The 114,814-nt window shown below is 73.0% G+C and carries 100 protein-coding genes (2 of these 100 only partly in view); 36 read left to right on the forward strand and 64 right to left on the reverse strand.

Features of this window, described 5'->3' with window-relative positions:
• Positions 1-77, reverse strand: partial view of a helix-turn-helix domain-containing protein gene (locus tag ACFZBD_RS18575; RefSeq protein ID WP_391140658.1) — the 5' end (the start) only. Its footprint begins 811 nt before the window's first position; 77 of the gene's 888 nt are visible here — the first part of the coding sequence; its start codon is at positions 75-77; the stop codon falls past the left edge of the window.
• Between the two features lie 133 nt (positions 78-210).
• Here ACFZBD_RS18575 and ACFZBD_RS18580 point away from each other — a divergent pair, with 133 nt between their 5' ends.
• Entirely contained in the window at positions 211-2,088 is a 1,878-nt protein-coding gene (locus tag ACFZBD_RS18580; RefSeq protein WP_391140659.1) for a beta-galactosidase, read from the forward strand.
• 182 nt (positions 2,089-2,270) lie between these two features.
• On the opposite strand, the gene ACFZBD_RS18585 is transcribed toward ACFZBD_RS18580, so the two are convergent.
• Positions 2,271-3,053, reverse strand: coding sequence for a trypsin-like serine protease (locus ACFZBD_RS18585; protein WP_391140660.1), 783 nt, complete (start codon positions 3,051-3,053; stop codon positions 2,271-2,273).
• 156 nt (positions 3,054-3,209) lie between these two features.
• Here ACFZBD_RS18585 and ACFZBD_RS18590 point away from each other — a divergent pair, with 156 nt between their 5' ends.
• Positions 3,210-4,094: a hypothetical protein gene (locus ACFZBD_RS18590; RefSeq protein ID WP_391140661.1), complete on the forward strand. Its 885-nt coding sequence runs from the start codon at positions 3,210-3,212 to the stop codon at positions 4,092-4,094.
• Positions 4,095-4,234: 140 nt separating this feature from the next.
• Positions 4,235-5,977 carry an ankyrin repeat domain-containing protein gene (locus ACFZBD_RS18595; protein WP_391140662.1) on the forward strand — a complete coding sequence of 581 codons (1,743 nt, stop codon included), beginning with the start codon at positions 4,235-4,237 and terminating at the stop codon, positions 5,975-5,977.
• A 902-nt stretch (positions 5,978-6,879) separates the two neighbouring features.
• Here the strand turns inward: ACFZBD_RS18595 and ACFZBD_RS18600 are convergent.
• Positions 6,880-7,776 carry an SDR family oxidoreductase gene (locus ACFZBD_RS18600; protein WP_391140663.1) on the reverse strand — a complete coding sequence of 299 codons (897 nt, stop codon included), beginning with the start codon at positions 7,774-7,776 and terminating at the stop codon, positions 6,880-6,882.
• Entirely contained in the window at positions 7,766-8,629 is an 864-nt protein-coding gene (locus ACFZBD_RS18605; protein ID WP_391140664.1) for an SDR family oxidoreductase, read from the reverse strand. The genes ACFZBD_RS18600 and ACFZBD_RS18605 overlap by 11 nt, the downstream gene beginning before the upstream one ends.
• A gap of 65 nt (positions 8,630-8,694) precedes the next feature.
• On the opposite strand from ACFZBD_RS18605, the gene ACFZBD_RS18610 reads away from it, so the two are divergent.
• The 4 genes from ACFZBD_RS18610 to ACFZBD_RS18625 are packed head-to-tail and all read left to right on the forward strand — an operon-like array spanning position 8,695 to position 12,096.
• The gene (locus tag ACFZBD_RS18610) at positions 8,695-9,465 is read left to right on the forward strand and encodes an enoyl-CoA hydratase family protein (RefSeq protein WP_391140665.1); all 771 of its coding nucleotides are present in this window, start codon (positions 8,695-8,697) and stop codon (positions 9,463-9,465) included.
• On the forward strand, positions 9,462-10,316 hold the full coding sequence (locus ACFZBD_RS18615) for a CoA-transferase (RefSeq protein ID WP_391140666.1): 855 nt from the start codon (positions 9,462-9,464) through the stop codon (positions 10,314-10,316). The genes ACFZBD_RS18610 and ACFZBD_RS18615 overlap by 4 nt, the downstream gene beginning before the upstream one ends.
• Positions 10,313-11,047 (forward strand): CoA-transferase, encoded by a 735-nt coding sequence (locus tag ACFZBD_RS18620; RefSeq protein ID WP_391140667.1) that lies wholly within the window; start codon positions 10,313-10,315, stop codon positions 11,045-11,047. The genes ACFZBD_RS18615 and ACFZBD_RS18620 overlap by 4 nt, the downstream gene beginning before the upstream one ends.
• Entirely contained in the window at positions 11,047-12,096 is a 1,050-nt protein-coding gene (locus tag ACFZBD_RS18625) for a nitronate monooxygenase (protein ID WP_391140668.1), read from the forward strand. Before ACFZBD_RS18620 ends, ACFZBD_RS18625 begins: the two co-directional genes overlap by 1 nt.
• 83 nt (positions 12,097-12,179) lie before the next feature.
• Here the strand turns inward: ACFZBD_RS18625 and ACFZBD_RS18630 are convergent, their stop codons facing one another.
• The 6 genes from ACFZBD_RS18630 to ACFZBD_RS18655 all read right to left on the reverse strand — a co-directional run bounded on the left by ACFZBD_RS18630 (position 12,180) and on the right by ACFZBD_RS18655 (position 18,090).
• The gene (locus ACFZBD_RS18630; RefSeq protein ID WP_391140669.1) at positions 12,180-13,829 is read right to left on the reverse strand and encodes a DEAD/DEAH box helicase; all 1,650 of its coding nucleotides are present in this window, start codon (positions 13,827-13,829) and stop codon (positions 12,180-12,182) included.
• A 92-nt stretch (positions 13,830-13,921) separates the two neighbouring features.
• On the reverse strand, positions 13,922-14,125 hold the full coding sequence (locus ACFZBD_RS18635) for a cold-shock protein (protein ID WP_005318814.1): 204 nt from the start codon (positions 14,123-14,125) through the stop codon (positions 13,922-13,924).
• A 189-nt stretch (positions 14,126-14,314) separates the two neighbouring features.
• Entirely contained in the window at positions 14,315-15,472 is a 1,158-nt protein-coding gene (locus ACFZBD_RS18640) for an acetyl-CoA C-acetyltransferase (protein WP_391140670.1), read from the reverse strand.
• A gap of 18 nt (positions 15,473-15,490) precedes the next feature.
• Entirely contained in the window at positions 15,491-16,078 is a 588-nt protein-coding gene (locus tag ACFZBD_RS18645; RefSeq protein ID WP_391141195.1) for a TetR family transcriptional regulator, read from the reverse strand.
• A gap of 90 nt (positions 16,079-16,168) precedes the next feature.
• The gene (locus ACFZBD_RS18650; protein WP_391140671.1) at positions 16,169-16,957 is read right to left on the reverse strand and encodes an SDR family oxidoreductase; all 789 of its coding nucleotides are present in this window, start codon (positions 16,955-16,957) and stop codon (positions 16,169-16,171) included.
• Positions 16,954-18,090, reverse strand: coding sequence for an acyl-CoA dehydrogenase family protein (locus ACFZBD_RS18655; RefSeq protein WP_391141198.1), 1,137 nt, complete (start codon positions 18,088-18,090; stop codon positions 16,954-16,956). Before ACFZBD_RS18655 ends, ACFZBD_RS18650 begins: the two co-directional genes overlap by 4 nt.
• Positions 18,091-18,148: 58 nt before the next feature.
• Between ACFZBD_RS18655 and ACFZBD_RS18660 the strand changes: the two genes are divergently transcribed.
• The gene (locus ACFZBD_RS18660) at positions 18,149-19,288 is read left to right on the forward strand and encodes an acyl-CoA dehydrogenase family protein (RefSeq protein WP_391140672.1); all 1,140 of its coding nucleotides are present in this window, start codon (positions 18,149-18,151) and stop codon (positions 19,286-19,288) included.
• Positions 19,288-20,433, forward strand: a complete 1,146-nt coding sequence (locus ACFZBD_RS18665; RefSeq protein ID WP_391140673.1) for an acyl-CoA dehydrogenase family protein — start codon at positions 19,288-19,290, stop codon at positions 20,431-20,433. Before ACFZBD_RS18660 ends, ACFZBD_RS18665 begins: the two co-directional genes overlap by 1 nt.
• Before the next feature lie 135 nt (positions 20,434-20,568).
• On the opposite strand, the gene ACFZBD_RS18670 is transcribed toward ACFZBD_RS18665, so the two are convergent.
• The 3 genes from ACFZBD_RS18670 to ACFZBD_RS18680 form a co-directional block, all read right to left on the reverse strand.
• The gene (locus ACFZBD_RS18670; protein WP_391140674.1) at positions 20,569-21,099 is read right to left on the reverse strand and encodes a pyridoxamine 5'-phosphate oxidase family protein; all 531 of its coding nucleotides are present in this window, start codon (positions 21,097-21,099) and stop codon (positions 20,569-20,571) included.
• A gap of 70 nt (positions 21,100-21,169) precedes the next feature.
• On the reverse strand, positions 21,170-21,544 hold the full coding sequence (locus tag ACFZBD_RS18675; protein WP_391140675.1) for a VOC family protein: 375 nt from the start codon (positions 21,542-21,544) through the stop codon (positions 21,170-21,172).
• Between the two features lie 93 nt (positions 21,545-21,637).
• Positions 21,638-22,357 carry a VWA domain-containing protein gene (locus ACFZBD_RS18680; RefSeq protein WP_391140676.1) on the reverse strand — a complete coding sequence of 240 codons (720 nt, stop codon included), beginning with the start codon at positions 22,355-22,357 and terminating at the stop codon, positions 21,638-21,640.
• Positions 22,358-22,540: 183 nt separating this feature from the next.
• On the opposite strand from ACFZBD_RS18680, the gene ACFZBD_RS18685 reads away from it, so the two are divergent.
• From ACFZBD_RS18685 to ACFZBD_RS18695, 3 genes are read left to right on the forward strand one after another with little or no spacing between them, the layout of a single operon-like run.
• Positions 22,541-27,778, forward strand: a complete 5,238-nt coding sequence (locus tag ACFZBD_RS18685) for a caspase family protein (protein ID WP_391140677.1) — start codon at positions 22,541-22,543, stop codon at positions 27,776-27,778.
• Positions 27,775-28,110: a hypothetical protein gene (locus ACFZBD_RS18690; RefSeq protein ID WP_391140678.1), complete on the forward strand. Its 336-nt coding sequence runs from the start codon at positions 27,775-27,777 to the stop codon at positions 28,108-28,110. The genes ACFZBD_RS18685 and ACFZBD_RS18690 overlap by 4 nt, the downstream gene beginning before the upstream one ends.
• Positions 28,107-28,559: a hypothetical protein gene (locus tag ACFZBD_RS18695; RefSeq protein ID WP_391140679.1), complete on the forward strand. Its 453-nt coding sequence runs from the start codon at positions 28,107-28,109 to the stop codon at positions 28,557-28,559. Before ACFZBD_RS18690 ends, ACFZBD_RS18695 begins: the two co-directional genes overlap by 4 nt.
• 250 nt (positions 28,560-28,809) lie before the next feature.
• On the opposite strand, the gene ACFZBD_RS18700 is transcribed toward ACFZBD_RS18695, so the two are convergent.
• The 3 genes from ACFZBD_RS18700 to ACFZBD_RS18710 form a co-directional block, all read right to left on the reverse strand.
• Positions 28,810-30,270, reverse strand: coding sequence for a glutamate synthase small subunit (locus ACFZBD_RS18700; RefSeq protein ID WP_391140680.1), 1,461 nt, complete (start codon positions 30,268-30,270; stop codon positions 28,810-28,812).
• On the reverse strand, positions 30,263-34,822 hold the full coding sequence (gene gltB / locus ACFZBD_RS18705; RefSeq protein ID WP_391140681.1) for a glutamate synthase large subunit: 4,560 nt from the start codon (positions 34,820-34,822) through the stop codon (positions 30,263-30,265). The genes ACFZBD_RS18700 and gltB overlap by 8 nt, the downstream gene beginning before the upstream one ends.
• Positions 34,823-35,265: 443 nt before the next feature.
• Positions 35,266-35,994, reverse strand: a complete 729-nt coding sequence (locus ACFZBD_RS18710; protein WP_391140682.1) for a VIT1/CCC1 transporter family protein — start codon at positions 35,992-35,994, stop codon at positions 35,266-35,268.
• A 219-nt stretch (positions 35,995-36,213) separates the two neighbouring features.
• Here ACFZBD_RS18710 and ACFZBD_RS18715 point away from each other — a divergent pair, with 219 nt between their 5' ends.
• Genes ACFZBD_RS18715 through ACFZBD_RS18745 form a run of 7 tightly spaced genes read left to right on the forward strand, consistent with a single transcriptional unit; the run spans position 36,214 to position 44,228 of the window.
• The gene (locus ACFZBD_RS18715) at positions 36,214-37,224 is read left to right on the forward strand and encodes an ADP-ribosylglycohydrolase family protein (RefSeq protein WP_391140683.1); all 1,011 of its coding nucleotides are present in this window, start codon (positions 36,214-36,216) and stop codon (positions 37,222-37,224) included.
• Positions 37,221-38,756: an ADP-ribosylglycohydrolase family protein gene (locus ACFZBD_RS18720; protein ID WP_391140684.1), complete on the forward strand. Its 1,536-nt coding sequence runs from the start codon at positions 37,221-37,223 to the stop codon at positions 38,754-38,756. Before ACFZBD_RS18715 ends, ACFZBD_RS18720 begins: the two co-directional genes overlap by 4 nt.
• A complete protein-coding gene (locus tag ACFZBD_RS18725; protein ID WP_391140685.1) occupies positions 38,737-39,888 on the forward strand; it encodes an ADP-ribosylglycohydrolase family protein in 1,152 nt (383 codons plus the stop codon). The genes ACFZBD_RS18720 and ACFZBD_RS18725 overlap by 20 nt, the downstream gene beginning before the upstream one ends.
• A complete protein-coding gene (locus tag ACFZBD_RS18730) occupies positions 39,885-41,309 on the forward strand; it encodes an ADP-ribosylglycohydrolase family protein (RefSeq protein WP_391140686.1) in 1,425 nt (474 codons plus the stop codon). The genes ACFZBD_RS18725 and ACFZBD_RS18730 overlap by 4 nt, the downstream gene beginning before the upstream one ends.
• A complete protein-coding gene (rbsK, locus tag ACFZBD_RS18735) occupies positions 41,306-42,226 on the forward strand; it encodes a ribokinase (RefSeq protein ID WP_391140687.1) in 921 nt (306 codons plus the stop codon). Before ACFZBD_RS18730 ends, rbsK begins: the two co-directional genes overlap by 4 nt.
• Complete coding sequence (locus ACFZBD_RS18740; RefSeq protein ID WP_391140688.1) at positions 42,223-43,437, forward strand: CoA transferase; 1,215 nt, start codon at positions 42,223-42,225, stop codon at positions 43,435-43,437. Before rbsK ends, ACFZBD_RS18740 begins: the two co-directional genes overlap by 4 nt.
• On the forward strand, positions 43,434-44,228 hold the full coding sequence (locus tag ACFZBD_RS18745) for an aldolase/citrate lyase family protein (RefSeq protein WP_391140689.1): 795 nt from the start codon (positions 43,434-43,436) through the stop codon (positions 44,226-44,228). Before ACFZBD_RS18740 ends, ACFZBD_RS18745 begins: the two co-directional genes overlap by 4 nt.
• A gap of 92 nt (positions 44,229-44,320) precedes the next feature.
• On the opposite strand, the gene lgt is transcribed toward ACFZBD_RS18745, so the two are convergent.
• The 11 genes from lgt to hisI form a co-directional block, all read right to left on the reverse strand.
• Positions 44,321-45,364, reverse strand: a complete 1,044-nt coding sequence (lgt, locus tag ACFZBD_RS18750) for a prolipoprotein diacylglyceryl transferase (protein WP_391140690.1) — start codon at positions 45,362-45,364, stop codon at positions 44,321-44,323.
• Between the two features lie 84 nt (positions 45,365-45,448).
• A complete protein-coding gene (locus tag ACFZBD_RS18755; RefSeq protein ID WP_391140691.1) occupies positions 45,449-46,273 on the reverse strand; it encodes a thioredoxin domain-containing protein in 825 nt (274 codons plus the stop codon).
• Positions 46,274-46,337: 64 nt separating this feature from the next.
• Positions 46,338-47,153: a tryptophan synthase subunit alpha gene (gene trpA / locus ACFZBD_RS18760; protein ID WP_391140692.1), complete on the reverse strand. Its 816-nt coding sequence runs from the start codon at positions 47,151-47,153 to the stop codon at positions 46,338-46,340.
• Positions 47,150-48,445 (reverse strand): tryptophan synthase subunit beta, encoded by a 1,296-nt coding sequence (trpB, locus tag ACFZBD_RS18765; RefSeq protein WP_391140693.1) that lies wholly within the window; start codon positions 48,443-48,445, stop codon positions 47,150-47,152. The genes trpA and trpB overlap by 4 nt, the downstream gene beginning before the upstream one ends.
• Positions 48,446-48,557: 112 nt before the next feature.
• Positions 48,558-48,773: a tryptophan biosynthesis modulator TrpM gene (gene trpM, locus ACFZBD_RS18770; RefSeq protein WP_391141199.1), complete on the reverse strand. Its 216-nt coding sequence runs from the start codon at positions 48,771-48,773 to the stop codon at positions 48,558-48,560.
• A 67-nt stretch (positions 48,774-48,840) separates the two neighbouring features.
• A complete protein-coding gene (trpC, locus tag ACFZBD_RS18775) occupies positions 48,841-49,650 on the reverse strand; it encodes an indole-3-glycerol phosphate synthase TrpC (protein WP_391140694.1) in 810 nt (269 codons plus the stop codon).
• A gap of 130 nt (positions 49,651-49,780) precedes the next feature.
• Positions 49,781-50,263 (reverse strand): DUF2752 domain-containing protein, encoded by a 483-nt coding sequence (locus ACFZBD_RS18780; protein WP_391141202.1) that lies wholly within the window; start codon positions 50,261-50,263, stop codon positions 49,781-49,783.
• 347 nt (positions 50,264-50,610) lie between these two features.
• A complete protein-coding gene (locus ACFZBD_RS18785) occupies positions 50,611-50,859 on the reverse strand; it encodes an HGxxPAAW family protein (protein WP_391140695.1) in 249 nt (82 codons plus the stop codon).
• 133 nt (positions 50,860-50,992) lie between these two features.
• Positions 50,993-51,682 (reverse strand): TIGR02234 family membrane protein, encoded by a 690-nt coding sequence (locus tag ACFZBD_RS18790; RefSeq protein WP_391140696.1) that lies wholly within the window; start codon positions 51,680-51,682, stop codon positions 50,993-50,995.
• 6 nt (positions 51,683-51,688) lie between these two features.
• Positions 51,689-53,188, reverse strand: a complete 1,500-nt coding sequence (locus ACFZBD_RS18795; protein ID WP_391140697.1) for an anthranilate synthase component I — start codon at positions 53,186-53,188, stop codon at positions 51,689-51,691.
• An 11-nt stretch (positions 53,189-53,199) separates the two neighbouring features.
• Positions 53,200-53,550: a phosphoribosyl-AMP cyclohydrolase gene (gene hisI / locus ACFZBD_RS18800; protein ID WP_391140698.1), complete on the reverse strand. Its 351-nt coding sequence runs from the start codon at positions 53,548-53,550 to the stop codon at positions 53,200-53,202.
• 84 nt (positions 53,551-53,634) lie between these two features.
• Here hisI and ACFZBD_RS18805 point away from each other — a divergent pair, with 84 nt between their 5' ends.
• The gene (locus ACFZBD_RS18805; RefSeq protein ID WP_391140699.1) at positions 53,635-54,270 is read left to right on the forward strand and encodes a TIGR03085 family metal-binding protein; all 636 of its coding nucleotides are present in this window, start codon (positions 53,635-53,637) and stop codon (positions 54,268-54,270) included.
• 61 nt (positions 54,271-54,331) lie between these two features.
• On the opposite strand, the gene ACFZBD_RS18810 is transcribed toward ACFZBD_RS18805, so the two are convergent.
• From ACFZBD_RS18810 to hisD, 10 genes are all read right to left on the reverse strand, one after another.
• Entirely contained in the window at positions 54,332-55,591 is a 1,260-nt protein-coding gene (locus ACFZBD_RS18810; RefSeq protein ID WP_391140700.1) for an MFS transporter, read from the reverse strand.
• Entirely contained in the window at positions 55,588-56,175 is a 588-nt protein-coding gene (locus ACFZBD_RS18815; protein ID WP_391140701.1) for a helix-turn-helix domain-containing protein, read from the reverse strand. Before ACFZBD_RS18815 ends, ACFZBD_RS18810 begins: the two co-directional genes overlap by 4 nt.
• Positions 56,176-56,287: 112 nt before the next feature.
• Positions 56,288-57,043 carry an imidazole glycerol phosphate synthase subunit HisF gene (gene hisF / locus ACFZBD_RS18820; protein WP_391140702.1) on the reverse strand — a complete coding sequence of 252 codons (756 nt, stop codon included), beginning with the start codon at positions 57,041-57,043 and terminating at the stop codon, positions 56,288-56,290.
• A complete protein-coding gene (locus ACFZBD_RS18825) occupies positions 57,040-57,453 on the reverse strand; it encodes a Rid family hydrolase (RefSeq protein WP_391140703.1) in 414 nt (137 codons plus the stop codon). The genes hisF and ACFZBD_RS18825 overlap by 4 nt, the downstream gene beginning before the upstream one ends.
• Positions 57,450-58,181, reverse strand: a complete 732-nt coding sequence (priA, locus tag ACFZBD_RS18830; RefSeq protein WP_391140704.1) for a bifunctional 1-(5-phosphoribosyl)-5-((5-phosphoribosylamino)methylideneamino)imidazole-4-carboxamide isomerase/phosphoribosylanthranilate isomerase PriA — start codon at positions 58,179-58,181, stop codon at positions 57,450-57,452. The genes ACFZBD_RS18825 and priA overlap by 4 nt, the downstream gene beginning before the upstream one ends.
• Before the next feature lie 2 nt (positions 58,182-58,183).
• A complete protein-coding gene (hisH, locus tag ACFZBD_RS18835; protein WP_391140705.1) occupies positions 58,184-58,834 on the reverse strand; it encodes an imidazole glycerol phosphate synthase subunit HisH in 651 nt (216 codons plus the stop codon).
• Between the two features lie 5 nt (positions 58,835-58,839).
• Complete coding sequence (locus tag ACFZBD_RS18840) at positions 58,840-59,007, reverse strand: hypothetical protein (RefSeq protein WP_391140706.1); 168 nt, start codon at positions 59,005-59,007, stop codon at positions 58,840-58,842.
• Between the two features lie 4 nt (positions 59,008-59,011).
• Positions 59,012-59,605: an imidazoleglycerol-phosphate dehydratase HisB gene (hisB, locus tag ACFZBD_RS18845; RefSeq protein ID WP_158986436.1), complete on the reverse strand. Its 594-nt coding sequence runs from the start codon at positions 59,603-59,605 to the stop codon at positions 59,012-59,014.
• Positions 59,602-60,729, reverse strand: coding sequence for a histidinol-phosphate transaminase (locus tag ACFZBD_RS18850; protein ID WP_391140707.1), 1,128 nt, complete (start codon positions 60,727-60,729; stop codon positions 59,602-59,604). Before ACFZBD_RS18850 ends, hisB begins: the two co-directional genes overlap by 4 nt.
• Positions 60,726-62,066 (reverse strand): histidinol dehydrogenase, encoded by a 1,341-nt coding sequence (gene hisD, locus ACFZBD_RS18855; protein ID WP_391140708.1) that lies wholly within the window; start codon positions 62,064-62,066, stop codon positions 60,726-60,728. The genes ACFZBD_RS18850 and hisD overlap by 4 nt, the downstream gene beginning before the upstream one ends.
• 174 nt (positions 62,067-62,240) lie before the next feature.
• Between hisD and ACFZBD_RS18860 the strand changes: the two genes are divergently transcribed.
• From ACFZBD_RS18860 to ybaK, 4 genes are all read left to right on the forward strand, one after another.
• Positions 62,241-63,842, forward strand: a complete 1,602-nt coding sequence (locus ACFZBD_RS18860; RefSeq protein WP_391140709.1) for an oxidoreductase — start codon at positions 62,241-62,243, stop codon at positions 63,840-63,842.
• 241 nt (positions 63,843-64,083) lie between these two features.
• Complete coding sequence (locus ACFZBD_RS18865) at positions 64,084-65,109, forward strand: hypothetical protein (protein WP_391140710.1); 1,026 nt, start codon at positions 64,084-64,086, stop codon at positions 65,107-65,109.
• A gap of 5 nt (positions 65,110-65,114) precedes the next feature.
• Positions 65,115-65,852: an LON peptidase substrate-binding domain-containing protein gene (locus ACFZBD_RS18870; RefSeq protein WP_391140711.1), complete on the forward strand. Its 738-nt coding sequence runs from the start codon at positions 65,115-65,117 to the stop codon at positions 65,850-65,852.
• A 12-nt stretch (positions 65,853-65,864) separates the two neighbouring features.
• Positions 65,865-66,362: a Cys-tRNA(Pro) deacylase gene (ybaK, locus tag ACFZBD_RS18875; protein WP_391140712.1), complete on the forward strand. Its 498-nt coding sequence runs from the start codon at positions 65,865-65,867 to the stop codon at positions 66,360-66,362.
• A gap of 49 nt (positions 66,363-66,411) precedes the next feature.
• On the opposite strand, the gene ACFZBD_RS18880 is transcribed toward ybaK, so the two are convergent.
• From ACFZBD_RS18880 to ACFZBD_RS18895, 4 genes are all read right to left on the reverse strand, one after another.
• Entirely contained in the window at positions 66,412-67,056 is a 645-nt protein-coding gene (locus tag ACFZBD_RS18880) for a DUF2567 domain-containing protein (protein ID WP_391140713.1), read from the reverse strand.
• A 34-nt stretch (positions 67,057-67,090) separates the two neighbouring features.
• Entirely contained in the window at positions 67,091-67,924 is an 834-nt protein-coding gene (locus ACFZBD_RS18885; protein ID WP_391140714.1) for an ABC transporter permease, read from the reverse strand.
• Positions 67,925-68,018: 94 nt separating this feature from the next.
• Positions 68,019-68,990 carry an ATP-binding cassette domain-containing protein gene (locus ACFZBD_RS18890; RefSeq protein WP_391141203.1) on the reverse strand — a complete coding sequence of 324 codons (972 nt, stop codon included), beginning with the start codon at positions 68,988-68,990 and terminating at the stop codon, positions 68,019-68,021.
• A gap of 37 nt (positions 68,991-69,027) precedes the next feature.
• Positions 69,028-70,311 carry an NYN domain-containing protein gene (locus ACFZBD_RS18895; protein WP_391140715.1) on the reverse strand — a complete coding sequence of 428 codons (1,284 nt, stop codon included), beginning with the start codon at positions 70,309-70,311 and terminating at the stop codon, positions 69,028-69,030.
• A gap of 225 nt (positions 70,312-70,536) precedes the next feature.
• Here ACFZBD_RS18895 and ACFZBD_RS18900 point away from each other — a divergent pair, with 225 nt between their 5' ends.
• Entirely contained in the window at positions 70,537-70,707 is a 171-nt protein-coding gene (locus tag ACFZBD_RS18900) for a hypothetical protein (protein WP_391140716.1), read from the forward strand.
• 72 nt (positions 70,708-70,779) lie between these two features.
• On the opposite strand, the gene dnaE is transcribed toward ACFZBD_RS18900, so the two are convergent.
• Positions 70,780-74,319 (reverse strand): DNA polymerase III subunit alpha, encoded by a 3,540-nt coding sequence (gene dnaE / locus ACFZBD_RS18905; protein WP_391140717.1) that lies wholly within the window; start codon positions 74,317-74,319, stop codon positions 70,780-70,782.
• 235 nt (positions 74,320-74,554) lie between these two features.
• On the opposite strand from dnaE, the gene ACFZBD_RS18910 reads away from it, so the two are divergent.
• From ACFZBD_RS18910 to ACFZBD_RS18930, 5 genes are all read left to right on the forward strand, one after another.
• Positions 74,555-75,880, forward strand: a complete 1,326-nt coding sequence (locus tag ACFZBD_RS18910) for a DUF2252 family protein (protein WP_391140718.1) — start codon at positions 74,555-74,557, stop codon at positions 75,878-75,880.
• Positions 75,881-75,941: 61 nt separating this feature from the next.
• The gene (locus ACFZBD_RS18915; protein ID WP_391140719.1) at positions 75,942-76,628 is read left to right on the forward strand and encodes a hypothetical protein; all 687 of its coding nucleotides are present in this window, start codon (positions 75,942-75,944) and stop codon (positions 76,626-76,628) included.
• A 46-nt stretch (positions 76,629-76,674) separates the two neighbouring features.
• Positions 76,675-77,490: a thioredoxin domain-containing protein gene (locus ACFZBD_RS18920; protein WP_391140720.1), complete on the forward strand. Its 816-nt coding sequence runs from the start codon at positions 76,675-76,677 to the stop codon at positions 77,488-77,490.
• 144 nt (positions 77,491-77,634) lie between these two features.
• A complete protein-coding gene (locus tag ACFZBD_RS18925) occupies positions 77,635-79,281 on the forward strand; it encodes an alkaline phosphatase D family protein (protein WP_391140721.1) in 1,647 nt (548 codons plus the stop codon).
• A 328-nt stretch (positions 79,282-79,609) separates the two neighbouring features.
• Entirely contained in the window at positions 79,610-80,575 is a 966-nt protein-coding gene (locus ACFZBD_RS18930) for a M43 family zinc metalloprotease (protein WP_391140722.1), read from the forward strand.
• An 88-nt stretch (positions 80,576-80,663) separates the two neighbouring features.
• Here the strand turns inward: ACFZBD_RS18930 and ACFZBD_RS18935 are convergent, their stop codons facing one another.
• On the reverse strand, positions 80,664-81,251 hold the full coding sequence (locus ACFZBD_RS18935; protein ID WP_391140723.1) for a dienelactone hydrolase family protein: 588 nt from the start codon (positions 81,249-81,251) through the stop codon (positions 80,664-80,666).
• A 69-nt stretch (positions 81,252-81,320) separates the two neighbouring features.
• Here ACFZBD_RS18935 and ACFZBD_RS18940 point away from each other — a divergent pair, with 69 nt between their 5' ends.
• A complete protein-coding gene (locus tag ACFZBD_RS18940) occupies positions 81,321-82,466 on the forward strand; it encodes a mechanosensitive ion channel domain-containing protein (protein ID WP_391141204.1) in 1,146 nt (381 codons plus the stop codon).
• A gap of 116 nt (positions 82,467-82,582) precedes the next feature.
• On the opposite strand, the gene ACFZBD_RS18945 is transcribed toward ACFZBD_RS18940, so the two are convergent.
• The 5 genes from ACFZBD_RS18945 to ACFZBD_RS18965 form a co-directional block, all read right to left on the reverse strand.
• Entirely contained in the window at positions 82,583-84,169 is a 1,587-nt protein-coding gene (locus ACFZBD_RS18945; protein WP_391140724.1) for a Na+/H+ antiporter, read from the reverse strand.
• Between the two features lie 217 nt (positions 84,170-84,386).
• Positions 84,387-84,866: a GNAT family N-acetyltransferase gene (locus ACFZBD_RS18950; protein ID WP_391140725.1), complete on the reverse strand. Its 480-nt coding sequence runs from the start codon at positions 84,864-84,866 to the stop codon at positions 84,387-84,389.
• Positions 84,863-85,804 (reverse strand): RluA family pseudouridine synthase, encoded by a 942-nt coding sequence (locus tag ACFZBD_RS18955; protein ID WP_391140726.1) that lies wholly within the window; start codon positions 85,802-85,804, stop codon positions 84,863-84,865. The genes ACFZBD_RS18950 and ACFZBD_RS18955 overlap by 4 nt, the downstream gene beginning before the upstream one ends.
• A 41-nt stretch (positions 85,805-85,845) precedes the next feature.
• Entirely contained in the window at positions 85,846-86,412 is a 567-nt protein-coding gene (gene lspA / locus ACFZBD_RS18960; protein WP_391140727.1) for a signal peptidase II, read from the reverse strand.
• A 62-nt stretch (positions 86,413-86,474) separates the two neighbouring features.
• Positions 86,475-87,734 (reverse strand): TraR/DksA C4-type zinc finger protein, encoded by a 1,260-nt coding sequence (locus ACFZBD_RS18965; RefSeq protein WP_391140728.1) that lies wholly within the window; start codon positions 87,732-87,734, stop codon positions 86,475-86,477.
• Positions 87,735-88,287: 553 nt separating this feature from the next.
• Here ACFZBD_RS18965 and ileS point away from each other — a divergent pair.
• Positions 88,288-91,425, forward strand: a complete 3,138-nt coding sequence (gene ileS / locus ACFZBD_RS18970; RefSeq protein ID WP_391140729.1) for an isoleucine--tRNA ligase — start codon at positions 88,288-88,290, stop codon at positions 91,423-91,425.
• 655 nt (positions 91,426-92,080) lie between these two features.
• Here the strand turns inward: ileS and ACFZBD_RS18975 are convergent.
• The 16 genes from ACFZBD_RS18975 to rsmH all read right to left on the reverse strand — a co-directional run bounded on the left by ACFZBD_RS18975 (position 92,081) and on the right by rsmH (position 110,038).
• A complete protein-coding gene (locus ACFZBD_RS18975) occupies positions 92,081-93,232 on the reverse strand; it encodes a DivIVA domain-containing protein (protein ID WP_391140730.1) in 1,152 nt (383 codons plus the stop codon).
• Between the two features lie 55 nt (positions 93,233-93,287).
• Positions 93,288-93,578, reverse strand: coding sequence for a YggT family protein (locus ACFZBD_RS18980; RefSeq protein WP_391140731.1), 291 nt, complete (start codon positions 93,576-93,578; stop codon positions 93,288-93,290).
• Positions 93,579-93,654: 76 nt separating this feature from the next.
• Entirely contained in the window at positions 93,655-94,278 is a 624-nt protein-coding gene (locus tag ACFZBD_RS18985; protein WP_391140732.1) for a cell division protein SepF, read from the reverse strand.
• Between the two features lie 123 nt (positions 94,279-94,401).
• Positions 94,402-95,121, reverse strand: coding sequence for a YggS family pyridoxal phosphate-dependent enzyme (locus ACFZBD_RS18990; protein ID WP_391141206.1), 720 nt, complete (start codon positions 95,119-95,121; stop codon positions 94,402-94,404).
• A gap of 16 nt (positions 95,122-95,137) precedes the next feature.
• Positions 95,138-95,866, reverse strand: coding sequence for a peptidoglycan editing factor PgeF (gene pgeF / locus ACFZBD_RS18995; protein WP_391140733.1), 729 nt, complete (start codon positions 95,864-95,866; stop codon positions 95,138-95,140).
• Entirely contained in the window at positions 95,863-97,074 is a 1,212-nt protein-coding gene (ftsZ, locus tag ACFZBD_RS19000) for a cell division protein FtsZ (RefSeq protein WP_391140734.1), read from the reverse strand. Before ftsZ ends, pgeF begins: the two co-directional genes overlap by 4 nt.
• Before the next feature lie 279 nt (positions 97,075-97,353).
• Positions 97,354-98,163, reverse strand: a complete 810-nt coding sequence (locus tag ACFZBD_RS19005) for an FtsQ-type POTRA domain-containing protein (RefSeq protein ID WP_391140735.1) — start codon at positions 98,161-98,163, stop codon at positions 97,354-97,356.
• A gap of 88 nt (positions 98,164-98,251) precedes the next feature.
• Positions 98,252-99,346 carry an undecaprenyldiphospho-muramoylpentapeptide beta-N-acetylglucosaminyltransferase gene (gene murG, locus ACFZBD_RS19010; protein WP_391140736.1) on the reverse strand — a complete coding sequence of 365 codons (1,095 nt, stop codon included), beginning with the start codon at positions 99,344-99,346 and terminating at the stop codon, positions 98,252-98,254.
• A gap of 6 nt (positions 99,347-99,352) precedes the next feature.
• Positions 99,353-100,693: a putative lipid II flippase FtsW gene (gene ftsW, locus ACFZBD_RS19015; protein WP_391140737.1), complete on the reverse strand. Its 1,341-nt coding sequence runs from the start codon at positions 100,691-100,693 to the stop codon at positions 99,353-99,355.
• A gap of 55 nt (positions 100,694-100,748) precedes the next feature.
• Positions 100,749-102,197, reverse strand: a complete 1,449-nt coding sequence (gene murD, locus ACFZBD_RS19020) for a UDP-N-acetylmuramoyl-L-alanine--D-glutamate ligase (RefSeq protein WP_391140738.1) — start codon at positions 102,195-102,197, stop codon at positions 100,749-100,751.
• On the reverse strand, positions 102,179-103,249 hold the full coding sequence (gene mraY, locus ACFZBD_RS19025; RefSeq protein WP_391140739.1) for a phospho-N-acetylmuramoyl-pentapeptide-transferase: 1,071 nt from the start codon (positions 103,247-103,249) through the stop codon (positions 102,179-102,181). The genes murD and mraY overlap by 19 nt, the downstream gene beginning before the upstream one ends.
• A complete protein-coding gene (gene murF, locus ACFZBD_RS19030; RefSeq protein WP_391140740.1) occupies positions 103,246-104,670 on the reverse strand; it encodes a UDP-N-acetylmuramoyl-tripeptide--D-alanyl-D-alanine ligase in 1,425 nt (474 codons plus the stop codon). The genes mraY and murF overlap by 4 nt, the downstream gene beginning before the upstream one ends.
• A gap of 3 nt (positions 104,671-104,673) precedes the next feature.
• On the reverse strand, positions 104,674-106,323 hold the full coding sequence (locus tag ACFZBD_RS19035; RefSeq protein WP_391140741.1) for a UDP-N-acetylmuramoyl-L-alanyl-D-glutamate--2,6-diaminopimelate ligase: 1,650 nt from the start codon (positions 106,321-106,323) through the stop codon (positions 104,674-104,676).
• 16 nt (positions 106,324-106,339) lie between these two features.
• Positions 106,340-108,304, reverse strand: a complete 1,965-nt coding sequence (locus tag ACFZBD_RS19040) for a penicillin-binding transpeptidase domain-containing protein (protein WP_391140742.1) — start codon at positions 108,302-108,304, stop codon at positions 106,340-106,342.
• 5 nt (positions 108,305-108,309) lie between these two features.
• Positions 108,310-109,047: a septum formation initiator family protein gene (locus ACFZBD_RS19045; RefSeq protein ID WP_391140743.1), complete on the reverse strand. Its 738-nt coding sequence runs from the start codon at positions 109,045-109,047 to the stop codon at positions 108,310-108,312.
• 34 nt (positions 109,048-109,081) lie between these two features.
• The gene (gene rsmH / locus ACFZBD_RS19050) at positions 109,082-110,038 is read right to left on the reverse strand and encodes a 16S rRNA (cytosine(1402)-N(4))-methyltransferase RsmH (RefSeq protein ID WP_391140744.1); all 957 of its coding nucleotides are present in this window, start codon (positions 110,036-110,038) and stop codon (positions 109,082-109,084) included.
• A 256-nt stretch (positions 110,039-110,294) separates the two neighbouring features.
• On the opposite strand from rsmH, the gene ACFZBD_RS19055 reads away from it, so the two are divergent.
• The 4 genes from ACFZBD_RS19055 to ACFZBD_RS19070 form a co-directional block, all read left to right on the forward strand.
• Positions 110,295-110,897: a carbonic anhydrase gene (locus tag ACFZBD_RS19055; RefSeq protein WP_391140745.1), complete on the forward strand. Its 603-nt coding sequence runs from the start codon at positions 110,295-110,297 to the stop codon at positions 110,895-110,897.
• Between the two features lie 167 nt (positions 110,898-111,064).
• Positions 111,065-112,105 (forward strand): AAA family ATPase, encoded by a 1,041-nt coding sequence (locus ACFZBD_RS19060; RefSeq protein WP_391140746.1) that lies wholly within the window; start codon positions 111,065-111,067, stop codon positions 112,103-112,105.
• Positions 112,105-113,478, forward strand: a complete 1,374-nt coding sequence (locus ACFZBD_RS19065; protein WP_391140747.1) for a DUF58 domain-containing protein — start codon at positions 112,105-112,107, stop codon at positions 113,476-113,478. The genes ACFZBD_RS19060 and ACFZBD_RS19065 overlap by 1 nt, the downstream gene beginning before the upstream one ends.
• Positions 113,475-114,814, forward strand: the 5' portion of a protein-coding gene (locus tag ACFZBD_RS19070) for a transglutaminaseTgpA domain-containing protein (RefSeq protein WP_391140748.1). Its footprint extends 1,081 nt past the window's final position; only the first 1,340 of its 2,421 coding nucleotides appear in the window; the start codon lies at positions 113,475-113,477; its stop codon lies beyond the right edge, outside the window. The genes ACFZBD_RS19065 and ACFZBD_RS19070 overlap by 4 nt, the downstream gene beginning before the upstream one ends.

Here is a 114,814-nt window from a genome sequence, read left to right on the forward strand (position 1 = left end):
CCGACGCCGAGGCAGACGAGCCCGAGGCGGTGGTGGACCGGGCTGGGCGTGAAGTAGCGCATCCAGGTGTGGTACATCGGGCCCACGCCTCCCTCTGACGTCTCCGCGGCCGGCGCCCTTCTCCCCCGCCCGGGCCGGCTCTCCTTGCGTCCAATCAGCGACGATCTTTGTCCATGGACCCGTCCGCCGCCAGAGGGCGAGGGTGAGGGCATGAGCACGTTCGCTGTGGGTGACGAGGATTTCCTCCTGGACGGGCGGCCGGTCCGGCTGCTGTCGGGGGCGCTGCACTACTTCCGGGTGCACGAGGGGCAGTGGGAGCACCGGCTGGGGATGCTCCGCGCGATGGGGCTCAACTGCGTCGAGACGTACGTTCCGTGGAATCTGTACGAGGCGGAGCCGGGCCGGTACGGGGACGTGGCGGCGCTCGGCCGCTTCCTGGACGCGGTGGAGCGGGCCGGTCTGTGGGCGATCGTGCGGCCGGGCCCGTACATCTGCGCCGAGTGGGAGAACGGCGGGTTCCCGCACTGGCTGACGGGCCGGCTGGGGCGGCGGGTGCGGACCGAGGACGCCGCGTACCTGGCGCATGTGGACCGCTGGTTCGGGGTGCTGCTCCCGCAGGTGGTGGAGCGGCAGATCGACCGGGGCGGCCCGGTGGTGCTGGTGCAGGTGGAGAACGAGTACGGGAGCTACGGCTCCGACCAGGGCTATCTGCGCCATGTGGCGGAGCTGCTGCGGGGGCTGGGGGTGAGCGTGCCGCTGTTCACCTCGGACGGGCCCGAGGACCACATGCTGACCGGCGGTTCGGTGCCGGGCGTCCTCGCCACGGCGAACTTCGGCTCGGGGGCGCGGGAGGCGTTCGCGGCGCTGCGGCGGCACCGGCCGTCGGGGCCGCTGATGTGCATGGAGTTCTGGTGCGGCTGGTTCGACCACTGGGGTACGGAGCGTTCCGTCCGGGACGCCGGGGACGCGGCGGTGGTGTTGCGGGAGATCCTGGAGTGCGGGGCGTCGGTCAATCTGTACATGGCGCACGGGGGGACGAACTTCGCGGGCTGGGCGGGGGCGAACCGGGCCGGCGTGCTGCACGAGGGGGAGCTGCGGCCGACGGTGACCTCGTACGACTACGACGCGCCGGTGGACGAGGCGGGGCTGCCGACGGAGAAGTACTGGCGGTTCCGCGAGGTGCTCGCGGCGTTCGCGCGGGAGCCGCTGCCGGAGGTTCCGGAGCCGCCGCGGCGGATCGCGGGCCCGGCGGGCTCGGCCCCGGTCGAGTGGGCGCCGCTGCCGGAGGTCCTGGAGGTCCTCGGCGACGCGGAGTGGAGCGGTCCGCTGCCGCCGTCCTTCGAGGAGCTGGGGGTGGACCGGGGGCTGGTCCGCTACCGCCTGGAGATCCCCGGTCCCCGGCAGCCGTATCCCCTGTCCGTCACCGGGTTGCGCGACCGGGCGGTGGTGTACGTGGACGGGGCGCGGGCGGGGGTCCTGACGGCGGAGGACGCGGAGCTCGCGGAGCCGGTGGCCGGGCCGGCGGTGGTGGAGCTGTGGGTGGAGTCGCTGGGCCGGGTGAACTACGGGCCGCGCCAGGCGGAGTCCAAGGGGATCACGGGCGGGGTGCGGCACGAGCGGCAGTACGTGCACGGGGTGCGGGCGCGGGGGCTGCGGCTCGACGCCTTCGACGCGCCGGCGGTCGGGAAGGTGCCGTTCCGGCCGGTGACCGGGGGCGGGGCGGAGGGGGCCGCCGGGGTCGCGGCGGCCGGGGCGGGGCCGGGCGGGGCGGGTTCGGGTGGCGGGGCAGAGAGGGCGGCCGGCGTCGCGACGGGCGGGGCGGGTTCGGGTGGCGGGGCCGGGGTGGGGCCCGGGCTCTACCGGGCGGTGGTGGAGGTGGCCGGGCCGGCGGGTGACGCGGCGCTGTCGCTGCCGGGCTGGGGGCGCGGATTCGTCTGGGTCAACGGCTTCTGCCTGGGCCGGTACTGGAACATCGGCCCGCAGGACTCGCTGTACACCCCCGGGCCGGTGCTGCGGGAGGGCGCCAACGAGGTGTGGATGCTGGAGCTGGAGGGCGGCGGTCCCGCGCCCCGGGTGGAGCTGGCGTAGCGGGCGGAGGCGGCGCGGAGGCCGGGGCTCCGGGCACGGCCCGGGGCGCGGAGGCCTGGGGTCCGGGGGCCGCGGTCCGGGTGTCACGGGCCGGCGCGGGCGCCACGGCGCGCGTACGCCCGGGGGCGGGCCCAGCCCCCGGGCGTACGGGTCATGCCGATGAGGCGTCGGGGGACGACGCGTCAGAGGGTGGCCGCGGCGGACTTGATGGCGGCGGCGAACGTCGACACCTCGGTGTAGACGCCGGGGTAGCCGGGCCGTGCGCAGCCCTCGCCCCAGCTCACGATGCCGACCTGGATCCAAGCGCCGGCGTTGTCGCGGCGGAACATCGGGCCGCCCGAGTCACCCTGGCAGGTGTCCACGCCGCCCTGGTTGAACCCGGCGCAGATCTCCTCGCCGGGCACCAGGTCACTGCCGTACGCCGACTGGCAGGAGGCGTCCGAGACGAACGGGACCGTCGCCTTGCGCAGGTACCGCTGCTGCGCGCCGCCCTCGCGGGTGGCGCCCCAGCCGGCGACCGTGAAGGTGCCGCTGTTGTACGCGGTCGTCTCGGCGATCTTGAGCGTGGGCACCGAGGTGATCGGCGAGGCGAGCTTGATCAGGGCCCAGTCCTTGCCCTTGCCGTTGTAGCCGGGGGCCTGGAGGACCTTGGTCGACCGGACCTTGACGGCGCTGCTGCTCTGCAGGTCCACGACTCCGGCGGTGGCGGTGATGCTGGTGTTGTTGCCGGAGCCGTTCACACAGTGGGCGGCGGTGAGCACGATCTGCGGGGTCAGCATCGAGCCGCCACAGCCCATGGAGAGCCTGACCATCCAGGGGAACTCGCCCTGGGCGGCGCGGGTGCCGCCGACGACGGGCGCCGGCGCGGCGGAGGCGGTGCTGGGCTGGAGGCTGACGGCGGCGAGGACGACGGCACCGGCGGCGGCGATTCTCTGAAGCGCGCGGACGATCCTGTTCTTCTGCAAGTGTCTGCCTTTCATGGGGGGTTGAGCCTTGATGGCATGAGCCCGTCAAGGCGTGGTCCGGATTATGGACAAGGCGTCGTGGGGGCCACAAGCACCTGTTTTCGGCCAGGCGAACGAAGCCCGGGGCCCCGTAGAGTGGGAGAAAGGGGGTCCGGCGTGCCGAACGGTAACGAAGTCGTCCACGGGTTTCCGCATCTCGACACGGTCCGCGCCGCGATCACCGCGTTGTACCGCCGACTGTCAGCGGACGGAGTAAGGCGGTACGCCACGAGCGTCGCCCCGACGGACGTGGCATTCGGGGAGGACGACGAGCTCCATACGGGGGCCCAGCGGGTCGCCGCGGCGCTGGTACGGCACCTGGGACTGCCGGGACTGCCCCGGGCGCGGATGGTCGTCAGCTTCCGCGCGATGGAGCACGCCGCGAGCGTCGAGCTGGCGGCCGGGCCGGAGTACTTCATCGAGCTGAACGACCGCTTCCGGCGGCACCGCAGGGACGTCGGGGCGGCGCTGGCCCACGAGATCACCCATGTGCTCCTGCACCGCCTCGACCTGGGCTTCCCCGACCCCGCCGAGAACGAGATCCTCACCGACGTCGTCACCACCTACCTGGGCGCCGGGTGGCTGCTGCTCGACGCCTTCCGGGAGGACGCGGTGTCGAGCCAGAAGCTGGGATACCTGACGCCGGAGGAATTCGGCTACGTCCTCGCCAAGCGCGCGGAGGTCTTCGGCGAGGACCCCTCGCCCTGGTTCACCAGCGTCGCGGGGTACGAGGCGTGGACGCGGGGCCGGGAACGGGCCGCCCGGGACGGACGGCGGCCGCCGCTGGAGGCGGCCGGCTGGGCGGCGCGGCACCGCTACGCCCTGGAGCGGCGCCACGGCACGGCGGGCGCGGGCGCGTCGTACGCCTTCGAGGGCACGGGCGGGTCGATGCGGGTCGCCTTCGCCTGCCCCGTCTGCTGGCAGCGGCTCCGGGTGCCGGCCGGGCGCCGGCTCCGGGCGAGGTGCCGCGTGTGCGGGACCGTCCTCGCCTGCGCGTCCTGACAGCGCGGGGCCTCGGACGGCCCGGCGGCCCGCTTACGGGCCACGGCGTGGCGGGCCCCGGCCGCGCGACACGCCGGGGCCCCGGGGGTGCGGGACGTAATTATTTGCGTCGTTCGGCCGGCCCGGGTGAGGGTCGGTGGATGAGCACGTTGTTCGAAGGGATCCACGACGGTGATGTCGACGCCGTCGTACGGGCGTTGCGGAGCGGGGAGCCGGCCGAGGCCGACCAGGACGGGGAGACCGCGCTGTACCGGGCCGCGCTGGCCGACGAGCCGGGGATCGTCCGGGTGCTGCTCGCCGCCGGGGCCGATCCCGCGCGGGGCGGTGGGGCGGAGGGCGGGGACCTGGCCCTGTGCGCGGCGGCCTGCGGCGGACACGCCGAGGTGGCGCGGGCGCTCCTCGCCGCCGGGGCGCGCCCCGACCAGGAGGAGGCGTACGGCTTCACGGCCATGGCGTGGGCCGTGCGGCTCGGCCACGCCGAGACCGTCCGGGTCCTCCTGGAGCACGGCGCGGACCCGGACCGGCCCGGACCCGACGGGCTGCCGCCGCTCGTGGCGGCCGCCCGCCGCGGATCCACGTCGAGCGTGCGGGCGCTCCTCGACCACGGCGCGGCCGCCCGGGAGGACGCGCTCCACGAGGCGCGCCGCTGGATCGGCGTGGACGTCGCGGGGGCCGTGCTGCGCGGGCTGCTCGACGCGTACGGCTCCCAGCCGTACGAAGCCGTCGTCCGCCGCGTACGGGAGGACGGCGGGATCACCGTCGTCGTCGACCTGCTGCGCCCGGACGGCACGCCGGGCAGCGGCAACGAACAGCAGACCGGCCACGCGGCGATCGCCACCCTCCTGGAGACCGCGCTCGGGATCCGCGTACCGCCCGAGGAACTGGCCGCGCGGGCCCTGCGGTGCGAGGACCCCGAACTCGACGACTGGACCGAGGCGGTGGCGGCGCTGGCCGGGCGCGGCGACGAGGAGACCTTCCGCGCGGCCGCGGCGTGGTGCGCGGCCGACGACGGCCTGCGGCGCGCTCTCGGCGCCTCCGTCCTGGGATCCCTGGAGGGCTTCACGGCCCCGTCCCTCGCCGTCCTGTGCCGCCTGGCGGCGGAGACGGCGAAGGGGGTGGGGGCCGCTGGCGGGACCCCGGCTTGGGACACCGCGCCCGGGCGGGTCGCCTCACCCGCGGGGGTGGGGGCCGCTGGCCGGACCCCGGCCTCGGACACCGCGCCCGGGCAGGTCGCCTCACCTACGGGGGTGGGGGCCGCTGGCCGGACCCCGGCCTCGGACACCGCGCCCGGGTGGGTCGCCTCACCCACGGCGGACACGGCGGACCCCGTGGCCCCCGCCGACCCGGCCGGGCGCGGCGGGCGGGAGCCCGCGCTGGCCGTGGTCACGGCGCTCGGGCGGGTCGCCTCACCCACGGCGGACGCGGCGGGGCCGGGCGGGGAGCCGAAGGGGCTGGCGGAGTTGTCGGCGTTCGCCGCGCATCCCGACGCCGAGGTGCGACGGGCGCTCGCGACCGCGCTCACCGGGCTCGTACCGGCCGGGCACGCGCCGGCGCTCGACATCCTCCTCGCGCTGAGCCGGGACCACGACTCCCGCGTACGGGACTGGGCGACGCTGGCCCTCGCGGAGGTGCCCGGGGACACGCCCGCCCTGCGGGAGGCGCTGGCGGCCCGGCTGGGCGACGCCGACCCGGACGTGGTCGCGGAGGCGGCCCGCGGCCTGGCGATGCGTCAGGACCCGCGCGCGACCGAGGCCCTGGCCGCCCTCCTCGCGGACGGCGCACGGGACGGCACGGCCCGCGAGACGGCCCTCGCCGCACTGGAGTTCGTCCGGGACGAGCGCGTCAGAAACCGGCTGGAGTGGACGAGCCCCCGATGCCGCTGACCGCGAGCCCGGCCCCCCGGCCGGATTCGCGCCGCCGGGTCCGCGGGACGGCCTTCGCCGTGCGGGATGAGCGCGTCAGGAATTGGGCTGGAGTGGACGGGGCCCCGATCCTGCTAACCGCGGGCGCGGTCCCCCCTGGCCGGGTCCGCGCCGCCGGGCCCGCGAGACGGCCCTCATCGCGCCGGAGTCCGTCCGGACCGACGCGCGCCGAGCTCGCGGGACGCCGCTCGGCGCACGGGAGCCCGTCCGGACCGGCGCGCGCCCGGCTCGCGGGACGCCGCTCGGCGCACGGGAGCCCGTCCGGACCGGCACGTCAGGAACCGGCTGGAGTTCACGGTGGCCCTGGTGCCGCTGACCGCGGGCGCGGTCCCCCGGCCGGGCCCGCGAGACGGCCCTCGCCGCGCCGGAGTCCGTCCGGACCGGCCGCGCGCCCGGCTCGCGGGACGCCGCTCGGCGCAGGGGAGCCCGTCCGGACCGGCACGTCAGGAACCGGCTGGAATGGACGGTGACCCTGGTGCCGCTGACCGCGGGCGCGGTCCCCCGGCCGGATTCACGCCGCCGGGCCCGCGAGACGGCCCTCACCGCGCCGGAGTCCGTCCGGACCGGCACGTAAGGAACCGGCTGGAGTGGACGGGGCCCCGGTGCCGCTGACCGCGGGCGCGACCCCGACGGCCGAGTCCCCACGACCGGGACCCCCAGCCAGGTCCGCACCGGGGCCGCGCCGCCACCGGCCCCGGCCCCGCGACCTGCACCACCCGGCCCGCCCCACCCCGCCCGGCCCGCGACGCGGCCTCTCCCGAGCCGAGTTCGCGGGTCGGGTGCGGTCCGCCCGCCCGGGGGGTACGCCCACACCCCCGCCCCGCACCACCCGCCCCCCCCCGCCCCGTACACGCCCCCTCGCCCTACACCCCGTACACCGCCCCCGGCGGCTCCGCCTCCCCCAGGAGCTTCAGGGCCGTCTCCCCGGCCTCGGCGGGGGTCCAGCGTGCGCCCTTGTCCGCCGTCGGGCCCGGGCGCCAGCCCTCCATGACGGTGATGCGGCCGGCCTCCGCCTCGAAGACCCGGCCGGTCACGCCGGCCGAGGCGGCCGAGCCCAGCCAGACGACCAGCGGGGAGACGTCCTCCGGGACGCCCGCCAGGTCCGCGAAGGCCTGTTCGGTCATCCGGGTCCTGGCCGCCGGGGCGACGGCGTTGACGTGGACCCCGTACCGGCCCGTCTCCGCCGCCGCGACCAGCGTCAGGCCGACGATCCCCGCCTTCGCCGCCGCGTAGTTCCCCTGCCCCACGCTCCCCAGCAGCCCCGCGCCCGAGGTCGTGTTGACGACCCGTGCGGCGACCGCGCGGCCCGCCTTGGCCTCGGCCCGCCAGTGGGCGGCGGCCTGCCGCAGCGGCAGGAAGTGGCCCTTCAGATGCACCCGCATGACGGCGTCCCAGTCGTCCTCGCCGAGGTTGACGAGCATCCGGTCACGCAGGAACCCGGCGTTGTTGACGAGGGTGTCGAGCCGTCCGTACGCGTCCAGCGCGGTGGCGATCAGCGAGGCCGCGCCCTCCTCCGTGGCGATGTCCCCGCCGTGGGCCACGGCGTCGCCACCGGCCGCCCGGATCTCCTCGACGACCCGCCGGGCCGGCGACCCGGCCGCGGATCCCTCCCCCGGGGCGCCGTCGAGCGCCACCCCCAGGTCGTTGACGACGACCTTCGCGCCCTCCGCCGCGAAGGCGAGGGCGTGGGCGCGGCCCAGCCCCCGTCCTCCGCCGGTCACGATCACGACCCGTCCCTCGCACATGCCCCTAGCGGCCATCTCGGCTCTCCCCGCTTCCCTTGTTGACGTTCGCGGCATCCAGGAAGGCGGGCCGCTCCCCGCCCCCGTGCACCAGCAGTGAGGCCCCCGAGACGTACGCGGCGCGTTCGGAGGCGAGGAAGACGGCGGCCTCGCCGACGTCCGAGGGCTCGGCGAGGCGGCCCAGCGGGACCGTCGCGCCGACGGCCGCGATCCCGGCCTCGTCGCCGTAGTGCAGATGGGACAGTTCGGTGCGGACCATGCCGAGGACGAGGGTGTTGACCCGGACGTGCGGGGCCCACTCCACCGCCATCGAGCGGGCCAGGTGCTCCAGGCCGGCCTTCGCGGCGCCGTAGGCGGCCGTGCCCGGTGACGGCCGGGTCCCGCTGACACTGCCGATCATGACGACCGAGCCGCGGGCCGCGCGCAGGGATCCGTACGCGGCGAGGGTGGCGGTCAGCGGCGCCGTCAGGTTGAGCGCGAGGACCCGCGCGTGGCGCGCCGCCTCGCCCGCGGCGCGGCCGCCCTCACCGCCACCACCGCCGCCACCGCCCTCAGCGCCGCCACCGCCTCCGCCGCCGTCGCCGTCGCCGTCGAGCAGCCGGTACGGCGTTCCCCCCGCGTTGTTGACCAGGACGTCGAGCCGTCCGTACCGCTCGGCGACGGCGGGGAAGAAGCCGGCGACCGCCGCCGGGTCCCGCAGGTCGAGCGGGGCGAACGCGGCCGCCCGGCCGCCGTCCTCCACCGGCGCGTCCGGTGGCCGGCGGGCGCAGACGACGACCCGCGCCCCGGCGCGCAGAAAGGCGCGGGCGATCCCGGCCCCCACCCCGCGCGTGCCGCCGGTGACGACGGCGACCCTCCCGTCCAGCTCCATCGGCTGCTACCTTCCTCAGCACGGTCACCTAACAAACGTTTGGTGGAAAGGTAGCTGATCCGCTCATGGGTGTCTCCACCTCACGCCCCGACAAGGGCGTCGCCGTCGTCACCGTCGACTTCCCGCCCGTCAACGCCCTCCCTGTGCGGGGCTGGTACGAGCTGGCCGACGCGGTCCGCACGGCCGGCCGCGACCCCGGGATCCGCTGCGTGGTCCTGGCCGCCGAGGGCCGCGGCTTCAACGCGGGCGTCGACATCAAGGAGATGCGGCGCGAGCACGGCAGCGGCCGGCACACGGCGCTCCTCGGCGCCAACCACGGCTGCGCCGAGGCCTTCGCGGCGGTGTACGGCTGCGAGGTGCCGGTCGTCGCGGCCGTGGGCGGCTTCTGCCTGGGCGGCGGCATCGGGCTCGTCGGCAACGCGGACGCGATCGTCGCCTCCGAGGACGCCACCTTCGGCCTGCCCGAGCTGGACCGGGGCGCGCTAGGCGCCGCCACGCACCTCGCCCGGCTCGTCCCGCAGCACCTGATGCGGGCGCTGTACTACACCTCCCGCACCGTCACCGCGGCCGAACTCCACGCCCACGGCTCGGTCTGGCGGGTCGTCCCGCGCGCCGGCCTCCTGGACGCCGCGCTCGGCCTGGCGCGGGAGATCGCCGCCAAGGACGGCTCCCTGATCCGGCTCGCCAAGGCGGCCCTCAACGGCATCGACCCGGTGGACGTCCACCGCAGCTACCGCTTCGAGCAGGGCTTCACCTTCGAGGCGAACCTCAGCGGTGTCGCGGACCGGGTCCGCGACACCTTCGGAACGCCCCGGACGGGCGAGGAGGCGTCATGACCGACAAGACGATGACCCCCGAGGAGGTGGTGGGCCGGCTGCGCAGCGGCATGACCCTCGGGATCGGCGGCTGGGGCTCCCGGCGCAAGCCGATGGCCCTGGTCAGGGCGTTGCTCCGGTCCGAGATCACCGATCTCACGGTGATCTCCTGCGGCGGTCCCGACGTGGGCCTCCTCGCCGCGGCCGGCCGGATCCGCAGGCTCGTCGCGCCGTTCGCGACCCTCGACTCCATCCCCCTCGAACCGCACTTCCGGGCCGCCCGCGAGTCCGGCGCCCTCCGGCTGACGGAGCTGGACGAGGCGATGTTCATGTGGGGTCTGCACGCGGCCGCCAACCGGCTGCCGTTCCTGCCCGTCCGGGCCGGTCTCGGCTCGGACGTGATGACGGTCAACCCCGAACTGCGCACGGTCCGCTCCCCCTACGCCGGCGACGACGGCGCGTTCGAGGAGTTCGTCGCCGTGCCCGCCCTGCGGATGGACGCGGCCCTGGTCCACCTCAACCGCGCCGACCGGCTCGGCAACGCCCGGTACCTCGGCCCCGATCCCTACTTCGACGACCTGTTCTGCGAGGCCGCCGACAGCGCGTACGTCTCCTGCGAGGAGATCGTGGACGGCTTCGCCGGCGCCGTCCCGCAGACCCTCCTCGTCGGCCGCCACAGCGTCACCGGTGTCGTCGAGACCCCGAACGGCGCCCACTTCACCTCCTGCGCGCCCGACTACGCCCGCGACGAGCCCTTCCAGAAGCTGTACGCGACCACTCCCTGGCCCGTGTTCGCGGCGCGCTTCCTCTCCGGGAAGAGCGAGGACGACTACCAGCAGGCGGTCCGCGCCTGGCACGAGGAGCAGCAGTGACCCCCACCACCGCCACCCGCGCCGAGTACTGCGTCGTCGCCTGCGCGGAGGCCTGGCGCGACAACGGCGAGGTCCTCGCCGCCGCCATGGCCCCCGTCTCCTCCGTCGGCGCCCGGCTCGCCCGCCGGTCCTTCGCCCCCGACCTGCTGGTCACCGACGGCGAGGCGATGCTCGTCGGCCCCGACGGGGAGGTGGAGGGCTGGCTGCCGTACCGCCGCCACCTCACCCTGGTCACCGGCGGAAAGCGGCACGTGATGATGGGCGCGAGCCAGATCGACCGGTACGGCAACCAGAACATCTCCTGTGTCGGCGACTGGTCGCGGCCCACCCGCCAGCTCCTCGGTGTGCGGGGCGCGCCCGTCAACACCCTGAACAACCCGGTGAGTTACTGGATCCCGCGGCATTCGCCCCGGGTCTTCGTCGAGCGCGTCGACATGGTCTGCGGCGTCGGCTACGACCGTGCGGCGGCGGCCGGGGCCGGCCGGTTCCACCGGATCCCCCGGGTCGTCACGGACCTCGCCGTCCTCGACTTCGAGACGCCCGGCCGGGCGATGCGGCTCGCCTCCCTCCACCCGGGCGTGACCGTGGACCAGGTCAGGGCGGCCACCGGCTTCGAGCTGGTGATCGGCGACGAGGTGCCGTACACCCGCGACCCGACCGCCGAGGAGCTGCGGCTGATCCGCGAGGAGATCGACCCGGCCGGGCTGCGCGACCGTGAGGTCAGGGCCTGATGGAGACCGCGCTGACCCGGCTGACCGGGGTCCGGCACCCGATCGTCCAGACCGGGATGGGCTGGGTCGCCGGGCCGCGGCTCGTCTCGGCCTCGGCGAACGCGGGCGCGCTGGGCATCCTCGCGTCGGCCACGATGACCCTCGACGAGCTGCGCGCCGCGGTCCGCGAGGTGAAGTCCCGTACCGACCGGCCCTTCGGGGTGAATCTGCGCGCGGACGCGGCCGACGCCGGGGAACGGGTGCGGATCCTCGTCGACGAGGGGGTGCGGGTCGCCTCCTTCGCGCTCGCCCCGTCGCGCGAGCTGATCGCGGGGCTGAAGGACGCGGGCGTGGTGGTGATCCCGTCGATCGGCGCCCGGCGGCACGCCGAGAAGGTCGCCGCGTGGGGCGCGGACGCGGTGATCGTGCAGGGCGGGGAGGGCGGCGGTCACACGGGCGAGGTGGCGACCGGCGTGCTGCTGCCGCAGGTGGTGGACGCGGTCGGCATCCCGGTGATCGCGGCCGGCGGCTTCCACGACGGGCGCGGTCTGGTCGCCGCGCTCTCCTACGGGGCGGCGGGGATCGCGATGGGGACGCGGTTCCTGCTGACCTCGGACTCGACCGTGCCCGACGCGGTGAAGGCGCGGTATCTGGCGGCTACGGTCAAGGACGTCACCGTCACCACGGCCGTGGACGGGCTGCCGCACCGGATGCTCCGTACGGAGATGGTCGCCGCGCTCGAACGCGCGGGGCGGCTGCGGGCGTTGGCGCAGGCGGTACGGCGGGCGGCGGGCTTCCGGCGGATGTCGGGCCTGTCGTGGCCGCGGATGGTCCGCGACGGGCTCGCGATGCGGCACGGCAAGGACCTGTCGTGGAGCCAGGTACTGCTGGCCGCGAACACCCCGATGCTGCTGCGGGCGTCCATGGTGGAGGGCCGTACGGACCTCGGGATCATGGCGTCCGGGCAGGTCGCGGGCGTGATCGAGGACCTGCCGAGCTGCGCGGAGCTGGTCCGCAGGGTGATGGCCGAGGCCGAGGACGTCCTCCGCGGCCTGCCCTCACCGGACTGAACTCCCCGCCGGGGGCGGCGGGGGTGCCCCGGCCGGGCCGGGAGCGCGCCTGAGGCGGCGGCGCTCCGGGCCCGGGGAGACATCTACTGCGCGGCGCCCCGGCGGCCGCCGCCGGCCGTGCGGGTGCGGGAGGCCGGAGCGCCCGCGCCGGTGCGGCCCGCCGAGGCCGTACGCGTACGGCCGCCGGTGCCGCCACCGCCGCCGCCACCGCGGCGGGAGCGCTGGCCGCCGGCGCGGGGAGCGCCGGAGCGGGAGGCGCCGCCGCGGGCAGCGGCCGGCGGGGTGGGCTGCGGGACCTCGATGACGACCGGTATGCCGGAGGGCTCGCGGGCGCCGGTGAGGCGGGTCAGCTCCTCGTCGCTGGACTTGATCTGCGCGGTGCGCGGGCTGATGCCGGCGTTGGACATCAGCCGGCTCATGTCGCGCTTCTGCTCGGGCAGGACCAGGGTGACGACGCTGCCGGACTCGCCGGCCCGGGCGGTGCGGCCGCCGCGGTGCAGGTAGTCCTTGTGGTCGATCGGCGGGTCGACGTTGACGACCAGGTCGAGGTCGTCGACGTGGATGCCGCGGGCCGCCACGTTGGTCGCGACCAACACGGTGACCAGGCCGTTCTTGAACTGGTCCAGGGTGCGGTTGCGCTGCGGCTGGGAGCGCCCGCCGTGCAGGCCCGAGGCGCGCACGCCGCTGGCGAGGAGCCGCTTGACCAGCCGGTCCACGGCCCGCTTGGTGTCCAGGAAGAGGATCGTGCGGCCGTCGCGGGCCGCGATCCTGGTGGTGACGGCCTTCTTGTCGGTCTCGTCGGCGACGTAGAGCAGGTGGTGCTCCATCGTCGTCACCGCGCCCGCGGACGGGTCGACGGAGTGCACGACGGGGTCGGTGAGGAACATCTTGACCAGGCGGTCGATGTTCTGGTCGAGGGTGGCCGAGAACAGCATCCGCTGACCGTCCGGCTCGACCTGCTTGAGCAGGGCGACGACCTGCGGCATGAAGCCCATGTCGGCCATCTGGTCGGCCTCGTCGAGGACGGTGATGGAGACCTGGTCGAGCCGGCAGTCGCCGCGCTCGATGAGGTCCTTGAGCCGGCCGGGGGTGGCGACGAGGACCTCGGCACCACGGCGCAGGGAGTTGGCCTGCTTGGTGATGGAGAGTCCGCCGACGACCGTCGCGAGGCGGAGCTGCACGGAGGTGGCGTACGGCGCGAGGGCGTCGGTCACCTGCTGGGCGAGCTCACGGGTGGGCACCAGGACCATGGCGAGCGGGGCCTTGGGCTCGGCGCGGCGGCCCGCGGTGCGGGCGAGCAGGGCGAGGCCGAAGGCGAGGGTCTTGCCGGAGCCGGTGCGGCCGCGGCCGAGGATGTCCCGGCCGGCGAGCGAGTTCGGCAGGGTGGCGCCCTGGATCGGGAAGGGCTCGGTCACGCCCTGTGCGGCGAGCGTCTTGACGAGCGCCGGGGGCATGTCGAGGGCGTCGAAGGACTCGACGGAGGGCAGGGCGGGCGTCAGCGTCTCCGGCAGGGTGAACTCGCGCGGAGGCGGGGGCGTGGCCGGGCCACGGCCGCGCGAGGCGCCGCCCTTGCCCTTGGGGGCGCCGGAGCCGCGGCGCGGGCCGGAGCCGCCGGAGCCGGCGGAGGTGTTACGGCCGCCGGAACCGCGCGCGGGGCGGCCCGAGGCATTTCCGGACGGGGTTCCGGAGGTGGAGTCCGCGGCCCGGCGGGGCCGCTTTTCGGAGCGAGTCATACGGAAATGCCTTCCTGGGCCTGAGCACAGCACGAGCCGGGACCCGCACCTGCGCGGTGCGGGCCCCGGCTGCGAGAAACGCGTTACGGCAATCAGGCGGGGAGGATGTTCTCCGCCTGCGGGCCCTTCTGGCCCTGCGTGACGTCGAAGGTGACCTTCTGGCCTTCCTGCAGCTCACGGAAGCCGGAGGTCGCGATGTTGGAGTAGTGGGCGAAGACGTCGGCGCCGCCGCCGTCCTGCTCGATGAAGCCGAAGCCCTTTTCCGAGTTGAACCACTTCACGGTTCCAGTAGCCATGTGAATCTCCTGAATAGGTAGGGTCCCCATCCCGGAGAGTCCGGAAAACAAAATTGCGCCTGAAGGAACATTCCCGTCAGGCGCACATAAAGTTCATGGGTACCAAAACTAGCAACGGGAAGACACTAGCACGCCGTCCCGCCCGGACGGGCGGGACAGCGACGAGCGTCACATCCGCGGACCTGCGCGTCAGAGCCGTTCGATGATCGTCACGTTCGCCTGGCCGCCGCCTTCGCACATGGTCTGGAGGCCGAACCGGCCCCCGGTGCGCTCCAGTTCGTGGAGGAGGGTGGTCATCAGCTTCACTCCGGTGGCCCCCAGCGGATGGCCGAGGGCGATCGCGCCGCCGTTGACGTTCACCCGGTCGGGGTCGGCGCCGGTCTCCTTCAGCCAGGCCAGGACGACCGGGGCGAAGGCCTCGTTGATCTCGACGAGGTCGATGGCGTCGATCGTCATGCCGGTCTTCTTCAGGGCGTGGGCGGTGGCCGGGATGGGGGCGGACAGCATCCGGATGGGGTCCTCGCCGCGCACCGAGAGGTGGTGGACGCGGGCGCGGGGGGTCAGCCCGTGTTCGCGGACGGCGCGCTCGCTCGCCAGCAGCATGGCCGCGGCGCCGTCGGAGACCTGGGAGGAGCAGGCGGCGGTGATGGTGCCGCCCTCGACGACCGGCGCGAGGGCGGCCATCTTCTCCGGGCCGGTGTCGCGGCGCGGGCCCTCGTCGACGGTCACGTCGCCGTAGGGCACGGTCTCCCGCGCGAAGCGTCCCTCGTCGATGGCGCGCAGCGCCCGCCGGTGCGAGCGCAGGGCGAATTCCTCCTGGTCACGCCGGGTGATGCCCCACTTGGCGGCGATCAGTTCGGCGCCGTGGAACTGGTTGACGGGCGCGTCGGCGTAGCGGGCGCGCCAGCCCTCGGAGCCGGCGTAGGGGCCGTCGGTGAGGCCGAGCGGTTCGGCGGCCTGCCGGGAGGCGAAGGCGATGGGGATCATGGACATGTTCTGGGTGCCGCCGGCGACGACCAGGTCCTGGGTGCCGGAGAGGACGCCCTGGGCGGCGAAGTGGACGGCCTGCTGGGAGGAGCCGCACTGGCGGTCGACGGTGACGCCGGGGACCTCCTCGGGGAGGCCGGCCGCCAGCCAGGCCGTACGGGCGATGTCGCCGGCCTGGGGGCCGACGGTGTCCAGGCAGCCGAAGACCACGTCGTCGACGGCGGCCGGGTCGACCCCGGAGCGCGCGACGAGGGCCTTGAGGACGTGGGCGCCGAGGTCCGCCGGATGGACGGCGGCGAGTCCGCCCCTGCGGCGGCCCACCGGGGTGCGGACCGCTTCGACGATGTAGGCCTCGGGCATGGCTGCTCCTTCGCGGGGTCAGGTGCGTACGGCGATACCGTCCAGGACCATCGACAGGTACTGGCGGGCGATCTCCTCGGGGCTGTGCAGGCCCCCGGGGCGGTACCAGGACGCGGCGACCCAGACGGTGTCGCGCACGAACCGGTAGGTGAGCCGGATGTCGAGGTCGGCGCGGAAGGCCCGGGTCTCCACACCGCGTTCCAGGGTGCCGAGCCACGCCTTCTCGAACTTCTGCTGCGACGCGGAGAGGTAGTGGAAGCGGGGCAGGTCGGTGAGGTGCCGGGACTCCTTCTGGTAGATGGCGACGGCGGCGCGGTGCCGGTCGATCTCGCGGAAGGACTCGGTGACGAGGGCCTCGATGGTCTCCCGGGGGCCGAGGCCGGCGGCGAGGACGGTGTCGTACCCCTCCCACAGCTCGGTCAGGAAGGTGGAGAGGATCTCGTCGAGCATCGATTCCTTGGAATCGAAGTGGTAGTAGAGGCTGCCGGCGAGCATGCCGGCGGCGTCGGCGATCTTGCGGACGGTGGTGGCGTTGTAGCCCTGGGCGGCGAAGACCTCGGCGGCGGTGTCGAGGAGTTCGCGGCGGCGCTCGGGCGAGGGGGTCACCGGGGTCTTCCGCCGGCCGGGCGGCTTGGCGTCGGTCGCGCTGTTCGGCTTGCTGCTTGGCTGGTTCGTCGGCACGTCCCCATTCTCGTCCTACGGGTGCTGGCTGCTGACCGAGACGGTCTCGCCGGTCATGTAGGAGGAGTAGCCGCTGGCGAGGAAGACGATGACGTTGGCGACCTCCCACGGTTCGGCGTGGCGGCCGAAGGCCTCGCGGGCGGTCAGCTCGTCGAGGAGTTCCGCCGAGGTGACCTTGACCAGGTGCGGGTGCATCGCGAGCGAGGGCGCGACGGCGTTGACGCGGACGCCGTAGGCGGCCGCCTCCACCGCGGCGCAGCGGGTCAGCGCCATGACGCCGGCCTTGGCGGCGGCGTAGTGGGCCTGGCCCGCCTGGGCGCGCCAGCCGACGACGGAGGCGTTGTGGACGATCACGCCGGGGGTGCCGGTGTCCCTGAAGCGGCGCAGGGCGGCCCGGGTGCAGCGGAAGGTGCCGTTCAGGGTGACGTCGAGGACGCGGGTCCACTGCTCGTCGGTCATGTCGACGAGCTCCGCGGTGCCGCCGAGGCCGGCGTTGCCGACGACGACGTCGAGGGCGCCGTGGAGCCGGACGGCGGTGTCGAAGAGCCGCTGGACCTGGCTCTCGTCGGTGACGTCGCAGGGAACCGTGTCGACGTGGTCGGCGCCGAACTCGGCGGCGAGGGCGGCGCCGGTCTCCTTCAGGCGGCGGGTGTGGGCGTCGCTGAGGAGGACCGTGGCCCCCTCCTCCAGGAACCTGCGGGCGGTGGCGCCGCCGATGCCGGCTCCGGCGGCGGCGGTGATGACGGCGGTACGGCCGGTGAGCAGGCCGTGGCCCGGGAGGTAGGCGGGGGGCGGCGGGGTCATGGGCGCGGCTCCTTGGGGAGGCCGAGCACCCGCTCGGCGATGATGTTCCGCTGGATCTCGCTCGATCCGGCGTAGACGGTGTCGGCGCGGGAGAAGAGGAACAGCCGCTGCCAGGCGTCGAGTTCGTAGGGCGCGCCGGGCAGGACGGTGGCGTCGGCGCCGCGCAGGTCCATGGCCAGTTCGCCGAGGTCGCGGTGCCAGTGCGACCAGTAGAGCTTGGCCATGGAGGGTTCGGTCCCGCGCAGGGCGTTGGCGCGCATGGCCTGGAGTCCGGTCCAGGCGCGGGCGACGCGGTCGCGGACGAGGGGGTCGGCGAGGGCTCCGGTGCGCCGGGCGAGCGCGACGACGGCCTCGAGTTCGCGCCGGAAGCCGACCTGCTGGCCGAGGGTGGAGACGCCGCGCTCGAAGCCGAGGGTGGCCATGGCGATCCGCCAGCCGTCGCCGGGGGCGCCGACGACGTGGTCGGCGGCGGTGCGGGCCCCGTCGAAGAAGACCTCGTTGAACTCGCCGGTGCCGGTGAGCTGGGTGATGGGCCGTATCTCGACGCCGGGCTGGTCCAGGGGGACGAGGAGGTAGGAGAGCCCGGCGTGGCGGCGTGAGCCGGGCTCGGTGCGGGCGAGGACGAAACACCACTGGGCCTCGTGGGCGAGGGAGGTCCAGATCTTCTGGCCGTGCACCGCCCAGCCGTCGCCGTCGCGGACGGCGCGGGTGCGGACGGCCGCGAGGTCGGAGCCGGCGTCCGGTTCGCTGTACCCCTGGCACCAGAGCTCCTCGACGGCCCGGATGGGCGGGAGGAAGCGGTCCTTCTGCTCTGGGGTGCCGTAGGCGAGGAGCGTGGGGCCGAGGAGCTGTTCGCCGATGTGGTTGACGCGGGCGGGGGCGTCGGCGAGGGCGTACTCCTCGTGGAAGGCGATCTGCTCCTCGATGCCCGCGCCGCGCCCGCCGTGCTCCTTCGGCCAGCCGACGCAGGTCCAGCCGTGGGCGGCCAGGTGCCGTTCCCAGGCGAGCCGTTCGGCGAAGGCCTCGTGCTCCCTGCCCGGCCCGCCGAGCCCCCGCAGGCCGGCGAACGCGCCACCGAGGTGGGTCTCCAGCCAGTCCCGTGCCTCGGCGCGGAACTCCTCGACGCTGTGCATGGCACCGCTCATGGCCGTACGTTAACCTACCAAACACTTGTTAGGGAAGGATGGCCGGATGGATCTGACGCCCACCGCCCAGGAGGAGGACTTCCGCGCCGAGGCGCGCTCCTGGCTGCGCGCCCACGTCCCCGACGAGCCGCTGCCGTCCCTGGAGACGGAGGAGGGTTTCGCGGCCCACCGCGCCTGGGAGGCGGAGCTGGCCGCCGACCGCTGGTCGGTGGTGTCCTGGCCCGAGCGGTACGGCGGGCGGGGCGCGGACATCTTCCGATGGCTGGCCTTCGAGGAGGAGTACTACGCGGCCGGGGCGCCCGGACGGGTCTCGCAGAACGGCATCAGCCTGCTCGCCCCCACCCTCTTCGACCACGCCACCGAGGAGCAGCGGGCCCGTGTCCTGCCGGCGATGGCGACCGGCGAGACGGTCTGGGCGCAGGCCTGGTCCGAACCGGAGGCGGGCTCCGACCTCGCCTCGCTGACCTCGCGCGCGGTCCGCACGCGGGACGGCTGGCTGCTGTCGGGGCAGAAGGCGTGGTCCTCGCGGGCGGCTTTCGCCGACCGGGCCTTCGGCCTCTTCCGCAGCGATCCGGCGGCCGGCCGGCCGCACCGGGGGCTGACGTACCTGATGTTCGACCTGCGGGCGCCGGGCGTGACGGTCCGGCCCGTCGGGCGGCTCGACGGGAAGCCGGCCTTCGCCGAACTCTTCCTCGACGAGGTCTTCGTGCCCGACGAGGACGTGATCGGGGAGCCCGGCCAGGGGTGGCGGATCGCGATGTCCACGACCGGCGACGAACGCGGGCTCACGCTCCGCTCCCCCGGCCGCTTCCTGGCCGCCGCGGACCGTCTCGTACGGCTCTGGCGGGCCACCGGCGAGGACCCGGCGGCGCGGGACCGGGTGGCGGACGCGGTGATCGGGGCACGGGCGTACCAGCTGTTCACGGCGGCCGGGGCCGCGCGGTTCGCGGCGGGCGGGACGACCGGGGCGGAGTCCAGCCTCAACAAGGTCTTCTGGTCGGAGTACGACCTGGCGCTGCACGAGACGGCGCTCGACCTGCTCGGGGCGGAGGGCGAGCGGGCGGACGGCGAGTGGAGCGAGGGATACGTCTTCTCCCTGGCCGGCCCGATCTACGCCGGGACGAACGAGATCCAGCGGGACATCATCGCCGAGCGGCTGCTCGGCCTGCCGAAGGGCCGCCGCTGATGGGGTTCCTGCCGACCGCGGAGCAGCGCGCCTTCACGCGCTCGCTGGACGCGATGCTGACGGCCGCGGACACTCCGGCGGCGATACGGGCGTGGGGCGCGGGCGATCCGGCGCCGGGGCGTGCGGTGTGGGCCCGGATCGCGGAGGCGGGCGTCTTCGCGCTGCCGGTCCCGGAGGCGTACGAGGGGGTGGGACCGCTCCCCGTCGAACTGGCCCTGGCCTTCGTGGAGCTGGGCCACCACGCGGTCCCCGGCCCCCTGGTGGAGACGGTCGCGACGGCGGCCCTCCTGGCCGAACTGGCCCGCCGGGGCGAGCCGGCCCCGGCGAAGCGCCTGCTCCCGGGACTGACGGCGGGCGAGACGCCGACGACCTGGGCGGCCCCGGGGCCGAGCGGGGGCGCGGCGGGCGGGGATGACGGGGACGGGGCGGCGAGGGGCAGGGGCGGGCGTGAGAGAGGCAGGGGTGGGGCGGATCGGCACGGGGAGGGGGCGGAGAGGGGCGGGGGCGGGGCGGATCGGCACGGGAACGGGCCGGGCGGGCTGGTGCCTCACACGCCCTACGCGCTCGACGCCGATACCGCCGCGCTGACCTGCGTCGTCGTCGGGGACGAGCTGCGGATCGCGCCCGGGCACGGGCCGGTGCGCGCGTCCGCCGATCCGGCGCGGCGGCTCGCGCTCCCCGCCCCGGGCGGGGAGCTGCTGGCCGCCGGCCCGCCGGTGGTCGCCGCGGCCGGGTACGCCGCGCGGTGGGCGATGCTCGCGACGGCCGCCCAGTCCCTGGGGCTGGGGCTCGCGCTGCTCGACCGGACGGTGGCGTACGCGAAGCAGCGCACCCAGTTCGGCACGGCGATCGGGTCCTTCCAGGCGGTCAAGCACCGGCTGGCGGACACCCTGATCGGCCTGGAGTTCGCCCGGCCTCTGGTCCACGGAGCGGCGGTCACCTTCAAGGCCGCCGATCTGGCGGCGGCGAAGGTCGCCGCGGGCGAGGCGGCGTACGCCGCCGCACGGACCGCCCTGCAGCTCCACGGCGCCGTCGGCTACACCGAGGAGCCGGACCTCTCCCTCTGGCTCCGCAAGGCCCGCCCCCTCCGGGACGCCTGGGGCACCCCGTCCTGGTGCCGGGCCCTAGTGCTCGACGCCACCTGACGGCCGGATGGCCGGATGGCCGGATGGCCCGCGCGACCGGGCGACCGGATGGCCGGATGGCCGGATGGCCCGGCGACCGGGCGACCGGATGGCCGGATGGCCGGATGGCCCGGCGACCGGGTGCCCGGGTGGCGGTCAGGGGTCCTGGCGCGGTGCGCTGTCGTCGTTGCCGCGCCGGATCGTCCGTACCGTCCGGCCCGGTGACCAGGTCCGCACCACCAGCTCGTCGTCCTCGACGGTCGTCCGCACCACCTCGGCCGGCTCCATCAGGAAGAGGTGGAACGGCAGCGGGGCCCCCACCTCCCGGGCGAACCGCTCGACGGTCTCCGGGTCGGTGACCTCGACCGCCCGCCCGGAGATCCGGACGTCGCCGCCGTCCATGTCGGCGGCGGCGCCCGGGTTTGCCAGGAGCGAGCAGCGCGGGTCCCGCCGCAGGTCCAGTGCCTTGCGCGAGTTCGGCATCATCGCCAGCCAGAGCTCGCCGAGACGGAAGTTCACCTCCAGGCCGGTGAGCCGGGGCGAGCCGTCCTTCCGCACGGTCGCCAGGACGTGATGGGTGTACCGGCCGAATCGCTCCCGTACGGTCGCGGCGAGTTCGGGCTCGGCGGCGGCGAAGGCCGACCAGGTCGGCGCGGCGGACGGCTCACTGTTCCCCAGGTTTCGCATGGGCCAAGGAAACACCGGATACCCGACAGCCGCTGTCCGGTTTTCCGTGAGAGCCCCGAGCGGGCACGGCCTACTTCTCGCGCTCGGCGGCGGAGCGTTCGACGCAGAACTCGTTGCCCTCCGGGTCGGCGAGCGTCACCCAGCCCTTCCCGTCGGGGCGCCGGTGGTCTTCGACCAGCGTGGCGCCCAGCGCGATCAGCCGTTCGACCTCTTCGTCGCGGGTGCGGTCCTGCGGCTGGAGGTCGAAGTGGACCCGGTTCTTCACCGTCTTCCCTTCGGGCACCGTCACGAAGAGGACGCCGGCGCCCGGCGTCTCCACCAGCGCCTCCTCGTCGCCCGGCCGGTCCTCGTCGGACACCCGGGAGTCGAGCACCGCGGCCCAGAACGTGGCCAGGGCGTAGGCGTCGGAACTGTCGATCGTCACATGTCGCACCAGGGAGCTCATGGGGACACTCTCCTGCGCGTCCACGCGCGCGTGCGAGTGGTTTTCGGCGGGGGCGGGCGTCACGGCCGGGCGGCGGCGCGCCCGCGCTCCGCGTCAGGCGCGCACGATGGCCTGTGCCCTGGCGGCCGACAGCCACGCGGGGAAATCGGCCACGAGCCGGTCGTACAGCTCCGCGTCCGGGACCCGGCGCGGGTCCTTCCCCGCGTGGAAGAACCCGGCGTTGTCGACGGGCCGCTTCTCCGGCACCGGCAACTCGTCCAGTCTGCGCAGGAACTCGAACTGCCGGCTGCCCGGGTCGCCGAAGCCGATGAACTGCCAGAAGATCGGCAGCTTCGCCGCCTTGCACAGATAGCGCTCGGCGGCGAGCTTGTTGATCGGCCCGCCGTCGGTCTGGAAGACGACGAGGGCGGGGGCGGTGGCGCCGCTGTCGAGGTAGTGGTCGATCACCGCGTCCATGGCCAGGTGGTAGCTCGTCTTGCCCATGTGGCCGAGGCCGGCGACGATCCGGTCGACCCGGCCCTGGTGGTCGGCGAGCGCGATGTCGGTCTCGGCGTCGATGTCGGTGGAGAAGAAGACCACCGGCACCCGCCCGTCGTCGTCCAGGTGCGCCGAGAGCCCCAGCACCCGGTCGGCCAGGGCCTGGACGCTGCCGTCCCGGTAGTAGGGCTTCATCGAGCCGGAGTAGTCCAGCACCAGATAGACGGCGACGCGCTGCCCGCTCATCCCGTGCTTGCGCAGGGACACCCCGGCGGTCTTGTACAGACTCACCAGCGCGGGTGCGGACTCCTCGACCTTGCTCAGGCTCAGCGCCACGGACGCTCCCCTCCCTCGTCCCGCACGCGGTACGGATCCCCCCGTCCGGCACGGGCACGGCGTACGGCATACGGAACGCCGAGCGTACGTGATGGCGGACGCCCTCTTGCGACGGACCGCCACCGGGAGTAACAGGATCTGGAATCATGGGCCTTGGGGTGGCGGTGTGACGAGGGGGAGCGTGTGATCGCGACGACGGGCGGTGCCGTGGACGCGGCCGGCGGACGGGCGGCCGGCCGGCGGCGGGCCCTGCTGATCGGCGTCCGTGAGACCCCGTACCTGAGCAGGGATCCGCTGCTCTCGGAGCGTTACCGGCCCCTGGACTGCGTCGACCGGGACGTCCAGCTGGTGGGCGCGGCGCTGGCCGGCTCCGGCTACTCCGTGGACGCCCTGCACCCCGCCCACCCCCTGGACGAGCGGAGCGATCCCACGCGGAACTCGATCGTGCAGGCCATGGACGAGTTCCTGCGGTCCTGCGCGCCGGGCGACACCGCCTTCGTCTACCTCTCCTGCCACGGCGTCTCCGTCAACGGCCGGGACTATCTGCTGCCCGCCGACGCCAAGCCGCGCGCGGACGGCTCCCTGCTCACCAGGACGCTGATCGAGACGACCCCCGACGACCTGCTGGACGAGGTGCCCGCGGGAGTACGGGTGGTGGTCTGCCTGGACACCTGCCGGACCGACGTCCCGGGGCCGGCCCCGCAGCGGGAGCGCACGGTCCTGGTCGGCGAGGGCTTCGACGACGTGATCTGGCTGCGCAGCAGCGGACGCGGCCAGCCGGCCTACGCCGATCCGGAGAAGGGGAGTTACTTCGGCCTCGCGCTCTCCGAGGCGCTCTCGCCGAACCACCCGCCCCAGACCTTCGGTGAGGTCGTCGCCTTCGTCCGGGCCCGGGTGGACCGGCTCACCGCCCACCTCACCGAACCGCCGCCGACCGTCGAGGTCCAGGTCCCCAAGGGGCGTGAGGACGAGGCCGCGGCGTCCTGGCTGTGCCGGGGCTCCCAGGAGACCCTCCGCTGGACCGAGGTCGTCTCCGGCTCCGTCCTCTGGAACCACACCGCCGGCGACAGCGCCGCGCACGAGCGGGTGAAGGACCGGCTGGGCGAGCTGGCGAGCGAGGTTTCCCGGAGCCGTATCGGCACGGACTCGCCGCTCGCCACGCCCTGGAACGACCCCGAATACCCGATACGGGTCGTCCGCGTGCTCGGGCGGCTCGTCGAGCAGGCCGCCCTGACCGGGTCCGAGCGGCTCTCCCCCGCCGAGACGGCGGCGCTGCTCGCCGCGCCGCTGATGCACGAGGGCGTCGTCGCCGTCGCCCTCAGCGAGCTGGCGGCGCTCCGCCCGGACCGGCTCGACCGCCGCGAGGGCGACCGCGGCCGGAAGGCGACCACTCCGCACGACCAGTGGGTGTGCGACGCGGCCCGGGACGTCTGCCGGGCGCACTCGCAGGTCGGCCTGGCGGCCGAGACGCTGAGGCAGCGCAGGCTCTCCGAGGCCGCCACCGCCGCCGACCACTGGCTGCGGCACCGTTTCATCGCCGACTGGGACCGGCTCTGGGACCGGACGGGGGACTACGGCGCCGTCGACCACCTCCTCGACATGGTCGTCGCGGCGGTCGCCGCGGGGGCCGACGGCGCCCCGCACGTCCCCACCGACCAGACCCGGCAGCGCGTCGACCGGCAGATCCGCCATGTGCTGCCCCACATGACGGTCGCCCCCGGCAGCAGCCCCCGCATCAACGACACCTCGGACCCGCGCTGGACCGACGACCGTGCGGTACGGGGCAACACCTGGCGCGGCCGGGACCTGGCGTACCTCCTGTGGCTGTCCGCGCTGCTCGCCGCGGACCCGCGCCGCATGTCCAGCGTCCTGGTCGACCACCTCGGCGCCCACCGCGCCCTCGTCCCCGCCGACGTCGTCGACGCGATGGCCGACTTCGACCTGGACACCGTCGGCAGGGACGGGTCTCCGGAGCCCGGCGAGGAGTACGCCCTCGCCGTCGACCTGCCCTGCCCGCACCCGGCGCTGCACGCCGCCATGGAGGAGCTGGCCGGCACCGCCGACGCCTCCGTCCGCGCCCTCCACCAGAGCTGGAAGGACGACCGCAGAGCGGCGCCCGACCTGCTGCGCGGTGTCCCGCACCAGGTGACCACCGAGTTCCTCAGGCCGCTCGACGACCGCTACACCCAGCCGCTGGAGCGCTTCCGGCTCGCCGAGGACGAGATCCGCCCGCTGCTGATGGGCACACAGCTGTACGGCGACAAGATGCTGGCCGTCCGCGAGCTGTACCAGAACGCCCTCGACGCCTGCCGCCACCGGCAGCTCCGGGTCGCGTACGGCCGACGCCGGGACCGGTGCCCGCCCACGGAACGGGCGCCGGAGATCACCTTCGTCCAGGGGTACGACGCGGAGGACCGGCCGTACATCGAGTGCCTGGACACGGGCACCGGCATGAGCCGCAAGAAGCTGACCTCGATGTTCGCCCGGGCGGGCAAGCGCTACGAACAGGACCCCGACTTCGTCCAGGAGCGCCGCAACTGGCGCCGCGCCGGCATCGACCCGACGCCCTTCAACAGCCGTTTCGGCATCGGCGTGTTCAGCTACTTCATGCTGGCCGAGGAGGTCGTGGTCACCACGAGCACCGTCGACCTCCACGGCCTCCCGTCCCGCACCGAGGCCCCGCTCCAGGCCACCATCCAGTCCGGCTCGGGCCTCCTCCAGATCACCCCGACCACGGCCGCCCCGGAGCGCGGCGGCACGCTCGTCCGCCTCTATCTGAGCCAGGACGACGAGGCCCCGCCGTCACTGGTGGAGACCCTGCGGTCGCTGCTGTGGGTGAGCGACCACAAGGTGACGGCGGTCGAGCTGGACCGGGAGGGGAACGAGATCGACTCCGAGATCTGGCACCCCGGGAAGCTCCGGGCCACGGAGGACTGGCCGGCCGACCCGGTGAAGGCGGGGACGGACGGCTGGATCGTCCAGGGGCGGGGGCAGTTGCTGCTGGACGGGGTGGTGGTGGCGCACGCGCCGCGGGTCGACGGCTACGTCTTCAACCTGCGGGAGCGCCACCACCCGGTGCCGAGTGTGGACCGGAACTCGCTGCTGTCGTACGACGAGGAGCGGGTGGACGAGGAGCTGTTCGCGACGTTGGCGGAAGCGGTCGGCGGTGTCGGCGAGGTCTCGCTGCGATGGCTGTGGGATCTGGCCGAGAGGGAACCCCGGCTCGCCGTCGGTCTGGTCGATGCGCTTCCGGCGGATGCGGTGGGTGTGCTCCACGCGCAGCGCAACGAGTACAGCCTCGCGTCCACTCGTCTGCCGCTCCGCGAGACCGGCGTGCTCCCCCTGGACGGACCGGTCCTCCGCCGCACCTCCACCTTCAACCCGACACCCGGCCACGGAACCTTCGAAAGCGCGCTGCTGCGACGCTGGCGCCGATCCGTCCTCGGTCTGGTGGCCCGGACGGAGAAGCCGCCCGCCGCCGACGGCTACCCCGCCCCCGAGGGACTGGATGCGCTGCTCTTCCTGAAAGGTCTTCCCGACGGTACGTGGGTCGCTCCGCTGAGAGCCGCGGCGCTCGCCGGCATACCTCTGGCGGAGACGGTCAGAGCCCTGCGCCGCTACGCCATCGCCGGTGTCGACGTTCCAGCGGTGGAGGACGTCCGACGCCTCCGTGATCTGCCTCTGCCCACCATGCTCACGGTCGATCTCTGTCTCGCCTACCAAAAGGCGGAGGACGCTAGGACGAGCAAAAGCGGGCGTCCCGCCGCGCACGCCCCCTTGCTCGCCGTCGCCGCTCGTCACGGCATCCCCCCGTCGCAGGCCTTGGCCGATATCCAGCGTCTGGCCCATTTGGGGGTTCCTGTGCCCGATTTCGCCGGTCTGCGCTCCGCCGGCCTCGACATGAAAGTCACCACCACGGAAGCCACGCTCCTCGCCGCCGCCCTCTCCCCGCTGTACGGGGGCGAACTCGGGCTCTCCGGCGATGACTGGATCTGGCGGGACGGTGAAGTGCACCCCGTCGATCTGATGATGTTGGTGCCCGTGCCTCAGCAGCGACGCAAGCTATACGAGCAACTGAAGACGCTGGCCCCTCTGGGGTTCACCTGGAGTCCCGGTACGGCGGAGGAAACCCTTGACCACCGCACACTGACCGGTGACGAGCAACGGCTGCTGTCCATGGACACGGCCAGTGGCCGTCCTTGGCTCGCCTCGGGCCGCTTGCATATGGTCCAGTTGCTGGAGCGGAGCGCCGGGGGCGACCTGCCCCTGGGAAAGGTGGCGGAGACCATCGACCGCCTCGCCCCGGCCACGGGTGTGTCCGCTCCCGCCGTCCCTCCGCAGTGCGCGTCCTGGACCGCGCCGTCCTGGGTGCACACCGTGATCCGCACGGGGCCGCGCGGAAACACGGAAACAGAAGTCGGATACGGCCCCTGGCGATTGATCCGGGCGGCATATCAGCAGGACCAGCGCCCCACCCCCGACGAGCTGTGGAACGACCTCACCATGCTGGCGGCCTGCGGCGTGCTGTCCCCGAGTGGTGTCGGGCATCTGGACGCGGCCGTCGCCCAGTTCGCCGCCCTCACCCCGACCCTCGTCGACCTGCTGGAACTGGCCTATCCGTTGTGGTTCCTCGACATGAGCCGCTGGGACCTCGACCACGGCAGCCCCGACTTCGCCCTGCTGGTGGAGCTCGCCGCCCAGCGCAGGACCACCCTGGGGGAGATCGTCGCCGGACTGCTCCGATCGGTGGTCCTCCTCCCGCTGGAGCTGCCCGAACTGCCCGAGCAGGCCCACTCACTGGCCCCCTCGGTCTGGGAGGTCACTCGGCTGACCAACCAGAGCCCGTCCGAGCCCCCCGGGTGGCGGACGCGGCTGTCCGCCCCGGACCTCCTGGCGTACGCCGAAACCCTCCGCGCCCCCCTCGGCGACGCCATCCGCCGCGTCTCCGCCTTCCGCTGCGTCGGCGGCCCCGCTCTCCCCGGCCCCTTCACCGGCCCCGACGCCGAAGTCCTCGAAGGCTTCGTCCCCGACTTCTTCGACCTGGCCGCGTTCGACCCCGGGCTCCTCGGGCCCGGTCTGCTCGGGCCGCTGGAGCTCGTGCTCGTGGCCGGGCGGTTCGGGTGGTCGCTGGGGCGGGTGTACGACCGGTACGCGCCGTTCCGGTGTCTGGGGCTCGACGTCCGGACGCCCGCGCCCGACGAGGCCGAGCGGGAGATCACGCCGGACTGGCAGGACGTCGTCCTCCTCACCCGCCAGTTGACCGGCCGGGCGCCCGCGCTCGAGGGGCCCGTCGACCCGGATCACCTCGCGCTCTGCGCCGAGGAGACGGATTCGTCGGAGGACGAGGTCCTCTCCCGGCTCCGCCGCTACGCCCGCCTGTTCGCCCTTGAGCTGCCCACGCCCGGAGGCCCGCGCCCATGAGCTCCACCGTCCCGTACCGCGACCGCGATCTGCCGCCCACCGCCGCCTCGACCCACTTCCTGTGGGAGTACCGCCCCGACGGCGAGGGACGGTACGAGGCGACCGGCGAGTGCCCCGCCTGCGGGTGTCCGATGACCAAGGTCTGGCCGTACGGGCAGTACGTCGCGTCCAAGGGGCCGTTCAGCCGCCGGAACCGGCCCGATGACGACGACGGCCCGTGGTACACGCAGTGCGTGTGCACGTCCTGGCACGTGAACCGGCCGGCCGCGGTGGAGTCGGGCTGCGGCGCCGGGTTCTGGATCGCCTTCCCGCCGCAGGGGCTCCCCCGGTGAGCGAGTTCACGGCGAAGGAGCTCCGCGACGCGGAGGCGCGGGCCGGGGCGATGGCGACCCCGCCGGAGCAGTTGCGGGCGGCGCTGCAGCAGGCGGAGGGGTACCGGAACTTCCTCGCGACGCTCACCGGACTGCTCACGGTGATCTTCGTGCTCAAGGGGCAGGAGAACCTGAGCAAGCTGTCGCCCGGGCCGAAGTGGTCGGTGATCGGGCTGCTCGCCGGGGCGTTCCTGCTGCTGATCGTGGCCTCGTGGATGATGGTCTCCGCCGTCCACGAGCGTCCGGGCGCGACCCGGCCGCTCGGCGCGGTCCAGATCCTCCGCTACGAACGGGACCGCGCCCGCTCGGTCCGGCGGATGACGGACTGGGCCCGCTGGATGGGCCTGCTGGGCGTCCTGGCGGTGGCGGCGGCCTCACTGACCACCTGGATCGCCCCCAGCAGCACCTGACCGGATACCACCCGGCCGGAGGGGCTTTCCACAACACCGCCCCGCACGCGCCGCGGCGCGCCCCGGCCCGGCCCGAAACGCTTCCGCACGCGCCGCGGCGCCCGCCCAGTCGTCCGGGCCTCTCCACGACGCCGTCCTCGCCCCGCACGCGCCGCGGCGCCCGCCCAGTCGTCCGGTCGGGGACATTCGGGAAGGCGCCGCGCTCAGTTCCGCACGTCGTTGTACGGGACGTCTCAGGGGTGGTGCCGGATCAGACCGTCAGGGCCCGGTCCGTGGGGCGGATCGGGGCCGGGAGGTCGCTCGCGCCCGTGAGGAAGCGGTCGACTCCGCGCGCCGCCGAGCGGCCCTCGGCGATCGCCCAGACGATCAGCGACTGACCGCGGCCCGCGTCACCGGCCACGAACACACCACCGACGTTGGTGGCGAAGTCCGCGTCCCGTGCGACGTTGCCGCGCTCGTCGAGCTCCAGGCCGAACTGCGAGACCATGCCGTTCTCGACGTCCGTGCCCGTGAAGCCCATCGCAAGCGTCACCAGCTGGGCGGGGATCTTGCGCTCCGTGCCCGGCTTCTGGGTCAGCTTACCCTCGATGAACTCGACCTCGACCAGGTGCAGGAACTGGACGTTGCCGTCCTCGTCGCCCTCGAAGTGGGTGGTGGAGACGGAGTAGACCCGCTCGCCGCCCTCCTCGTGCGCCGAGGTGACCTTGTAGAGCATGGGGAACGTCGGCCACGGCTGGCCGGCCGCCCGCTCCTCGCCCGGACGCGGCATGATCTCCAGCTGGGTGACCGAGGCCGCGCCCTGGCGGTGGGCGGTGCCCACGCAGTCCGCGCCGGTGTCGCCGCCGCCGATGACCACGACGTGCTTGCCCTCGGCCGTGATCGGCGGAGCCACGAAGTCGCCCTCGACGACCTTGTTGGCGAGCGGCAGGTACTCCATCGCCTGGTGGATGCCGGCCAGCTCCCGGCCGGGGACCGGCAGGTCGCGGGCGGTGGTGGCACCGGCGGCGATGACCACGGCGTCGTACCGCTTGCGCAGGTCGGTCGCGGTGATGTCGCGGCCGATCTCGACGCCGGTGCGGAACTTGGTGCCCTCCGCGCGCATCTGCTCGATGCGGCGGTTGATGTGCCGCTTCTCCATCTTGAACTCGGGGATGCCGTAGCGCAGCAGTCCGCCGATGCGGTCGGCGCGTTCGAAGACGGCGACCGTGTGGCCGGCCCGGGTCAGCTGCTGGGCGGCGGCGAGGCCCGCCGGGCCCGAGCCGATCACGGCGACGGTCTTGCCGGAGAGGCGCTCGGGCGCCTGCGGCTTGACGTCGTTGCCGTCCCACGCCTTGTCGATGATGGAGACTTCGACGTTCTTGATGGTGACGGCCGGCTGGTTGATGCCGAGCACGCACGCGGCCTCGCACGGAGCCGGGCACAGGCGGCCGGTGAACTCCGGGAAGTTGTTGGTGGCGTGCAGCCGCTCGGAGGCCTGGGTCCAGTCCTCGCGGTAGGCGTAGTCGTTCCACTCGGGGATCAGGTTCCCGAGCGGGCAGCCGTTGTGGCAGAACGGGATGCCGCAGTCCATGCAGCGGCCGGCCTGCTTGCTGATGATCGGCAGCAGGGAGCCGGGGACGTAGACCTCGTTGAAGTCCTTGACTCGCTCGCCCACCGGGCGGGTCTTGGCGACCTCGCGTCCGGTGGTCAGGAAGCCCTTGGGGTCAGCCATGGGTCGCCGCCTCCATCATCTTCTCGGTGGTCTCGGACTCGGAGAGACCGGCGAGCTCAGCGGCGTCCTTGGCGGCGAGCACTGCCTTGTACGTGGTGGGGATGATCTTGCTGAAGCGGTCCACGTTCACGGACCAGTCGGCGAGGAGCTTCTCGGCGACGGTCGAGCCCGTCTCCTCCTGGTGGCGGCGCACGACGTCGTGCAGCCACTCCTTGTCGGTGTCCGACAGGGTCTCCACGGCCGCCAGGTTGCCGGAGTTGACGTTGTCCCGGTCGAGGTCGACGACGTACGCGACGCCGCCCGACATGCCGGCCGCGAAGTTGCGGCCCGTCTCGCCGAGGACGACCGCGGTGCCGCCGGTCATGTACTCGCAGCCGTGGTCGCCCACGCCCTCCGAGACGACCAGCGCGCCGGAGTTGCGGACGCAGAAGCGCTCGCCGGTGCGGCCGCGCAGGAACAGCTCGCCGCCGGTGGCGCCGTAGGCGATGGTGTTGCCGGCGATGGTGGAGTACTCGGCCAGGTGGTCGGCGCCGCGGTCCGGGCGGACGACGACGCGGCCGCCGGAGAGGCCCTTGCCGACGTAGTCGTTGGCGTCGCCCTCCAGGCGGAGCGTGACTCCGCTCGGCAGGAAGGCGCCGAACGACTGGCCGGCGGAGCCGGTGAAGGTGATGTCGATGGTGTCGGCGGGCAGGCCGGCGCCGCCGAACTTCTTCGTCACCTCGTGGCCGAGCATGGTGCCGACCGTGCGGTTGATGTTGCGGATGGCGACCTGCGCCCGGACGGGCTGCGCCTCCTCGGCGGAGCGGGCGCCCAGCGCCTCGGCGGCGAGCTCGATCAGCTCGTTGTCGAGGGCCTTCTCCAGACCGTGGTCCTGCGCGACCTGGGCGTGGCGGACCGCGCCATCGGGCAGCTCGGGCACGTGGAAGAGCGGGGCCAGGTCGAGGCCCTGCGCCTTCCAGTGCGTGACGGCGCGGCTGGTGTCGAGCAGCTCGGCGTGGCCGACGGCCTCTTCGAGGGTACGGAAGCCCAGCTCGGCGAGGAGTTCGCGGACCTCTTCGGCGATGAACTCGAAGAAGTTGACGACGTACTCGGCCTTGCCGGAGAAGCGGTCCCGCAGGACCGGGTTCTGGGTGGCGATGCCGACCGGGCAAGTGTCCAGGTGGCAGACGCGCATCATGACGCAGCCGGAGACGACGAGCGGCGCGGTGGCGAAACCGAACTCCTCGGCGCCGAGGAGCGCGGCGATGACCACGTCCCGGCCGGTCTTGAGCTGGCCGTCGGTCTGGACGACGATCCGGTCGCGCAGGCCGTTGAGCAGCAGGGTCTGCTGGGTCTCGGCGAGGCCGAGCTCCCAGGGTCCGCCCGCGTGCTTGAGCGAGGTGAGCGGGGAGGCGCCCGTGCCGCCGTCGTGGCCGGAGATGAGGACGACGTCCGCGTGGGCCTTGGAGACGCCCGCGGCGACCGTGCCGACACCGACCTCGGAGACCAGCTTCACGTGGATCCGCGCCTGCGGGTTCGCGTTCTTCAGGTCGTGGATCAGCTGGGCCAGGTCTTCGATGGAGTAGATGTCGTGGTGCGGCGGCGGTGAGATGAGGCCGACGCCGGGCGTCGAGTGACGCGTCTTGGCGACCCACGGGTAGACCTTGTGGCCGGGCAGCTGGCCGCCCTCGCCGGGCTTGGCGCCCTGCGCCATCTTGATCTGGATGTCGTCGGCGTTGACCAGGTACTCGCTGGTGACGCCGAAGCGGCCGGAGGCGACCTGCTTGATGGAGGAGCGGCGCGCCGGGTCGTACAGGCGCTCCGGGTCCTCGCCGCCCTCACCGGTGTTGGACTTGCCGCCCAGCTGGTTCATGGCGATGGCGAGGGTCTCGTGCGCCTCGCGGGAGATGGAGCCGTAGGACATGGCGCCGGTGGAGAACCGCTTGACGATCTCGCTCGCCGGCTCGACCTCCTCGATCGGGATCGAGGGGCGGTCGGCGGTGAGGCCGAACAGGCCGCGGAGCGTCATCAGGCGCTCGGACTGCTCGTTGACCCGGTCCGTGTACTTCTTGAAGATGTCGTACCGCTTGTTGCGCGTGGCGTGCTGCAGGCGGAAGACGGTCTCGGGGTCGAAGAGGTGCGGCTCGCCCTCGCGGCGCCACTGGTACTCGCCGCCGATCTCCAGCGCGCGGTGCGCGGAGGGGACGCCGGAGGCGGGGTACGCCTTGGCGTGGCGGGCGGCGACCTCCTTGGCGACGACGTCGAGGCCGGCGCCGCCGATCTTGGTGGCGGTGCCGTTGAAGTACTTCTCGACGAAGGCGGTGTCGAGGCCGACGGCCTCGAAGACCTGGGCGCCGCGGTAGGAGGCGACGGTCGAGATGCCCATCTTGGACATGACCTTCAGGACGCCCTTGCCGAGGGCGTAGATCAGGTTGCGGATGGCCTGCTCGGGCTCCAGGCCCTCGATGAAGGTGCCGGCGCGGACCAGGTCCTCGACGGATTCCATCGCGAGGTAGGGGTTGACGGCGGCGGCGCCGTAGCCGATGAGGAGGGCCACGTGGTGGACCTCGCGGACGTCGCCGGCCTCGACCAGCAGGCCCACCTGGGTGCGCCGCTTGGTGCGGATGAGGTGGTGGTGGACGGCCGCGGTGAGCAGCAGCGACGGGATCGGCGCGTGCTCGGCGTCGGAGTGCCGGTCGGAGAGGACGAGCAGGTGGGCGCCGCCCTCGATCGCCGCGTCGGTCTCGGCGCAGATCTCCTCGATGCGGGCGGCGAGCGCGTCGCCGCCGCCGGAGACCCGGTACAGGCCGGAGAGGGTCGCGGCCTTCATGCCGGGCATGTCGCCGTCGGCGTTGATGTGGATGAGCTTGGCCAGCTCGTCGTTGTCGATCACCGGGAAGGGGAGCGTGACGCTGCGACAGGAGGCCGAGGTCGGCTCCAGCAGGTTGCCCTGCGGGCCGAGCGAGGAGAGCAGGCTCGTCACCAGCTCCTCTCGGATGGCGTCCAGCGGCGGGTTGGTGACCTGCGCGAAGAGCTGGGTGAAGTAGTCGAAGAGCAGCCGGGGGCGCTCGGAGAGGGCCGCGATCGGGGAGTCCGTGCCCATGGAGCCGAGCGGCTCGCCGCCGGTGCGGGCCATCGGGGCGAGGATGATGCGGAGCTCTTCCTCGGTGTAGCCGAAGGTCTGCTGGCGGCGGGTGACCGAGGCGTGGGTGTGGACGATGTGCTCGCGCTCGGGGAGGTCCTCGAGCTCGATCTCGCCGGTCTCCAGCCATTCGGCGTACGGGTGCTCGGCGGCGAGGCCGGCCTTGATCTCGTCGTCCTCGATGATCCGGTGCTCGGCGGTGTCGACGAGGAACATCTTGCCGGGCTGCAGGCGGCCCTTGCGGACGACCTTGGCGGGGTCGATGTCGAGGACGCCGACCTCGGAGGAGAGGACGACGAGGCCCTCGTCGGTGACCCAGTAGCGGCCGGGGCGCAGACCGTTGCGGTCGAGGACCGCGCCGACCTGGACGCCGTCGGTGAAGGTGACGCAGGCCGGGCCGTCCCAGGGCTCCATCATCGTGGAGTGGTACTGGTAGAAGGCGCGCCGGGCCGGGTCCATGGAGTCGTGGTTCTCCCACGCCTCGGGGACCATCATCAGGACGCTGTGCGGCAGGGAGCGGCCGCCGAGGTGGAGCAGCTCCAGGACCTCGTCGAAGGAGGCGGAGTCGGAGGCGTCCGGGGTGCAGACCGGGAAGATGCGGTCGAGCTTGCCCTCGCCGAAGAGGTCGGAGGCGAGCTGGGACTCGCGGGCCACCATCCAGTTGCGGTTGCCCTTGACCGTGTTGATCTCGCCGTTGTGCGCGACGAAGCGGTACGGGTGGGCCAGCGGCCAGCTCGGGAAGGTGTTGGTGGAGAACCGGGAGTGGACCAGGGCCACAGCGGTGGCGCAGCGGCGGTCCGACAGGTCCGGGAAGAAGGGCTCGAGCTGGCCGGTGGTCAGCATGCCCTTGTAGACGATGGTGCGGGCGGAGAGCGAGGGGAAGTAGGTCCCGGCCTCGCGCTCGGCGCGCTTGCGCAGGACGAACGCCTTGCGGTCCAGCGCGATGTCCGTGCTGTGGCCGTCGGCGACGAAGAGCTGGCGGAAGACGGGCATGGTGGAGCGGGCGGAGGCGCCGAGCAGCTCGGGGGTGACGGGGACCTCGCGCCAGCCGAGGACGTCCAGGCCCTCTTCGGACGCGATCGTCTCGATCTGCGAGACGGCCTGTGCGGAGCCGTCGGCAGGGAGGAAGGCGATGCCGACGGCGTAGGCGCCGGCGGCGGGCAGCTCGAAGTCGGTGACCTCGCGCAGGAAGGCGTCCGGGACCTGGAGCAGGATGCCCGCGCCGTCTCCGGAGTCGGGCTCGGAGCCGGTGGCGCCGCGGTGCTCGAGGTTGCGCAGTACGGTCAGCGCCTGCTCGACCAGTGCGTGACTGGCTACACCGGTGAGGGTGGCCACGAACCCGACACCACAGGCGTCGTGTTCGTTACGGGGGTCGTACATCCCCTGCGGAGCGGGGCGACCGTCCATGGGCGACCAGGCGTCGGAACGCATCGGCTCTCCCGTCGTCGTCGTGGCATATGCAGCAGCCGAGGGACGACGTTGGCCCTCCGCGAAATTTCGTGCAGGTTACATGATGGCTGGCTTCTCGGGAAGCGGATAGCACATTCCAGCATGCGGACACCGCTGACACGGAGCGGTGGCGTGGGTTCACCGAAGGACAGGTCGGTCTCGGGGTGTTCGTCTGGGTTCGACGACCCGTCGCGGAGCGGGCTTCGTTGCCCGCGGCGCTTACGCCTCATGCCCGGCGGTTTCGTGTTCGAAACCGATGAGTAACGGCTAGATATGTCGCGCTGTGCATAGTGTCTCACTGGTCCGGCGGATTGGCCCAGGGGATATACGTCACAGCAAGCATGCACGGAGAAGGCCCCCGCCGCAGGGCGAGGGCCTTCCTGGGGTGAACGCGCAGGTGGGAGCGGTTCTGGCGGGCCGTGGCGTCAGAGCGCGGCCCCGAAGAGCATGCCGAGTCCGTACGTCAGGGCCGCGGCGGCTCCGCCGAGGACGAGCTGGCGCAGCCCGCTGAACCACCAGCTGCGGGCCGTGACGCGGGCCACCAGCGCGCCGCAGCCGAAGAGCCCGACGAGGGCGAGCAGCACGGCGGGCCAGAGCGCGGTCGCCCCGAGCAGGTACGGCAGGACGGGGAGCAGGGCGCCGAGCGCGAACGAACCGAACGACGACACGGCGGCGACCATCGGCGACGGCAGGTCGTCGGGGTCGATGCCCAGCTCCTCGCGGGCGTGGATCTCGAGCGCCTGCTCGGGGTCGCGGGAGAGCTGCATCGCCACCTCGCGGGCGAGCGCGGGCTCGACGCCCCGGGAGACGTAGAGCGCGGCCAGCTCCTCCATCTCGTCGACGGGGTGCTTGCGCAGCTGCCGGCGTTCGACGTCCAGCTCGGCCTGGACCAGCTCGCGCTGGGAGGCGACGGAGGTGTACTCGCCCGCCGCCATGGAGAAGGCGCCGGCCGCCAGTCCGGCGAGGCCGGTGATGACGATGGTCTGCTGGGAGACCGCGCCGCCGGCGACACCGGTCATCAGGGCCAGGTTGGAGACGAGTCCGTCCATCGCGCCGAACACCGCGGGGCGGAGCCATCCGCCGTTCACGTCGCGGTGCGTGTGGTTGTCGCGGTGGGCCTCGTGAAGTGGTGCCTCGGTCTCGATGATGGACATGCTTCTCCCCTGTCGTTCCGGCGGGTCGGGCGGACCCCGCCTCCCCTCAACACCCTCGAAACTACGCTCGATGTAAGGGGCGCGCCAGCAAGGCAGGCCGTACTTAGTAAGGCGTACCTGATCTTGGTGACGGGGTTCAGGCGGGTGACAGAAACGATTCCGCGCACTCTTCGGGCCCCCGCGGTGGCACAGATCCAGGAACCGCGAAAGGGGACCGAGATGGGGACCGAGACGGGGACGACGACCCGTGACACGCGCGAGCGCGCCCGAGGGGCGCTGCTCGGCCTCGCGGTCGGCGACGCGCTCGGGGCGCCCGCCGAGAATCTGCGTCCCTCGGAGATCCGCCGCCGCTGGGGCCGGATCGAGGGTTTCGTGACGGACCGGCCGGCCGGCACCGACGACACGGAGTACGCGATCTTCTCCGGACTGCTGCTCGCCCGGCACGGCTCGGCCCTTACCGTCCGGCACGTGGAGCGGGCCTGGCACCACTGGATCGCCGATCTGGACGAGGGGCCCTTCCGGGGTGCCGGGTTCAGCGAGCGGGGCACCCTGGAGAACCTGCGGCGGGGGCTCGCCGCCCCCATCTCGGCCCAGCACCGCCACGCCTGGTCGGACGGGCTCGCCATGCGGGCGGCCCCCTTCGGGGTGTTCGCGGCGGGCCGCCCCGCGGAGGCGGCCCGGCTGGTCGCCATCGACGGCACCGTCAGCCACGACGGCGAGGGGATCTACGGCGGCCAGGCGGTCGCGGCCGGCGTCTCCGCGGCGATGGCGGGCGCGTCGGTGACCTCGGTCATCGCGGCCGCGCTCTCGGTGATCCCGATGGACTCCTGGACGGCCCGCTCGATGCGGCGCGCGGTGGTGGCGGCGCAGCGGATCCAACCCGATCCCCTGACCCGGGAGCGCACGGTCCGCTCCGCGGTCGTCATCGGCGGCTACCCGTGGACGGACCTGGCCCCCGAGGCCGTCGCCCTCGCCTTCGGCGCCTTCGCGGCGGCGCGGGGCGACTTCCGTACGGCCGTGCTGACCGCGGTCAACATGGGCCGCGACGCCGACACCACGGCGGCGGTCGCGGGCGCCCTGGCCGGGGCGGCGGCGGGCGCGTCGGCGATCCCGGAGGAGTGGGGGTCCGTGATCGGCCCGGTGAAGGGGAGCTGTCTGCCGTCGATGCGGGGCTACCACGTCCTGGACATCGCGGACCTGCTGACGACGGACGAGGAGGACGCCGCATGACCACGACGGATTCCACCCACCGCACCTGGGGCTCCGGCGCCGCCCCGACCACGGACGATCACCCCGCCGACGACCTCCCGGCCGACACCTGGCCCCCGCACCCGCCCCCGGACACCGCGGCCCGGTCCGGAGCCCCCCGCGCCCCGGAGGACGGCCCGGACCCGGGCACCCGGCCCGCCGGGGCGGTCGAGGCGGTCGAGGCGGGTGCGGGTGTCCTGACCGGCGAGGCAGGCGTCCTGGCGGGCGAGGCGGGTGTCCTGACCGGACCGGCTACCACCCCGGAGCTCCGGGTCCAGCCGACGACCGAGGCGGGTGTCCTGACCGGACCGGGCCGCGGGCCGGATGTCCGGGCCGGGCGGGCAGGCGAGGCAGGCGTCCGGGCCCCGCGGGTCTCCGTCTCACGGGTCGAGGGGCTGCTCCTCGGGCTCGCCGCGGGGGACGCCGCCGGGTGGCCCGCGGCGCGGCACCGGGCCGCCCGGATGCCGGAGTGGACCCGCCGGCTCACCCGCGAACTCGACACGTTCGCCGAGCAGAACGCCACCACCACCCTGCCCGTCCCCATCGCCCTGAACCAGCCGCCCGAGCCGCTGCGTCTCGGCCCTTCCGACGACGCCGAATGGGCCGTCTTCACCGCCGAGGCCGTCCTCGCCGCCGCGGGCCCCCTCTTCTCCTCCCTCGCCCCCGAGCGCCGCCTCCGGGCCGCCGTCGACCTGGCCTGGAACTCGCTCGCCGGCCAGGTCGCCGCCGCCGCCGACCGCGCCCCCGAGGTGGAGTCCGCCGTACTGCCCCTGCGCGCCCGGATCTCGGTCCGCGCCGGTCTCGGCAATCTCGCCACCGGTCTGCGCCCGCCCGCCACCGGCCACGACAACCCCCACTACTTCGACGACGCCGCCTGCGTCCGCGCCGTCGTGCTGGCCGTCGTCCACCCGGGCAACCCGGTCGCCGCGGCCGAACTCGCCGAGTTCGACGCCCGGTACACCCAGGACGGCGACGGCGTCCACGGCGCCCGCGCGATGGCGGCGGCCGTCGCCGCGGCCCTCGGCGGGGCGACCGTCGACGACGCCGTGGCGGCCGCGCTCGCCCAGCTCCCGCCCGCCACCGAGATCGGGCGCAACGCCCGGCAGGCCGTGAAGATGGCCCAGGACGCGGCCGACGCCTTCGAATTGGTCCCCCTCCTGGAGCACCAGATCGTCGACCACGTCTACAGCTACGGCATCGCCGCCGCCGAGACCGTCCCCGTCGCCCTCGCCCTGGCGCTCGCCGCGCGCGGCCGGACGGCCGCGGCCGTCCCCGCCGCCGCCTGCCTCTCCCGCGTCGCCGACTCCGCTCCCGCACTGGCCGGCGCGCTCACCGGGGCGCTCGGGGGCGGCGACTCCGTCCCCGCCACCTGGCGCGACGCCTGCCGCACCCTCGCGGGCTGCGCCCTGCCCCGCCTCGCGGGCACGGACCTGGTCGAACTCGCCGAGCGGCTGGGAGACACGGAACCGGCCACACCGGGTGGACAATTCCGACATGACCCCCACACTGGATGACCGGATCACCGGCAGCCTCGTCGGCGCCGCCGTGGGCGACGCCCTCGGCGGCCCCGTCGAGGGCTACACCCCGACCCAGATCCTGGAACGCCACGGCGGCCGGATCACCGGCATCGTCGGCCCCTGGAACGGCGACTCCTGGCGCACGGCCCGCCCCATCGCGCCGTACCACAAGGGCGACGGGCACGTCACCGACGACACCTTGATGACCCACGCCCTCATCAGGGTGTACGAGACGGTGCGCGACCACCTCGACGCGTACGCCGTGGCGGACCATCTGGTACCCGAACTCACGGCGCGTCCCGTCTGGATCCCGGAGCTGGAGGCCGAAGCCCTCCCCCTCCAGCGGATCTTCCTCGCCGAGAAGTGGATCGTGACCCGTCTGCACTACGGCCACGCCGACCCGCGCGAGGCCGGCAACGGCAACATCGTCAACTGCGGTGCGGCGATGTACATGGCGCCGGTGGGCCTGGTCAACGCGGCGAACCCGGAGGCCGCGTACGCCGAGGCGCTGGACGTCGCGGGCGCGCACCAGTCCTCGTACGGCAGGGAGGCGGCGGGGGTGTTCGCCGCGGCGGTGGCCGCCGCCTGCGTGCCGTCCGCCACGCCCGGGTCGGTGGTGGACACGGCGCTCCGCCTGGCGAAGGACGGCACCCGCGCGGCGATCGAGGCCGTCGCCGAAGTGGCCGCCCGGCACACGGACTTCGAGTCGGCGCTGGAGCCGCTGCGGGCGGCGGTGGCACCGTTCGACTCGGTGGGCCCGGACTACCGCGCCCCCTCCCTGGGCGCCCGCCGGCCCTCGCGGCTGCACGCGATCGAGGAGCTGCCCGTCGCCCTGGGGATGCTGCTGGTGGGCGAGGGCGACTACCGGCGTACGGTCCTGGGCTCGGTCAACTACGGCCGTGACTGCGACTCGATCGCGACGATGGCGGGGGCGATCGTGGGCGCGCTGCGCGGCGAGGCCGCCGTCCCCTCCGACTGGTCGAAGCAGGTCGCCGAGGCGAGCCGGCTGGACCTGCACGCCCCGGCCGCGGCGCTGAGCACGGTCGCACGGGAGGTGTTCGAGCGGGACACCGCCCGCCGCCGGGCGCACGAGTCGGCGTACGCGGCCCTGACGAGCGCGGACCGATGAACCTCCGCGTGACCTGGGTGCAGCCGGAGGACCTGGTCGGCCACGAACTGCGCCAGGCGGCGGAGGACGGCCGCGACGCCTCCGCGGTCGCCGCTCGCTGGCAGGCGGCGGGCGGCCGGCCGGCGCCTCCCCTGGCGGGCGCGTCCCCGACCCCGCGCCCCGACCTCCGCCCGCTGGCGGAACGCCTCCTCGACGAACTGGCCGCCCTGCCCTCCCCCCTGGCGCCGCTGGAACCCACCTCGCTCGGCGCCATCCAGGCCGCCGCGAGCGCGCCCGGCGCCTCCCCGCCGCCGGAGCCCGGCCCGGCCCCGGCCCCGGCTCCGGCTCCGGCTCCGGCTCCTGCGGCGGCCCCGGGGCCGTCCTCCTCCCTTCGGGACCGGCTGCACGCCGCCTGGCTCGGGCGCGCCGCTGGGTGTCTGCTCGGCAAGCCCGTCGAGAAGCTGCCCCTCCCCGCCATCCGCGCCCTCGCCCGCGCCACCGGCAACTGGCCCCTCTCCTCGTGGTTCACCGCCAAGGGCGTGCCGCCCGAGCTGCTCGCCGCCCACCCCTGGAACCGCCGTTCCGCACCCACCTCGCTCGCCGAGAACATCGACGGCATGCCCGAGGACGACGACCTCAACTACCCCCTCCTCGATCTGCTGCTCCTCCAGCGGTACGGCCGCGACTTCACCACCGCCGACGTCGCCCGCCTCTGGCTGGACGAACTGCCCGCCGGCCGCACCTTCACGGCCGAGCGCGTCGCCTACCGCAATCTCCTCGACGGTGTCGAACCCCCGCTCACCGCCGTCCGCCGCAACCCCTTCCGCGAGTGGATCGGCGCCCAGATCCGGGCGGACGTCCACGGCTGGACCCACCCGGGTGACCCGGTCGCCGCCGCCGCGCAGGCGCACCGGGACGCGGCGCTCACCCACACCGCCAACGGCGTCTACGGCGCCATGTTCGTCGCCGCCGTCCTCGCCACCGCCGCGACCGGCACCGCCGACGTCCACCGGGCGCTGGCCTCCGGCCTCACCGTGATCCCTCCCCGCTCCCGCCTGGCCGAGGCCGTCCGCCTCGGCATCGACGCCGCGCGCACGACCGAGGACTTCGATGCCGTCGTGGACCGGCTCCACTCCGTCCTCGGCGGGTATCACTGGGTCCATGCCGTCCCCAACGCCGCCCTGCTCGCCGCCGCGCTCACCCACGCGGACGGCGACTTCTCCCGCTCTGTCTGCGCGGCGGTCTCCGGCGGCTGGGACACCGACTCCAACGGCGCCACCGCCGGATCGGTCGCCGGCCTCCTCGCCGGCCACCCCGACCGGCTGCCCGACCGCTGGACCTCCCCCCTCAAGAACCGACTGTCGACCTCGGTCCCGTCCTTCGACGGCATCGGCTTCGACACCCTGGCCGAACTGACACTCCTGGAGGCAGTACACCCATGACCGGCATCGTGGTGCTCGGCAGCACCAACATGGACCTCGTCGCCTTCGTGTCCCGGGCCCCCGCACGCGGAGAGACCGTCACCGGCCGGGAGTTCCGCACCATCCCCGGCGGCAAGGGCGCCAACCAGGCCGTCGCCGCCGCCCGGGCCGGCGCCGAGGTGGCGATCATCGGGGCGGTCGGCGCCGACGACTTCGGCACCCGCCTCCGGGCCGCGCTGGAGGGGGCCGGGGTCGAGACCGACCTGCTGCGCACCTCCGAGGGCCCCTCGGGCACGGCCCACATCGTCGTCGACGACGAGGGCGGCAACGCGATCGTCGTCGTCCCCGGCGCCAACGGCACCGTGACCTCCCTCGACCACGGCGACGAGGCCCTGATCGCCACCGCCGACACCCTCCTCCTCCAGCTCGAACTCCCCCTCTCCGTCGTCACCGAGGGCGCCGCCACCGCCCGCCGCCTCGGCGTCCGCACCGTCCTCACGCCCGCCCCCGCCCAGCCCCTCCCGTCCGAACTCCTCGCCGTCACCGACCTCTTGGTGCCCAACGAGCACGAGGCCGCCGCGCTCACCGGCATCGCCGACCCGCACGCCGCCGCCGCGGCGCTGCTCCGGGACGTGCCCGAGGTCGTCATCACCCTCGGCTCCGCCGGCAGCCTCTACCTCGCCCGGGGCGGCGAACCGGTCACCGTCCCCGCCCCCCGCGTCCGGGCCGTGGACACCACCGCCGCCGGCGACACCTTCGTCGGCGCGCTCGCGGTCGCCCTCGGCGAGGGCCGCCCCGTCCCCGAGGCGCTGGCCTGGGCGTCGACCGCCGCCGCGCTCTCCGTCCAGCGCGAGGGCGCCTCCTCCTCGATGCCGTACCGCTCCGAGATCGACACCGCCCACGGCTCCCTCAGCGGACGGGAGGTCGACGCCGTATGAGGCCCTCGCCGCCCTCCCCCGAGCGGGCCGCCCCCCTCCACGGTCTGCGCGTCCTCGATCTCGCCACCCTCTTCGCCGGGCCCCTGGCCGCGATGATGCTCGGCGACTTCGGCGCCGACGTCGTGAAGATCGAGCACCCGCGCAAGCCCGATCCGTCCCGTGGCCACGGTCCGGCCAAGGACGGGGTCGGCCTGTGGTGGAAGGTCCTCGGCCGCAACAAGCGGACCATGACCCTCGACCTGTCCGCCCCCGGCGGCCGGGACACCCTGCTGCGCCTGGCCGCCGACGCCGACGTGATCGTGGAGAACTTCCGCCCCGGCACCCTGGAACGCTGGGGTCTGGGCTGGGAGGAGCTGTCTGCCGTCAACCCCAGCCTGGTCCTGACCCGCGTCACCGGCTTCGGGCAGTTCGGCCCGTACTCCCACCGCCCCGGCTTCGGGACCCTCGCCGAGGCGATGAGCGGCTTCGCCTCCATCACCGGCGAGCCGGACGGCCCGCCCACCCTTCCCCCCTTCGGCCTCGCCGACTCGATCGCCGCCCTCGCGACGGCGTACGCGGTGATGACCGCGATCACGGCCAGGACGGCCACCGGCCGTGGCCAGGTCGTCGACATGGCGATCATCGAACCGATCCTCTCCGTCATCGGACCGCACCCCCTCTGGTACGACCAGCTCGGCTATGTCCAGCCGCGCACCGGCAACCGCTCCCGCAACAACGCCCCCCGCAACACCTACCGCACCTCCGACGGCTCCTGGGTCGCCGTCTCGACCTCCGCCCAGTCGATCGCCGAGCGCGTCCTGCGCCTGGTGGGCCGCCCTGAACTGATCGACGAGCCGTGGTTCGCCGACGGCGCCGGCCGCGCCGACCACGCGGACGTCCTGGACGACGCCGTCGGCACCTGGATCGCCCGCCACACGCGTGAGGAGGCCATGACCGCCTTCGAGAAGGCCGAGGCGGCGATCGCGCCCGTCTACGACATCCGGGACGTGATGGCCGATCCGCAGTACCGCGCCCTGGACACCGTCACCGAGGTGCCCGACCCCGAGCTGGGCCCGATCCGCATGCAGAACGTCCTCTTCCGGCTCTCCGACACCCCCGGCGCGATCCGCTGGGCCGGCCGGCCGCACGGCGCCGACACCGCCGACGTGCTCGCGGAGCTGGGCCTCTCCCCCGCCGAGATCAGCGCGCTGCGCGCCGAGGGGGCCGTATGACCCTCCCCCTCACCTGGCTGTACGCCCCCGGCGACCGCCCCGCCGTCGTCCGCAAGGCCCTGGCCTCCGGCGCCGACGTGGTCATCGTCGATCTGGAGGACGCGGTGGCCCCGGACCGCAGGGCATACGCCCTGGCCGCCACCGTCGATCTGCTCTCCGACCCCCATCCCGTACCGATCCATGTCCGCATCCACACCCCACGGGACATCGCTCCGCTGGCCTCCCTCCCCGGCCTCGGCGGTTTCCGTGTTCCCAAGGTGACACACGCCACTGACATCCACCGGATCGCCGAAGCGGCCCCCGGCGTTCCGCTCTTCCCGCTCCTGGAGAGCGCGCTGGCCGTCGAGCACGCCTACGCCATCGCCTCGGCCCACCCGGCCGTCCACGGCATCGCCCTCGGCGAGGCGGACCTCCGCGCCGACCTGGGGCTGCGCCACGACAGCGGTCTCGACTGGCCGCGCGGCCGCGTCGTGGTCGCCGCCCGCGCGGCCGCCCTCCCGCCCCCGGCCCAGTCCGTGCACCCCGACATCCACGACCTGGACACGTTGGCCGCCGACTGCGCCCGGGGCCGCGCCCTCGGCTTCCTCGGCCGGGCGGCGATCCACCCGCGCCAGCTCGCCGTCATCGAGCAGGCGTACCTCCCGACGCCCGACGAGGTCGCCGCCGCCGAGGAGGTCGTCAAGGCGGCGGAGACGGAGGAGGGTGCCCTGGCCCTCCCGGACGGCCGCTTCGTCGACGCGGCCGTGGTCACCGGCGCCCGCCGCGTCCTGGCCCTGGCGGCGAGGGCGTGACCGGCGGGCCCCGGACACGAAGACCCCCGGCCCGGACGGCAGGGGCAGGGGCCTTCCGGTGCCGGGCGGCCCTGTGCGTGTCGTGCCGGCGGTCAGCTCTTGCCGGCCGCTCCCGCCCCGTGGTCGGCACCGTCCTTGGCGGACTCGCCCGCCGCGGCCTCCCCGGCCCCGGCGTCGGAGCCGGTCGCGGCGTCGTTCCCGGTGGCGTCCCCGGTCGCCGAGGTCCCGATGCCCTCGGCGTCGCCGTCCTTCGCGTCCGCGGAGGACTCGGAGCCGTCGGGGTCCGCGGTGTCCTTCGCGGTCCCGGACGCCTTGTCGCCCTTCGCCTCGGGCTCCACGGTCTCCTCCCGCCCGGGGCGGACCCGCGACGAGATCACGATGTAGGCGACGGCGAGGACGAAGACGACGATCGCGGTCCAGACGTTCAGCCGCAGGCCGAGGACGTGGTGCGCCTCGTCGACGCGCATGTACTCGATCCACCCGCGGCCCGCGCAGTACGCGGCGACGTAGAGGGCGAAGGCCCGCCCGTGGCCCAGCTTGAAGCGGCGGTCGGCCCAGACGACGAGCAGCGCGACGCCGATGCACCACAGCGACTCGTACAGGAAGGTCGGGTGGTACAGCCCGGCCTCGCGGTTCGCGCCGGCGCTGATCTTCAGGGCCCACGGCAGGTCGGTCGGCTTGCCGTACAGCTCCTGGTTGAACCAGTTGCCCCAGCGGCCGATGGCCTGGGCCAGGGCGATGCCGGGGGCGATGGCGTCCGCGTAGGCCGGCAGCGGGATGCCCCGGCGGCGGCAGCCGATCCAGGCGCCCACCGCGCCGAGCGCGATGGCGCCCCAGATCCCGAGGCCGCCTTCCCAGATCTTGAAGGCGTCGACCCAGTTCTCACCCTCGCTGAAGTACAGCTGGTAGTCGGTGATCACGTGGTAGAGCCGGCCGCCGACGAGGCCGAAGGGCACCGCCCAGACGGCGATGTCGGCCACGGTGCCGGCTTTGCCGCCCCGGGCGATCCAGCGCTTGTTGCCGTACCAGACGGCAACGAAGACACCGATGATGATGCAGAAGGCATAGCCGCGCAGCGGAACCGGTCCGAGGTTGATCACACCGGTCGACGGGCTGGGAATGTAGGCAAGGTCCATGGCAGGACCGACGCTACCCTGCCGGGCGGGCGGGACGGCAGCCCGCCCGGCAACGTATGCGTAACTACCGCCGCCGGCCGGTCGTCAGCCGCCGGCCGTCGGGGATGCCGTGCCGGGCTTCTTGCCCTTGCCGGCCTCGGCGACCCACTTCTTCAGGTTCTCCGGGGAGATCTGCTCGTTCCCCTTCGTCGGGAAGATCGATTCGCCGTCGAGGAGCACCGTCGGGGTGCCGCGGAAGTCGCTGTTCTTGAAGGCGGTGTTCGACTTCCCGACCCAGCTGTCGTGGGTGCCGTCCTCGACGCAGCTGCGGAACGCGGGGGTGTCGAGTCCCGGCACCTTGGCGGCCAGTTCGAGCAGCTTGGCGTTGTCGGCGAAGGCGTCGTCCGTCTCCGGCGGCTGGTTGACGTAGAGCAGGTCGTGGTACGCCGTGAACTTCCCGGCGTCCTGGGCGCAGGCGGCGGCGTTCGCCGCGCGCAGGGAGCCGCTGCCGCCCATGTTGCCGTCGATGATGGTGGCCAGGTGGTACTCGGTCTTGAGGGCGCCGGACGCCTCCAGCTCGTGGATGGTGTCCCGGAAGGCGTTCTCGAAGGACGCGCACGCCGGGCAGCGGAAGTCCTCCCAGATCGTGAGCGTCGCCGGGGCGTCCGGGCGGCCCGTGGGGATGGCCGGGGTGTCGTCGCCGATGGCGCCGGTGGGCGCGACGACGGGGCCCGCCTTGTCCGAGCCGCTGTCCTTGCCGCCGGTGTTGGCGGCGATGACCCCGGCGACCGCGGCGAGGCCGAGGACTCCGACCACCGCCGCCGACACGATGAGGACCCGCCGCTGCTTCGCGCGCGCCTTGTCGCGGTCGCGCTGCTCCTTGAGGCGCTCCCGCGCGCTCTGCTTACCGTCTCGGTTCTTCTCGCTCACGCCCACAGCAACGAACCGGGGAGGCACGTCCGCGCCTCCCCGGTCCCAGGTCCACCCATACGGGTTACGAAGTGCGGCGCACGCCCTCGGCGAGTTCGCCCGCCAGTTCCCTTACGGCGGCGAGTCCGGCGGCCTCGTCCTCGGCGTCGAGCAGGCGCTTGACGAACGCGGACCCGACGATGACGCCGTCGGCGAAGGTCGCGACCTCCTTGGCCTGCTCGGCGTTGGAGACGCCGAGCCCGACGCAGACCGGCAGCTCGCCGGCGGCGCGGGTGCGGCGGACGAGGTCGGCGGCCTGCTCGCCGACCGAGGCGCGGGTGCCGGTGACGCCCATGAGCGAGGCGGCGTAGACGAAGCCGGAACCGGCGGCCGTGATGGTCGCCAGCCGCTCGTCCTTGCTGCTCGGCGCGACGACGAAGACGGTGGCGAGACCGTGCTTGTCGGCGTGCTCGCGCCAGGTGGCCGACTCCTGGACCGGCAGGTCGGGCAGGATGCAGCCCGCGCCGCCTGCCGCGGCCAGCTCCTCGGTGAAGCGCTCGACGCCGTAGCGGTCGATGGGGTTCCAGTACGTCATGACGAGCACCGGCTTGCCGGTGGCGTCGTGGGCCTCGCGGACGGTCCGCATGACGTCGGCGATCCGGACGCCGCCGCGCAGGGCGATGTCGTCGGCGGTCTGGATGACCGGGCCGTCCAGGACCGGGTCGCTGTGGGGCAGGCCCACCTCGACGATGTCGGCGCCGCCGTCGAAGACGGCTTTGACGGCCGCGATGCCGCCGTCCACGGTCGGGAACCCGGCCGGGAGGTAGGCGATGAGGGCGGCACGGTTCTCGGCCTTGGCCTCGGCCAGCGTGTCGCCGAGCAGCTGGATGTTCCCGCTCACTTGGTGTCCCTCCGGATCTCGCCCGCGCCGTCCTCGGCGGCGGCGTCGGCCTCGACCGGGGCCGCGTTCGTGTCGTACAGCCCGAAGTAGCGGGCGGCCGTGTCCATGTCCTTGTCACCGCGCCCGGAGAGGTTGACGACGATCAGGCCGTCCTCGCCCAGCTCCTTGCCGACCTGGAGCGCGCCGGCCAGCGCGTGTGCGGACTCGATGGCCGGGATGATGCCCTCGGTGCGGGAGAGCAGCCGCAGGGCCTGCATGGCCTCGTCGTCGGTGACGGCGCGGTACTCGCCGCGGCCGGTGTCCTTGAGGTACGAGTGCTCCGGGCCGATGCCGGGGTAGTCCAGGCCGGCCGAGATGGAGTACGGCTCGGTGATCTGGCCCTCGTCGTCCTGGAGGACGTACGACCGGGAGCCGTGGAGGATGCCGGGCTCGCCGGCGGTGAGGGTGGCGGCGTGCTCGCCGGACTCGACGCCGTGGCCGGCCGGCTCGCAGCCGATCAGACGGACGCCGGTGTCGGGGATGAAGGCGTGGAAGAGGCCGATGGCGTTGGAGCCGCCGCCGACGCAGGCGACGGCCGCGTCGGGCAGTCGTCCGGCGCGCTCCAGGATCTGGCGGCGGGCCTCGACGCCGATGACGCGGTGGAAGTCGCGGACCATGGCGGGGAAGGGGTGGGGTCCTGCGACCGTGCCGAAGAGGTAGTGGGTGCGGTCGACGTTGGCGACCCAGTCGCGGAAGGCCTCGTTGATGGCGTCCTTCAGGGTGCGGCTGCCGGACTTCACCGCGACGACCTCGGCGCCGAGCATCCGCATGCGCGCGACGTTCAGCGCCTGGCGCTGGGTGTCGATCTCGCCCATGTAGATGGTGCACTCGAGCCCGAAGAGGGCGCAGGCGGTGGCGGTGGCGACGCCGTGCTGGCCGGCGCCGGTCTCGGCGATGACGCGGGTCTTGCCCATGCGCTTGGTGAGCAGCGCCTGGCCCAGAACGTTGTTGATCTTGTGCGAGCCGGTGTGGTTGAGGTCCTCGCGCTTGAGGAAGATCCGGGCGCCGCCGGCGTGCCCGGCGAACCGGGGCACCTCGGTGAGGGAGCTGGGGCGGCCGGTGTAGTGGACCATGAGGTCGTTGAGCTCGCGGGCGAACTCGGGGTCGGCCTTCGCCTTGTCGTACTCGACGGCGACCTCGTCCACGGCGGCGACGAGGGCCTCCGGGATGAACTTGCCGCCGTAGGCGCCGAAGTAGCCCTCGGCGGTGGGGACCTGACCCTCGGGGTCCGGGATGAAGAACTCGCTGGACATGCGTCTGCTCCTCGCGGGGCGGTCGCCCCGTGTGACGTGCGGTCTGGTGATCACGTGGGGCGCGCACCCGGGGCCGCCGTCGCACTCGCCCCCTACGGGGGCCGCAGGGGTGTCAGACGGTGGTCGTGGTGGTGCGCGCGGGGCGCGTGGGCCATCGCATGCCGTTGACCTGGCCGGGCTCGTCGCCGATGACGTACCGCACCCGGCGGCCGTGGACGCGGCGGGCGGGCGCGCGGCAGCCGCGCGGGCGGCAGCCGCGGGCGAGCGGGGCGTGGACGGGCGCGGCGGCGGTACGGAGCCTGCCGCGGCGGCCGGGCGCCGACGGCACGCCGACCGCGCACCGGGCGGCGGGGCCCGGAGCGTGCGGCGTGTCGTGGCGGCGGGTCACGGGCGGGTCAGCTCCGGCCGTGGCGCAGGGCCGGGTGGGCGCCGGCGGCGACCAGGTCGGCGACGGCGGCCTTGGGGTCGCGGCCGGTCACGAGCGACTCGCCGACCAGGACGGCGTCGGCGCCGGCGTTGGCGTAGGCGATGAGGTCGTGCGGGCCGCGGACGCCGGACTCGGCGATCTTGACGATGCCGGCCGGGATCTCCGGGGCGACGCGGTCGAAGGTGGAGCGGTCGACCTTGAGCGTCTTGAGGTTCCGGGCGTTGACGCCGATGATCCGGGCGCCCGCGTCGACGGCGCGCTCGACCTCGTCCTCGTCGTGGACCTCGACCAGCGGCGTCAGGCCGATGGACTCGGCGCGCTCGATCAGGGAGACGAGGGCCTCCTGCTCGAGGGCGGCGACGATCAGGAGCGCGAGGTCGGCGCCGTAGGCCCGGGCCTCCCACAGCTGGTAGGCCGTGACGATGAAGTCCTTGCGCAGGACCGGGATGTCGACCCGGGCGCGTACGGCTTCCAGGTCGGCGAGCGAGCCGCCGAAGCGGCGCTCCTCGGTGAGCACGGAGATGACGGCCGCGCCGCCCGCTTCGTAGTCGGCGGCGAGGCCGGCCGGGTCGGCGATCGCGGCGAGCGCGCCCTTGGAGGGGCTGGAGCGCTTGACCTCGCAGATCACGGTGACGCCTTCGCCGCGCAGTGCGGCGACGCCGTCCTTGGCCTGCGGCGCCTTGGCGGCGCGCTCCTTGAGCTCCTCGAGGGAGACCCGCGCCTGCCGCTCTGCGAGGTCGGCGCGCACGCCTTCGATGATCTCGTCGAGCACACTCACGCGAGAGGCCCCCTTCCGGGAGGGTGATGGTGACGGTGGTGAAGATGAACCAGGTTCAGCCATGTCGATGGTATCCGCAGCGGGGCGCGAGGCCCGCATCCGGTGGAGGTGCGTCCCACGTGCTGGGACTTCACGGGGCGAGCGCGGCGCCGAACGGCAGGTTCCGTACGAGGGTGAAGGCGGCCAGGACGGCGCCGATCGCCCACCACAGGGCCGGGGAGATCACGAAGCGGCTCGGCAGCCCGCGGACGGCGCGAATCAGCCATACGGCCATGACGACCGCGAACAGGCCGTAGCCGACGACGGCGAGGGCGTTGGCGCCCAGGGCGGTGCCGAACTCGCCGTGGACGAACGCGTGGGCGCTGCGCAGGCCGCCGCAGCCGGGGCAGTACAGGCCGGTGAAGCGCAGGAGGGGGCAGACGGGGTAGTGCCCGGGTTCGTTGGGGTCGACGGTCCCGACGTAGGCGAAGGCGGCGGCGACCGCGCCGAGCGCGCCCACGGGGGTGAGCAGTCGCCGACCGAGTGACCGGGGTGCGAGGGGGAGGCCTGAGGGGCCTCCTGAGGCCTCTGTGGCGCCGTGGGCGGCCCAGGGCCCGGCGTCAGGGCCGGGGATCCCGTACGCCTGCCCTGGCGTGTCCGTGTACGTGTCCGTGTACGTGCCGTGGGCGTCCCGGTACGGCGCGCCGGGGCCGTCCCCGGATCGATGGCCCGCGGAGGCGGTGGGCGCGTCCCCGTGGGTGTGGGGGTGGTCCTTCGGGCCGGTCGGCCCGTCCGCGGGTTCCCGAGGTGCCCGGGCGTCCCCTCCCGGCCGCTGCTCGGGCGGTGCCGGAGGCGTCGGCGGGGCTGCTTCGTCGGTCACGGCGGGGGCCGTCGGCTTCGCTTCCACGCGGTGATTCTCGCCCCTGACGCGAGAAGGCGCAGCCCGGCATGGCCGGACCGCGCCTTCCGGCAGGTCGTGGGTCAGACGCGCGCCTTCTCGGACGCCGCCGCACGGGCGGCGGCGACGTGCTCCGACTCCTTCGGCATGCCGAGGCCCGCGGCCTTCATGGCGAGGCCGACGACACCGCCGACGGCGATGACGGCGATCCCGGCCCAGAAGCCGGCCACGTTGGCCGCCACCATGAAGACCCCGGCGATGCAGAAGCCGATGAAGGAGATGATGACACCGGTCCAGGCGGCCGGGGTGTGTCCGTGGGCGCTGCCCGCCATGAGTTGCTCCTCGTTGCTGTTGCTCGGTGGTGGCTCAGTGGTGAGGTCACGCGTGCGCGGACACTCACGGTCATTGTCCCGCACACAGGGGCGCGGCGATGAATCGGGGTGCCGCAAGGATCACGCGTCGCGCTCAGCTCTCGCGCGTCGGGTCCTCGCCGCGGTCCAGGGCCTTCCACAGGTCCTCCGGCCGGTCGGGGTCGCCGGCGGCGCTCGCGGCGCCGGGCCGGGCGGGGCCGCGGGCCGGGCGGGCGCCCCGGGGGCCGGCCTCGCGTTCGTAGCGGCCGCCCATCGCGGGCCAGCTCTTGCCGTAGCGCAGGGCGAGGAGCCCGGCGAGCAGGATCAGGAGCGCGCCGGCGGCGGCGACGTACGGCCACGCGGTGTGGGTCAGACCGGCCACCGAGGCGGCCGTGTCGCCGCTGATGCGGGCGGCCTCCGCGTCCAGGGCGTCGCTGTCGGAGGCGCCCAGGAGCGCGGCCAGCGCCGCGCCTGCCCCGCTGAGGGCGAGGAGCCCGGAGACGAGGGTGCGGCCGGTGCGGCGGACGGCGAAGACGGCGACCAGCGCGGCGAGTCCCACGATGGCGAGGGCCGTCGGGACGCCGGTGACGGCGCCGCCGTCGGCCTCGACGGGCACGGTGCCGCCGCCGACCGCCGCGGTTCCCTCGGCCCAGATCTGACCCGAGGAGAGCAGGACGACGGTGGCTCCGAGGGCGCCGAGCAGGAGAGCCGCGGCAAGGCTGCGGCGGCCGCCGGGCGCGGCGGCCGTGCCGCTCGCGCGGGCGGCTCGGGGCTGGGGTACGGGTACAGCACTCACGTACCCCACTATCCCTTACGCGCCCGGCGCGGCGTTCATCCGGTTGGCGGTGTGCACCGCGCGGAGTACGGCGGCCGCCTTGTTGCGGCATTCGTCGTCCTCGCCGACCGGGTCGGAATCGGCGACGACACCGGCTCCGGCCTGCACGTACGCGGTGCCGTCGCGGAGCAGGGCGGTGCGGATGGCGATGGCGGTGTCGGCGTCCCCGGCGAAGTCGAGATAGCCGACACACCCGCCGTACAGTCCGCGCCGCGACGGCTCCAGCTCCTCGATGATCTGCATGGCGCGCGGCTTGGGGGCGCCGGACAGCGTGCCGGCCGGGAAGCAGGCGGTGAGGACGTCGAAGGCGGTCCGGCCCCGGGCGACCCGTCCGGTGACGGTCGAGACGATGTGCATGACGTGCGAGTACCGCTCGATCGACATGAAGTCGACGACCTCGACGGAGCCCGGCTCGCAGACCCGTCCGAGGTCGTTGCGGCCGAGGTCGACGAGCATCAGGTGCTCGGCGCGCTCCTTGGGGTCGGCGAGCAGCTCGTCGGCGAGGTCGTGGTCCTCCTGGGGGGTCGCGCCGCGGTGCCGGGTGCCGGCGATGGGGTGGAGCATCGCCTGCCCGTCCTCGACCTTGACCAGGGCCTCGGGCGACGAGCCGACGACGTCGAAGCCGTTCTCGAAGCGGAAGAGGTACATGTACGGGGAGGGGTTGGTGGCGCGCAGCACGCGGTAGACATCGAGCGCGGAGGCGCCGCAGGGCGTCTCGAAGCGCTGCGAGGGCACGACCTGGAAGGCTTCGCCGGCCCGGATGCGCTCCTTGATGTCCTCGACGGCGTCCTGGTAGGCGGGGCCGCCCCAGAGGGCGGAGTACGCGGGCAGCTCGGAGGCGGGGAGCGCGGCGGGGACGGTGGCGACCGGGCGGGCCAGGTCGGCCTCCATCGCGTCGAGGCGGGCGACGGCGTCCGCGTACGCCTCGTCGACGCCGGTCTCCAGGTCGTTGTGGTTGATGGCGTTGGCGATCAGCAGGACGGTGCCGTCCCAGTGGTCGAGGACGGCGAGGTCGCTGGTGAGGAGCATGGTCAGCTCCGGGAGGCGCAGGTCGTCGCGGCCGTGCTCGCCGATCTTCTCCAGGCGCCGGACGATGTCGTAGCCTAGGTAGCCGACCATGCCGCCGGTGAAGGGCGGCATGCCGGAGGCGAGGTCGCGGGGTGTGTGCAGGGCCTCGACGGTGGCGCGCAGGGCCTGGAGGGGGTCGCCGTCGGTGGGGACGCCGACGGGCGGGGTGCCGAGCCAGTGCGCCTGGCCGTCGCGGACGGTGAGGGTGGCGCCGCTGCGGACGCCGACGAAGGAGTAGCGGGACCAGGAGCGGCCGTTCTCGGCGGACTCGAGGAGGTAGGTGCCGGGGCGTTCGGCGGCGAGCTTGCGGTAGAGCCCGACCGGGGTGTCGCCGTCCGCGAGGAGCCGGCGGCTGACAGGGATCACGCGGCGGTCGGCCGCCAGCTTGCGGAAGGTCTCGAGGTCCATGGCGGCTGACCTTACTGGGAGAGCGGGAGCACGTCGGCGTCGAAACAGGTGCGGGCGCCCGTGTGGCAGGCGGCGCCGACCTGGTCGACCTTGACCAGGACGGTGTCGGCGTCGCAGTCGAGGGCGACGGACTTGACGTGCTGGACGTGGCCGGATGTGTCGCCCTTGACCCAGTACTCCTGGCGGCTGCGCGACCAGTAGGTGCAGCGGCCGGTGGTGAGGGTGCGGTGGAGGGCCTCGTCGTCCATCCAGCCGAGCATCAGCACCTCCCCGGTGTCGTACTGCTGGGCGATGGCGGGGAGGAGACCGTCCGCGCTGCGCTTGAGGCGGGCGGCGAGGGCCGGGTCGAGATTGCTGCTCATGGGGCCATTCTGCCGTGACCGGCGCGTTCGCCCGGAAAGGCGTCCACTGGGCGGAACAGCGGCGGGCGCCGTACGCTGGCGGGCATGTCGACCCATGCCAAGCGTGAACGACTTCTCCTCGCCGATCTGTTGGAGGCGGCCGGGCCCGAGGCCCCGACGCTCTGCGAGGGGTGGCTGACCACGGACCTCGCGGCGCACGTGGTGGTGCGCGAGCGCCGGCCGGACGCGGCGGCCGGATCGGTCGTACCGCTGCTGAAGGGGCGGCTCGACCGGGTGCAGGCCGAATTCGCGGACAAGCCGTACGAGGAGCTGGTCCAGCTCATCCGGACGGGTCCGCCGAAGATGTCGCCGTTCACCATCAAGCAGGTGGACGAGGGGGCGAACACGGTCGAGTTCTACGTCCACGCGGAGGACGTCCGCCGCGCCCAGCCCGACTGGTCGCCGCGCGAGCTGGACCCGGTCTTCTCGGACGTGCTGTGGGCCCGTCTGGAGAAGGGGGCGCGCCTGCTCGGCCGCAAGGCGCCGGTCGGCCTGGTGCTGCGCCGCCCGAACGGCCAGACGGCGGTGGCGCACCGCGGCACGCCGGTGGTGACGGTCTCCGGGGAGCCGGGTGAGCTGACGATGTTCCTCTTCGGCCGGCAGGACGCGGCGAAGGTGGAGATCGACGGCGAGCAGGACGCGGTGGAGCGGCTGCAGCAGGCGAAGCAGCTGGGGATCTAGGGCGTGTTTCGAAAGTAGCGTCGTCCGCCCGCAGGGCGGGGCTGGGGGCGTAAAACACGCCCTAGAGGGCGTCCCGGGAGCTCCCGCCGGGGAGCTCCGCGCGGCGCAGGGCCGTGACGGACAGGCCGTACGCGCCGCCCAGGGTGCAGAACGCGGCGCTCGCCACGAACACCGGGCCGAGGCCCCACAGGCCGACGGCCGCGCCCGTCAGGGGGTAGCTCAGCGGGGCGAGGCCCAGGCTGACGAAACCGGTCACCGCTGTCACCCGGCCGAGGTACGCGGGGTCGCACTCGGTCTGCGTGAGCGCGCCGCACAGCGCGCCGCTGACCCCCGCGAGCAGCCCCACGCAGAGCGCGAGGGCCACGGCGACCGGCAGGTCGGGGACGTACGCGAGGGCGCCCAGGCAGGTCGAGCCGAGGGCGATCGTCCAGCCCAGAACGGCCCCCGCGCGCGGTATGCGGCCCCGCACGGTCAGCAGCAGGGACGCGCCGGCCGCTCCCGTGCCGAATCCGGCGAGGACCCAGCCGATGCCGGAGGCGCCCCAGCCCCGCGCGTCGGCGAGGAGAGCGAGGCCGACGTTGAGGGGGCCGACGAAGCCGAGGTCGCTGAGCGCGACGACGATCACCAGCGGCCCGAGGACCCGGTGCCCGCGCAGATAGCGCAGGCCGTCCGCGAGGTCGCGCAGGGCCGCGCGGTCCTTGGCCGGCGCGCCGCCCGGCAGCGGGGTGATCCGCAGCGCGAGGAGCAGCGGCAGCGAGGCCGCGAAGAGGAGTCCGGCGACCCCGAACGCGGCGGCCGGGCCGCCGAGGGCGACGGCGAGGCCGCCGAGCGGGGCCCCGAGGACGAGCGCGGCGCGCTGGGCGAGGCCGCGCATGCCCTGGACGCGGGCGAGCTGGTCGCGGGCGGCGATCCGGGGCGGCAGGGCGCCGACGGCGGGCAGGAAGAGGGCGTCGACCGTGCCGAAGACCAGGGCGACGGCGGCGAGCACCCACAGGGCCGGGCTGCTGAGGAGCAGGACGGCGGCGACGGCGAGGACGACGAGGCAGCGGACCGTGTCGGAGAGCAGGACGACCCGGCGGGGCCCGAAGCGGTCGGCGACGACTCCCCCGCCGAGCATGAGCAGGGCGCGCGGGACGGCGCTGACGGCCATGACCAGCCCGGCCTGGGCGGGTGTGCCCCCGCGGACGGCGGTCCAGGAGAGGGCGAGGTAGTAGATGCTGTCGCCCAGGGCGGAGGCGGAGTACCCGCCGAGCCAGCGCAGGACGTTCGGGTCGCGGTGTGCGGGGCGGGCGGCGGCCGCGGTTTCGGTGAGCGCCGTCATGACCGGTAGGGGAAGCCCTGGAGGTGGACGGCGACGTTCTCGCGGCCCTCGGTGTCCCCGGCCTGCTCGGCGGCGCGGGCCGCCGTGTCGTACTTCTTGAGCAGCGCGTCGAGCTCCTTGCCGAGCGCGGCGAGTTCGGCCGCGGTCAGCCGGGGCAGCCACTCGGAGCTGACGGACGCCGAGCGCCACGCGTCCGACCAGGTCAGCCGTTCGTCGAGGAAGCGGCGGTGGAGCGCGACGCGCTGCTCGTTGATCGTGCGGCCGAGGGCGTCGCTCGCGGCGACCAGTTCGGGCGTGCCCCGGACGTCCTCGTCACGGATGGAGAGGCCGTCCGAGCTGGGCTGCCACCAGCGTTCGCGGCCGTCGTCGGAGTGACCGCGAGCCTCCTCGATGAGGTCGTGCTCGGCCAGTTTGCGCAGGTGGTAGCTGACGAGGGAGACCGCCTCGTCGACCTGCTCGGCGAGTTGGGACGCGGTGGCGGTGCGGGCGACGAAGAGGGCGCGGTAGAGGCGCATCCGCAGGGGGTGCGAGAGCGCCTTGAGGGTGCCGAGATCGGTGATGCGGCGGTTCTCCTGCGAGGTCATGGACACGACCGTAGATGCGAAAGGAATCTTGCACAACATAAATTGCACAAATAATCCTGCCGATCGGGCCACGAAAAAGGCCCCCGGACGGGGGCCTTTCTCCTGGCGCTGCTCAGCGGACCGGGTGGCCCGCCTCTCGGAGGGTGTCCTTCACCTGCGAGATCCGCAGGTCGCCGAAGTGGAAGACGGAGGCCGCGAGGACCGCGTCCGCGCCCGCCGCGACGGCCGGCGGGAAGTCGGCGAGCCGGCCCGCGCCGCCGCTCGCGATCACCGGGACGGTGACGTGCTTGCGGACCGCGGCGATCATCTCGGTGTCGTAGCCGTCCTTGGTGCCGTCCGCGTCCATGGAGTTGAGCAGGATCTCGCCCGCGCCCAGTTCGGCGGCCCGGTGCGCCCACTCGACGGCGTCGATGCCGGTGCCCCGGCGGCCGCCGTGGGTGGTGACCTCGAACGTGCCGGCGGGGGTGCGCCGGGCGTCGACCGAGAGGACCAGGACCTGGCGGCCGAAGCGCTCCGCGATCTCCTGGATCAGCTCCGGGCGGGCGATGGCCGCCGTGTTGACGCCCACCTTGTCCGCCCCGGCCCGCAGCAGCCTGTCGACGTCGTCGGCCGCCCGGACGCCGCCGCCCACCGTCAGCGGGATGAAGACCTGCTCGGCGGTGCGGCGCACCACGTCGTAGGTCGTCTCACGGTTGCCCGAGGAGGCGGTAATGTCGAGGAAGGTCAGCTCGTCCGCGCCCTCGGCGTCGTACAGCTTCGCCATCTCGACGGGGTCGCCCGCGTCCCGCAGGTTCTGGAAGTTGACGCCCTTCACGACCCGGCCGTTGTCCACGTCCAGGCAGGGGATCACGCGTACGGCGAGGCTCATGCGGCCGCACCGCCCTGACCCTCGGGGCGGTACGCCTCGACCTCGACCTCGACGACCAGGCTCGGGTCCACGAAACCGGAGACGATGATCATCGAGGCCGCCGGGCGGACCGCGTCGAACAGCTCCTTGTGGGCGCGGCCGACCTCGTCGACGTCCCGGGCGTGGGTGAGGTACATCCGGGTCCGTACGACGTGCTCCGGGCCCAGACCGAGCTTCCCCAGCGCGTCGAAGGCCACGCGGAAGGAGTTGATCGCCTGCTCGTACGGGCCTCCGCCGGCGATCTGGCCGCCGACCACGGACGTGCAGCCGGAGACGAGGACCAGGCCGTTCGGCAGCTCCACCGCGCGGGAGTAGCCGAACTGCTCCTCCCAGGGAGCGCCGGTGACGACCTTCTTCACGCCGTCGGTCATGCGGAAGCCACCGCCTCCAGCGCCTCCTCCAGGGTGAACGCCTTGGCGTACAGCGCCTTGCCGACGATCGCGCCCTCGACGCCCAGCGGGACGAGCCCGGACAGGGCCCGCAGGTCGTCCAGGGAGGAGACGCCTCCGGAGGCGACGACGGGCTTGTCCGTGGCGGCGCAGACGTTCTTCAGCAGCTCCAGGTTGGGGCCCTGAAGGGTGCCGTCCTTGGCGATGTCGGTGACGACGTAGCGGGCGCAGCCCTCGGAGTCGAGGCGGGCCAGCGTCTCGTAGAGGTCGCCGCCGTCGCGGGTCCAGCCGCGGCCGCGCAGGGTGGTGCCGCGGACGTCGAGGCCGACGGCGATCTTGTCGCCGTGCTCGGCGATGACCTTGGCGACCCACTCGGGGGTCTCCAGGGCGGCGGTGCCGAGGTTGACGCGGGTGCAGCCGGTGGCGAGCGCCGCGGCGAGCGAGGCGTCGTCGCGGATGCCGCCGGAGAGCTCGACCTTGATGTCCATGGCCCGGGCGACCTCGGCGATCAGCTCGCGGTTGTCGCCGGTGCCGAAGGCGGCGTCCAGGTCGACCAGGTGCAGCCACTCGGCGCCGGAGCGCTGCCAGGCGAGGGCGGCCTCCAGCGGGGAGCCGTAGGAGGTCTCCGTACCGGACTCGCCGTGCACGAGGCGGACGGCCTGGCCGTCGCGGACGTCGACGGCGGGGAGGAGTTCAAGCTTCTGAGCCATGATCAGAGGGTCTCGATCCAGTTGGTGAGGAGCTGGGCGCCGGCGTCGCCGGACTTCTCGGGGTGGAACTGGGTCGCCCACAGGGCGCCGTTCTCGACGGCGGCGACGAACGGCTCGCCGTGGGTGGCCCAGGTGACCTTGGGGGCGCGCATGTTGGGGTTGCCGATCTCCAGGCTCCACTCGCGCACCGCGTAGGAGTGCACGAAGTAGAACCGGGCGTCGGCGTCGAGGCCGGAGAACAGCTCGCTGCCCTCGGGCGCGTCGACCGTGTTCCAGCCCATGTGGGGCACGACCGGGGCGTTCAGGGGCTCGACCGTACCGGGCCATTCGTCGAGGCCCTCGGTCTCCACGCCGTGCTCGATGCCACGGTTGAAGAGGATCTGCATGCCGACGCAGATGCCCATGACGGGGCGGCCGCCGGCGAGCCGGCGGTCGACGATCCACTCGCCGCGGGCCTCCTTGAGGCCCTTCATGCAGGCGGAGAAGGCTCCGACGCCGGGGACGAGGAGTCCGTCGGCGTTCATCGCACGGTCGTAGTCGCGGGTGATCTCGACGTCGGCGCCGACATGGGCCAGGGCCCGCTCGGCGGAGCGGACGTTGCCGAAGCCGTAGTCGAAGACGACGACCTTCTTGGGGGTGCTCGTGGTGCTCATGCCGCTTATTCCCAGATTCCCTGGATCCGCAGGACGCCGGCGACCAGGCACATCACGGAGGCGATGGCGAGGACGGCGATCACGCCCTTGGGCAGTCCCTGCTTGGCGAAGGAGTACACGCCGCCGGCGAGGAAGAGCCCGACGACGATGAGGACGGTGGAGAGGCCGGTCATGGAGTTACAGGGCGCCCTTCGTGGACGGAAGGATGCCGGCCGCGCGCGGGTCGCGCTCGGAGGCGTAGCGCAGGGCCCGGGCGAGCGCCTTGAACTGGCACTCCACGATGTGGTGGGCGTTGCGGCCGTACGGCACGTGGATGTGCAGCGCGATCTGGGCCTGCGCGACGAAGGACTCGAAGATGTGCCGGGTCATCGTGGTGTCGTAGGAGCCGATCATCGGCGCCATGTTCTCGGGCTCGGTGTGCACGAGGTAGGGGCGGCCGGAGAGGTCCACGGTCACCTGGGCGAGCGACTCGTCCAGCGGGACGGTGCAGTTGCCGAAGCGGTAGATGCCGACCTTGTCGCCGAGGGCCTGCTTGAAGGCGGCGCCGAGCGCGAGGGCGGTGTCCTCGATGGTGTGGTGCGAGTCGATGTGCAGGTCGCCGTCGGTCTTGACCGTGAGGTCGAAGAGGCCGTGGCGGCCGAGCTGGTCGAGCATGTGGTCGTAGAAGCCGACGCCGGTGGCGACGTCGACCTTGCCCGTGCCGTCGAGGTCTATCTCGACGACGACGGAGGTTTCCTTGGTGGTGCGTTCGACCCGTCCTACGCGGCTCATGAACTCTGCTCCTTCTTCAAAGCGCGCACCGCATCGAGGAACGCGTCGTTCTCTTCGGGGGTGCCGGCGGTGACCCGCAGCCGGCCGGGTACGCCGTTGTCCCGGACCAGGACGCCCTGGTCGAGGATCTTCTTCCAGGCCTCATGGGAGCCTTCGGCCCCGTCGAAGCGGCCGAACTGGACGAAGTTGGCGTCGGATTCGGTGACGTCGAAGCCGATGGCCCGCAGTTCGGTGACCAGGCGGTCCCGCTCGGCCTTGAGCTGTTCGACGTACCCGAGGAGCGTATCGGTGTGCTCCAGGGCGGCCAGGGCGGTGGCCTGGGTGACGGCGGAGAGGTGGTACGGCAGGCGCACCAGCTGGACGGCATCGACCACGGCGCGGTGGGCGGCGAGGTAGCCGAGGCGCAGTCCGGCGGCGCCGAAGGCCTTGGACATGGTGCGGGAGACGACCAGGTTCGGCCGGCCCTCGATCAGCGGCAGGAGGGAGTCCCGGTGGCTGAACTCGACGTACGCCTCGTCGATCACCACGAGGGAGGGCTTGGCGGCCTGGGTCGCCTCGTACAGCGTCTCCACGGTCTCCGCCGCCACGGCGGTGCCGGTGGGGTTGTTGGGCGAGGTGATGAAGACGACGTCGGGGCGGTGTCGCTCGATGGCGTCCGCCGCGGCGGCGACGTCGATGGTGAAGTCCTCGTCGCGGGGGCCGGAGATCCAGCCGGTGCCGGTGCCGCGCGCGATGAGCGCGTGCATGGAGTACGAGGGTTCGAAGCCGATGGCCGTACGGCCGGGGCCGCCGAAGGTCTGGAGCAGCTGCTGGAGGACCTCGTTGGAGCCGTTGGCGGCCCAGACGTTCTCGACGCCGACCGGGTGCTTTCCGGTACGGGTGAGGTAGCGGGCCAGCTCGGTGCGGAGCTCGATCGCGTCCCGGTCGGGGTAGCGGTTGAGGCCGCGGGCGGCCTCGGCGACCCGCTCCGCGATCCGGGCCACCAGGGGCTCGGGCAGCGGGTAGGGGTTCTCGTTGGTGTTGAGCTGGACGGGGACGTCGAGCTGCGGCGCGCCGTACGGCGTCTTGCCGCGCAGTTCGTCGCGGATGGGGAGGTCGTCGATGCCGATGCCGGGGGCGGTCATGCCTGGGGCACCTTCCATCCGAACCGGGCCTTGAGCGCGGCGCCGTGGGCGGGCAGGTCCTCGGCCTCGGCGAGGGTGACCACGTGGTGGGTGACCTCGGCGAGTGCGTCGCGGGTGTAGTCCACGACGTGGATGCCGCGCAGGAAGGACTGCACGGAGAGGCCCGAGGAGTGGCAGGCGCAGCCGCCGGTGGGCAGGACGTGATTGGAGCCGGCGCAGTAGTCGCCGAGGGAGACCGGGGCCCAGGGGCCGACGAAGATCGCGCCGGCGTTGCGGACGCGGTCGGCGCGGGCGGCGGCGTCGGCGGTCTGGATCTCCAGGTGCTCGGCGCCGTAGGCGTCGACGACCTTCAGGCCGTCCTCCAGGTCGCGGACGAGGACGATCGCGGACTGCTTGCCGGCGAGGGCCGGGACGATCCGGTCGTCGATGTGCTTGGAGGCGGCGACCTGGGTCTTCAGCTCGGTCTCGGTGGCGGCGGCCAGTTCCTCGGAGTCGGTGACGAGGACGGCGGCGGCCATCGGGTCGTGCTCGGCCTGGCTGATGAGGTCGGCGGCGACGTGGACGGGGTCGGCGGTGGAGTCGGCGAGGATGGCGATCTCGGTCGGTCCCGCCTCGGCGTCGATGCCGATGCGGCCCTTGAGGAGGCGCTTGGCGGCGGCGACGTAGATGTTGCCGGGGCCGGTGACCAGGTTGACGGGGGCGCAGCCGGGCGTGTCGTCGGTGCCTTCGGTGCCGTACGCGAACATCGCGATGGCCTGCGCGCCGCCGGCGGCGTACACCTCGTCGACGCCGAGGAGCGCGCAGGCGGCGAGGATCGTCGGGTGGGGCAGGCCGCCGAACTCCTTCTGGGGCGGCGAGGCGATCGCGATGCCCTCGACGCCGGCCTCCTGCGCGGGGACGACATTCATGACGACGGAGGAGGGGTAGACGGAGCGGCCGCCGGGGACGTAGAGCCCGACGCGCTCGACCGGGACCCACTTCTCGGTGACCGTGCCGCCGGGCACGACCTGGGTGGTGTGGGTGGTGCGGCGCTGCTCGCGGTGGACGATCCTGGCCCGGCGGATGGACTCCTCCAGGGCGGCCCGGACGGCCGGGTCCAGCTCGTCGAGGGCGCGGGAGATCGTCTCGGCGGGGACGCGCAGGCCGTCGACGCGGACGCCGTCGAACTTCTCGCCGTAGTCGATCACCGCGGCCGCGCCGTGATGCCGTACGTCCTCGCAGATGGGCCGCACCTTCTCCAGGGCGGCTTCCACGTCGAACTCGGCACGGGGCAGCAGGTCGCGCAGCGCGCCACCCTCGGGGAGGGTGTCGTCGCGCAGATCGATTCGAGAGATCACGGGTCAATTCTCTCAGACGCCCCACAAGCGTCGGACGTCCGTATCACTGGCTGATACGAGCCACAGTGGCGTCTTGTCGCCACAGCTGACCGTTAGCGTTCAGTCCGTCACTCAGCGGGAAGAACGGCTGTACGAATCCGGGGATGCGGATTCGTGGAAAGCGAGGGGGCGGCAGTGACCGAGCCGCGCGAGGACGGTATGCCGGATGGCCTCACGGGCCCGGAGCGGTCCATGTGGTGGGGGTTCCGGGTCGGCAGGGCCTGTGACATGAGCGAGGGGGATCCGGCGCTGGACGATCCGTTCGGGCCGCTTCCCTGGGGGGAGGAGCGCACGGTGCGCGCCGAGGTGGTGGCGCTGCTGCTGCTCGACGGGCCGCCGGCCCGGTCGGGGCGGGTGGCGGCGCTGAAGCTGCGCGGGGTGCGGATATCGGGGGCGCTCAATCTCGCGGGCGGGACGATCGGCCCGTACGTCGAGATGAACCGCTGCCGGTTCGACGAGGAGATCGTCCTCCCGGAGGCGCACTTCGGCACGCTGCGGATGGTGGAGTGCGCGATACCCCGCCTGGAGGCGGCGCGGCTGCACACCCAGGGCGATCTCCATCTGCCGCGCTGCCGGGTGGAGCGGGGCATCCGGCTCACGGACGCGCAGATCGGCACGGACCTGCTGATCAACCAGATCCAGGTGTGGCCGGACCGGCGCGGGCGGGCGATCACCGCGGACGGTCTGGTGGTGGCGCAGGACCTCCAGGCGGAGCTGATCGAGGCGTACGGCGAGCTGAGCCTGCGCGGGGCGAAGGTCGGCGTGTCGCTGAGCCTGCGGGGCAGCGTGCTGCGCGGCGCGCAGGAGCGGCGCGCGCTGAACGCCCCGCAGCTGACGGTGGAGCGCTCGCTCTATCTGAACGCCGCGTGGGTGTACGAATCGACGGGGAACGCCTCGGCGACCCCGCCGTACGGCATCGGCTACACCCCGGTGCAGGGGGCGCGGCGCAAGCCCGTCGAGTGCCACGGCGGGGTGCGGCTCGACGACGGGCGGTTCGGCGACGCCGTGGACCTGCACTACGCCCGCTTCGTGCTGAACGGCGCGCGGCGGGAGGAGGTGTCGCTGCGCCGGATCGTCACGCCGGAGCTGCGGTTCAACGGCGAGCGCCCCGAGGAGGGGCGGGTGGTGCTCAACGGCGCCAAGATCGTGACCCTGATCGACCTGTCGACCAGCTGGCCGGGGCCCGGCGGTCTCGCGATGGGCGGCTTCGTCTACGAGAACCTGGTGCCGTACGGCCACTTCCCGCTGGCGCGGCGGCTCGAATGGGTGGCGGCGGCGACCCCGGAGTACGCCCCGGAGCCGTACGAACGGCTGGCGACGGTCCTGCGCAACAGCGGCGAGGACGCCGACGCCCGGGCGGTCCTCCTCGCCAAACAGCGGCGGCGCCGGGAGACGCTGCCGGTGGCGGGGAAGCTCTGGGGCTATCTCCAGGACTGGACGGTGGCGTACGGCTACCGCCCGGGCCGGGCGGCGCTGTGGATGGCGGTGCTCTGGGCGGCGGGGGCGATCGCGTTCTCCCGCTACGACCCGGTGCCGCTGAAGGCGGAGGAGTCCCCCCGGTGGAACGCCACGCTGTACGCCCTGGACCTGCTGCTGCCGGTGATCAATCTCGGCCAGGACGGCTACTGGCGGCTGGAGGGCCTCTGGCAGTGGGTGGCGACGGTCCTGATCCTCCTCGGATGGGTGCTGGCGACGACGGTGGCGGCGGGGGCGTCGAGGCTGCTGCGACGGGGATAGACGGCAGGGCCGGTGTGGGAGACGAGGCGGGGGCGGAAGGGGCGACGGGAGGGGCGCGGGTCATCGCGGGGACGTGTGGGGGTCGTGACCGTTCCTGGGGGCGCGCGGCACGGATCCCGACCAGGCTCACCTCTTTCTTTACTCTGTCTTGACCTTGCTCAGGACAACTTTCCCGCCGCTACCAAAGCTTCACAGCTCCCCACTGGCGCCGTCCTCACCTGCGGTTTTCAATGGCGGCACCATGTCATTGCTCCGCGCCCTGATCGGCACCGCCCGACTCGTCCGGCACGCGCCGCGGCTCGCCGCCGTCCTGCCGCCGGACGACGACGTGCTGCTCGACGCGCCGGACGGTCGGCTCGCGCCGGCCCTGGTCGCCGCCGCCCTGGCGGACCCCGCGCCGGCGGCCCGGCTCCTGGCCGCCACCCGGGAGGCCGCCGAGTGGGAGAACCGCGACCGCTACGTCGCCCGGCTGGCCACTTTCGCCTACGGCCGCGACGAGTGGCTGGGCCGGTGGCTGGCCGCCGCGCCCCACGACCCCGACGCGCTGCTCGTCAAGGCGCAGCTCGAGGTGCGCCGGGCCTGGGAGTCGCCCGCCCGCGCCGAGCGACTGCGCGAGCTGGGCCCGCTGATCGACGCGGCCGCCGTGGCCGCGCCGCGCGACCCCGTGCCGTGGCGCCTCGCCCTGGACCACGCCCGGGGCACGCACGCCCCGCACACGGACTTCGAGCCGCTGTGGGAACAGGCCGTCCGCCGCTCGCCGCACCACTACGGCTGCCATGTCGCCGCGCTCAAGTACCTCTCGGCCCAGCGGCACGGCTCGCACCGCGAGTGCTTCGACTTCGCCGAGCAGGCCGCGGAGGACGCCCTGCCCGGCTCCCTGATCCAGGCGCTGCCGGTTCGCGCCGCCTTCGCGGAGCTGCTCCTCGGCACCGGGCACCCGCACGAGGACCGGATCGACGCGGCCGCCGACCGGGCCGCCGCCCTCTCCGCGGTGTACCCGGCCGGCGACCCCTGGCCCGCCGAGGTCCGCAACCTGCTTGTGTACGTGCTGGTCAGGCGCGGGCGGTGGGACGAGGCGCTGGAGGAGTTCCGGCGTCTGGGCCCCTGTGCGACGTCGTTTCCGTGGACGCTGGTGGGCGAGGATCCGCTCGCCCGTTTCCTGGCGGCACGGGACGCGGTACGGGTCGAAGTGGCCCGCGCGACGCCGCTGCGGGAAGCCGGACGGGGACGGGCCGGTCGAGGCGGGCCGCGCGGCCATTACGCTTGACCGCTGTGACCACCGCTCGCCTGCCTCTCTTCCCGCTCAACGCGGTGCTGTTCCCGGGCCTCGTGCTGCCCCTGAACGTCTTCGAGGAGCGTTATCGCGCCATGATGCGCGAGCTGCTCAAGACCGACGAGTCGGAGCCGCGCCGCTTCGCCGTCGTGGCGATCCGCGACGGCCGGGAGGTCGCGCGCACCGCTCCGGGCATGCCCGACCCGACGGCGCAGCCGGAGAAGGGGCCCGCCGCGGGCTTCGGCTCCGACCCGATCCAGGCGTTCCACCGGGTCGGCTGCGTGGCCGACGCGGCGACGATCCGGGAGCGGGCCGACGGCAGCTTCGAGGTGATGGCGACCGGCACGACCCGGGTGAAGCTGCTGTCGGTCGACGCGAGCGGGCCCTTCCTGGTGGCGGAGGTCGAGGACATCCCCGAGGAGCAGGGCGACGAGGCGGGCACGCTCGCCGAGGGCGTCCTGCGGGCGTTCCGGAGCTACCAGAAGCGGCTGGCCGGCGCCCGGGAGCGTTCCCTGACCACCAGTGAGCTGCCGGACGATCCGTCGGTGGTGTCGTATCTGGTCGCGGCCGCCGCGGTGCTCGACACCCCGGCGAAGCAGCGGCTGCTGCAGGCGCCGGACACGGCGACCCGGCTGCGTGAGGAGCTGACGCTGCTGCGGGCGGAGACGGCGGTGCTGCGGCACCTGCCGTCGCTGCCGGCGGTGGATCTGACGCGGGCGCCGACGAGCCCGAACTGACGGAGGAGCCCGGTGGCGAAGAAGCAGAGGAAGCAGGGAGGCGGCACGCCCGCGACGGTGGCGCTGGCGGCCGCCGGGACCGCGTTCACCCTGCACGCCTACGACCACGACCCCGCCTCGGCCTCATACGGCGAGGAGGCGGCGGAGGCGCTGGGCGTCTCGCCCGACCGCGTCTTCAAGACCCTGGTCGCGGACGTGGACGGCGAGCTGACGGTCGCGGTCGTCCCGGTCGCCGGCCAACTGGACCTCAAGGCCCTCGCCTCGGCGGTCGGCGGCAAGCGCGCGGCGATGGCCGACCCGGCGGCCGCCGAGCGGACCACCGGCTACGTCCGGGGCGGCATCTCTCCGCTGGGGCAGCGCAAGCGCCTGCGGACGGTCCTCGACGCCTCCGCCTCCGGCCACCCGACGATCTGCATCTCTGCGGGGCGCCGCGGCCTGGAGGTCGAGCTCTCCCCCACCGATCTGGCCGCCCTGACATCGGCGGTGCTGGCCCCGATCGGCCGCGCGTAGGAACGACCGCGCCGGGCCCGGGCCCGGCGCTCGCTGCCCCCGCCCGAGGTCAGTTCTCCGCGGCCGGCGGAGTGGTGGGCTGGACGGGCGGCACCGGCCACTCCTGCTCCGGGTCGCGCGGACCGAAGAGGGCCGTCAGACCCAGGTGGACCAGGAGCGCGGCCAGCGGCCACGCGAGGATCGCCCCCTGCCACATCTCCAGCTTCAGCGGCGCGTCGAACACCACGTTCGGCCCCACCGCCTTGGCATGGGCCACCACGTCGTGCGAGGGCCCGAGGTACGTCCCCACCCCCCAGCCGAGCAGCGACCCCAGCACGCCCCCGACGGTCATGCCGAGGATCAGCGCCACCCCGCCGTGCCGGTGGAAGAGGAAGACCAGCAGCGCCGCGACCGCCCCGAAGGCCAGCGCCAGGAGCACGAACGTGCCGTCCGCGCCGATCGCCGCCTCCCCCTCGCTGTCGCGCAGGAAGACCGCCTTGCCGTCCGAGACCAACGGCACCCTCGGCGCCAGCCACAGCCACAGCGGCCCCAGGGCCGCTCCGAGGACCGTGGACACGGCGGCCACCACGGCCGCCTGTCGCAGTTCCGTTCCCGAGCTCGGGACGTCGTCCGCCACCGGCGACGCGGGGTAGGGCGAGGGCCAGGCGTGGGCGTCGTGCGGAGGCTGGTGAGGCGGTGTCAGAGGTGCGGTCACCCCGCCATCGTGCCAGGTGCCCGCGCGCCCCGCCTCAGCGGACCGCCGCCCGCCGGTACGCCCATGTCGCCACCGCCAGCGACGCCACGCCCACCGCCCCGCACACCGCGAGGTCCAGCCCGACGGCCGCCCAGTCCGGGTGCGGGCCGAAGGTCCGGGCCAGCGCCTCCACCCCGTACGTCGAGGGCAGCAGGTCCCGGGCCCAGCCGATCGGCTCCGGCAGCCGGTCGGCCGGGAGCACGCCGAGCAGTAGCGCCGCCGACATGCCCAGCTGTCCGAGGAGCGTCGCCAGTTCCTGGCGTGGCGCGAGCAGTCCGAGCGCCGCCCCGAGCCCGGCGAGCGCCGCCCCGGCCAGCGGCACGACGGCCGCCAGGATCCACAGGTGCGCGAGCGGCAGCCCGAACAGCACGGAGCCGATGACGGCGGTCACCACCGTCCCGGGCACGGTGAAGGAGGCGTACGCGCCCGCCGCGCCGAGGACCACGGCGGCCGGCGGCACCGGCAACGTGGCGTAGTGGTCGAGCCCGCCGCCGGCCCGCAGCTGGCCGAAGTACTGGGCGAGCAGGTTCAGCGCGACGAAGGCGACGACGAGGACGGACGAACCGGCCACCACCGCCCGCGCCTCCTCCCCGCCGTCGACGACCCCCCGCATCAGGACCATGATCCCGACGGACTGGAAGGTCGCCACGAAGAGCAGCGGGATACGGGAGACCCGGGCGCGCGAGAGCTGCGCGCGGTACACGGCCGCGAGGGCCGGCAGCAGCCGGGCGCGCGGCGCGAGCGGCGCGGCGCCTTCGCCCTCGCCGCCGTCACGGCTCCGGGCCGCCGGCGCACCGGTCGACAGGACCTCGGCGGGCACGATGCTCACTGCGTACTGCTCCTGACCGTCCGGTTCCACGACATCTCGTACGACTCCGCGCACCACCTCGGGTACGACCGCGCGGCCGGCCGCGCGTACGGGTTCACGCCTTCACCAGCCCCTTGGTCTCGCCGCCCAGCGCCAGATAGACGTCCTCCAGGCTCGGCGTCGCCAGCGTGAAGTCGTCCAGCGCCGCGAAGGCCGCCCCGCCGGTGACGGCGGCGACCGCCGCCCGGGCCTCGTCCGGTGCGAGCCGCAGGGTCCAGCGCCTGCCGGACTCCTGCGCGGAGGTCCGCAGCGCGGCCACCTCGGGGACGTCCAGCGGGGCGCGCTCGCGCCAGACCAGATCGACCCGCACCTCGCCCGCGACGCGCTCCTTGAGCCCGGCCGGGGTGTCGCAGGCGATGACCCGGCCGCGTTCGAGGACGGCGACCCGGTCCAGGACGGTCTCGGCCTCGATGACGTTGTGGGTGACGAGCAGCACCGTCGTGCCGTGTTCGGCGCGGCGCCGGTCGACGGCGGCCCAGACGGCCCGGCGGGCGACCGGGTCCATGCCGGTGGTCGGCTCGTCGAGGACGAGGACCGGCCGCTGCCCGATCAGGGCGGCGGCGACGCAGGCGAGCCGCCGCTGCCCGCCGGAGAGCTTCTTCAGGGGCCGCCCGGCCAGCTCGCCGAGGCCGAGCTCCTCCAGGACGGCGTCGCGGGCGGCGCGCGCGTCCCGGGCGGTCAGTCCGCGCAGCCGGCCGGTGGTCTCGGCGGCGAGGGCGACCGTCAGCTCGTCGAGCGCGGTGGACTCCTGGCCGAGATAGGCGAGCAGCCGCGCGGCGCGTTCCGGGTGGCGGACGAGGTCGTGGCCGAGCAGCTCGACCGAACCGGAGTCGGGGCGCATCAGACCGGTCAGCTGGCGGACGAGGGTGGACTTGCCGGCGCCGTTGGGTCCGAGCAGGCCGAAGATCTCGCCGCCGCCCACATCCAGGCTGATGCCGTCGGTGGCGCGCACCTCGGGCGTCGCGGGGGTCCCCCGCCTGCCGCGCGCGGCGGGGTACGTCTTGACCAGATCCCGCACCACGCACACCGTACTCACGAGGGATGAGCCTACGGGGTCCGCGGCCCTACTCCCCCGCGGGGGCGTGTTCCGCGGCGGCCCGGACGTCGATCTCGCGCCAGAACCCGGCCCGGATGGCATAGCGGTCGTGCTCGTCGATCTGGTCGTCCTTGTGGGCGAGGAGGCCGAACCGTGCCGCGTACCGGAGGAGTTCGCCGTCGATGCGGTGCGGGATGCGCGGATACATCGTGGAGAGCCGCTGGACGTGGCTCTGCTCGGGGAGCCGTTCCATCCAGCGGCGGGCGAAGACCTGCCCCACCTCGAACGGGTCGCCGCCGACGGTGGTGATGTCCTCCTCGCGGTCGGCCCAGCGCTGCTCGGCGCTGGTGAGCTGGGCGAGGGTGGGCAGCGAGGCGGTCTCGGCCGGTTCGCCGAGGGGGCCGCCGGGGCGCTCGATCCACCCCTTGTCGGAGGACCAGCGCAGGGTGGCGTTGGCCGGGTGGACGTGGGCGTGGTGCGCGTGGGGGTGGGCGGGGGTCCCAGGTCCTCGCAGTCCGGCGAGGTCCTTGGGCGTGGGGACGCCGGCCTTGCCGGTGGCGGGGGCGGGGACGCCGGGCGCCGATCCGTTCGAGGAGGGGGCGGCGGGCGCGGGGGCGGGCGTTCCGTTCTGTCCGCGGGAGGCCTCGGCGGCCTCGGCGGCCCGTTCGGCGGAGGCGGCGAGCGCCGACTCGGGCAGCGGGGCGGAGAGGATGGCGGCGATCTCGGGGCGCGGGACCGGTGGGGGCGCGCAGATACCGGTGAGGTCCTTGGCGCGGACGGCGCGGGTGATCCAGGCGCGGTCGAGGACCCGGCGTTCGTCGGCTTCGGCGACGAGGTCCTCGGACTGGTTGTAGTCGCCGTCGGCGGCCTGGACGGCCCAGAGGTGCACGGCGACGCCGTGCTCCTTGGCGGACATGAGGCCGGGCAGGAGGTCGCCGTCGCCGGTGACCAGGACCACGTCGGAGCAGGCGCGGTTTCTGGCCAGTTCGGTGAGCTCGGCGTGCATGGCCGCGTCGACGCCCTTCTGGGCCCAGCGGCCGTCGCTGCGGGTCAGGGCGCCCAGCCGGACGGTCACCCGGGGCATCACGCGCAGCCGGCGGTGCTCGGGCTGGGGGACGCGGTCGGGTGCGCCGTCGAACCAGTAGATGCGGAGCAGGGGCTGTTCGGTGTCGGCCTCGGCCCGGTCCCGCAGGCCCTGGATCAGGGCGGCGTGGTCGACGGTGATCCGGGAGCGGGCCGGTTCCCCGGCGAGAAGGCTCGCGGCGGCGCCCAGCAGATAGCCGGCGTCCACCAGAACGACGCAGCGGTCCACGTGTTCCACCCTCTTTCGGGAACCTCGGGATCGGAAGTTGCTTCGGATTTCCTTCGAGTCTGCCCGACGGCCGGGAGGTTGACGGCCGGAACTGGATCATCGGCGTGGCGGATCCGGCCCGCCGGGTGCCCTCACCGTCCGTAATGATCCAAAGTGCGGCGGTTCGTGCCGTATGTGAGTCTGGCAGCGGTCCTGGCCCCGAGATTCCCCCGAGGAGGCATCACCATGGCCAAGAACAAGAACCAGAACCGTTCGCAGAAGCAGTCGCCGGCCGAGCGCGGCACCCAGCAGGCGCAGCAGTCGGCGATGGAGTCGCAGGCCGAGCAGCGCGCCGCCCAGGTCACGCCGGGCGACATGGCCCGCAAGGGCCGGCAGAAGCGCTTCGGCCACAACTGATCTTCCGCGCCGGTACGCGGCAAGGGGCGCGCCCGTGACGACGGGCGCGCCCCTTCCGCGTGGCCGCGGGCCTTATCCGGCCAGGCAGGACGGGCCGAGCAGCACCTTCAGGTCGCCGAAGAGCGCGGGGTCGGGCTGGACCCGGTGCCGGTCGAGCCGGAGCACGGTGGTCTTCCGCGGGCCCTGGAGCTTGATCCGCACCTCGGTGTTGCCCTTGTGGTGGCCGAGGATCTCGCCGAGCCTGCTGATCATGGGCGGGGTGACCTTCACCGTGGGGATGGTGAGGATGACGGGGGCGTTGGTCCCGGCGTTCGACAGGTCGGGGACCATCAGCTCCATGGCGACGAGCCGCGGGATGTCCTCGCGCTTGTCGAGGCGGCCCTTGACGAAGACGACGGTGTCCTCGACGAGCTGGGTGGAGACCAGCTGGTAGGTGGCCGGGAAGAACATGCACTCGATGGAGCCGGCCAGGTCCTCGACGGTGGCGATGGCCCAGGCGTTGCCCTGCTTGGTCATCTTGCGCTGGAGGCCGGAGATGATGCCGCCGATGGTGACGACCGCGCCGTCGCCGTGCTCGCCGCCGGTCAGCTGGGAGATCCCGGCGTCCGTCTTGTCGGAGAGGACGTGCTCCAGGCCGAAGAGCGGGTGGTCGGAGACGTAGAGGCCGAGCATCTCGCGCTCCTGGGCGAGGAGGTAGGACTTCTCCCACTCGACGTCGGAGAACTCGACGTCGAGGCCGAAGCCGGGCTCGTCACCGGCGTCGTCGCCCATGCCGCCGAAGAGGTCGAACTGTCCCTCGGCCTCCTTGCGCTTGACCGCGACCACGTTGTCGATCATCGGCTCGTGGTGGGCGACCAGGCCCTTGCGGGTGTGGCCCATCTCGTCGAAGGCGCCGGCCTTGATCAGCGACTCGATGGTCCGCTTGTTGCAGACGACCGCCTCGACCTTGTCGAGGAAGTCGGGGAACGTGGAGTACTTCCCCTTGGCCTTGCGCGACTTGATGATCGACTCGACGACGTTGGTGCCGACGTTGCGGACGGCGGAGAGACCGAAGAGGATCACGTCGTCGCCCTGGGCGGCGAAGTTCGACTCGGACTCGTTGACGTTCGGCGGCAGCACCTTGATGCCCATGCGGCGGCACTCGTTCAGATAGACCGCGGACTTGTCCTTGTCGTCCTTGACCGAGGTCAGCAGACCGGCCATGTACTCGGCCGGGTAGTTGGCCTTGAGGTACGCCGTCCAGTAGGAGACCAGGCCGTACGCGGCGGAGTGCGCCTTGTTGAAGGCGTAGCCGGCGAAGGGGACCAGGACGTCCCACAGGGCCTGGATGGCCTCGTCGCTGTAGCCCTTCTCCCGGGCGCCCTTCTGGAAGAGGACGAAGTTCTTCGCCAGCTCCTCGGGCTTCTTCTTGCCCATCACGCGGCGGAGGATGTCGGCCTCGCCGAGGGAGTACCCGGCGATGATCTGGGCGGCCTTCTGCACCTGCTCCTGGTAGACGATCAGGCCGTAGGTGACCGCGAGCACCTCTTCGAGCGGCTTCTCCAGCTCGGGGTGGATCGGGGTGATCTCCTGCTGCTTGTTCTTGCGCAGGGCGTAGTTCGTGTGCGAGTTCATGCCCATCGGGCCCGGCCGGTACAGGGCGGACACGGCGGAGATGTCTTCGAAGTTGTCGGGCTTCATCAGCCGCAGCAGCGAGCGCATGGGGCCGCCGTCGAACTGGAAGACGCCGAGGGTGTCACCGCGCTGGAGCAGTTCGAAGGTCTTCGGGTCGTCCAGCGGCAGGGCGAGGAGGTCGAGGTCGAGCCCCTTGTTGGCCTTCACCATCTTGACGGCGTCGTCCATGATGGTCAGGTTCCGCAGGCCCAGGAAGTCCATCTTCAGCAGGCCGAGCGACTCGCACTGGGGGTAGTCCCACTGCGTGATGGTGACGCCGTCGGTGTGCCGCACCCAGATCGGGGCGTGGTCGACGATCGGCTCGCTGGACATGATCACGCCGGCCGCGTGCACACCCATCTGCCGGACGAGGCCCTCCACGCCCTTGGCGGTGTCGATGACCTTCTTCACGTCGGGCTCGTTCTCGTACATCGCCCGGATCTCGCCCGCCTCGCTGTAGCGCGGGTGCGAGGGGTCGGTGATGCCGTTGAGGTCGATGCCCTTGCCGAGGACGTCGGCGGGCATCGCCTTGGTGAGCCGGTCGCCCATGGCGTACGGATAGCCGAGGACACGGGCCGAGTCCTTGATGGCGTTCTTCGCCTTGATCTTGCCGTACGTGCCGATCATGGCGACCTTGTCGGAGCCGTACTTCTCCGTCACGTACCGGATCACCTCGACGCGCCGACGCTCGTCGAAGTCGATGTCGACATCGGGCATCGAGACGCGCTCGGGGTTGAGGAAGCGCTCGAAGATCAGTCCGTGCGGAATCGGGTCGAGGTCGGTGATGCCCATGGCGTACGCGACGATCGAGCCGGCCGCGGAGCCACGGCCGGGGCCGACGGCGATGCCCTGCTTCTTCGCCCACATGATGAAGTCGGCGACGACGAGGAAGTAGCCGGGGAAGCCCATCGAGATGATGGTGTCCATCTCGTACTCGACCTGCTTCATGCGGTCGTCCGGGATGCCGTCCGGGAAGCGGCGGTGCATGCCGCGCATGGTCTCCTCGCGGAACCAGGAGACCTCGGTGTAGCCCTCGGGGATGTCGAACTTCGGCATGAGGTTCTTCTCGACGAACATGCCGTCGGTGGAGACCTGCTCGGCGACGAGGAGGGTGTTGCGGCAGCCCTCCTGCCAGGCGTCCGAGGAGTCGACGGCGTACATCTCGTCCGTGGACTTGAGGTAATAGCCGGTGCCGTCGAACTTGAAGCGGTCCGGGTCGGAGAGGTTCTTGCCGGTCTGGATGCACAGCAGCGCGTCGTGGGCGGTGGCCTCGTGCGCGTAGGTGTAGTGCGAGTCGTTGGTGACCAGCGGCGGGATGCCGAGCTTCTTGCCGATCTCCAGGAGCCCGTCGCGGACCCGGCGCTCGATCTCGATGCCGTGATCCATCAGCTCCAGGAAGTACCGCTCCTTGCCGAAGATGTCCTGGTACTCGGAGGCCGATTTCAGGGCCTCGTCGAACTGGCCGAGGCGCAGCCGGGTCTGCAGCTCGCCGGAGGGGCAGCCGGTGGAGGCGATGAGGCCCTCGGACCACTGGGAGATGGTCTCCTTGTCCATCCGGGGCCACTTCTGGAGCCAGCCCTCCGCATAGGCGTCGGAGGAGAGCTTGAAGAGGTTGTGCAGTCCGGTGGCGTTCGCCGCCCAGATCGTCTTGTGGGTGTAGCCGCCGGAGCCGGAGACGTCGTCCCGCTTCTGGTGCGGCTGGCCCCACAGGACCTTCCGCTTGTTCCGCCGGGACTCGGGGGCGACGTACGCCTCGATGCCGATGATCGGCGTCACGCCGGCCTTCTTCGCGGTGTGGAAGAAGTCGTAGGCCCCGTGGAGGTTGCCGTGGTCCGACATGGCGATATGGGTCATGCCCATCTCGTTGCACGCGTCGAACATGTCCTTGAGCCGCGCGGCACCGTCCAGCAGGGAGTACTGGGTGTGGACGTGGAGGTGCGTGAAGGGCGGCTTGGTCACGGTGGGGAGCCTCCGGGCTGCGGTCTTTCAGGGGGCGCGACCCCCGGACCCCCGCTTTGGGGGAACAGCGTGGAAGTCTACTTCTCCGGACTGACATCGGCGGGATACCGCGGGGGCCGAGCCGCTCGCCGAGGGGTGGCGGGCGGGCGGGCACTCGGGGGTACCGTCGCGCGTTGAGAGACAGGGAACACCTGTCCCGTTTGTCCGAACAGTCTTGCACCAGGAGGCACCCTCGATGTCGGTCCCCCAGCTCACCGAAGCCCAGCGCGGTGAGCAGATCCTCGCCGTCTTCGACACCGCCTTCGGTGAGCTCCTCGCCGCCGACCCGGCCGCCTTCCGGGTCAAGTTCCGGAAGATGGCCGGCTCCGCCTTCGCGTTCTACCGCGGCACCGCGAGCCTGTTCTACGCCGACCTGGAGGAGGAGCGGCACGGCGGTCCGTACGTGGACGAGCGGACCGGCCGGGTGTGGATCCACGGCGATCTGCACGCGGAGAACTTCGGCACGTACATGGACGCCACGGGCCGGCTGATCTTCAACGTCAACGACTTCGACGAGGCGTACGTCGGCCCCTTCACCTGGGACCTCAAGCGGCTCTCCGCCTCGCTTGCGCTGATCGGCTACGCCAAGGCGCTCAGCGACGAGCAGATCACCGAGCTGGTGCGGATCTACGCCGCCGCCTACCGGGAGCGGATCCGCGCCCTGGCGACCGGCGCCATGGACGACGAGGTGCCGCCGTTCACCCTCGACACGGCCGAGGGGGCGCTCCTGGACGTCCTGCGGGACGCCCGCGGCATGACCAGGTTCGGGCTGCTGGACTCGATGACCGAGATCCGCGACTTCGAGCGCCGCTTCTCCTCGGGGGCGGGCGCCGTCGAGCTGGACGCCGCCTCCCGCTACAAGGTCCTGGCCGCCTTCGACGGCTATCTGGAGACCCTGCCGGAGTCGAGCCTGGCGCGGCCCGACTCGTACCGGGTCAAGGACGTGGTGGGGCGGCGCGGGATCGGGATCGGCTCGGCCGGTCTCCCCTCGTACAACATCCTGCTGGAGGGCAACAGCGACGCGCTCGAGAACGACGTCGTGATCTATATGAAGCAGGCGCAGACACCGGCGGTTTCGCGCCATGTCACGGACGCGGCGGTCCGGGAGTACTTCCAGCACGAGGGGCACCGCACGGTGATCTCGCAGCGGGCGCTGCAGGCGCACGCCGACCCGTGGCTGGGCTGGACGGAGCTGGACGGTTCGGGGCAGCTGGTCGCGGAGGTCTCGCCGTACGCGGTGGACCTGGACTGGTCGGACATCGACGACCTGGAGGAGATCGCGGCGACCGTCGCCGACCTCGGCCGGGCGACGGCGACGATGCACGCGGCGGCGGACGACTCCAGCGGCCACTCGCTGGTGCCGTTCTCCACGGAGCGGGCCATCGACGCGGCGATCGCGGCCGACGAGGACGGCTTCGCGGAGCTGCTGGTGGACTTCGCCCACGGGTACGGCGCACGCGCGCGTGCCGACCACCAGATCTTCGTCGACCTCTTCCGCAACGGCCGGATCCCGGGCCTCTGAGCCCTTTCACAGGGAGCCCTTAGGAGGCTCTTACGGAAGGGCATGGCACACTCTCCAGGCTATGGACATATCAGGGACGCGGCTCAGGGGGCTGCGGGCGGCGCTCTTCACGGCACTGGTCGTGACGCTGTCCGCCGGCTCGCACGTGCTGCTGTCCCGGGTCCCGCTGCCGCTGCTGACCGTCGGTCTGCTCGCGGCCGGCGTCTTCGCCGTGGCGTACGCGCTGGCGGGCCGCGAGCGCGGCTTCGGGCCGATCGCCGGGCTGCTGGTCCCGCTGGAGCTGGCGGCCGACACGGTCTTCACCGCGGGCCAGACGCTCTGTTACGGCCCCGCCGGCGGGCCGGTCGCCGGTTCGCTGCGGGCGGTGGGCGTGGACGTGCTCTGCGGCGGCGCCGTGGGCACCCCGCTGCCGGGGGTGGCTGCCCCCGAGAGCGGGAGCCTGGCCGCCGTGCTGCACTCGCCGCACCCCGCGCTGCCGTGGCTGCTGCTCGTCGCGCACGTGTCGGTGGGTCTGTTCGCGGCCGCCTGGCTGCGGCACGGCGAGCGGGCGCTGGCCGGGATCGTCCGGGCGGTGGCGGCCTTCGCGTTCCGGCCGCTGCTCCTGGTGGCGGCGCTGGGCGGCGCGGCCCGCCCGGCTCCGGGACCCGGCGGGGGCCGTGCGCCGGCGCCGCGCCGCTCGCGCACCCGGCTGCTCGTGCACTCCGTGGGACGGCGTGGACCGCCGTGGTCGGGCTTCGCACTCGCCTGAGCACGTCCGTCCCGTTCCTCTTTCACCTCCCACGGAGATCACGATCATGAGTTCACGCAACAGCCAGGCCAACAAGGCAGCCGCCCGCGAGCGGCTCCGCGTCGAGCGCGAGCGCCAGGCGAAGAAGGAGAAGACCCGCCGCCAGGTGGTCGTGGCTCTGACGGCGGTCGGCGTGCTGGCCGTCGCCGGCGGCGCCGGCTACATCGTCGTGCAGTCCAACAAGCCCGGCGAGTGGGAGGCGGCGGCGAAGGCCACGAACATCACCGCGCCCAAGAACACCGAGGGCACGAACGGCACGACCGTCGTCATCGGCAAGCCGGAGGCGACCAAGACGCTGGAGCTCTACGAGGACTCGCGCTGCCCGGTCTGCGCGACGTTCGAGCAGCAGGTCGGCCCGACGGTCGACAAGGACGTCACGGACGGCAAGTACAAGATCAAGTACATAGGCGCGACGTTCATCGACAACGCCGCTTCTGGCGAGGGCTCGAAGAACGCCCTGTCGGCCCTGGGGGCGGCGCTCGACGTGAGCCCCGAGGCGTTCATGAAGTTCAAGGCGGCGCTCTACTCCACGAAGTTCCACCCGGAGGAGACCCAGGACAAGTTCGCCAAGGACTCCTACCTCCTGGAGATCGCCGACTCGGTGCCGGCCCTGAAGGGCAACGCCCAGTTCAAGAAGAACGTGGAGGACGGCACCTTCGACGCCTGGGCGATGAAGATGTCGGCGGCGTTCGACGCGAGCGGGGTCACGGGCACCCCGACGCTGAAGATGGACGGCAAGACGCTGACCGTCGAGGGCGGCAAGAACCCGCCGCTGACGGTCGACGAGTTCAACGCGGCGCTGACCCCCGCGCTGAAGGGCTAGCCACGCGGAGGAGAAGCCCGTCCCCCGTTACGGCGGCTTCCGGGGCGGTCTTCTCCTCGCGTGCACGACAACCAGCCGACAGGCAGGCGAACTTTCCGGTTTTCGCCTGCCTGTTCGTCGTACCGGTCAGTAATCTGACTGCCCGTGACCAGTCGTTTCATATCCTCCGCCCCCACCCGCCGTACGGTCGTGAAAGCCGCCGCCGTCACGGCCGTCGCCGCACCGGCGCTGGTGGGCACCGCCTCCCCCGCGCTCGCGGCCTCCGAGGCCCCTGTCTTCCTCCACGGCGTCGCCTCCGGCGACCCCCTGCCCGACGGCGTCCTGCTCTGGACCCGTGTGACCCCCTCCCCCGACGCCGTCCCCGGCTCCTTCAAGGGCCCCGATGTCACGGTCGGCTGGGAGGTCGCCGAGGACCGGGCCTTCGGGCGGACCGTGGCCCGGGGCACCACCACCGCCCGGGCCGCCTCCGACCACACGGTCAAGGCGGACGTCCGGGGTCTGCGCCCGGCGACCACCTACTGGTTCCGGTTCACGGCCGGCGAGACCGTCTCCACGGTCGGCCGGACGCGCACCACCGCCCCCGCCGACGCCTCCACGGACGGGGTCCGCTTCGGCGTGGTCTCCTGCGCCAACTGGGAGTCCGGCTACTTTTCCGCGTACCGCCACCTCGCGGCCCGCGCGGACCTGGACGCGGTCCTGCACCTCGGCGACTACATCTACGAGTACGCGGCCGGCGCCTACCCGGACGCCGCCTCCTCCGTACGGCACCACGAGCCGAAGCACGAGATCGTCTCGCTGGCGGACTACCGCACCCGGCACGCGACGTACAAGACGGACCCCGACCTCCAGGCCCTGCACGCCGCCCACCCGGTGATCGCGATCTGGGACGACCACGAGGTCGCCAACGACGCCTGGGCCGGCGGCGCGGAGAACCACACGCCGGGCGCCGAGGGCGAGTGGGCGGCCCGGGTGGCCGCCGCGAAGCAGGCGTACTTCGAGTGGATGCCGGTCCGGGCCTCCACGGAGGGCACGGTCTACCGGCGCCTGCGCTTCGGCAAGCTGGCCGACCTGCACCTGCTCGACCTGCGCTCGTTCCGCTCCCAGCAGGCCTCGATCGGCAGCGGCTCGGTCGACGACCCGGAGCGCACGCTCACCGGCCGCGCCCAACTGGACTGGCTGAAGGCCGGGCTGGCGGGTTCGGACGCCACCTGGAAGCTGGTCGGCACCTCGGTGATGATCTCGCCCGTCGCCTTCGGTTCCGTTCCGGCCCATCTCCTCGGCCCGCTGGCCGAGCTGCTCGGCCTGCCGAAGGAAGGGCTCGCGGTCAACGTCGACCAGTGGGACGGCTACACGGACGACCGCAAGGAGCTGCTGGCCCATCTGACCGGGCGGTCGATCCGGAACACGGTCTTCCTGACCGGTGACATCCACATGGCGTGGGCCAACGACGTGCCGGTGAAGGCGGCGACGTACCCGCTCTCCACGTCGGCCGCGACGGAGTTCGTGGTCACCTCGGTCACCTCGGACAACATCGACGACCTGCTCCATGTGGCGCCCGGCACGGTCTCCGTGGTGGCGGCGGGGGCGATCAAGGCCGCCAACCGCCATGTCAAGTGGGTGGACATGGACCACCACGGCTACGGCGTGCTCGACGTGACCGCCGAGCGCTCGCAGATGGACTACTACACGGTCTCCGACAAGGCGCGGCCGGACGCGACGGCCTCCTGGGCACGGTCGTACCGGACGCGGAACGGAACGCAGCGTGTCGAGCGGGTGTACCAGCCGGTCTGATGAGATGACTTCATGGCTGATTTTCAGCCATGATCCCTCCTGTTAACAGAAGCTCACATCGCTACGGCGGGTGGTGCGTTCGGGTGATCGAATCCGGACACACCACCCGCCTCTGTCGTCTCTTTCGTTACGTCGCCGTCTCAAACTGCGGAAACGACGAAAGTCTTTCTTCCCGATGCCCCGATTTGCCGCACGGATGATTGGGCTTGATCAATGCTCAACAACGTCTGACAGGGACCCGTAATCTCCCCGCGGTGGCGAGGAATTGCCTCTCCACAACCCCCACGAGGAGACACCTGTGCGTGCTCTTGTGCGTATATCGCCGCGTATGTCCCGTCGCATGCTCGGCACCGCCGTGATGGCCGGAACCCTGGCCCTCGCTCCCCTCTCCGCCCCCTCGGCGGCCCCCACCCCCACCACCTCCGCCGCCTCCCTCTCCGCCGAGGACTGCGCGGACGGTACGGACGCCCTCTCCAGCGCCCGTAAGTCCCGCGGCGCCACCGCCCACGCCGCGGAGCCCAACGAGGTCTCCGCCGCCCAGGCCAAGGCCATGGACGCCGACCTGAAGAAGAGACTGGAGTCGGCCCGTTCGCAGGGCATGCGGGCGACCGCCGCCGTCGTGGACATCCCCGTCTACTTCCACGTCATCCACAGCGGCACCACGGGCAAGCTCACCGCCACCGACATCGGCAAGCAGATGTCGGTCCTGAACGCGGCCTACGGCGGCCAGGGCACCGGCAACGTGAACTCCAACTTCCGGTTCACCCTCGCCTCGACCGACTACACGGACAACGCGTCCTGGTACAACCTCGCCTCGGGCTCCACCGCCGAGCGGCAGATGAAGCAGACCCTCCGCAAGGGCGGCGCGGGCGCGCTGAACTTCTACACCGCCAAGCTCAGCGGCGGCCTGCTCGGCTGGGCGACCTTCCCGTCCTCGTACGCCTCCAGCCCGTCCATGGACGGCGTCGTCGTCCTCGATTCCTCGCTGCCGGGCGGCTCCGCCGCCAACTACAACCAGGGCGACACCGCCACCCACGAGGTCGGCCACTGGCTGGGGCTCTACCACACGTTCCAGGGCGGCTGCAACGGCGCCGGCGACTCGGTGAGCGACACCCCGGCCGAGAAGAGCCCGGCCTACGAGTGCCCGACCGGCCGCGACAGCTGCGCGTCCAAGACGGGCGCGGACCCGATCCACAACTTCATGGACTACACGTACGACGCCTGCATGTACCAGTTCACCGCGGGCCAGGTCACGCGGATGACCAACGCCTGGACGGCGTACCGCGCCGGCTGACCTCTGTGAGGGTCGGCGCGCGCCGAGGTGAGCGTGCCGAGGAGACGCGCCGACGAGGGCGCGGCGGGAGAGCCCCCCGCCGCGCCCTTCAGCCGTCCGCGAGGCCGTCGAGGAAGGCCAGGGCGACCGACCAGGTCCGCTCGGCGGCCGCCTCGTCGAAGTCCGGCAGCTCCGGATCGGTATAGAGGTGCCCGGCGCCCGGGTAGCGGTAGACCTCCACGTCCGCCCCGATCCGGCGCATCGTCAGGTACCACGACGTCAGCCAGTCGTGCGGCTCGAACGGGTCGGGGTCGGCCAGGTGGAGCTGGACGGGCAGGTCGTCGACGGCCGCGTTCGGCGCGATGTCCGAGGTGCCGTGGAGCATCAGCAGCCCGCGCGCCTTGTCGTCGCCCAGCGCGAGGGTCTGCGCGACCGATGCCCCGAAGGAGAAGCCGGCGTAGACCAGACCCCGGTCCGAGTACGGCGCCGCGGCGAGGACCGCGCGCTTCAGCAGCTCCTCCTTGCCGATCTTGTCCTTGAGCTCCGTCCCCTCCTGTACGGACTCGGCGGTTTGGCCCTCGAAGAGGTCGGGCACGCGAACCTGGTGCCCGGCGGCCCTGAGCCGCTCGGCCGCGGCCTCCACAGCGGGGCGCAGACCGTAGGCCGAATGGAAAAGCATGATGTCCATGCGTTCCATCCTGCCAGCCGGGCCCGTCGAGCCCGAGACACGTCGACGCCTCGGAAACCCACGGAGGAGAGGGAGAACCTGGTGCGCCTCTTGCTGGTCCTCGGAGGATCGGTCCTGCTCACACTGCTCGTCGTCTGGCTGGCCGACCTGCTGCTCCGCCGAGCCGACGTACGGCACCCGGACACTCCCCTGTGGGGGCTGCTCCGGCGCTGCCGGGTGCCGCTCCAGGCCGTGATGCTGACGGCCGTCCTGCGCGGCACCTACCGGGAGACCCGATGGGACCCCGTCCAGGAGCACGAGGCGGGGATCGGCCAGGTCCTGTCCCTGATCCTGATCGGCGCCGGCGCCTGGCTGGTCACCATGATCGCGTCGGCCGTCGTCGAGTCGACCTTCGCGCGGTACGCCTCCACCAGCCGCGACGCGGCCCGGGTCCGCCGGGTCCGCACCCAGGTCACCCTGATCATGCGGATCGTGACCGCGGTCGTGGCCGTCGTCGCCGTGGCGGCCATGCTGCTGACCTTCCCGGCCCTGCGCACGATCGGCACGTCGATGCTGGCCTCCGCCGGCATCATCGGCATCGTGGCGGGCATCGCCGCCCAGAGCACGCTCGGCAACCTCTTCGCCGGCTTCCAGATCGCCTTCGGCGACATGGTCCGGATCGGTGACACGGTGGTGGTGGACGGCGAGTGGGGCGTCGTGGAGGAGGTCACGCTGACCTTCCTCGCGGTGCGGACCTGGGACGAGCGCCGGATCACGATGCCCGTGTCGTACTTCACCAGCAAGCCCTTCGAGAACTGGTCCCGCGGCGGCGCCCAGATGACCGGCACGGTCTTCTTCCACCTGGACCACAGCGCCCCGGTGCCGGCCATGCGCGACAAGCTCAAGGAGATCCTGGCGGAGAGCCCGGCCTGGGACGGCCGCGACTGGAGCCTCGCCGTGACGGACACCACCCCCAGCACCATCCAGGTTCGGGCCGTGGTGACGGCGAAGGACGCGGACGACGTGTGGACCGTCCGGTGCACCGTACGGGAGCAGCTCCTCGCCTGGCTGACCGAGGAGCACCCGCACGCCCTGCCCCGGGTATCGGTGGCCGACGCCGTCCCTGCGCCGCGGAACGGACGGCGCCAGGACGCTCCGCCGCCGCGGCCCTCGGAGGTGCACAGCAACAACGCGGACGCGTACCAGAAGGGCGCCGACGAACCGGTCCGCACCGGGCGCGGCTGAGCGGCCGGCAAGGGACGGCTGAACGGCCGGCCGGGGCGGGGCACGGTCCTTCGGGAGACCGCCCCGCCCCATCGCCTGCCCTCGCCCCACGGCCACGGACCCGGCGCCCGCCCCGGTCAGCGCATGCTGCGGACGTCCAGGTGGCGCAGCACCCGGTCCACCACCTCGGGATCGGCGCCCGGCTCGCTGCGCGCCGACAGCACCTCGTGCCGGGCGGCCGACATCATCTCCCGCTGGAGGCGCTGCACCAGCTTGACCCGCTCGGCCCGCTCGGCGAAGGCCGCCCGCCGCTCCTCGTCCAGCATGTCCGGGCTGATCCGCGCGCCGATGTCGAACGCCCCGCGCAGCAGCCGCTCCTGCACCTCCTCGGGCAGCTCCTCCACGTCCTGGATCTCCCTCAGCCGGCGCTTGGCCGCCTTCGCCGCGCGCGTGGCCAGCTCGCGTTCGAGGGCCCGCTCGGCGTCCGCGTCGGCGCGCACGCCGAGCCGCTTGACCAGCCAGGGCAGGGTGAGGCCCTGGACGACGAGGGTGGCGATGATCACACAGAAGGCGATGAAGATGATCTCCTCCCGGCCGGGGAACGGCGCTCCGTCGTCCGTCCGCAGCGGGATGGCGAGCGCCAGCGCCACGGAGGCCACCCCGCGCATCCCGGACCACCACATGACGACCGTCTCGCGCCAGCTCACCGGGATCTCCTCGTCGTAGTCCCGGAAGGAGTGGAGCTTCTTCGCCAGCCAGGTGGCGGGCAGCAGCCACACCAGGCGGACGCCGACGACCACGGCGACCACGACGGCGCCCCAGCCGAGCATCTCGCCGATCCGGGCGTCGGCGGTGCCGAAGACGTGGTGGAGTTCGAGGCCGATCAGCCCGAAGGCGATCCCGGTGACGAGGGTGTCGACGATCTGCCAGAACGTCTGCCCGGCGAGCCTGCCCATCACGTCGTCGGCGTCGACGGCGTGCTCGGCGAGGAAGAGGGCGACGACGAGGACGGCCAGGACGCCGGAGCCGTGCAGCTCCTCGGCGAGGACGTAGGCGACGAAGGGCACCAGCAGGGTGAGGCCGGTCTGCAGGGTGGCCTCGCCGAGGACGCCGATGAGCCTGTTGGCGAGCCAGCCGAGGGCCAGGCCGACGGCGATGGCCACCACGGCGGAGAGGACCAGCTCGGCGCCGGCGCCCGGCCAGGAGAACGTTCCGCTGACGGCCGCGCCGATGGCGACGTGGTAGAGCACGATCGCGGTGACGTCGTTGAAGAGTCCCTCGCCCTCCAGGATGGAGACGAGGCGGCGGGGCAGCCCGAGCGAGCCGGCGACGGCGGTCGCGGCGACCGGGTCGGGCGGTGCGACGAGCGCGCCGAGGGCGACGGCGGCGGCGAGGGGCAGCGCGGGGACGAGCGCGTCGGCCACGGCGGCGACGGCGGCCGTGGTGACGAAGACCAGCGCGACGGCGAGCAGGAAGATGGGCCGCCGGTTGGCGGCGAACTGCCGCCAGGAGGTGCGCTGCACCGAGGCGTAGAGCAGCGGCGGGAGGACGAGCGGAAGGATGTAGTCGGGCGGGATCTCGACGTTCGGTACGAACGGTACGAAGGCGAGGACGATCCCGATCAGGGTCATGAGGACCGGGGCCGGCAGCCCGAGCCGCTCCCCGAGCGGCACGGTGAGCAGAGCCCCGAGCAACAACAGGAACAGCAGGGCCAATTGGTCCACGGGTGCGCCCTTCCGGCCTCGCGGCGCGGTCGATGATCGGGCTCCAACCCTGCCACGCCCGGGCACGGATCCGGACAAACCGACGTGCGGCGCCGCTCACACGGCCCGCGGCCGCTCACGCCCCCGGTCGCCGCACCCCCGATCGCCGCACCCCCGCCGAAACGCCCCGGGACCGGCCGCCCGGGCGCCGTCGGTCAAGCGCCCCGGGCCCGGTCGGTCAGACGTCGCCCTGGAGGACGCGGCGCATGGCCCGGTGCGGGATGCCCGCGTCCGGGAACTCGGGGCCGTACGCGGCGTAGCCGAGCCGTTCGTAGAAGCCGAGGGCGTGGGTCTGGGCGTGCAGGTCGACGGCGCTCAGGCCGCGCTCGCGCGCCGCGTCCTCGATCGCCCGGACCAGCGCCGCGCCGACGCCGAGGCCGCGCGCCGCCTTGGAGACGGCGAGCCGCCCGAGGGAGCCCACGGTCGCGTCGCCGCCGGTCTTGCCGACCGCGTCCGCTCCGTACAGCAGGCGGCCGGTGCCCAGCGGCAGGCCGTCTTCCCGGACGGCGAGGACGTGCACGGCCGTCTCGTCGTACGTGTCGTACTCGATCTCCGCCGGGACGTTCTGCTCGCCGACGAAGACCTCCCTGCGCACCGCGAAGCAGGCCTCGCGGTCCTCGGGTCCGAGGGCCTCGCGGACGGTGTATCCGACGCTCACGCGCTCTCCGCCGCGATCTTCTCCAGGGCGGCCCGGAGGTCCTCCGGGTAGGTGCTCTCGAACTCGACCCAGCGGCCGTCCGAGGGGTGCTCGAAGCCGAGCCGCACCGCGTGCAGCCACTGCCGGGTCAGGCCGAGGCGCTTGGCCATGGTGGGGTCCGCGCCGTAGGTGAGGTCGCCGACGCAGGGGTGGCGGTGGGCCGACATGTGCACCCGGATCTGGTGCGTGCGGCCGGTCTCGAGCTTGATGTCGAGCAGCGAGGCCGCCCGGAACGCCTCGATCAGGTCGTAGTGGGTCACCGACGGCTTGCCCTCGGCGGTCACGGCCCATTTGTAGTCGTGGTTGGGGTGGCGGCCGATCGGCGCGTCGATGGTGCCGCTCATCGGGTCGGGGTGGCCCTGCACGAGCGCGTGGTAGCGCTTGTCGACGACCCGCTCCTTGAACTGCGCCTTGAGCAGGGTGTACGCCCGCTCGGACTTGGCGACCACCATCAGCCCGGACGTGCCGACGTCGAGCCGGTGCACGATCCCCTGGCGCTCGGCGGCGCCGGAGGTGGAGATGCGGTACCCGGCGGCGGCGAGGCCGCCGATGACGGTGGTGCCGGTCCAGCCGGGGCTGGGATGGGCGGCCACGCCGACCGGCTTCATGATCACGACGATGTCGTCGTCGTCGTGGATGATCTCCATTCCCTCCACGGGCTCGGCCACGATCTGCACGGGCGCGGGCGCCCCGGGCATCTCGACCTCGAGCCACGCGCCACCGCTGACCCGCTCGGACTTGCCGACGACGGAGCCGTCGACCTGGACCTTCCCGGAGGCGGCCAGCTCGGCGGCCTTGGTACGGGAAAACCCGAACATACGGGCGATGGCGGCGTCGACGCGCTCGCCCTCCAGGCCGTCGGGAACGGGCAGCGTGCGGATCTCGGGACTCGTACTCACCCGTCGAGTATGCCTTGTGCGGACGGCCCCCGGTTCTGCGGTCAGTCCTTGTGGACGGTCCCGTCCGGGTCCAGACCTCGGAACGAGAGGATGACGATCAGGATGCCGCCGCAGACGATCGCCGAGTCGGCGAGGTTGAAGACGGCGAAGTGCGCGGGCGCGATGAAGTCCACGACCGCGCCCTTGAAGACGCCGGGCGACCGGAAGATCCGGTCGGTGAGGTTGCCCAGCGCGCCGCCGAGCAGCAGGCCGAGCGCGAGCGCCCACGGCAGGCTGTAGAGCTTGCGCGCCAGCCGGATGATCACCAGGATCACCGCGGCCGCGATGCAGGTGAAGAGGATCGTGAAGGCCTCGCCCATGCCGAACGCCGCGCCCGGGTTGCGGATCGCGTGGAACTGCAGCAGATCGCCGACCACCTCGATCGGCGCGTGGCCCTCCAGCTTGGCGACCACGAGCATCTTGCTGCCGAGGTCGAGGAGGTAGGCGACCAGCGCGACCACGAACAGCGCGACGATCCTGCGCTTGCCCTTCGGCCGCTCCTCCGGTGCCGCGGCCTCCTCGGCCCCTGCTGAATCCGGCGTACCGATGATGCGCTCCGCCTCTGCCACGTGAGTCCCTCAACCTAGGTGCCTGACTGCCCACGAGGGTACGGCACCCGGGTACGCGGAGGTCAGCCCCGGCGCTCCTGCTTCTGCTTGTCCTCGACACAGAGCGTCGCCCTCGGGAACGCCTGCATGCGCGCCTTTCCGATCGGCTTGCCGCAGACCTCGCAGAGGCCGTACGTGCCCGCGTCGAGCCGCTCCAGGGCGTGCTCGGTCTGCTCCAGCATCTCGCGGGCGTTGGCGGCCAGCGCCAGCTCGTGCTCGCGGGTGATGTTCTTGGTGCCGGTGTCGGCCTGGTCGTCGCCGGCGCCGTCCCCGGAGTCCCGCATCAGCCCGGTCAGCTCCTGCTGGGAGTGGAGCAGCTCGGTACGGAGTCTGAGCACCTCGCTCTCCAGTCCCTCGCGGGCCTCGGCGACCTCTTCGGGCGTCCAGGGGTCCTCTCCGGGGCGTACGGCGAGGTCGCCGGCGCGGGCCGGGGCCGGCACCGCGGCCTCGTCCTCGGCCGTCGTGATGACTCCACCCGCGGTCTTCTTCGCTGCCACCGTGCTGGCTCCTGTCTCTTCCACCTGCGCCGCGGACGCGGCCTTCGTCATGACCGCGGCCTGCTCGGCCGGGGCTGTCTCGGCGGCCGTCTTCTCGGCCGGTGACTTACGGGCGGCGGTCTTCTTCGCCGGGACCTGCTTCTTCGCGACCTTGGCCGTGACCTTGGCCGCGCCCTTCCCCGGGGCCTTCTCCGGCCCCTGCTTCGAGTCCTTCTTCGGGACCTTCGCCGGGGCCTTCGCCGGGGCCTTTTCCGGGTCCTTCTTCGGGGTCTTCTTCGTGACCTTGTCCGCGACCACCTCCGCGATCTTCTTCGCGGCCTTTCTGGCGGTCCGCGTGGGCCCCTCGCTCTTCGTGCTCTTGGCGCTCTTCTTCGGGGACGCCTTACCGGCGGCTGCCGTTGCCCCGTCCGCGGCCCGGGTGGCCGTCGTCTTCTTCGCGGCCGCCTTCCTGGCTGCCGCCTCCTTCGCCGGAGCCTTCTCCGGCGAAGCCTTCTTCGCCGGGGCCTTCTTCGCCGGGGCCTTCGCGGCGGCGGTCTTCCCGGCCGCCGTCTTCCGCGCCGGAGCGGGGGACGCCTTCTTAGCGGCCTTCGCCGTGGACGTGGAGGCGGACGCCGCGCCGGACCTGGTCGCGCCCGTGGTCCCGGCCGTGGTCTTGCGTGCCGGGGCCGCCGTGTCCGCCTTCTTCGCGACCGTCGACTTCTTGCCGGTCACGCCCTTGGCCGACCCGTCCGCACCGGCGGCGCCGGCGGTCGAGGTCTGCTTCGCGGCGGTCTTCTTCGCCACCATGTCGCGGCCCCTTCACATTTTGTGATCTTGCTCGCGAATCGTGCTGGGACGATAAATCGGCCCAAGGCCCGCGGCAACGGGGCACGCCGCCGTTCTCCCTCCGCCCATGCCTCCGGCATGGCGAACCTGCATCCGTTGTGCCCAGCTCCCCGCCCGGTAATCCCGTCGCCCCCTCCCCCGGATGGCGGCGGTCGAACTCCACGGCACCCCGTGTGGCCATTCGGGTCACGGCAAACCGGTCGGCCGCGCCGCCCCCGGGCCCGTACACTGGCCGCAGCGAAAGGCTTGGATGGGGACAAGTAGCGTCGTACGCAGCCATGAGCGACCCGGGGACGGTGAGAGCCCGGGGGCGAGCCCGATGTGAAGCATCACCCCGGAGCCGCCGGAAGAACGCCGTGGACCCGTCCCCGGCCAGTAGACCCGGCATCGCGACCCCAATGAGGGGGCCGCGGGCGCACGCCCGGGGCCAAGGAGGGTGGTACCGCGGGAGCCGCGCACGACGGCGCTCTCGTCCCTCCGGACGGAAACGAGACAGTCCGCCGGAGGAAGATCGATGTCGCAGTACCGCCAGGTGCCCGCCCAGGTCGACCTGCCCGCGCTCGAGCACGCCGTGCTCGATTTCTGGCGCGAGAGCAAGGTCTTCGCCAAGACCCTGGAGCAGTCCGAGGGCCGCCCCGAGTGGGTGTTCTACGAAGGCCCGCCCACCGCCAACGGCATGCCCGGCGCCCACCACATCGAGGCCCGCGTCTTCAAGGACGTCTTCCCCCGCTTCCGGACCATGCGCGGCTACCACGTGGCCCGCAAGGCCGGCTGGGACTGCCACGGCCTGCCGGTCGAGCTGGCCGTCGAGAAGGAGCTGGGCTTCTCGGGCAAGAAGGACATCGAGTCGTACGGCATCGCCGCGTTCAACGACAAGTGCCGCGAGTCCGTGACCCGGCACACCGACGCCTTCGCCGAGCTGACGACCCGGATGGGTTACTGGGTCGACCTGGACGACGCGTACCGCACGATGGACCCCGAGTACATCGAGTCCGTCTGGTGGTCGCTCAAGCAGATCTTCGACAAGGGGCTGCTCACCCAGGACCACCGCGTCGCCCCCTGGTGCCCGCGCTGCGGCACCGGCCTGTCCGACCACGAGCTGGCGCAGGGGTACGAGACGGTCGTCGACCCCTCGGTCTTCGTCCGCTTCCCGCTGACCTCCGGACCGCTCGCCGGCCAGGCGGCGCTCCTGGTGTGGACGACGACCCCCTGGACCCTGGTCTCCAACACGGCGGTCGCCGCCCACCCCGAGGTCACCTACGTCGTGGCGTCCAACGGCGACGAGCGGCTCGTCGTCGCCCAGCCGCTGCTGGAGAAGGCGCTCGGCGAGGGCTGGGTGACCACCGGCGAGTCCTTCACCGGCGCCGAGATGGAGCGGTGGACGTACGAGCGTCCCTTCTCCCTCGTGGACTTCCCGGCCGAGGCCCACTACGTGGTCAACGCGGAGTACGTCACGACCGAGGACGGTACGGGTCTGGTCCACCAGTCCCCCGCATTCGGCGAGGACGACCTCAAGGTCTGCCGCGCCTACGACCTGCCGGTCGTGAACCCGGTCCGCCCCGACGGCACCTTCGAGGAGGACGTGCCGCTGGTCGGCGGCGTCTTCTTCAAGAAGGCCGACGAGGCGCTGACCGCCGACCTGGACGCGCGGGGACTGCTCTTCCGGCACGTCCCGTACGAGCACAGCTACCCCCACTGCTGGCGCTGCCACACGGCGCTGCTCTACTACGCGCAGCCGTCCTGGTACATCCGTACGACCGCCGTCAAGGACCGTCTCCTCCAGGAGAACGAGAATACGAACTGGTTCCCCGACTCGGTCAAGCACGGCCGGTTCGGCGACTGGCTGAACAACAACATCGACTGGGCGCTCTCCCGCAGCCGCTACTGGGGCACCCCGCTGCCGATCTGGCGCTGCGAGGACGACCACCTCACGTGCGTGGGCTCGCGCGCCGAGCTGACCGCGCTGACCGGCACCGACCAGTCGGAGCTGGACCCGCACCGTCCGTACATCGACGACGTCACCTTCACCTGCCCGGCCGAGGGCTGCGGGAAGACGGCCACGCGCGTGCCGGAGGTGATCGACGCCTGGTACGACTCCGGCTCGATGCCGTTCGCCCAGTGGGGTTACCCGTACAAGAACAAGGAGCTGTTCGAGAGCCGCTTCCCGGCGCAGTTCATCTCCGAGGCGATCGACCAGACGCGTGGGTGGTTCTACACGCTGATGGCGGTCGGCACGCTCGTCTTCGACAAGTCCTCGTACGAGAACGTGGTCTGCCTCGGCCACATCCTCGCCGAGGACGGCCGCAAGATGTCCAAGCACCTGGGCAACATCCTCCAGCCGATCCCCCTGATGGACCAGCACGGCGCGGACGCGGTCCGCTGGTTCATGGCGGCCGGCGGCTCCCCGTGGGCGGCCCGCCGGGTCGGCCACGGCACGATCCAGGAGGTCGTCCGCAAGACCCTCCTGACGTACTGGAACACGGTCGCCTTCCAGGCGCTGTACGCCCGCACCGCCGGCTGGGCCCCGTCCGCCGCGGACCCGGCCCCCGCCGACCGCCCGGTCCTCGACCAGTGGCTGCTCTCCGAGCTGCACACGCTGGTCGGCGAGGTCACCGAGGCGATGGAGGCGTACGACACCCAGCGCGCCGGCAAGCTGATCTCGGCGTTCGTCGACGACCTGTCGAACTGGTACGTACGGCGTTCCCGGCGCCGGTTCTGGCAGGGCGACAAGGCGGCCCTGCGGACCCTCCACGACGTCGTGGAGACCGTCACCCGTCTGATGGCGCCGCTGACGCCGTTCATCACCGAGCGGGTCTGGCAGGACATGGTGGTCCCGGTGACGCCGGACGCCCCCGAGTCGGTCCACCTGGCGACCTGGCCGGAGGCCGACACCTCCGCCGTCGACCCGGAGCTGTCGCGTCAGATGCTGCTGGTCCGCCGTCTGGTGGAGCTGGGCCGGGCGACGCGGGCGGAGTCGGGCGTGAAGACGCGCCAGCCGCTGTCCCGGGCGCTGGTGGCCGCGACGGGCTTCTCCGCGCTGTCGCCGGAGCTGCGGGCGCAGATCACCGAGGAGCTGAACGTCTCCTCGCTGGCGTCCCTGTCCGAGGTCGGCGGCTCGCTGGTCGACACGACGGCGAAGGCGAACTTCCGGGCGCTCGGCAAGCGCTTCGGCAAGGGCGTCCAGGACGTGGCCAAGGCGGTCGCCGCGGCGGACGCGGCGGCGCTCTCGGTGGCCCTGCGCTCCGGCGAGGCGGTCCTGTCGGTGAACGGCGAGGACATCACACTCTCCCCGGAGGAGGTCATCATCACGGAGACCCCGCGGGAGGGCTGGTCGGTCGCCTCGGACGCGGGCGCGACGGTGGCCCTGGACCTGGAGATCACCCCGGAGCTCCGGCGGGCGGGCCTGGCCCGTGACGCGATCCGCCTGATCCAGGAGGCCCGCAAGAACAGCGGCCTGGACGTGGCGGACCGGATCGCCCTGCGCTGGTCCTCGGACTCCCCGGAGACCACGGAGGCCCTGACGGCCCACGCGTCCCTGATCGCCGACGAGGTCCTCGCCACAGACTTCGCCCCCACCCCCGCGGACCCCACCTACGGCCCCCCCTTCACGGACGAGCCCCTCGCCCTGACCTTCCGCCTCCGCAAGGCGTAACTACAACGACCTAGGGCCCGGCACCTGAGGGTGCCGGGCCTTTGGCGTGCGGGGGGCCCGGGGGCCGGGGCGAAGGCCGGGTCCGGGGCGAAGCCCGAGTCCGGGGCGAAGCCCGGGCGGTCCCGGGCGCGCAGCACCGGGGGCCGGGGCACAGCCCCAGGGGTCCGGGGCGCAGCCCCGAGGGTCGGCACAGCTCGGGCGGTCCCGGGCGCGCAGCACCGGGGGTCTGGGGCGCAGCCCCGGGGGCTCGGGCACAGCCCCAGGGGCTCTAGGCGCAGGCCCCATGTTCCCGGGCACAGCCCCCGGGGTCCGGGGCACAGCCCCCGGGGTCCGGGGCACAGCCCCCAGGGTCCGGGGCACAGCCCCCAGGGTCGGGGCACAGCCCCCAGGGTCCGGGGCACAGCCCCATGTCCCCGGGCACAGCCCCCGGGGTCTGGGGCGCAGGCCCCGGGGGTCTGGGGCGCAGCCCCAGTTCGGGAAGGGGCGGGGTGGGGAAGGAGCCCGCCGCAGGCGCCCCCCGGCCCGCACCGCCCACCCGGCCCCGCCCCATCCCGCCCCCACCCCGCCCACGGCAAAAGGGCCGGGCCCCTGGTTTCCCAGGGGCCCGGCCCTCAGCCTGCCGACGGCTACGCGCTCATCGCGCGACCCGCCGCCGTCAGTTGTCGTCCTCGTCGATCAGGAAGCCGCGCATCGGCGCCGGCGCCTGCTGCATCGGCTGCGGCGCCTGCGGCCGGACCGGTGCCATCGGCTGGGTCATCGCCGGGGACATCTGCTGCTGGCCGCCGTAGGAAGGCGCACCGCCCATCGACGGTCCACCGCCCATCGTGCCATTCCCGTAGGACGGGGCGCTCGCGCCCGCCGAGGCCATCGAGGGCGACGGCGGCAGCGAGGCGGTCGCCGGCGTCCGCGGCGGAGCCAGCGAGTCGTCGGCCTGGGTCTCCAGCTGACGCAGCTGCGACTCGAGGTAGGACTTCAGCCGCGTGCGGTACTCGCGCTCGAAGCCGCGCAGGTCCTCGACCTTGCGCTCCAGCGTCGCGCGCGCGGACTCCAGCGAGCCCATCGCGACACGGTGCTTCTCCTGCGCGTCCCGCTCCAGCGCGTCCGCCTTGGCGCGGGCGTCCCGCTCCAGGCCCTCGGCGCGCGAGCGCGCCTCGCCGACGATCTTGTTGGCCTCGGAACGGGCCTCCGCGATCGCCTGGTCGGCCGTCTGCTGGGCCAGCGAGAGCACGCGCGCGGCGCTGTCCCCACCAGGACCCTGCCCCGGCTGCGGCATCTGCTGCTGCATCTGCTGCTGCGGGTGACCCATGGGGCCGCCCATCGGCTGACCCATCGGGCCGCCCTGCATCTGGCCACCCTGCATGGGGCCGCCCTGCATCTGACCGCCCTGCATGGGGCCGCCCTGCATCTGGCCCGGGCCGCCCATGGGGCCGCCCTGCATCGGGCCGGGGCCGTGCCCACCGGGACCGGCGGGGAGCTGCGGGGCACCGGACGGCAGCTGCGGCGGACCCATCTGCGGGGGCTGCTGCTGAACCGGCGGTCCGGATATGGCGGCGGGCACCGGGGCGCCGGGACCGACGGGACGATCCTGCTGCTCCGGGGGCTTGCGCATGCCCTGCTGCTGGTTCTGCGCGGCGGCACGCGTCGCGGCGGCCAGCTTGGCGCGCAGGTCCTCGTTCTCGCGGAGCAAGCGGGTCAGTTCGGCTTCGACCTCGTCGAGGAAGGCATCGACCTCGTCCTCGTCATAGCCTTCTCGAAGCCGGACGGTTGTGAACTGCTTGTTCCGCACGTCCTCGGGGCTCAGCGGCATCTCTTCTTCACCTCTACGTAGTCGTCGGCAGTCGGCAAGACCGTATCGTCCACATTCACCTCGCGAAGCTGCTCACGACGGAGATGAGGATATAGACGATGATCATCAGAACGAAGAAGGACAGGTCGAGTGCCACGCCCCCGAGACGCAGCGGCGGAATGAACCGCCGCAGAAGCTTGAGCGGTGGATCGGTGACAGTGTAGGTGGCCTCGAGAACGACCACCATCGCCTTACCGGGTGCCCACGCGCGCGCGAACTGGAAGACGTAGTCCATGACCAGTCGGAAGATCAGCACGATGAGGAAGCACATCAGAGCGATGTAGACCACTTGTAGTGCGACGCCCATCCCGCGCTTCCCTCTCCCCTGGCTCGTGCTCTCGCTTGACCGGCCTCTCGGCCGGGCCGTTCCGGTCCTGTGGTTCTCAGCTCTGGTTGAAGAATCCGCCCTCAGCGATGCGGGCCTTGTCCTCCGCCGTGACATCGACGTTAGCAGGCGACAACAGGAACACCTTCTGCGTCACGCGCTCAATGCTGCCATGGAGCCCGAAGACGAGTCCGGCGGCAAAGTCGACAAGTCGCTTCGCGTCCGTGTCGTCCATCTCGGTGAGATTCATGATCACAGGGGTGCCCTCGCGGAAGTGTTCCCCGATGGTACGGGCCTCGTTGTAGGTCCGCGGGTGCAGCGTGGTGATGCGGTAGGGCTCCCGCTCGGACACGACCTTGGGCATGATCACCGGTGCGTTCTTCTCCAGGCTCGGGCGTTCGGGTGTGATGGATGCCACGGGGGCAATACGCGCCGGACGTCCGCTTTCGGCGGAAAGCGGGGCAGCGTGCGCGACCGGCTCACGGGGCGAGGCCTGCTGCACCACTCGTACCGGTTCCTCCCGCTCCACCTGGCGCGGGGGCTGGTGGTGGCGCCGGTCCCGCTCGGGCTCCGGCTCCAGCTCGGGTTCGAAGTCGTCGTCGGGGTCGAATCCCCGGCCGTCGTACCCATCGTCCTCCACGAGGCCGAGGTAGACCGCCATCTTGCGCATCGCGCCGGCCATTCTCTGAGTCCTCCGCTCTGTGGTGGATCGGCCTCGTCACCAAGTGCCCGCGATCCACGCGGCCTGCCCGCCATCGGCGGGAATGACCATATTTTCTGCTGTGGTCCGACTTGCTTCGCGACGTTACCCGAGCCTGGGGCGGACACCCAGTACCGCCGTACCGATGCGCACATGTGTCGCTCCGGCCGCCACGGCCTCTTCGAGGTCCGCACTCATCCCCGCGGACACCATGTTCGCAGCCGGACGGGTCGTGCGCAGGGCAGTCGACAAATCCATCAGGCGGTCGAACGCGGCGCGTTGCCGGCCGGCGTAAGGACCGGCGAGCGGTGCGACCGTCATCAGTCCGTCGAGCCGCAGTCCGGGTGCCGCGTCCACGGCGGCGGCCAACTCCTCGATGCCGTCCGGCGCCACACCGCCCCGCTCCCCCCGCTCCCCCGACTCGGCGTCGAGCGCGACCTGGACGAGACAGCCGAGCTCGCGCCCGGACTTCCCGGCCGCCGTCGAGAGGGCGGTGACGAGCTTCAACCGGTCGACGGACTGCACGACATCGGCGTAACTCGTCACGGAACGGACCTTGTTGGTCTGCAACTGGCCGACGAAGTGCCAGCTCAGGTCGAGATCCGCGCAGGCTTCGGCCTTGGGGGCGGCGTCCTGGTCCCGGTTCTCGGCGACGTGCCGGACCCCGAGTTCGTGCAGGTGTCGCACGTCGCTCGCGGGGTAGGTCTTGGTGACCACGATGAGGGTCACGTCCTCCCGCCTGCGCCCGGCGGCCGCGCACGCGGCGGCGATACGTTCCTCCACCCGCGCCAGGTTCTGCGCGAGTTCGGCCTTGCGGCCCGTCATGCCCGTCATGTCTCTCTCAGTCCAACCAGACATATCCCGCGAGTCGCCCCGTGGTGCGATCGCGGCGGTACGAGTAGTGGTCGCCCGATTCCCGGGTGCAGACCCCGGCGTCCCGCAGGTCCCGGATGCCCAGCCGCTCCAGCTGGGCGTGGACCCCGGCGGTGACGTCGACGGCCGGGGTTCCCCAGCTGGTCTCCGCCCGGGCGGCCGGTTCGACCGCGGCGACCTCGTCCCGCATCGCGGCGGGCACTTCGTAGCACCGCCCGCAGACGGCGGGGCCGGTGCGGGCGGCGATCCGGGAGGGGTCGGCACCGAGTTCGATCATGGCCCGTACCGCGGCCGGGACGACCCCGGCGACCATCCCGGGCCGTCCGGCGTGGGCCGCGGCCGCCACCCCGGCGACCGGGTCGGCCAGCAGGACCGGCGTGCAGTCGGCGGTGAGGACGGCGAGGGCGAGTCCGCGGCGGGTGGTGACGAGCGCGTCGACCTCGGGTACGGGGCGCTCCCCCCACGGTCCGTCGACCACCGCGACCTCGGCGCCGTGGACCTGGTTCATCCAGACGACCTGCCCCGGGTCGAGACCGAGGGCGCCGGCCGCCCGCGCCCGGTTGGTCCGTACGGCTTCGGGGTCGTCCCCGACCGCGCCGCCGAGGTTGAGCTCCTCGTACGGAACGGCGCTCACCCCGCCCCACCTGTCGGTGAAAGCGAAGTGCGCGCCGTTCACGGGCTCGAGCCGGTCTATCACTTCAGGAAGTCCGGGACATCCAGCTCTTCGGCCTGCGTGTCCGGGTAGGGGCGGGCCGGCGGGACCGCCGGCGGGGCGACCGGGGCCAGCGGGGTCTCGTTGACCGCCGGCGCGGGCTGCTCGGCCGGAGCGGCCGGCTCGTCCCGCGGGGTGACCGTGCCCAGGCCGCCGAGCGGGCGCTCGGTGGAGCGGGGCGCCGGGGCCGGCTCCTCGCGCTTGGCCGAGGACGAGCTGAGGATGTTGTCCCGGCGGGTCGGCGGCTGGCCGCCGTCGAAGCCGGCCGCGATGACCGTGACCCGCACCTCGTCGCCCAGGGCGTCGTCGATGACGGCGCCGAAGATGATGTTGGCCTCGGGGTGGGCGGCCTCGCTCACCAGCTGCGCGGCCTCGTTGATCTCGAAGAGACCGAGGTCCGAGCCGCCGGAGATGGAGAGCAGCACACCGCGGGCGCCGTCGATGGACGCCTCCAGGAGCGGCGAGGAGATCGCCATCTCGGCCGCCGCGACCGCGCGGTCGTCGCCGCGGGCGGAGCCGATGCCCATGAGGGCCGAGCCGGCCTCGGACATGACCGACTTGACGTCGGCGAAGTCGAGGTTGATCAGACCGGGGGTGGTGATGAGGTCGGTGATGCCCTGCACACCGCTCAGCAGCACCTGGTCGGCCGACTTGAAGGCGTCGAGGACGGATACCTGGCGGTCCGAGATCGAGAGCAGCCGGTCGTTCGGGATGACGATGAGGGTGTCGACCTCTTCGCGGAGTTCGGCGATGCCGTCCTCCGCCTGGTTGGCCCGGCGGCGTCCCTCGAAGGTGAACGGCCGGGTGACCACACCGATCGTCAGGGCGCCGAGCGAGCGCGCGATGTTGGCCACGACGGGTGCGCCGCCGGTGCCGGTGCCGCCACCTTCGCCGGCGGTGACGAAGACCATGTCGGCCCCCTTGAGGACCTCCTCGATCTCCTCACGGTGGTCCTCTGCCGCCTTGCGACCGACTGCCGGGTTCGCCCCGGCGCCGAGGCCACGGGTGAGTTCACGACCGACGTCGAGCTTGACGTCGGCGTCGCTCATCAACAGGGCTTGTGCGTCCGTGTTGATGGCGATGAACTCGACGCCCTTGAGACCGACCTCGATCATTCGGTTGATGGCATTGACACCACCGCCGCCGACACCGATGACCTTGATGACTGCGAGGTAGTTCTGCGGTGCTGCCACGTCGAAGGCCTCTCGCCTCGAGTTACGTGTCGCCGCTTCGCGGTGGTAGTCGCGCTGCGACGACGGATGCCGATGGGACGGTCCGAAACGCCGACCCAAACCCTAACGTTGAAGTTTAGGGTTACCAGTGTCTCTGTTCGCTGGACTCTTCCGAACAGGACACTAAGTCGACAAGTGGCGCACGTTCAACGAACACGCCGAACCTCCCGTTTTTCTTTTCACCCTATGTGATCACCCGTAGCGCTGGCCAACCAGGGTGCTGGCCAGCGGTGATGCGCGTCAACTGGCGGACGAGGCGGGCGCGGTGGGGGCGCTTACATCGAAGTGCCCCGCTTTGGGTGTCGCTTTCATCAGCGCGGTGAGAACCCGCGCCTTGACGGCGCCGTCCTCACCGCTGCCCCAGAAGACCGTCCGGCCGCCGCCGAGCTCCAGAGTGATGGAGTCGTACGAGGCGACCTTCACGACACGAGTGTCCGCGGCGATTTTTCCGGGGAGTTCGCCCGTCACGCCTACCGCCGCCAGCAGAAGGCGGTCCGCGTCGAACCGTCGCAGGCTCGGCGAGGAGGCGGTGTCGAGGACGAGTTCCGGTACGCCGGCGGGCGCCTTGTCGACCGTGGCGAAACGGGTTCCGGTGGCGTCCACTTCAGTGAACTTTCCGCCCTTTTCCACCAGCAGAACCGGCTTCCGTTCCGTCACTTTCAGACCGATTCCATGCGGCCAGGAGCGCTCGACCTCGACGCTGTCGATGCGGGGCAGTTCCCGGCGGAGCCGCGCCTCGATCCCGTCCGTGTCGACGGAGACCAGGGGCGATCCGACGGGTACGGCGGCGACCGCCTCCACCTCACGCGGGGTCAGGACCTCGGTGCCGGTGGTCGTCACCCGCTCGACGCGCAGCCAGGAGGAGCCGTAGAGGACCCAGACGCCGCCCGCCACGAGGGCGAGCGACGCCAGTGCGATCATCAGCCCGCGACCGGGGAGCGGGAACCGCCCCGGCCCGCGCTCCCGGCCGCTCGCCCGGGGCGGCCGCTCCGACGACCTCTTCGGCCTGCTCGGACCGCTCTTCTCGGCGGTCGTCGACCCGGCTGCCACCTGGCGTCCCCTGCCTTCCGTCGGTTCTCCTGGGCTCGGCCCGCCTCCGGGCGGGCCGGATGCGGGCCCGCGGCCCGTCCGCCCGCGGTCAGCCCTGCCGGCGGGCGGCGATCGCCTCGTGGACCATGGCGACCAGCAGGTCGTCGGCGTCCCGGCGGCCGAACTCGGCGGCGGCGCGGGACATCTCGTACAGCCGGTGCGGATCGGCCAGGACCGGCAGGACGTTGCCCTGGACCCACTGCGGCGTCAGCTCCGCGTCGTCGACGAGGAGCCCGCCGCCCGCCTTGACCACCGGCTGGGCGTTGAGCCGCTGTTCACCGTTGCCGATGGGCAGCGGGACGTAGGCGGCGGGCAGCCCGACGGCGGAGAGTTCGGCGACGGTCATCGCGCCCGCGCGGCAGAGCATCATGTCGGCCGCGGCGTACGCGAGATCCATCCGGTCCACATACGGTACCGGTACGTACGGCGGCATTCCGGGCATGTTGTCGACGCGCGGCAGTTCGTTCTTCGGGCCGACCGCGTGCAGGATCTGGATGCCCGAGCGCTGGAGCACCGGGGCGATCTGCTGGACGACCTCGTTGAGCCGCCGCGCGCCCTGGGAACCGCCCGAGACCAGCAGGGTCGGCAGGTTCGGGTCGAGCCCGAAGGCGGCGCGCGCCTCGGGGCGGACCCGGGCCCGGTCCAGCGTGGCGATGGTGTGCCGCAGCGGAATGCCGATGTAGCGGGCGTTGCGCAGCTTGGAGTCCGGGGTGGCCACGGCGACGCCGGCCGCGTACCGCGAACCGATCTTGTTGGCCAGGCCCGGCCGGGCGTTGGCCTCGTGGACGACGATCGGCACGCCGAGGCGCTTGGCGGCGAGGTAGCCGGGCAGCGCCACGTAGCCGCCGAAGCCGACCACGCAGTCCGCCTTGGTCCGCTCCAGGATCTGCTCGGCCGCCTTGATCGTGCCGCGCAGCCGTCCGGGGACGGTGATCAGCTCAGGGGTGGGCTTGCGCGGCAGCGGGACGGCGGGGATGAGCGCCAACTCGTAGCCCCGCTCGGGCACGAGCCGGGTCTCCAGGCCCTTCTCCGTGCCGAGCGCCGTGATTCCCACGCTCGGGTCCTGCCTCCGCAGGGCGTCCGCGAGGGCGAGCGCGGGCTCGATGTGGCCGGCGGTCCCCCCACCGGCGAGTACGACATGCACCGAAATTCACCGCTCTCCGGACGGACGCTTCTTGACGCGCCGTCGCATCGACTTCCATCTCACCCCGGCCCGCTTGCCCCATCCGGGGCGGCGCATGGCCAGGGCCGCTTTCGCGGCGGGCTCCTGTCGCGCGAAGGCGATCAGCAGTCCGACGGCGAACATGGTCGGCAGCAGGGCGGACCCTCCGTAGGAGAACAGCGGGAGGGGGACTCCGGCGATCGGCAGCAGGCCGAGCACCGCACCGATGTTGATCACGGCCTGCGCCGTGATCCAGGTGGTCACACCTCCCGCGGCGTACCTCACGAAGGGGTCCTCCGTGCGTCCGGCCACGCGGATACCCGCATAGCCTAGAGCCGCGAACAGGGCGAGTACCGACAGCGTCCCCGCCAGACCCAGTTCCTCACCGGTGACGGCGAAGATGAAGTCCGTGTGTGCTTCGGGTAGTTGACCCCATTTTTCCACACTGGCACCCAGGCCGGATCCGAACCATCCGCCCGACGCCAGAGCATAGATCCCGTGCGCCGCCTGCCAGCACGGGTCCCCTTCGCCGCCGGGCTCGCTGGCTCCGATGCAGGCGAACCGCCGCATCCGGTTGGGGCTGGTCTTGATGAAGAGCAGCCCGATGGCGGCGGCGACCGCGAGGACGCCGGCGAAGAGCCGGGTGGGCGCGCCGGCGGTCCACAGCAGGCCGAAGAGGATCGCCGTGAGAATGATCGCGGTGCCCATGTCGCCGCCGAGCATGATCAGCCCGAGCAGCAGGAAGGCGCCGGGGACCAGGGGCACGAGGATGTGCTTCCACTGGGTCAGCAGACGCATGTCCTGTTTGCGGGCGAGGAGGTCCGCGCCCCACAGGATCAGCGCCAGTTTGCCGAACTCGCTGGGCTGGAGCTGAAACGGTCCGCCCAGATAGATCCAGTTCTGGTTGCCGTTGACCGCGTGCCCTATCCCCGGGATCTGGACGAGCGCCATCAGGAAGACGGTGCCGACGATGAGCGGGTAGGCGAGCGCGCGGTGCAGTTTGACCGGCATCCGGGAGGCCAGGAAGAGCAGCCCCGCGCCGATGAGCGCGGCCAGGAACTGCTTGCCGAAGAAGTAGGAGGGCGCGAGTTCGTAGCGCAGCGCGGTGATCATCGACGCGGAGTAGACCATCACGAGCCCGAGGGTGGTGATGAGCAGTCCGGCGCCGAGGATCACGTAGTACGCGGTCAGGGGGCGGTCCCAGGCGCGGCGGGCCCGCTCGTAGGCGCGCCGGATCCCGCCGCCGCCCGGTTTCCGCGGCGGGGCGGGGGCGCGGCCCGTGGCGCGCGCGGCGGACGGCCGACGTGGTCCGGCGGTTCGGCTCGGCATGGGCGCTGTCCCCTCCGGTCGTGCCCGGCGCGGCCGGACCTGGTGGCTGGTCAGGTCAGGCGCGCCCGGTGGCGGCGAGGGCGCGGACCGCGTCCGCGAAGGCCTCGCCGCGCTTGTTGTAGTCGGTGAACATGTCCATCGAGGCGCAGGCCGGGGCCAGCAGGACCGTGTCACCCGGGCGGGCGAGCCGGGCCGCCTCCCGGACCGCGGCGGCCATCGCCCCAGTGTCGGTCCGGTCGAGGTCCACGACCGGGACCTCGGGGGCGTGTCGCGTCAGGGCTTCGCGGATCAGGGCGCGGTCCGCGCCCATCAGCACGACGCCGCGCAGCCGGGGCGCGGAGGCCTTCACGAGGTCGTCGAAGGTCGCGCCTTTGGCGAGGCCGCCGGCGATCCACACGATGGGGTCGTAGGCCGCCAGGGAGGCTTCCGCGGCGTGCGTGTTGGTGGCCTTGGAGTCGTCGACGTAGGCGACCGAGTCGACGTCCTCGACGTGCTCGATGCGGTGGGCGTCGGGCCGGAAGGCCCGCAGTCCGTCGCGTACGGCCTTGGGTTCGACCCCGAAGGCGCGGGCCAGGGCGGCCGCGGCGAGCGCGTTGGCGATGTTGTGGGGCGCGGGGGGCCGGACGTCGGAGACCTCGGCCAGCTCCTGGGCCTGCTTCTGGCGGTTCTCGACGAAGGCGCGGTCGACCAGGATGCCCTCGACGACGCCGAGCTGGGAGGGGCCGGGGGTGCCGAGGGTGAAGCCGATGGCCCGGCAGCCCTCCTCGACGTCGGCCTCGCGGACCAGGTCCTCGGTGGCGGGGTCGGCGGCGTTGTAGACGCAGGCGACCGTGTTGCCTTCGTAGATCCGCCCCTTGTCGGCGGCGTACGCCTGCATGGAGCCGTGCCAGTCGAGGTGGTCGGGGGCCAGGTTGAGGACGGCCGCCGAGTGGGCGCGCAGCGAGGGCGCCCAGTGGAGCTGGTAGCTGGAGAGTTCGACGGCGAGGACGTCGTACGTCTCCTCGCCGAGCACGGCGTCGAGGAGGGAGACGCCGATGTTGCCGACGGCGGCGGTGCGCAGCCCCGCGGCCTGGAGGATGGAGGCGAGCATCCGGACGGTCGTGGTCTTGCCGTTGGTGCCGGTGACCGCGAGCCAGGGGGCCGCGTGCGGGCCGCGGAGCCGCCAGGCGAGCTCGACGTCGCCCCAGATCTCCACGCCCGCCTCGGCGGCGGCCGTGAAGAGGGGCTTGTCGGGCCGCCAGCCGGGGGCGGTGACGATCAGCTCGGTGCCTTCGGGGAGGGTCTCTCCGTCGCCGAGGCGGACGGTGATCCCCTCGGCCTCCAGGGCGGCGGCCTGGGTCCGGGAGCGCTCGTCGTCGCCGTCGTTGACGACGGTGACGACCGCGCCGAGGCCGTGCAGGGCCCGGGCGGCGGGGATGCCGCTCACGCCGAGGCCCGCGACGGTGACGTGCTTGCCCCGCCAGTCGGCGGCCGGCTGATCGGTGCTCACTTCTCTGATGCCCATCCCGCGTAGAAGAGACCGAGGCCGACGATCACGCACATGCCCTGGATGATCCAGAACCGGACCACGACCAGGACCTCGGACCAGCCCTTGAGTTCGAAGTGGTGCTGGAGCGGCGCCATCCGGAAGACCCGCTTGCCGGTCATCTTGAACGAGCCGACCTGGATGACCACGGACATGGTGATCAGGACGAACAGACCGCCGAGCAGGGCGATCAGCAGCTCCGTGCGGGAGCAGATGGCGAGACCGGCGAGCGCGCCGCCGAGGGCCAGCGAGCCGGTGTCGCCCATGAAGATCTTGGCGGGCGAGGTGTTCCACCACAGGAAGCCGAAGCAGGCGCCCATGAGCGCGGAGGCGACGACCGCGAGGTCGAGCGGGTCGCGCACCTCGAAGCAGGCGTTGGGGTTGGTCAGGTCCATCGCGTTGGCGCAGGACTCCTGGAACTGCCACAGCCCGATGAAGGTGTAGGCGCCGAAGACCATCACCGACGCGCCGGTGGCCAGGCCGTCCAGACCGTCCGTCAGGTTCACGCCGTTGGACATGGCCAGGATCATGAAGAGCGCCCAGACCACGAAGAGGACGGGTCCGATGGACCAGCCGAAGTCCGTGATGAAGGAGAGCTTCGTGGAGGCCGGGGTGAGGTCGCGCGAGTCGGAGAACTGGAGCGCGAGGACCGCGAAGGCGATGCCGACGATCAGCTGACCGGCCATCTTCGCCTTGGCCCGCAGGCCGAGCGACCGCTGCTTGACGATCTTGATGTAGTCGTCGAGGAAGCCGACCAGGCCCATGCCGGCCATCAGGAAGAGGACCAGGATGCCGGAGTACGAGACGGGTTCGCCGGTGATGACCTTGGCGAGGGCGTACGCGATGAGCGTGGCCAGGATGAAGGAGATGCCGCCCATGGTGGGCGTGCCCTTCTTCCCGGCGTGGCCGCGCGGGCCGTCGTCCCGGATGAACTGGCCGTACCCCTTGCGGGCGAGCAGCTTGATGAGCAGCGGGGTGCCGATCAGGGTCAGGAAGAGCCCGATGGCCCCCGCGAAGAGGATCTGCCTCATCGGCCGGCAACCTCGCCCTCGGGGTCGAGCAGTGCCAGGGCGACCTGTTCGAGACCGACCGACCTCGAAGCCTTCACCAGCACGACGTCTCCCGGACGCAGTTCACTGCGCAACAGGTCGATCGCCGCCCGCGCGTCGGACACGTGCACCGACTCCTCACCCCACGAACCCTCGTTATATGCGCCCAGTTGCAGCCAGGACGCTTCCCTGTCCCCGACCGCGACGAGCTTGCTGACGTTGAGCCGGACGGCGAGCCGTCCGACCGCGTCGTGCTCGGCGAGCGATGCGTCACCGAGCTCGGCCATCTTGCCGAGCACCGCCCACGTACGGCCCCCCTGGGCCTGTGCGGCCCTGCCCATGGCCGCGAGCGCGCGCAGGGCGGCTCGCATGGACTCGGGGTTCGCGTTGTAGGCGTCGTTGACGATCGTCACGCCGTCCGGACGCTCGGTGACCTCCATGCGCCAGCGCGACAGGGTGCCTGCCTCGGAGAGCGCGGTGGCGATCTCCTCCACGGGCATGCCCAGCTCGTGCGCGACGGCGGCCGCGGCGAGCGCGTTCGACACGTGGTGCTCACCGTACAGGCGCAAGGTCACGTCACTGCACCCGGTGGGTGTGTGAAGACTGAAAGAGGGCTGTCCGTTCTCTGTGAGCCGGACATTCTCGGCACGTACGTCGGCTTCGCGGTCCTCTCCGAAGAGCGTCACACGGGCCCGGGTCCGCTCGGCCATGGCCCGGACGAGGGGGTCGTCGGCGTTGAGGACGGCGATGCCGCCCTTGTCGGCCGGGGGAAGCGCCTCGACGAGTTCGCCCTTGGCCTGGGCGATCTGCTCGCGGCCGCCGAACTCGCCGATGTGGGCGGTGCCCACGTTCAGGACGAGTCCGATGCGCGGCGGGGTCAGTCCGGTGAGGTAGCGGATGTGCCCGATGCCGCGGGCGCCCATTTCGAGGACCAGGTGCCGGGTGCCGTCGTCGGCCTTCAGCGCGGTGAGCGGGAGGCCGATCTCGTTGTTGAGCGAGCCGGGTGTCCAGACGGTGGGGGCGTGGCGTTGCAGGACCTGGGCGATCAGGTCCTTGGTGGAGGTCTTGCCGGCGGAGCCGGTGAGGGCGACGACGTCGGCGCCGAGGCGTTCGACGACGGCGCGGGCGAGGGCCCCGAGCGCCGCCTGGACGTCGTCCACGACGATGGCGGGGACGCCGACGGGGCGGGCGGCGAGCACGGCTGCCGCGCCGGCCTGGACGGCCCGCTCGGCGTAGTCGTGGCCGTCGACGCGCTCGCCGGGGAAGGCGACGAAGAGACTGCCGGTCTCCACCTCGCGGGAGTCGATGACGACGGGACCGGTGACGAGGACGTCCGGATCCGGTATGTCGTGCGACTGCCCGCCGACGATGGTGGTGATCTCGGCGAGGGAGAGGGCGATCACAACTTATCCCTGACTGTTCTTGAGGCTGCGTTCCACCGCTTCGCGCAGGACCTGGCGGTCGTCGAAGGGGCGGACCACTCCGGCGATGTCCTGGCCCTGCTCATGGCCCTTGCCGGCCACCAGGACGGTGTCGCCCGGCCGGGCGCGGGCCACGGCCGCGGCGATGGCGGCGGCGCGGTCCGCGTCGACCAGCACGTCGCCGCGCTCGTGCGCGGGCACCTCGGCGGCGCCCGCGAGCATCGCGGCGAGGATCGCGAGGGGGTCCTCGGAGCGGGGGTTGTCGGAGGTCAGTACGGCGGTGTCGGCGAGGCGGGCGGCGGCGGCGCCCATCGGGCCCCGCTTGGTGACGTCCCGGTCCCCGCCGCAGCCGAGGACGATGTGGATGCTGCCCTCGGTGACCTTGCGCAGGGAGCGCAGGACCGATTCGACGGCGTCCGTCTTGTGGGCGTAGTCGACCACGGCGAGGTAGGGCTGTCCGGCGTCGACGCGCTCCAGGCGGCCGGGGACGCCGGGGACGGCGGCCACACCGTCGGCGGCGGTCTGCGGGTCCAGCCCGGCCACGGCGAGGGTGACGATCGCGGCGAGGGTGTTGGCGACGTTGAACGGGCCGGGCAGCGGGGCGGCCGCGGAGACGCGCTCGCCCCGCGGGCCGACGACGGTGAAGGTGGAGCCGGTCGCGCCGATCTCGACGTTCTCGGCGCGCCAGTCGGCGTCCGGGTCGCCCTCGGCGGAGAAGGTGACGACCGGGACGGACGCCTCCTTGGCGAGCCGCCGGCCGTACGGGTCGTCGTGGTTCACCACGCCCTGTTTGCTGCGTTCGGGGGTGAACAGCCGCGCCTTGGCCCCGAAGTAGTCCTCCATGTCGGAGTGGAACTCCATGTGCTCGGGGCTGAGGTTGTTGAAGACGGCGACGTCGAAGACGCAGCCGTCGACCCGGCCGAGCACGAGGGCGTGGCTGGAGACCTCCATGGCGACCGAGTCGACGCCGCGCTCGCGCATGACCGCGAACAGGGCCTGGAGGTCGGTGGCTTCCGGGGTGGTGCGCTCGGACTTGATGCGCTCGTCGCCGATCCGCATCTCGACCGTGCCGATGAGGCCGGTGCTGCGCCCGGCCTCGCGCAGGCCGCCTTCGACCAGGTAGGCCGTGGTGGTCTTGCCGGAGGTGCCGGTGATCCCGATCTGCAGGAGGTCGGCGCCGGGCCTGCCGTAGATCTCGGCGGCGAGTTCGCCCATGCGGCCCCGGGGGTCGTCGACGACCAGGACCGGCAGGCCGGTCTCGGCGGCCCGGCCGGCGCCCGAGGGGTCGGTGAGGATCGCGACGGCGCCGAGTCCGGCTGCCTGCGCGGCGAAGTCCGCGCCGTGCAGCCGGGCGCCGGGGAGGGCCGCGTAGACGTCCCCGGGGCGTACCGCCCGTGAGTCGTGGGTGATCCCCGAGACGTCTGCGGAGCCGGGAGCCTCGATGCCGAGCCGGGCGGCCAGGTCGCCCAGGGGTGTCGGGCGGGCCTGCTCCGGACGGGGCGGGGCGGTTCGGTACTGATCAGCGTGTGGCACGGCGGTGAGCGTACCGGGCGTACCGGGTGCGGGGCGAAATCGCGCCTCGGGGTCGTCGGCGTTCGATTTCCGGTTCCCTGGCTGGGGGGTGATCGTCGTCACTGGTGCTCCCGGAGTGTCACTCACTGGCCTTGAAGGTCACCGGCATCCGGGCCGGCTCGTTGCCCGTGGGGGCGACGTGGAGTGTCTTGAGGGCGAACTCCATGACCTTCTTGTAGATGGGTCCGCAGATCTGGCCGCCGAAGTAGCTTCCCTTGGTGGGGTTCTGGATGGCGCAGTAGACGGTGATCTGCGGGTCGTCGGCGGGCGCGAAGCCCGCGAACGAGGCGGTGTAGCCCTTGTAGCGGCCGAGTTCGGGGTCGACGCGGTTGGCGGTGCCGGTCTTGCCCGCGACCCGGTAGCCGGGGATGCGGGCCTTGGTGCCGGTGCCCTCCTCGTCGCCGACCACGGACTCCAGCATCCGCGCGACGGTCGTGGCGGTCTTCTCGCTGACCACGCGGGTCTGCCGGGGCGTGGGCGCCGGGGTGAAGCGGCCGTCGGGTCCCTTGAGGCCGCGGACCAGGGTCGGCTCGATCCGTACGCCTCCGTTGGCGATGGTCGAGAAGACCGAGGCGGCCTGCATGGCGTTGACCGACAGGCCCTGGCCGAAGGGGATCGTGTACTGCTGCGAGGTCGACCAGTCCTGGGGCTTGGCGAGGATCCCGGAGGTCTCGCCGGGATAGCCGAGTCCGGTGGGGGCGCCGATGCCGAACTTGCGCAGGTACGAGTGGAGGACCCGGTTGGCCTCGGGCTGGGTGGCGCCGAGCTGGCCGGTGGCCAGGATCGTGCCGATGTTGCTGGACTTGGCGAGGACGCCGTTGAGGGTGAGGTGCCAGGTGGGGTGGTCGATGTCGTCCTTGAAGAGGCGGTCGCCCCGGTGCAGCCGGTTGGGGACGACGACATGGGTACCGGGGGTGGCGACGCCCTCCTCCAGGACTGCGGCCATGGACATGACCTTGCTGGTGGAGCCGGGTTCGTAGGCGTCCTGGAGGGCCGCGTTGCCCATGGCGGCGGAGTTGGCGGCGGACAGGTCGTTGGGGTCGAAGCCGGGGGCGTTGGCCATGGCGAGGACCTCGCCGGTCCTGGTGTTCTGGACGATGACGTAGCCGCGGTCGGCCTTGGACTTTCGGACCTGGTCGGTGATGGCCTGCTGGGCGGCCCACTGGATGTCCCGGTCGATGGTCAGCTCGATGTCGGAGCCGGGGACGGCCGGGGTGCCCTGGGAGCCGGCGGTGGGCACCCGGCGCCCGCCGGACTGGGCGAACCTGATCTTTCCGTCCGTGCCGGCCAGTTCCTTGTCGAGCATGGACTCCAGGCCGCCGGCGCCGCGGCCCTCGGCGTTGACGTACCCCAGTATCCCGGCGGCGAGTTCGCCGTTGGGGTACACGCGCTTGGTGCTGGGTTCGCTGAGGACGCCGCCGAGCAGGTTGACGCCGTTGCCGCCCTCGGCCGCGCCGGCCTTCCGCTCGTACACCTTCTTGAGGTCCTTGATCTGCTTCCAGACCTGCGGTGTCTGCTTGCGGGCGAGCAGGGTGTAGCGGGACTTGGGGGTGCGGAGCTTCTTGACCAGCTCGGCCGGGTCCTTGCCGAGGAGCGGTGCGAGGAGCGCGGCGGCCTGTTCGGGGGCGTCGGGGACCTTGGCCTCTTCGGGGGTGAAGAGTTTGGGGTCGGCGGTGATGTCGTACGCGTCGACGCTGGCGGCCAGGGCGATGCCGGCCCGGTCGGTGATCTCGCCGCGGTCCGCGGAGAGCGTGAACTCCTGGTAGCGGTGCTTCTGCGCCTTGGCGGCGTACGCGGAGGCGTCGACGGCCTGCACCTGGAGGAGCCGGACGACGAACACCAGCATCACGAGGGTGAGTCCGAGGGAGACGAGCCGCAGCCGCGGCTTGGGGCTGCCGAGCCGGATGGTGCGGGCCTTGGGGCGGGCCGGGGGCCGGGGGGCGCGGCGCGGGGCGGGTCCGGCCGGGCGGCCGGCGGCGGGCCGGGGGCGTGCGGACCGGGCGGGGCCGGGGACCGGGCGGCGCGGGGGCTCCTTGGGGGGCACTGCGGTCACCTGCCGGAGGTCGTCGGGGCGGGCGCGGGGCCGCCGGGCGTGGTCGTCTGCGGCGCGTCGGAGGTACCGGGCGCGCCCGGCGTGTCGGGCCGTGCCCGGGGTTGCGAGGGGGTGGGCGTGTCGGGCGGCGTGCCCGGCACGGTCTGCGTGCCGGGCGCGTTCGCCGGCGGCGCCGGGTCCGGCGTGTCGGGCGTGCCGTCGGGGGTGGTGGCGGTGCCCTGGGGCGCGGTCCCGGGGGCGGTCTGCGGCGCGGTCGCGGCGTCCGGCGGGGCCGGGGAGCCGGCCGGGGGCGTCGCGGCGGCCGTGGGCGCCGCCGGGTCGGTCAGGGGCGCCCACGGGTCGGTCATGGGCTCCGGGTCGGGCGGGGGTGCGGACGCCTTCGACGGCTTGCCGCGGACCCGGCCGTCCGGGTCGAGGAAGGCGGGGCTGCCGCCGGGGACCATGCCGAGCTCCCGGGCCCGCCGCTCCAGCGCGTCGGGCGCGGAGTAGTCGTCCACGTCGCGCTGGAGTGCCTGCTCCTCGTCGGTCAGCTCGGTGGTCTTCTTCTTCAGCTCGCTGAGCTTGAAGGACCCCTGGTTGAGGGAGGAGTTGAGGAGCAGCAGCGTGATGAGGCCGCCGCCGAGCAGCAGCACGACGAGCAGGACGAAGGGGGTGCGGGCGGCGGTGCTGGGTCCCGAGGGCATGAACCGCCCGAGCCTCGCGGCGCGCCCTTTGAGCGGCCCCTTCTTCGTCACGGCTGCTCGCTTTCCCTCGCCTGGCGTGCGTCGGTCACCGCTCGTCCTCCCTGATGCGCTCCGCCCCCCGGAGCCGGGCCGGGGCCGCGCGGCGGTTCTCGGCGACCTCCTCCTCCGTGGGGAGTTCGGCGCCGCGGGTGAGGAGCTTCAGGCGCGGCTGGTAGCGCTCGGGGACGACGGGGAGACCGGGCGGGGCCGTGGTCGCCGCGCCCGCCGCGAAGACCTGCTTGACCAGCCGGTCCTCCAGCGAGTGGTACGACAGGACGGCGATCCGGCCGCCGACGGCGAGCGCCTTCACCGCCGCCGGGATGGCCTCCTCCAGGACGGTCAGCTCGCCGTTGACCTCGATGCGCAGGGCCTGGAAGGTGCGCTTGGCGGGGTTGCCGCCGGTGCGCTTGGCCGCCTGCGGGAGGGAGTCGCGGATCAGCTCGACGAGCCGTGCGCTGGTGGTGAACGGCTCCTTCTCGCGCTCGCGCACGACCGCGGAGACGATGCGCTTGGCCTGCTTCTCCTCGCCGTACGCGCGCAGGATGCGGACCAGCTCGCCGGGCGGATAGGTGTTGAGGACCTCCGCGGCGCTGACCCCGGTCGTCTGGTCCATGCGCATGTCGAGCGGGGCGTCCTGCGCGTAGGCGAAGCCGCGGTCGGCCTCGTCGAGCTGCATGGAGGAGACGCCCAGGTCGAAGAGGATGCCGTCGGCCTTCGGGATGCCGAGCCGGTCGAGGACCTCGGGCAGTTCGTCGTAAACGGCGTGGACCAGCGTGGCGCGCTCCCCGAACAGGGCGAGGCGCTCGCCGGAGAGCCGCAGCGCCTCCTTGTCCCGGTCGAGGGCGACGAGCCGCGCCTCGGGGAACCGCTCGAGGAGCGCCTCGCTGTGGCCGCCGAGGCCGAGGGTGCAGTCGACCACCACCGCGCCGGGGCGCTGGAGGGCCGGGGCCAACATGTCCAGGCACCGCTGGAGCATCACCGGGACGTGTCGGTCGTTGCTCAATGCGCCCTCTCAGATCCGGCGCGGCCGGGACGTGTCACCGGCTCACCGGGCCCTACCGCCGCACACGCGGGGGAGAAATTGCCGAAATCGCTCAATGTCTCCGTGAACTTCGCGCCACTTTAGTCCACGGGCCCCGACGGTCAATCAACCGGCTGGCGCGTCGCACGGGCGGCCGGGGAGACCGGGTCGATCCGGGCGGATCACCCTGATGGGCCCGGCCCTCTCATGCCTGTGGGTTACCTCACAACAAGGTTCATTGACGTTCTTTGTCCCCTCTCACAGCGGGCCGGAACGCCCGGTGACCACTACCGTCGATGTCATGTCGACCTCTGCACACGCCTCTGCCGACGCGATAAGGACCGGTGGCTCGGTCACGGACCGTCTCGTCGAGGCCAACGAACGCTATGCCGCCCGCTTCACCGACCCCGGAATGGACGCCCGGCCGGTGCTGAACGTGGCCGTCGTCGCCTGCATGGACGCGCGGCTCGATCTGCACGCCGCGCTCGGTCTCGAACTGGGCGACTGCCACACCATCCGCAACGCCGGCGGTGTGGTCACCGACGACGTCATCCGCTCCCTCACGATCAGCCAGCGCGCGCTCGGCACGCGCAGCGTGGTGCTGATCCACCACACGGGCTGCGGTCTGGAGTCGCTGACCGAGGAGTTCCGGCACGACCTGGAGATGGAGGTCGGCCAGCGCCCGGCCTGGGCCGTCGAGGCGTTCCGCGATGTCGAGCAGGACGTCCGGCAGTCGATGCAGCGGGTGCGCACCTCGCCGTTCCTGGTGCACACGGACGACGTCCGGGGCTTTGTCTTCGACGTGACCACGGGCCTTCTCCGCGAGATCGACCCGGCTTAATCCGGCATACCCCGGCATATCGCTCGCACTTGTCCACAGGCAAGTGACACCGGGCGCCACGGGCAACAAGAATGCTCGTGTGACACCTTTCGGAAACCCTCCGGGACGGGTGTACGTGTTTCGGGGCGGGCCGCGCATCGGCCCGCGAGTGGGCCGAGGAGGGCCGGGTGACGACCTATGACGATCGAGCGAGCCTCGCTGATCTGACCACGACGGCGGAGCGTGTCCGCCGGTCGGTGGAGGGTGTGATCGAGGGCAAGCCCGAGGTCGTACGGCTTTCGCTGACCGTGCTGCTCGCCGAGGGACATCTTCTGATCGAGGATGTCCCCGGCGTCGGCAAGACGATGCTGGCCAAGACGCTGGCGCGGTCCATCGACTGCTCGGTGCGCCGCATCCAGTTCACGCCCGACCTGCTGCCCTCGGACATCACCGGCGTGTCGATCTTCGACCAGCAGCGGCGTGACTTCGAGTTCAAGCCGGGCGCGATCTTCGCCCAGATCGTGATCGGCGACGAGATCAACCGCGCCTCGCCGAAAACCCAGTCCGCCCTCCTGGAGTCCCTGGAGGAGCGGCAGGTCACGGTGGACGGACAGACGTACGAGCTGCCGAGCCCGTTCATGGTGGTCGCCACCCAGAACCCGGTGGAGATGGAGGGGACCTATCCCCTCCCCGAGGCCCAGCGCGACCGCTTCATGGCCCGCGTCTCGATCGGCTATCCCAGCCCCGAGGCCGAGCTGAAGATGCTCGACGTCCACGGCTCGGTCTCCCCGCTCGACGACCTCCAGCCGGTGGCGCACGCGCACGACATCCTGAAGCTGATCGACGCCGTGCGCGGGGTGCACGTGGCCGACTCCGTGCGGCGGTACGCCGTGGACATCGTCGCCGCGACTCGTACCCACCCCGACCTCCGGCTCGGCGCCTCCCCCCGGGCCACGCTCCATCTGCTGCGCGCCGCCAAGGCGTCCGCCGCGCTCAGCGGCCGGGAGTACGTCCTGCCGGACGACCTCCAGGCGCTGGCGGTGCCGGTGCTCGCCCACCGGTTGCTGCCGACCACGCAGGCGCAGATGAACCGCCGGACGTCCGAGCAGGTCGTCGTCGACATCCTGCAGCGGACCCCCGTCCCGGCCACCGCGCCGCCCGCCGGCCCGCCCGTCGGCCCGCCGGCCGGCCCGCTCTACGGCCAGCAGCCCGGCGTCCGGCAGCTGTGATGACGACCGCTGCCGCGCCGGAGGGGCAGCGGGGTGACGACCGGGACGTCCGGGCGGGCGACGACCGCGGCGGTCCGCGGGCCGCGCTGAGCGGTCTCACCACCCGCGGCCGCTCCTTCCTTGCCGCCGGAGTCGCCGCCGCCGTCTGCGCCTTCGTGCTCGGGCAGGGCGACCTGCTGCGCGTGGGACTGCTGCTGGCCGTGCTGCCGCTGGTCTGCGTCGCCGTGCTGTACCGCACCCGCTACCAGGTCGCGGGCAGCCGCCGGCTCTCTCCGCAGCGGGTGCCGGTCGGCTCCGAGGCCCGGGTCCATCTGCGGATGGAGAACGTCTCCCGGCTGCCCACGGGGCTGCTGATGCTCCAGGACCACGTCCCGTACATGCTCGGGCCGCGCCCCCGGTTCGTCCTGGACCGGGTCGAGGCCGGCGGCCGGCGCGAGGTGTCGTACCGGGTCCGCTCGGACCTGCGCGGCCGCTTCCCGCTGGGACCGCTCCAGCTCCGGCTGACCGACCCCTTCGGCATGTGCGAGCTGACCCGCTCGTTCAGCGCGTACGACACCCTCACGGTCGTCCCCCGCACCGAACCGCTGCCGCCGGTGAGACTGGCCGGCGAGGCGGCGGGGTACGGCGACGGGCGGCAGCGCTCGCTGGCGCTCGCCGGGGACGACGACATCATTCCGCGCGCCTACCGCCACGGCGACGACCTGCGCCGGGTCCACTGGCGCTCCACCGCCCGCTACGGCGAGTTGATGGTCCGCCGGGAGGAGCAGCCGCAGCGGGCCCGCTGCACGGTGCTGCTCGACACCCGCCGGATCGCCTACCAGGGCGCGGGCCCCGACTCCGCCTTCGAGTGGGCGGTCTCGGGCGCGGCCTCCGCCCTGGTGCACATGCTGGAGCGGGGCTTCGCGGTGCGGCTGCTGACGGACACCGGCAGCGCGGTGCCCGGTGAAAGTTCGGAGGGGTTCGCGGGTTCGTCGCAGGACACGGCCGAGGCGGCCGGTCTGATGATGGACACCCTCGCCGTCGTCGACCACTCCGACGGGGCCGGTCTCTCACGCGCCCACGACGTGCTGCGCGGCGGCAACGAAGGCCTTCTGGTCGCCTTCGTCGGCGATCTCGACGAGGAACAGGCGGCGCTGGCCGCCCGAATGCGGCAGCGCAGCGGCGCGGCGGTCGCCTTCGTCCTGGACAGCGGGACGTGGCTGACCGGCGGAGCGGTGAGCGGCGCGGTCGAGGACCGGCTGCGGCGGCTGCGGGAGGCCGGGTGGACGGCGCTGGCCGTGCCGCCGGGCGCGCGGCTCGCCGAGCTGTGGCAGCAGGCCGGCGGAATGTGGGTGGACGGCCCGGCGGGCGACATCTGGGGAGGACGGTCATGAGCGGTCGCGCGCGGCTGACGCTCGGCGCCTACGCCGCCACGCTGATGGCGGCGGGCGCGCTGCTGCCGCTGGTGAAGCCGGCGACGTGGATCTTCACAGCGGCGGTGCTGCTCGCGGTGCAGAGCGGCGTCGGGGCGCTCACCCGGCGGGTTCCGCTGGCCAGGCCGCTGACGATCGCGGCCCAGGCGGTGGTGACGCTGCTGGCGCTCACCCTGGTCTTCGCGGGCGGACACGCGCTGCTCGGGTTCCTGCCGGGGCCGGCCGCCTTCGCGCACTTCACGACCCTGTTCGAGGCGGGCGCCGCCGACATCGGCCGGTACGCCATCCCGGCCCCGGACACCGAGGGCATCCGGCTGATGGTGGTCGGCGGCGTACTGCTCGTCGGCCTGCTCGTCGACACCCTCGCGGTGACCTTCCGCAGCGCCGCGCCCGCCGGACTGCCGCTGCTCGCCCTGTACTCGGTCGCCGCGGGGCTCTCCGACGGCGGCGCGAGCTGGCTGTGGTTCCTGCTGGCGGCCGGCGGCTATCTGCTGCTCCTGCTGGGCGAGGGGCGTGACCGGCTCTCCCAGTGGGGCCGGGTCTTCGGCGGCGCGCCGCGCGCGGGCGGCCGCGGGCCGGCCGGCGGCGACGGCGGGCAGGTGCTCGCCCCGGTGCGGACCGGCCGGCGGATCGGCGTGGTCGCCATGGGCATCGCCCTGGCGGTGCCGGCCGTGCTCCCGGCGCTGAACGGCGGGTTCCTCGGCGGTCCGGGCGAAGGCTCCGGCACGGGCGGCCAGGGCGGCACGATCTCGGCGGTCAATCCGCTGGTCTCGCTCCAGGACAACCTCCGCCAGCCCGAGGACCGCGAGGTGCTCCGGTATCGGACCAACGCGCTCGACACCAGTGGCATGTATCTGCGGCTGGTCGCCCTCGACCAGTTCGACGGCACGTCGTGGAAGTCCTCGGTCCGCCCGATCGAGGACGTGCCCGAGCGGCTGCCGAAGCCGGACGGGCTCGGCGACGGGGTGCGGTCGACGGAGATCACCGGCAATTTCGTGGCCTCGCCGTCGTACGAGCAGAAGTGGCTGCCGATGCCGTATCCGGCGGCGAAGGTCGAGATCGACGGCCGCTGGCGGTACGAGCCGGCCGGGCGGATGCTCGTCGGCGACGGCAAGCAGACGACCCGGGGCGCCCGGTACACGGTGACGAGCCTGGACGTCCGCCCGACACCGGGGCAGTTGGCCGCGGCCCCGGCGGCTCCGGCCGGGCTCCGCTCGGAGTACACCCGGGTGCCCGCCTCGCTGCCGGCCGACGTGAAGGCGACGGCCCTGGCGGTGACCCGCGGCGCGCGCAACGA

The organism is Streptomyces sp. NPDC008121, assembly GCF_042957155.1.
Classification (GTDB): domain Bacteria; phylum Actinomycetota; class Actinomycetes; order Streptomycetales; family Streptomycetaceae; genus Streptomyces.

Excerpts from the sequence above, each read along its gene's own strand:
- ACFZBD_RS18580 (WP_391140659.1), top strand. The coding sequence starts at position 211 with ATGAGCACGTTCGCTGTGGGTGACGAGGATTTCCTCCTGGACGGGCGG.
- ACFZBD_RS18595 (WP_391140662.1), top strand. The coding sequence starts at position 4,235 with ATGAGCACGTTGTTCGAAGGGATCCACGACGGTGATGTCGACGCCGTC.
- ACFZBD_RS18600 (WP_391140663.1), bottom strand. The coding sequence starts at position 7,776 with ATGGCCGCTAGGGGCATGTGCGAGGGACGGGTCGTGATCGTGACCGGC.
- ACFZBD_RS18605 (WP_391140664.1), bottom strand. The coding sequence starts at position 8,629 with ATGGAGCTGGACGGGAGGGTCGCCGTCGTCACCGGCGGCACGCGCGGG.
- ACFZBD_RS18610 (WP_391140665.1), top strand. The coding sequence starts at position 8,695 with ATGGGTGTCTCCACCTCACGCCCCGACAAGGGCGTCGCCGTCGTCACC.
- ACFZBD_RS18615 (WP_391140666.1), top strand. The coding sequence starts at position 9,462 with ATGACCGACAAGACGATGACCCCCGAGGAGGTGGTGGGCCGGCTGCGC.
- ACFZBD_RS18625 (WP_391140668.1), top strand. The coding sequence starts at position 11,047 with ATGGAGACCGCGCTGACCCGGCTGACCGGGGTCCGGCACCCGATCGTC.
- ACFZBD_RS18630 (WP_391140669.1), bottom strand. The coding sequence starts at position 13,829 with ATGACTCGCTCCGAAAAGCGGCCCCGCCGGGCCGCGGACTCCACCTCC.
- ACFZBD_RS18635 (WP_005318814.1), bottom strand. The coding sequence starts at position 14,125 with ATGGCTACTGGAACCGTGAAGTGGTTCAACTCGGAAAAGGGCTTCGGC.
- ACFZBD_RS18640 (WP_391140670.1), bottom strand. The coding sequence starts at position 15,472 with ATGCCCGAGGCCTACATCGTCGAAGCGGTCCGCACCCCGGTGGGCCGC.
- ACFZBD_RS18650 (WP_391140671.1), bottom strand. The coding sequence starts at position 16,957 with ATGACCCCGCCGCCCCCCGCCTACCTCCCGGGCCACGGCCTGCTCACC.
- ACFZBD_RS18655 (WP_391141198.1), bottom strand. The coding sequence starts at position 18,090 with ATGCACAGCGTCGAGGAGTTCCGCGCCGAGGCACGGGACTGGCTGGAG.
- ACFZBD_RS18660 (WP_391140672.1), top strand. The coding sequence starts at position 18,149 with ATGGATCTGACGCCCACCGCCCAGGAGGAGGACTTCCGCGCCGAGGCG.
- ACFZBD_RS18665 (WP_391140673.1), top strand. The coding sequence starts at position 19,288 with ATGGGGTTCCTGCCGACCGCGGAGCAGCGCGCCTTCACGCGCTCGCTG.
- ACFZBD_RS18670 (WP_391140674.1), bottom strand. The coding sequence starts at position 21,099 with ATGCGAAACCTGGGGAACAGTGAGCCGTCCGCCGCGCCGACCTGGTCG.
- ACFZBD_RS18675 (WP_391140675.1), bottom strand. The coding sequence starts at position 21,544 with ATGAGCTCCCTGGTGCGACATGTGACGATCGACAGTTCCGACGCCTAC.
- ACFZBD_RS18690 (WP_391140678.1), top strand. The coding sequence starts at position 27,775 with ATGAGCTCCACCGTCCCGTACCGCGACCGCGATCTGCCGCCCACCGCC.
- ACFZBD_RS18700 (WP_391140680.1), bottom strand. The coding sequence starts at position 30,270 with ATGGCTGACCCCAAGGGCTTCCTGACCACCGGACGCGAGGTCGCCAAG.
- gltB (WP_391140681.1), bottom strand. The coding sequence starts at position 34,822 with ATGCGTTCCGACGCCTGGTCGCCCATGGACGGTCGCCCCGCTCCGCAG.
- ACFZBD_RS18710 (WP_391140682.1), bottom strand. The coding sequence starts at position 35,994 with ATGTCCATCATCGAGACCGAGGCACCACTTCACGAGGCCCACCGCGAC.
- ACFZBD_RS18715 (WP_391140683.1), top strand. The coding sequence starts at position 36,214 with ATGGGGACCGAGACGGGGACGACGACCCGTGACACGCGCGAGCGCGCC.
- ACFZBD_RS18720 (WP_391140684.1), top strand. The coding sequence starts at position 37,221 with ATGACCACGACGGATTCCACCCACCGCACCTGGGGCTCCGGCGCCGCC.
- ACFZBD_RS18725 (WP_391140685.1), top strand. The coding sequence starts at position 38,737 with ATGACCCCCACACTGGATGACCGGATCACCGGCAGCCTCGTCGGCGCC.
- ACFZBD_RS18730 (WP_391140686.1), top strand. The coding sequence starts at position 39,885 with ATGAACCTCCGCGTGACCTGGGTGCAGCCGGAGGACCTGGTCGGCCAC.
- rbsK (WP_391140687.1), top strand. The coding sequence starts at position 41,306 with ATGACCGGCATCGTGGTGCTCGGCAGCACCAACATGGACCTCGTCGCC.
- ACFZBD_RS18740 (WP_391140688.1), top strand. The coding sequence starts at position 42,223 with ATGAGGCCCTCGCCGCCCTCCCCCGAGCGGGCCGCCCCCCTCCACGGT.
- ACFZBD_RS18745 (WP_391140689.1), top strand. The coding sequence starts at position 43,434 with ATGACCCTCCCCCTCACCTGGCTGTACGCCCCCGGCGACCGCCCCGCC.
- lgt (WP_391140690.1), bottom strand. The coding sequence starts at position 45,364 with ATGGACCTTGCCTACATTCCCAGCCCGTCGACCGGTGTGATCAACCTC.
- trpB (WP_391140693.1), bottom strand. The coding sequence starts at position 48,445 with ATGTCCAGCGAGTTCTTCATCCCGGACCCCGAGGGTCAGGTCCCCACC.
- ACFZBD_RS18785 (WP_391140695.1), bottom strand. The coding sequence starts at position 50,859 with ATGGCGGGCAGCGCCCACGGACACACCCCGGCCGCCTGGACCGGTGTC.
- ACFZBD_RS18795 (WP_391140697.1), bottom strand. The coding sequence starts at position 53,188 with ATGGACCTCGAGACCTTCCGCAAGCTGGCGGCCGACCGCCGCGTGATC.
- hisI (WP_391140698.1), bottom strand. The coding sequence starts at position 53,550 with ATGAGCAGCAATCTCGACCCGGCCCTCGCCGCCCGCCTCAAGCGCAGC.
- ACFZBD_RS18805 (WP_391140699.1), top strand. The coding sequence starts at position 53,635 with ATGTCGACCCATGCCAAGCGTGAACGACTTCTCCTCGCCGATCTGTTG.
- ACFZBD_RS18810 (WP_391140700.1), bottom strand. The coding sequence starts at position 55,591 with ATGACGGCGCTCACCGAAACCGCGGCCGCCGCCCGCCCCGCACACCGC.
- ACFZBD_RS18815 (WP_391140701.1), bottom strand. The coding sequence starts at position 56,175 with ATGACCTCGCAGGAGAACCGCCGCATCACCGATCTCGGCACCCTCAAG.
- hisF (WP_391140702.1), bottom strand. The coding sequence starts at position 57,043 with ATGAGCCTCGCCGTACGCGTGATCCCCTGCCTGGACGTGGACAACGGC.
- ACFZBD_RS18825 (WP_391140703.1), bottom strand. The coding sequence starts at position 57,453 with ATGACCGACGGCGTGAAGAAGGTCGTCACCGGCGCTCCCTGGGAGGAG.
- priA (WP_391140704.1), bottom strand. The coding sequence starts at position 58,181 with ATGGCTCAGAAGCTTGAACTCCTCCCCGCCGTCGACGTCCGCGACGGC.
- hisH (WP_391140705.1), bottom strand. The coding sequence starts at position 58,834 with ATGAGCACCACGAGCACCCCCAAGAAGGTCGTCGTCTTCGACTACGGC.
- ACFZBD_RS18840 (WP_391140706.1), bottom strand. The coding sequence starts at position 59,007 with ATGACCGGCCTCTCCACCGTCCTCATCGTCGTCGGGCTCTTCCTCGCC.
- hisB (WP_158986436.1), bottom strand. The coding sequence starts at position 59,605 with ATGAGCCGCGTAGGACGGGTCGAACGCACCACCAAGGAAACCTCCGTC.
- ACFZBD_RS18850 (WP_391140707.1), bottom strand. The coding sequence starts at position 60,729 with ATGACCGCCCCCGGCATCGGCATCGACGACCTCCCCATCCGCGACGAA.
- ACFZBD_RS18865 (WP_391140710.1), top strand. The coding sequence starts at position 64,084 with ATGTCATTGCTCCGCGCCCTGATCGGCACCGCCCGACTCGTCCGGCAC.
- ACFZBD_RS18900 (WP_391140716.1), top strand. The coding sequence starts at position 70,537 with ATGGCCAAGAACAAGAACCAGAACCGTTCGCAGAAGCAGTCGCCGGCC.
- ACFZBD_RS18910 (WP_391140718.1), top strand. The coding sequence starts at position 74,555 with ATGTCGGTCCCCCAGCTCACCGAAGCCCAGCGCGGTGAGCAGATCCTC.
- ACFZBD_RS18915 (WP_391140719.1), top strand. The coding sequence starts at position 75,942 with ATGGACATATCAGGGACGCGGCTCAGGGGGCTGCGGGCGGCGCTCTTC.
- ACFZBD_RS18920 (WP_391140720.1), top strand. The coding sequence starts at position 76,675 with ATGAGTTCACGCAACAGCCAGGCCAACAAGGCAGCCGCCCGCGAGCGG.
- ACFZBD_RS18930 (WP_391140722.1), top strand. The coding sequence starts at position 79,610 with ATGTCCCGTCGCATGCTCGGCACCGCCGTGATGGCCGGAACCCTGGCC.
- ACFZBD_RS18935 (WP_391140723.1), bottom strand. The coding sequence starts at position 81,251 with ATGGAACGCATGGACATCATGCTTTTCCATTCGGCCTACGGTCTGCGC.
- ACFZBD_RS18965 (WP_391140728.1), bottom strand. The coding sequence starts at position 87,734 with ATGGTGGCGAAGAAGACCGCCGCGAAGCAGACCTCGACCGCCGGCGCC.
- ileS (WP_391140729.1), top strand. The coding sequence starts at position 88,288 with ATGTCGCAGTACCGCCAGGTGCCCGCCCAGGTCGACCTGCCCGCGCTC.
- ACFZBD_RS18975 (WP_391140730.1), bottom strand. The coding sequence starts at position 93,232 with ATGCCGCTGAGCCCCGAGGACGTGCGGAACAAGCAGTTCACAACCGTC.
- ACFZBD_RS18980 (WP_391140731.1), bottom strand. The coding sequence starts at position 93,578 with ATGGGCGTCGCACTACAAGTGGTCTACATCGCTCTGATGTGCTTCCTC.
- ACFZBD_RS18985 (WP_391140732.1), bottom strand. The coding sequence starts at position 94,278 with ATGGCCGGCGCGATGCGCAAGATGGCGGTCTACCTCGGCCTCGTGGAG.
- ACFZBD_RS18990 (WP_391141206.1), bottom strand. The coding sequence starts at position 95,121 with ATGACGGGCCGCAAGGCCGAACTCGCGCAGAACCTGGCGCGGGTGGAG.
- ftsW (WP_391140737.1), bottom strand. The coding sequence starts at position 100,693 with ATGCCGAGCCGAACCGCCGGACCACGTCGGCCGTCCGCCGCGCGCGCC.
- murD (WP_391140738.1), bottom strand. The coding sequence starts at position 102,197 with ATGGGCATCAGAGAAGTGAGCACCGATCAGCCGGCCGCCGACTGGCGG.
- mraY (WP_391140739.1), bottom strand. The coding sequence starts at position 103,249 with ATGAGGCAGATCCTCTTCGCGGGGGCCATCGGGCTCTTCCTGACCCTG.
- ACFZBD_RS19065 (WP_391140747.1), top strand. The coding sequence starts at position 112,105 with ATGACGACCGCTGCCGCGCCGGAGGGGCAGCGGGGTGACGACCGGGAC.